This window comes from Winslowiella sp. 2C04, from assembly GCF_050037805.1.
In the GTDB taxonomy this organism is placed as follows: domain Bacteria; phylum Pseudomonadota; class Gammaproteobacteria; order Enterobacterales; family Enterobacteriaceae; genus Erwinia; species Erwinia toletana_A.
Genome location: NZ_CP188300.1, coordinates 3,106,454 through 3,221,796 on the forward strand (window position 1 = coordinate 3,106,454; position 115,343 = coordinate 3,221,796).

General features: G+C 54.2%; 108 protein-coding genes and 1 riboswitch (2 of these 109 running past the window's edge). Of the genes, 47 read left to right on the forward strand and 61 right to left on the reverse strand.

Annotated elements, in window-relative coordinates; genetic code table 11:
- The 6 genes from potG to ACP3TC_RS13970 form a co-directional block, all read right to left on the reverse strand.
- Positions 1-863, reverse strand: partial view of a putrescine ABC transporter ATP-binding subunit PotG gene (potG, locus tag ACP3TC_RS13945; protein WP_426818280.1) — the 5' portion only. Its footprint begins 271 nt before the window's first position; only the first 863 of its 1,134 coding nucleotides appear in the window; it begins with the start codon at positions 861-863; the stop codon falls past the left edge of the window.
- Between the two features lie 166 nt (positions 864-1,029).
- The gene (gene potF, locus ACP3TC_RS13950; RefSeq protein WP_313856708.1) at positions 1,030-2,139 is read right to left on the reverse strand and encodes a spermidine/putrescine ABC transporter substrate-binding protein PotF; all 1,110 of its coding nucleotides are present in this window, start codon (positions 2,137-2,139) and stop codon (positions 1,030-1,032) included.
- A gap of 380 nt (positions 2,140-2,519) precedes the next feature.
- Positions 2,520-2,999: a YbjN domain-containing protein gene (locus ACP3TC_RS13955; protein ID WP_313856707.1), complete on the reverse strand. Its 480-nt coding sequence runs from the start codon at positions 2,997-2,999 to the stop codon at positions 2,520-2,522.
- An 87-nt stretch (positions 3,000-3,086) separates the two neighbouring features.
- A complete protein-coding gene (rimK, locus tag ACP3TC_RS13960; RefSeq protein ID WP_313856705.1) occupies positions 3,087-3,989 on the reverse strand; it encodes a 30S ribosomal protein S6--L-glutamate ligase in 903 nt (300 codons plus the stop codon).
- 22 nt (positions 3,990-4,011) lie between these two features.
- Positions 4,012-4,734 carry an oxygen-insensitive NADPH nitroreductase gene (nfsA, locus tag ACP3TC_RS13965; RefSeq protein WP_313856704.1) on the reverse strand — a complete coding sequence of 241 codons (723 nt, stop codon included), beginning with the start codon at positions 4,732-4,734 and terminating at the stop codon, positions 4,012-4,014.
- The gene (locus ACP3TC_RS13970) at positions 4,718-5,008 is read right to left on the reverse strand and encodes a YbjC family protein (protein ID WP_313856703.1); all 291 of its coding nucleotides are present in this window, start codon (positions 5,006-5,008) and stop codon (positions 4,718-4,720) included. The genes nfsA and ACP3TC_RS13970 overlap by 17 nt, the downstream gene beginning before the upstream one ends.
- A gap of 209 nt (positions 5,009-5,217) precedes the next feature.
- Here ACP3TC_RS13970 and ACP3TC_RS13975 point away from each other — a divergent pair, with 209 nt between their 5' ends.
- Positions 5,218-5,484: a GrxA family glutaredoxin gene (locus ACP3TC_RS13975; protein ID WP_313856702.1), complete on the forward strand. Its 267-nt coding sequence runs from the start codon at positions 5,218-5,220 to the stop codon at positions 5,482-5,484.
- 51 nt (positions 5,485-5,535) lie between these two features.
- Here ACP3TC_RS13975 and ybjM read toward each other — a convergent pair whose 3' ends face one another.
- Positions 5,536-5,910, reverse strand: coding sequence for an inner membrane protein YbjM (gene ybjM, locus ACP3TC_RS13980; RefSeq protein WP_313856700.1), 375 nt, complete (start codon positions 5,908-5,910; stop codon positions 5,536-5,538).
- A gap of 260 nt (positions 5,911-6,170) precedes the next feature.
- Here ybjM and ACP3TC_RS13985 point away from each other — a divergent pair, with 260 nt between their 5' ends.
- The 3 genes from ACP3TC_RS13985 to ACP3TC_RS13995 all read left to right on the forward strand — a co-directional run bounded on the left by ACP3TC_RS13985 (position 6,171) and on the right by ACP3TC_RS13995 (position 10,746).
- Positions 6,171-7,859, forward strand: a complete 1,689-nt coding sequence (locus ACP3TC_RS13985; RefSeq protein ID WP_313856699.1) for an aspartate:alanine antiporter — start codon at positions 6,171-6,173, stop codon at positions 7,857-7,859.
- 416 nt (positions 7,860-8,275) lie between these two features.
- A complete protein-coding gene (gene ybjG, locus ACP3TC_RS13990) occupies positions 8,276-8,881 on the forward strand; it encodes an undecaprenyl-diphosphate phosphatase (protein ID WP_313856698.1) in 606 nt (201 codons plus the stop codon).
- Positions 8,882-9,459: 578 nt separating this feature from the next.
- On the forward strand, positions 9,460-10,746 hold the full coding sequence (locus ACP3TC_RS13995; protein ID WP_313856696.1) for an HAAAP family serine/threonine permease: 1,287 nt from the start codon (positions 9,460-9,462) through the stop codon (positions 10,744-10,746).
- A gap of 33 nt (positions 10,747-10,779) precedes the next feature.
- Here ACP3TC_RS13995 and ACP3TC_RS14000 read toward each other — a convergent pair whose 3' ends face one another.
- Positions 10,780-11,985, reverse strand: a complete 1,206-nt coding sequence (locus tag ACP3TC_RS14000) for a serine hydrolase (protein WP_313856695.1) — start codon at positions 11,983-11,985, stop codon at positions 10,780-10,782.
- 279 nt (positions 11,986-12,264) lie between these two features.
- On the opposite strand from ACP3TC_RS14000, the gene ACP3TC_RS14005 reads away from it, so the two are divergent.
- On the forward strand, positions 12,265-12,921 hold the full coding sequence (locus ACP3TC_RS14005) for an HAD family hydrolase (RefSeq protein WP_426816675.1): 657 nt from the start codon (positions 12,265-12,267) through the stop codon (positions 12,919-12,921).
- A gap of 39 nt (positions 12,922-12,960) precedes the next feature.
- Here ACP3TC_RS14005 and ACP3TC_RS14010 read toward each other — a convergent pair whose 3' ends face one another.
- Complete coding sequence (locus ACP3TC_RS14010; protein ID WP_313856692.1) at positions 12,961-14,073, reverse strand: PQQ-dependent sugar dehydrogenase; 1,113 nt, start codon at positions 14,071-14,073, stop codon at positions 12,961-12,963.
- A 117-nt stretch (positions 14,074-14,190) separates the two neighbouring features.
- Positions 14,191-14,859 (reverse strand): DUF3313 domain-containing protein, encoded by a 669-nt coding sequence (locus ACP3TC_RS14015; RefSeq protein WP_313856691.1) that lies wholly within the window; start codon positions 14,857-14,859, stop codon positions 14,191-14,193.
- Between the two features lie 333 nt (positions 14,860-15,192).
- Here ACP3TC_RS14015 and ACP3TC_RS14020 point away from each other — a divergent pair, with 333 nt between their 5' ends.
- Positions 15,193-15,453, forward strand: a complete 261-nt coding sequence (locus ACP3TC_RS14020) for a hypothetical protein (RefSeq protein ID WP_313856689.1) — start codon at positions 15,193-15,195, stop codon at positions 15,451-15,453.
- Positions 15,454-15,528: 75 nt separating this feature from the next.
- On the opposite strand, the gene gsiD is transcribed toward ACP3TC_RS14020, so the two are convergent.
- From gsiD to ACP3TC_RS14045, 5 genes are read right to left on the reverse strand one after another with little or no spacing between them, the layout of a single operon-like run.
- The gene (gene gsiD / locus ACP3TC_RS14025; RefSeq protein WP_426816676.1) at positions 15,529-16,434 is read right to left on the reverse strand and encodes a glutathione ABC transporter permease GsiD; all 906 of its coding nucleotides are present in this window, start codon (positions 16,432-16,434) and stop codon (positions 15,529-15,531) included.
- A 9-nt stretch (positions 16,435-16,443) separates the two neighbouring features.
- Complete coding sequence (gene gsiC / locus ACP3TC_RS14030) at positions 16,444-17,364, reverse strand: glutathione ABC transporter permease GsiC (protein WP_426816677.1); 921 nt, start codon at positions 17,362-17,364, stop codon at positions 16,444-16,446.
- 53 nt (positions 17,365-17,417) lie between these two features.
- Positions 17,418-18,956 (reverse strand): glutathione ABC transporter substrate-binding protein GsiB, encoded by a 1,539-nt coding sequence (gene gsiB, locus ACP3TC_RS14035; protein WP_313856684.1) that lies wholly within the window; start codon positions 18,954-18,956, stop codon positions 17,418-17,420.
- Positions 18,957-19,005: 49 nt separating this feature from the next.
- Positions 19,006-20,868: a glutathione ABC transporter ATP-binding protein GsiA gene (gene gsiA, locus ACP3TC_RS14040; protein WP_426816678.1), complete on the reverse strand. Its 1,863-nt coding sequence runs from the start codon at positions 20,866-20,868 to the stop codon at positions 19,006-19,008.
- 9 nt (positions 20,869-20,877) lie between these two features.
- Positions 20,878-21,843, reverse strand: coding sequence for an isoaspartyl peptidase/L-asparaginase (locus ACP3TC_RS14045; protein ID WP_426816679.1), 966 nt, complete (start codon positions 21,841-21,843; stop codon positions 20,878-20,880).
- Positions 21,844-22,099: 256 nt separating this feature from the next.
- Here ACP3TC_RS14045 and moeA point away from each other — a divergent pair, with 256 nt between their 5' ends.
- Entirely contained in the window at positions 22,100-23,335 is a 1,236-nt protein-coding gene (gene moeA, locus ACP3TC_RS14050; protein ID WP_426816680.1) for a molybdopterin molybdotransferase MoeA, read from the forward strand.
- A 1-nt stretch (position 23,336) separates the two neighbouring features.
- Complete coding sequence (moeB, locus tag ACP3TC_RS14055; RefSeq protein WP_313856676.1) at positions 23,337-24,089, forward strand: molybdopterin-synthase adenylyltransferase MoeB; 753 nt, start codon at positions 23,337-23,339, stop codon at positions 24,087-24,089.
- Positions 24,090-24,152: 63 nt separating this feature from the next.
- On the opposite strand, the gene ACP3TC_RS14060 is transcribed toward moeB, so the two are convergent.
- From ACP3TC_RS14060 to mntR, 7 genes are all read right to left on the reverse strand, one after another.
- Entirely contained in the window at positions 24,153-25,748 is a 1,596-nt protein-coding gene (locus ACP3TC_RS14060) for an ABC-F family ATPase (RefSeq protein ID WP_313856675.1), read from the reverse strand.
- A 93-nt stretch (positions 25,749-25,841) separates the two neighbouring features.
- A complete protein-coding gene (locus tag ACP3TC_RS14065; protein WP_426816681.1) occupies positions 25,842-27,323 on the reverse strand; it encodes a sugar porter family MFS transporter in 1,482 nt (493 codons plus the stop codon).
- 369 nt (positions 27,324-27,692) lie between these two features.
- Positions 27,693-29,249 (reverse strand): efflux transporter outer membrane subunit, encoded by a 1,557-nt coding sequence (locus tag ACP3TC_RS14070; RefSeq protein ID WP_426816682.1) that lies wholly within the window; start codon positions 29,247-29,249, stop codon positions 27,693-27,695.
- Position 29,250: 1 nt separating this feature from the next.
- Entirely contained in the window at positions 29,251-30,819 is a 1,569-nt protein-coding gene (locus ACP3TC_RS14075; protein WP_313856671.1) for a DHA2 family efflux MFS transporter permease subunit, read from the reverse strand.
- Positions 30,816-31,955: an HlyD family secretion protein gene (locus ACP3TC_RS14080; protein ID WP_426816683.1), complete on the reverse strand. Its 1,140-nt coding sequence runs from the start codon at positions 31,953-31,955 to the stop codon at positions 30,816-30,818. The genes ACP3TC_RS14075 and ACP3TC_RS14080 overlap by 4 nt, the downstream gene beginning before the upstream one ends.
- Positions 31,956-32,073: 118 nt before the next feature.
- Complete coding sequence (locus tag ACP3TC_RS14085) at positions 32,074-33,189, reverse strand: SLC13 family permease (RefSeq protein WP_426816684.1); 1,116 nt, start codon at positions 33,187-33,189, stop codon at positions 32,074-32,076.
- A gap of 29 nt (positions 33,190-33,218) precedes the next feature.
- Positions 33,219-33,680, reverse strand: coding sequence for a manganese-binding transcriptional regulator MntR (gene mntR / locus ACP3TC_RS14090; RefSeq protein WP_313856667.1), 462 nt, complete (start codon positions 33,678-33,680; stop codon positions 33,219-33,221).
- A gap of 571 nt (positions 33,681-34,251) precedes the next feature.
- On the opposite strand from mntR, the gene ACP3TC_RS14095 reads away from it, so the two are divergent.
- On the forward strand, positions 34,252-35,832 hold the full coding sequence (locus ACP3TC_RS14095; protein ID WP_426816685.1) for a phosphoethanolamine transferase: 1,581 nt from the start codon (positions 34,252-34,254) through the stop codon (positions 35,830-35,832).
- Positions 35,833-35,924: 92 nt separating this feature from the next.
- Here the strand turns inward: ACP3TC_RS14095 and ompX are convergent, their stop codons facing one another.
- The gene (gene ompX, locus ACP3TC_RS14100; protein WP_313856664.1) at positions 35,925-36,434 is read right to left on the reverse strand and encodes an outer membrane protein OmpX; all 510 of its coding nucleotides are present in this window, start codon (positions 36,432-36,434) and stop codon (positions 35,925-35,927) included.
- A 368-nt stretch (positions 36,435-36,802) separates the two neighbouring features.
- Here ompX and rhtA point away from each other — a divergent pair, with 368 nt between their 5' ends.
- The 7 genes from rhtA to ybiO all read left to right on the forward strand — a co-directional run bounded on the left by rhtA (position 36,803) and on the right by ybiO (position 43,980).
- A complete protein-coding gene (gene rhtA / locus ACP3TC_RS14105; protein WP_313856663.1) occupies positions 36,803-37,714 on the forward strand; it encodes a threonine/homoserine exporter RhtA in 912 nt (303 codons plus the stop codon).
- Positions 37,715-38,104: 390 nt separating this feature from the next.
- Positions 38,105-38,608: a DNA starvation/stationary phase protection protein Dps gene (dps, locus tag ACP3TC_RS14110; protein ID WP_313857649.1), complete on the forward strand. Its 504-nt coding sequence runs from the start codon at positions 38,105-38,107 to the stop codon at positions 38,606-38,608.
- 92 nt (positions 38,609-38,700) lie between these two features.
- The gene (locus ACP3TC_RS14115) at positions 38,701-38,964 is read left to right on the forward strand and encodes a DksA/TraR family C4-type zinc finger protein (protein WP_313856662.1); all 264 of its coding nucleotides are present in this window, start codon (positions 38,701-38,703) and stop codon (positions 38,962-38,964) included.
- Between the two features lie 292 nt (positions 38,965-39,256).
- Entirely contained in the window at positions 39,257-40,003 is a 747-nt protein-coding gene (gene glnH / locus ACP3TC_RS14120; RefSeq protein ID WP_313857647.1) for a glutamine ABC transporter substrate-binding protein GlnH, read from the forward strand.
- Positions 40,004-40,192: 189 nt separating this feature from the next.
- Positions 40,193-40,852 (forward strand): glutamine ABC transporter permease GlnP, encoded by a 660-nt coding sequence (glnP, locus tag ACP3TC_RS14125; protein ID WP_313856661.1) that lies wholly within the window; start codon positions 40,193-40,195, stop codon positions 40,850-40,852.
- Positions 40,849-41,571: a glutamine ABC transporter ATP-binding protein GlnQ gene (gene glnQ, locus ACP3TC_RS14130; RefSeq protein WP_313856659.1), complete on the forward strand. Its 723-nt coding sequence runs from the start codon at positions 40,849-40,851 to the stop codon at positions 41,569-41,571. Before glnP ends, glnQ begins: the two co-directional genes overlap by 4 nt.
- A 135-nt stretch (positions 41,572-41,706) precedes the next feature.
- Positions 41,707-43,980, forward strand: a complete 2,274-nt coding sequence (gene ybiO, locus ACP3TC_RS14135) for a mechanosensitive channel protein (RefSeq protein ID WP_426816686.1) — start codon at positions 41,707-41,709, stop codon at positions 43,978-43,980.
- A 3-nt stretch (positions 43,981-43,983) separates the two neighbouring features.
- Here the strand turns inward: ybiO and rlmF are convergent, their stop codons facing one another.
- On the reverse strand, positions 43,984-44,913 hold the full coding sequence (gene rlmF, locus ACP3TC_RS14140) for a 23S rRNA (adenine(1618)-N(6))-methyltransferase RlmF (RefSeq protein ID WP_313856657.1): 930 nt from the start codon (positions 44,911-44,913) through the stop codon (positions 43,984-43,986).
- A gap of 208 nt (positions 44,914-45,121) precedes the next feature.
- On the opposite strand from rlmF, the gene ACP3TC_RS14145 reads away from it, so the two are divergent.
- Entirely contained in the window at positions 45,122-45,754 is a 633-nt protein-coding gene (locus ACP3TC_RS14145) for a flavin reductase family protein (RefSeq protein WP_313856654.1), read from the forward strand.
- Here the strand turns inward: ACP3TC_RS14145 and hutG are convergent.
- Complete coding sequence (gene hutG / locus ACP3TC_RS14150; RefSeq protein WP_426816687.1) at positions 45,751-46,548, reverse strand: N-formylglutamate deformylase; 798 nt, start codon at positions 46,546-46,548, stop codon at positions 45,751-45,753. The two genes, ACP3TC_RS14145 and hutG, sit on opposite strands and share 4 nt — an antisense overlap.
- The gene (gene hutI, locus ACP3TC_RS14155) at positions 46,545-47,762 is read right to left on the reverse strand and encodes an imidazolonepropionase (protein WP_426816688.1); all 1,218 of its coding nucleotides are present in this window, start codon (positions 47,760-47,762) and stop codon (positions 46,545-46,547) included. Before hutI ends, hutG begins: the two co-directional genes overlap by 4 nt.
- 85 nt (positions 47,763-47,847) lie before the next feature.
- Here hutI and ACP3TC_RS14160 point away from each other — a divergent pair, with 85 nt between their 5' ends.
- Both ACP3TC_RS14160 and ACP3TC_RS14165 read left to right on the forward strand, forming a co-directional pair.
- Positions 47,848-49,203: a formimidoylglutamate deiminase gene (locus ACP3TC_RS14160; RefSeq protein ID WP_313856647.1), complete on the forward strand. Its 1,356-nt coding sequence runs from the start codon at positions 47,848-47,850 to the stop codon at positions 49,201-49,203.
- Positions 49,204-49,222: 19 nt separating this feature from the next.
- Positions 49,223-49,765, forward strand: coding sequence for a HutD/Ves family protein (locus ACP3TC_RS14165; protein WP_426816689.1), 543 nt, complete (start codon positions 49,223-49,225; stop codon positions 49,763-49,765).
- Here the strand turns inward: ACP3TC_RS14165 and hutC are convergent.
- Positions 49,749-50,504: a histidine utilization repressor gene (hutC, locus tag ACP3TC_RS14170; RefSeq protein ID WP_426816690.1), complete on the reverse strand. Its 756-nt coding sequence runs from the start codon at positions 50,502-50,504 to the stop codon at positions 49,749-49,751. The genes ACP3TC_RS14165 and hutC overlap by 17 nt on opposite strands.
- Positions 50,505-50,727: 223 nt before the next feature.
- Here hutC and hutH point away from each other — a divergent pair, with 223 nt between their 5' ends.
- From hutH to ACP3TC_RS14185, 3 genes are all read left to right on the forward strand, one after another.
- On the forward strand, positions 50,728-52,272 hold the full coding sequence (gene hutH, locus ACP3TC_RS14175; protein ID WP_313856641.1) for a histidine ammonia-lyase: 1,545 nt from the start codon (positions 50,728-50,730) through the stop codon (positions 52,270-52,272).
- A gap of 11 nt (positions 52,273-52,283) precedes the next feature.
- On the forward strand, positions 52,284-53,969 hold the full coding sequence (hutU, locus tag ACP3TC_RS14180; protein WP_426816691.1) for a urocanate hydratase: 1,686 nt from the start codon (positions 52,284-52,286) through the stop codon (positions 53,967-53,969).
- A gap of 143 nt (positions 53,970-54,112) precedes the next feature.
- Positions 54,113-55,267: a M20 aminoacylase family protein gene (locus ACP3TC_RS14185; protein WP_313857643.1), complete on the forward strand. Its 1,155-nt coding sequence runs from the start codon at positions 54,113-54,115 to the stop codon at positions 55,265-55,267.
- A gap of 81 nt (positions 55,268-55,348) precedes the next feature.
- On the opposite strand, the gene ybiB is transcribed toward ACP3TC_RS14185, so the two are convergent.
- Entirely contained in the window at positions 55,349-56,326 is a 978-nt protein-coding gene (gene ybiB / locus ACP3TC_RS14190) for a DNA-binding protein YbiB (protein ID WP_426816692.1), read from the reverse strand.
- 60 nt (positions 56,327-56,386) lie between these two features.
- Positions 56,387-58,540 (reverse strand): ATP-dependent DNA helicase DinG, encoded by a 2,154-nt coding sequence (gene dinG, locus ACP3TC_RS14195; protein WP_426816693.1) that lies wholly within the window; start codon positions 58,538-58,540, stop codon positions 56,387-56,389.
- Between the two features lie 353 nt (positions 58,541-58,893).
- Here dinG and ACP3TC_RS14200 point away from each other — a divergent pair, with 353 nt between their 5' ends.
- Positions 58,894-59,103, forward strand: coding sequence for a hypothetical protein (locus ACP3TC_RS14200; RefSeq protein ID WP_426816694.1), 210 nt, complete (start codon positions 58,894-58,896; stop codon positions 59,101-59,103).
- On the opposite strand, the gene ACP3TC_RS14205 is transcribed toward ACP3TC_RS14200, so the two are convergent.
- Genes ACP3TC_RS14205 through ACP3TC_RS14215 form a run of 3 tightly spaced genes read right to left on the reverse strand, consistent with a single transcriptional unit; the run spans position 59,085 to position 60,659 of the window.
- Positions 59,085-59,507, reverse strand: coding sequence for a GNAT family N-acetyltransferase (locus ACP3TC_RS14205; RefSeq protein WP_426816695.1), 423 nt, complete (start codon positions 59,505-59,507; stop codon positions 59,085-59,087). The genes ACP3TC_RS14200 and ACP3TC_RS14205 overlap by 19 nt on opposite strands.
- A gap of 55 nt (positions 59,508-59,562) precedes the next feature.
- Positions 59,563-60,099, reverse strand: coding sequence for a GNAT family N-acetyltransferase (locus ACP3TC_RS14210; RefSeq protein WP_313856633.1), 537 nt, complete (start codon positions 60,097-60,099; stop codon positions 59,563-59,565).
- Positions 60,096-60,659: a helix-turn-helix domain-containing protein gene (locus ACP3TC_RS14215; RefSeq protein WP_426816696.1), complete on the reverse strand. Its 564-nt coding sequence runs from the start codon at positions 60,657-60,659 to the stop codon at positions 60,096-60,098. Before ACP3TC_RS14215 ends, ACP3TC_RS14210 begins: the two co-directional genes overlap by 4 nt.
- A gap of 146 nt (positions 60,660-60,805) precedes the next feature.
- Here ACP3TC_RS14215 and ACP3TC_RS14220 point away from each other — a divergent pair, with 146 nt between their 5' ends.
- The 9 genes from ACP3TC_RS14220 to ACP3TC_RS14260 all read left to right on the forward strand — a co-directional run bounded on the left by ACP3TC_RS14220 (position 60,806) and on the right by ACP3TC_RS14260 (position 67,175).
- Positions 60,806-61,537 (forward strand): MerR family transcriptional regulator, encoded by a 732-nt coding sequence (locus ACP3TC_RS14220; RefSeq protein ID WP_313856631.1) that lies wholly within the window; start codon positions 60,806-60,808, stop codon positions 61,535-61,537.
- A gap of 12 nt (positions 61,538-61,549) precedes the next feature.
- A complete protein-coding gene (locus ACP3TC_RS14225) occupies positions 61,550-61,993 on the forward strand; it encodes a nuclear transport factor 2 family protein (RefSeq protein WP_426816697.1) in 444 nt (147 codons plus the stop codon).
- Positions 61,990-62,706: an SDR family NAD(P)-dependent oxidoreductase gene (locus tag ACP3TC_RS14230; protein WP_426816698.1), complete on the forward strand. Its 717-nt coding sequence runs from the start codon at positions 61,990-61,992 to the stop codon at positions 62,704-62,706. Before ACP3TC_RS14225 ends, ACP3TC_RS14230 begins: the two co-directional genes overlap by 4 nt.
- Positions 62,707-62,710: 4 nt before the next feature.
- Positions 62,711-63,976, forward strand: coding sequence for an NAD(P)/FAD-dependent oxidoreductase (locus ACP3TC_RS14235; RefSeq protein ID WP_313856626.1), 1,266 nt, complete (start codon positions 62,711-62,713; stop codon positions 63,974-63,976).
- Positions 63,973-64,689: a DUF1365 domain-containing protein gene (locus ACP3TC_RS14240; protein ID WP_426816699.1), complete on the forward strand. Its 717-nt coding sequence runs from the start codon at positions 63,973-63,975 to the stop codon at positions 64,687-64,689. The genes ACP3TC_RS14235 and ACP3TC_RS14240 overlap by 4 nt, the downstream gene beginning before the upstream one ends.
- Positions 64,689-65,918 (forward strand): cyclopropane-fatty-acyl-phospholipid synthase family protein, encoded by a 1,230-nt coding sequence (locus ACP3TC_RS14245; RefSeq protein ID WP_313856624.1) that lies wholly within the window; start codon positions 64,689-64,691, stop codon positions 65,916-65,918. The genes ACP3TC_RS14240 and ACP3TC_RS14245 overlap by 1 nt, the downstream gene beginning before the upstream one ends.
- Entirely contained in the window at positions 65,915-66,421 is a 507-nt protein-coding gene (locus tag ACP3TC_RS14250; RefSeq protein WP_313856623.1) for a DUF2878 domain-containing protein, read from the forward strand. Before ACP3TC_RS14245 ends, ACP3TC_RS14250 begins: the two co-directional genes overlap by 4 nt.
- A 37-nt stretch (positions 66,422-66,458) precedes the next feature.
- The gene (locus tag ACP3TC_RS14255; protein WP_426816700.1) at positions 66,459-66,992 is read left to right on the forward strand and encodes a DUF3833 domain-containing protein; all 534 of its coding nucleotides are present in this window, start codon (positions 66,459-66,461) and stop codon (positions 66,990-66,992) included.
- A 75-nt stretch (positions 66,993-67,067) separates the two neighbouring features.
- Positions 67,068-67,175 carry a membrane protein gene (locus ACP3TC_RS14260; protein WP_052896699.1) on the forward strand — a complete coding sequence of 36 codons (108 nt, stop codon included), beginning with the start codon at positions 67,068-67,070 and terminating at the stop codon, positions 67,173-67,175.
- Here ACP3TC_RS14260 and ACP3TC_RS14265 read toward each other — a convergent pair.
- The 4 genes from ACP3TC_RS14265 to osmF are packed head-to-tail and all read right to left on the reverse strand — an operon-like array spanning position 67,156 to position 70,957.
- Positions 67,156-67,887, reverse strand: a complete 732-nt coding sequence (locus ACP3TC_RS14265; RefSeq protein WP_426818281.1) for an ABC transporter permease — start codon at positions 67,885-67,887, stop codon at positions 67,156-67,158. The genes ACP3TC_RS14260 and ACP3TC_RS14265 overlap by 20 nt on opposite strands.
- Positions 67,887-68,822, reverse strand: a complete 936-nt coding sequence (locus tag ACP3TC_RS14270) for an ABC transporter ATP-binding protein (RefSeq protein ID WP_426816701.1) — start codon at positions 68,820-68,822, stop codon at positions 67,887-67,889. Before ACP3TC_RS14270 ends, ACP3TC_RS14265 begins: the two co-directional genes overlap by 1 nt.
- Positions 68,819-69,979 (reverse strand): ABC transporter permease, encoded by a 1,161-nt coding sequence (locus ACP3TC_RS14275; RefSeq protein WP_426816702.1) that lies wholly within the window; start codon positions 69,977-69,979, stop codon positions 68,819-68,821. Before ACP3TC_RS14275 ends, ACP3TC_RS14270 begins: the two co-directional genes overlap by 4 nt.
- Before the next feature lie 57 nt (positions 69,980-70,036).
- A complete protein-coding gene (gene osmF / locus ACP3TC_RS14280) occupies positions 70,037-70,957 on the reverse strand; it encodes a glycine betaine ABC transporter substrate-binding protein OsmF (RefSeq protein ID WP_426816703.1) in 921 nt (306 codons plus the stop codon).
- Between the two features lie 246 nt (positions 70,958-71,203).
- Between osmF and ACP3TC_RS14285 the strand changes: the two genes are divergently transcribed.
- On the forward strand, positions 71,204-72,673 hold the full coding sequence (locus ACP3TC_RS14285; RefSeq protein WP_313856615.1) for an MFS transporter: 1,470 nt from the start codon (positions 71,204-71,206) through the stop codon (positions 72,671-72,673).
- Between the two features lie 49 nt (positions 72,674-72,722).
- Here the strand turns inward: ACP3TC_RS14285 and idi are convergent, their stop codons facing one another.
- The 3 genes from idi to bglX form a co-directional block, all read right to left on the reverse strand.
- Complete coding sequence (gene idi / locus ACP3TC_RS14290; RefSeq protein ID WP_426816704.1) at positions 72,723-73,256, reverse strand: isopentenyl-diphosphate Delta-isomerase; 534 nt, start codon at positions 73,254-73,256, stop codon at positions 72,723-72,725.
- A gap of 159 nt (positions 73,257-73,415) precedes the next feature.
- Positions 73,416-74,525: a suppressor of fused domain protein gene (locus ACP3TC_RS14295; RefSeq protein WP_426816705.1), complete on the reverse strand. Its 1,110-nt coding sequence runs from the start codon at positions 74,523-74,525 to the stop codon at positions 73,416-73,418.
- Between the two features lie 827 nt (positions 74,526-75,352).
- The gene (gene bglX, locus ACP3TC_RS14300) at positions 75,353-77,650 is read right to left on the reverse strand and encodes a beta-glucosidase BglX (protein ID WP_426816706.1); all 2,298 of its coding nucleotides are present in this window, start codon (positions 77,648-77,650) and stop codon (positions 75,353-75,355) included.
- A 614-nt stretch (positions 77,651-78,264) separates the two neighbouring features.
- Here bglX and ACP3TC_RS14305 point away from each other — a divergent pair.
- Both ACP3TC_RS14305 and dld read left to right on the forward strand, forming a co-directional pair.
- Complete coding sequence (locus tag ACP3TC_RS14305) at positions 78,265-78,960, forward strand: MgtC family protein (protein ID WP_313856608.1); 696 nt, start codon at positions 78,265-78,267, stop codon at positions 78,958-78,960.
- 93 nt (positions 78,961-79,053) lie between these two features.
- Positions 79,054-80,796, forward strand: coding sequence for a D-lactate dehydrogenase (dld, locus tag ACP3TC_RS14310; protein ID WP_426816707.1), 1,743 nt, complete (start codon positions 79,054-79,056; stop codon positions 80,794-80,796).
- Between the two features lie 54 nt (positions 80,797-80,850).
- Here the strand turns inward: dld and ACP3TC_RS14315 are convergent, their stop codons facing one another.
- From ACP3TC_RS14315 to ACP3TC_RS14325, 3 genes are all read right to left on the reverse strand, one after another.
- Positions 80,851-83,286, reverse strand: coding sequence for a DUF3772 domain-containing protein (locus ACP3TC_RS14315; RefSeq protein ID WP_313856603.1), 2,436 nt, complete (start codon positions 83,284-83,286; stop codon positions 80,851-80,853).
- Positions 83,287-83,527: 241 nt separating this feature from the next.
- Positions 83,528-84,463, reverse strand: coding sequence for a D-alanyl-D-alanine endopeptidase (pbpG, locus tag ACP3TC_RS14320; RefSeq protein WP_313856600.1), 936 nt, complete (start codon positions 84,461-84,463; stop codon positions 83,528-83,530).
- 179 nt (positions 84,464-84,642) lie between these two features.
- On the reverse strand, positions 84,643-85,230 hold the full coding sequence (locus tag ACP3TC_RS14325; RefSeq protein ID WP_313856598.1) for a Yip1 family protein: 588 nt from the start codon (positions 85,228-85,230) through the stop codon (positions 84,643-84,645).
- A gap of 224 nt (positions 85,231-85,454) precedes the next feature.
- On the opposite strand from ACP3TC_RS14325, the gene ACP3TC_RS14330 reads away from it, so the two are divergent.
- Positions 85,455-86,030 (forward strand): DedA family protein, encoded by a 576-nt coding sequence (locus ACP3TC_RS14330; protein WP_426816708.1) that lies wholly within the window; start codon positions 85,455-85,457, stop codon positions 86,028-86,030.
- Positions 86,031-86,069: 39 nt separating this feature from the next.
- Here ACP3TC_RS14330 and ACP3TC_RS14335 read toward each other — a convergent pair whose 3' ends face one another.
- Positions 86,070-86,849 (reverse strand): SDR family oxidoreductase, encoded by a 780-nt coding sequence (locus ACP3TC_RS14335; protein ID WP_426816709.1) that lies wholly within the window; start codon positions 86,847-86,849, stop codon positions 86,070-86,072.
- Between the two features lie 176 nt (positions 86,850-87,025).
- On the opposite strand from ACP3TC_RS14335, the gene ACP3TC_RS14340 reads away from it, so the two are divergent.
- Both ACP3TC_RS14340 and ACP3TC_RS14345 read left to right on the forward strand, forming a co-directional pair.
- Complete coding sequence (locus ACP3TC_RS14340) at positions 87,026-88,840, forward strand: glycoside hydrolase family 15 protein (RefSeq protein ID WP_313856592.1); 1,815 nt, start codon at positions 87,026-87,028, stop codon at positions 88,838-88,840.
- A 186-nt stretch (positions 88,841-89,026) separates the two neighbouring features.
- Positions 89,027-90,160: a L,D-transpeptidase family protein gene (locus ACP3TC_RS14345; RefSeq protein ID WP_313856590.1), complete on the forward strand. Its 1,134-nt coding sequence runs from the start codon at positions 89,027-89,029 to the stop codon at positions 90,158-90,160.
- 87 nt (positions 90,161-90,247) lie between these two features.
- On the opposite strand, the gene ACP3TC_RS14350 is transcribed toward ACP3TC_RS14345, so the two are convergent.
- The 4 genes from ACP3TC_RS14350 to ACP3TC_RS14365 all read right to left on the reverse strand — a co-directional run bounded on the left by ACP3TC_RS14350 (position 90,248) and on the right by ACP3TC_RS14365 (position 94,640).
- A complete protein-coding gene (locus tag ACP3TC_RS14350) occupies positions 90,248-91,441 on the reverse strand; it encodes an MFS transporter (protein ID WP_426816710.1) in 1,194 nt (397 codons plus the stop codon).
- 67 nt (positions 91,442-91,508) lie between these two features.
- Complete coding sequence (gene dusC, locus ACP3TC_RS14355) at positions 91,509-92,444, reverse strand: tRNA dihydrouridine(16) synthase DusC (RefSeq protein ID WP_313856587.1); 936 nt, start codon at positions 92,442-92,444, stop codon at positions 91,509-91,511.
- 124 nt (positions 92,445-92,568) lie between these two features.
- On the reverse strand, positions 92,569-94,020 hold the full coding sequence (gene rhlE, locus ACP3TC_RS14360) for an ATP-dependent RNA helicase RhlE (protein ID WP_426816711.1): 1,452 nt from the start codon (positions 94,018-94,020) through the stop codon (positions 92,569-92,571).
- A gap of 227 nt (positions 94,021-94,247) precedes the next feature.
- A complete protein-coding gene (locus ACP3TC_RS14365) occupies positions 94,248-94,640 on the reverse strand; it encodes a YbhQ family protein (RefSeq protein WP_313857640.1) in 393 nt (130 codons plus the stop codon).
- 182 nt (positions 94,641-94,822) lie between these two features.
- Here ACP3TC_RS14365 and ACP3TC_RS14370 point away from each other — a divergent pair, with 182 nt between their 5' ends.
- The 3 genes from ACP3TC_RS14370 to ACP3TC_RS14380 are packed head-to-tail and all read left to right on the forward strand — an operon-like array spanning position 94,823 to position 97,778.
- Positions 94,823-95,584 (forward strand): endonuclease/exonuclease/phosphatase family protein, encoded by a 762-nt coding sequence (locus ACP3TC_RS14370; protein ID WP_426816712.1) that lies wholly within the window; start codon positions 94,823-94,825, stop codon positions 95,582-95,584.
- The gene (gene clsB / locus ACP3TC_RS14375) at positions 95,581-96,822 is read left to right on the forward strand and encodes a cardiolipin synthase ClsB (RefSeq protein ID WP_313856581.1); all 1,242 of its coding nucleotides are present in this window, start codon (positions 95,581-95,583) and stop codon (positions 96,820-96,822) included. The genes ACP3TC_RS14370 and clsB overlap by 4 nt, the downstream gene beginning before the upstream one ends.
- Positions 96,822-97,778: a lysylphosphatidylglycerol synthase domain-containing protein gene (locus ACP3TC_RS14380; RefSeq protein ID WP_426816713.1), complete on the forward strand. Its 957-nt coding sequence runs from the start codon at positions 96,822-96,824 to the stop codon at positions 97,776-97,778. The genes clsB and ACP3TC_RS14380 overlap by 1 nt, the downstream gene beginning before the upstream one ends.
- Positions 97,779-97,857: 79 nt before the next feature.
- Here ACP3TC_RS14380 and ACP3TC_RS14385 read toward each other — a convergent pair whose 3' ends face one another.
- The 8 genes from ACP3TC_RS14385 to moaA all read right to left on the reverse strand — a co-directional run bounded on the left by ACP3TC_RS14385 (position 97,858) and on the right by moaA (position 103,480).
- Positions 97,858-98,568, reverse strand: coding sequence for a Bax inhibitor-1/YccA family protein (locus tag ACP3TC_RS14385; protein ID WP_313856579.1), 711 nt, complete (start codon positions 98,566-98,568; stop codon positions 97,858-97,860).
- Between the two features lie 116 nt (positions 98,569-98,684).
- A complete protein-coding gene (locus ACP3TC_RS14390) occupies positions 98,685-99,776 on the reverse strand; it encodes a DUF1615 domain-containing protein (protein ID WP_426816714.1) in 1,092 nt (363 codons plus the stop codon).
- 85 nt (positions 99,777-99,861) lie between these two features.
- Positions 99,862-100,680, reverse strand: a complete 819-nt coding sequence (locus ACP3TC_RS14395) for a CPBP family intramembrane glutamic endopeptidase (protein ID WP_313856577.1) — start codon at positions 100,678-100,680, stop codon at positions 99,862-99,864.
- A gap of 84 nt (positions 100,681-100,764) precedes the next feature.
- A complete protein-coding gene (gene moaE / locus ACP3TC_RS14400) occupies positions 100,765-101,229 on the reverse strand; it encodes a molybdopterin synthase catalytic subunit MoaE (RefSeq protein WP_313856576.1) in 465 nt (154 codons plus the stop codon).
- Between the two features lies 1 nt (position 101,230).
- Positions 101,231-101,476 (reverse strand): molybdopterin synthase sulfur carrier subunit, encoded by a 246-nt coding sequence (gene moaD / locus ACP3TC_RS14405; protein ID WP_313856575.1) that lies wholly within the window; start codon positions 101,474-101,476, stop codon positions 101,231-101,233.
- Complete coding sequence (gene moaC / locus ACP3TC_RS14410; protein WP_313856574.1) at positions 101,469-101,954, reverse strand: cyclic pyranopterin monophosphate synthase MoaC; 486 nt, start codon at positions 101,952-101,954, stop codon at positions 101,469-101,471. Before moaC ends, moaD begins: the two co-directional genes overlap by 8 nt.
- Before the next feature lie 2 nt (positions 101,955-101,956).
- Positions 101,957-102,472, reverse strand: coding sequence for a molybdenum cofactor biosynthesis protein B (gene moaB, locus ACP3TC_RS14415; protein ID WP_313856573.1), 516 nt, complete (start codon positions 102,470-102,472; stop codon positions 101,957-101,959).
- A gap of 18 nt (positions 102,473-102,490) precedes the next feature.
- The gene (gene moaA / locus ACP3TC_RS14420; protein WP_426818282.1) at positions 102,491-103,480 is read right to left on the reverse strand and encodes a GTP 3',8-cyclase MoaA; all 990 of its coding nucleotides are present in this window, start codon (positions 103,478-103,480) and stop codon (positions 102,491-102,493) included.
- Positions 103,468-103,608, reverse strand: a riboswitch (molybdenum cofactor riboswitch). It overlaps the preceding gene by 13 nt.
- A 237-nt stretch (positions 103,609-103,845) precedes the next feature.
- Between moaA and yvcK the strand changes: the two genes are divergently transcribed.
- Positions 103,846-104,754 carry a uridine diphosphate-N-acetylglucosamine-binding protein YvcK gene (yvcK, locus tag ACP3TC_RS14425; RefSeq protein WP_313856572.1) on the forward strand — a complete coding sequence of 303 codons (909 nt, stop codon included), beginning with the start codon at positions 103,846-103,848 and terminating at the stop codon, positions 104,752-104,754.
- Between the two features lie 46 nt (positions 104,755-104,800).
- Here the strand turns inward: yvcK and uvrB are convergent, their stop codons facing one another.
- Both uvrB and ACP3TC_RS14435 read right to left on the reverse strand, forming a co-directional pair.
- Positions 104,801-106,825 (reverse strand): excinuclease ABC subunit UvrB, encoded by a 2,025-nt coding sequence (gene uvrB, locus ACP3TC_RS14430; RefSeq protein WP_313856571.1) that lies wholly within the window; start codon positions 106,823-106,825, stop codon positions 104,801-104,803.
- A 390-nt stretch (positions 106,826-107,215) separates the two neighbouring features.
- The gene (locus ACP3TC_RS14435; RefSeq protein ID WP_426816715.1) at positions 107,216-107,464 is read right to left on the reverse strand and encodes a hypothetical protein; all 249 of its coding nucleotides are present in this window, start codon (positions 107,462-107,464) and stop codon (positions 107,216-107,218) included.
- 216 nt (positions 107,465-107,680) lie between these two features.
- On the opposite strand from ACP3TC_RS14435, the gene ACP3TC_RS14440 reads away from it, so the two are divergent.
- Positions 107,681-108,397 (forward strand): ABC transporter ATP-binding protein, encoded by a 717-nt coding sequence (locus ACP3TC_RS14440; protein WP_313856569.1) that lies wholly within the window; start codon positions 107,681-107,683, stop codon positions 108,395-108,397.
- A gap of 33 nt (positions 108,398-108,430) precedes the next feature.
- On the opposite strand, the gene bioD is transcribed toward ACP3TC_RS14440, so the two are convergent.
- From bioD to bioB, 4 genes are read right to left on the reverse strand one after another with little or no spacing between them, the layout of a single operon-like run.
- Complete coding sequence (gene bioD, locus ACP3TC_RS14445) at positions 108,431-109,105, reverse strand: dethiobiotin synthase (RefSeq protein WP_313856568.1); 675 nt, start codon at positions 109,103-109,105, stop codon at positions 108,431-108,433.
- Positions 109,098-109,856, reverse strand: coding sequence for a malonyl-ACP O-methyltransferase BioC (gene bioC / locus ACP3TC_RS14450; RefSeq protein ID WP_426818283.1), 759 nt, complete (start codon positions 109,854-109,856; stop codon positions 109,098-109,100). The genes bioD and bioC overlap by 8 nt, the downstream gene beginning before the upstream one ends.
- Positions 109,837-110,991 (reverse strand): 8-amino-7-oxononanoate synthase, encoded by a 1,155-nt coding sequence (bioF, locus tag ACP3TC_RS14455; RefSeq protein ID WP_426816716.1) that lies wholly within the window; start codon positions 110,989-110,991, stop codon positions 109,837-109,839. The genes bioC and bioF overlap by 20 nt, the downstream gene beginning before the upstream one ends.
- Positions 110,991-112,022, reverse strand: coding sequence for a biotin synthase BioB (bioB, locus tag ACP3TC_RS14460; protein WP_313856566.1), 1,032 nt, complete (start codon positions 112,020-112,022; stop codon positions 110,991-110,993). The genes bioF and bioB overlap by 1 nt, the downstream gene beginning before the upstream one ends.
- Positions 112,023-112,112: 90 nt before the next feature.
- Here bioB and bioA point away from each other — a divergent pair, with 90 nt between their 5' ends.
- The 4 genes from bioA to ACP3TC_RS14480 form a co-directional block, all read left to right on the forward strand.
- Positions 112,113-113,405: an adenosylmethionine--8-amino-7-oxononanoate transaminase gene (gene bioA, locus ACP3TC_RS14465; protein WP_313856565.1), complete on the forward strand. Its 1,293-nt coding sequence runs from the start codon at positions 112,113-112,115 to the stop codon at positions 113,403-113,405.
- A gap of 75 nt (positions 113,406-113,480) precedes the next feature.
- Positions 113,481-114,536 carry an NADP-dependent oxidoreductase gene (locus tag ACP3TC_RS14470; RefSeq protein ID WP_313856564.1) on the forward strand — a complete coding sequence of 352 codons (1,056 nt, stop codon included), beginning with the start codon at positions 113,481-113,483 and terminating at the stop codon, positions 114,534-114,536.
- Positions 114,533-115,213 (forward strand): type 1 glutamine amidotransferase domain-containing protein, encoded by a 681-nt coding sequence (locus ACP3TC_RS14475; RefSeq protein WP_313856563.1) that lies wholly within the window; start codon positions 114,533-114,535, stop codon positions 115,211-115,213. The genes ACP3TC_RS14470 and ACP3TC_RS14475 overlap by 4 nt, the downstream gene beginning before the upstream one ends.
- 19 nt (positions 115,214-115,232) lie before the next feature.
- On the forward strand, positions 115,233-115,343 hold the 5' end (the start) of the coding sequence (locus ACP3TC_RS14480) for a kinase inhibitor (protein WP_313856562.1). It continues 366 nt past the right edge of the window; 111 of the gene's 477 nt are visible here — the first part of the coding sequence; the start codon lies at positions 115,233-115,235; its stop codon lies off the right edge, out of view.

The following is a 115,343-nucleotide window of genomic DNA, read 5'->3' on the forward strand; positions in this document are numbered from 1 at the left end:
ATTACCGAACTGTCAGAGTCGACCTTCAACGGATTAATCAGCCCCGGACTGTCGATGACTAATCCATCCGGCTGACGTTCACGCAGTATGCCTTCAAACACATTTACCGAGCCGATAAACTCCGCGCTGTAGCGGCTGGTTGGATGCTCATAGATCTCTTCCGGCTCGCCAATTTGCTCGAACTTGCCGCGATTCATAATCGCGATGCGTCCGGCCATGGTCATTGCCTCTTCCTGATCGTGGGTGACCATTACGCAGGTCGCGCCGACGCGCTCAAGGATATCCACCACCTCCAGCTGCATCCGATCACGCAGCTTCTTATCCAGCGCGCCCATCGGTTCATCCAGCAGCAACAACTTTGGACGCTTTGCCAGGCTGCGCGCCAGTGCCACACGCTGACGCTGCCCGCCGGAAAGCTGATGCGGCTTACGTCTGGCAAACTCCTGTAAATGCACCAGCGCCAGCATCTCCTCGACGCGGCTGGCGATTTCAGCTTTCGTCAGTCGATCCTGTTTTAAGCCAAAGGCGATATTCTGCTCTACCGTCATGTGTGGAAACAGCGCATATGACTGGAACATCATATTGATCGGGCGCTGATACGGTGGCACCTGCGAAAGATCCTGCCCATCGAGCACAATTTGCCCGTGGCTGGGCGCTTCAAAGCCCGCCAGCATGCGCAACAGCGTTGACTTTCCACAACCGGACGGGCCAAGCAGGGCAAAAATTTCGCCTTGATAAATGGTCAGGCTGACATCATCAACGGCATTCTGCCCGTCAAAAGATTTCGTCAGGTTGCGAATTTCCAGCAGCGGGGTTAATGCCTTCGCTGGTTTATTTTGCGGACGAGGGATCACATCGTTCACTAACATTTCTCTCCGGTGCAAAGCTGATGTTCACGGCTGGCCGTTTAATGAGATGAAATAACTGATAAAAGTTGGGGTTGGCAACCTGCCTGCCATCAGAACGGGAGCCGAAAACGGCTCCCCCTACTGAACTGGCATCAGCTGTATGGCCGCGGGTGGTTATCCGTTACTGACCACTTTTTACTTTAGTCCATGCGCGGGTGCGCACGCGGTCAATTTTCTGATCCTGCACTTTCAGAATAAACAGTTTAGCCATGGTGGCTTCGGTGGGATAAATACCCGGATTATTACGAATGTCGGCCTCGACCAGTGGCAGGGAAGCTTTATTACCGCTGGCATAGAACATTTTATTGGAAATATCTGCAATCACTTTCGGCTCCATCAGATAATTAATAAACTGATAGGCTTCATCTACATTCTTCGCATCTTTCGGAATGGCCAGCATATCGAAGAACGCCAGCGCGCCCTCTTTTGGAATGCTGTAGGCAATATCTACGCCATTTTTCGCTTCTTTCGCCCGCTGTTTCGCTTGCAGAATATCCCCTGCCCAGCCGACCGCGACGCAGATATTTCCGTTCGCCAGATCGTTAATATATTGCGAAGAGTGGAAGTAACGAATGTTCGGACGCAGTTTTAACAGCAGATCGGTCGCCGCTCCGGAATACTCTTTCGCATCGCTGCTGTTTGGATCTTTGCCGAGATAGTTCAGTACGGTGGCGAAGATCTCTTCCGGTGCATCGAGGAACGAAACGCCGCAGCTTTTCAGTTTTTCCAGGTTTTCAGGTTTCAGCACCAGATCCCAGCTGTCGACCGGCGCATCTTTGCCCAGCGCCGCCTTCACTTTTTCGACGTTGTAGCCAATGCCAGTGGTCGCCCACAGATAGGGAATCGCATATTTATTACCGGGATCGTGCTGTTCTAATTTCTTCATCAGTTCAGGATCGAGGTTTTTATAGTTCGGCAGCTTACTCTTATCCAACGGCTGGAACACACCGGCTTCCAGCTGACGCGCGAGGAAACTGGAAGAAGGCACCACCACGTCATAGCCGGAGCTGCCGACCATTAATAAGCCTTCCAGCACTTCATTGGAGTCAAAGACGTCATACACCACTTTGATACCGCTCTGTTTTTCAAAGTTCGGTACGGTATCTGCGGAAATATAATCAGACCAGTTATAGACATTCAGTGTCTTTTGTTCTGCCATCGTGCCAGTGGAGACCGCCATCAGCACGCCAGCGACCACAGCTGATAACCATTTTTTGCGTTGGTTGAACATCTTTTCCTTCCTCCTGAACCGGGATCATCACAACTCTGCAGAACAAGCGAATCGCGGTGGCGCTTTTCTGAAAGTAAAAAGTGTTAAAAATCAGGCTTACAATGAATGAATATTCATCGGGCAGTTAATAGAAAAAACCTATGCTGGTACAAGCAACATGCAGCCACGCAAGCATAGCCCCCGATTCCGGCACAGACCATACCCCAGGGTAAAAAACGCCTTTTATCGATTTTCTATGCACGTTTCATCTCTGTGATATGCCAGATGCGGCATAAGCCACGCGTAATATCTGGCAATAAAGGGCAAAGTGCAGAATAAAAACTGGTAGGACAAAAATGAAAAATGCCGCAAAAAGCGGCATTTGAACAGCAGATAAGAGTTTAGTGCAGCATTGACTGGCGGGTAATGGTCGCGGTGCGATCGTCATCCTCACCGACTATTAATAAGTTGTTGGCAAACGCTTCAAGGATCACCATCGAAATTTGCTCTTCGCTCTGCTTCATAAAGTGCGAAAACTGACTGTAAGTCAGACCGGCCGTAATCGTCATTGACTGACAGACAATCAGCTTCGGCAAATTATCATCCTGAATATCCAGGAAGGCTTTTACCGTCAACGAGCTGGCATTAATCTGCGATAAATCGCCTACCAGTGGAATCAACGCGGTTGGCTTTACTTCCGCCAGTGCCGAAAACAGAATAACGTCATCGACCAGATCGAGTTTCGCATCGAAAACGCCGTCAAAGTTTTGCATATGCGGCAGATGAAGCGCCTGGCAGGCATCGCATTCAAACCAGGTGATACTTTGCTGATCCAGCCAACGTCGTAACACGTCAATATCTGGAACGACGAGTGAATCCATAACCTACTGCCTCATGCCGCAATTAAAGAGCGCACAGCTTACGGAAAAAGTGCTGTGAACACCACGATCCTGGAAGAAATATGGCACTCAGCCGCCGGTTTTCAGACTGAAACCAGGTTGAGCCTGCTGTTCAATCCATTCAATCATCAGGCTGGCGATGTTATTGCCGGTGATTTTTTCTACTCCTTCGAGGCCGGGTGAAGCATTGACTTCCATCACCAGCGGCCCACGAGCAGCGCGCAGAATATCTACGCCCGCCACATCCAGCCCCAGCGTGCTGACCGCTTTAACGGCAATTTCACGCTCGCGATCGGTGATCTCAACCGGTCGCGCCGTGCCACCACGATGCAGATTGGAACGGAAGTCGCCCTCCTTCGCCTGGCGTTCAATTGCAGCGACCACCCGATCGCCAATCACCAGACAACGAATATCGCGCCCCTGTGCTTCTTTTATATACTCCTGCACCAGAATATGAGCGTTAAGCCCGCGAAAAGCATCGATCACACTTTCCGCTGCCTGACGAGTTTCCGCCAGCACCACACCGATACCCTGCGTGCCTTCAACCAGTTTGACCACCAGCGGTGCGCCACCGACCATCTCGATCAGATCATGAGTATCATCGGGAGAGTGGGCAATGCCGGTCACTGGCAGATCGATGCCTTGCCGCGCCAGCAGTTGCAGCGAGCGCAGCTTGTCGCGCGCACGGGTAATCGCTACCGATTCATTTAGCGGGTAACTGCCGCACATTTCAAACTGGCGCAATACCGCCATGCCGTAAAAGGTGGTCGCCGGGCCAATACGCGGGATAACTGCATCAAAATGGCCCAACGGGCGGCCACGGTAATGCACCCCCGCCGAGGCCGGATTAATATTCATATAGCATGAAAGCGGATCGATAATCTCGACGCTGTGCCCACGCGCCTGCGCCGCTTCAAGCAGGCGTTTGCAGGAGTAGAGAGAACCATCGCGGGATAAAATAGCAATTTTCACCGGCAAGCCTCATAAGCCAGATTTAGCGCGTTGCCCATCCCTGCTTGTGCAGGTAATCGAGGATAAACGGGCGGCTCTCTTTAATAATGGTGCGCTGAATATGCGCGCTCCAGGTATCACTGCGTTGATGGCTGTCGCGCTGCTGATAATAGTCCAGCAGTTGCTGGTCATACGCTTCCAGTTGCGCAGCATCAATCGGTTGGTAGCTGTTTTCATGCACCAGCATTTTTGCCGGCATTCGCGGTTTAACGTCCGGCTGCTGATCCGGCCAGCCGAGACACATACCAAACAGCGGTAACACATACTTTGGCAGTTTAAGCAGCTGACCAACGCTGTCGATATTGTTACGAATGCCACCAATATACACACCGCCCATCCCTAATGACTCTGCCGCTACCATGGCGTTTTGCGCCATCAGTGCGGTATCAACGCAGCCGAGCAGCAGTTGCTCTGCCAGCCCCAGCTGCGCATCCGGGCAAATTTGCAGGTGGCGATTGAAGTCGCCGCAAAACACCCAAAATTCTGCGGCCTGCGCCACATACTTCTGCCCGCCGCTTAGCTCAACCAGCCGATCGCGTAGGGCTTTGTCGGTAACCCGAATAATTGAGGAACACTGTAAAAAACTTGAGGTCGAGGCCGACTGCGCGGCGGCAATAATCGCCTCGCGCTGCGCGTCAGTCATCGGCTGTTCGCTGAAAGCACGAATCGAGCGATGCGAACGTAATAGATCAATGGTCGGCGTCATGAGAATCTCCGGGTCTGGTGGTTTTTTTGTCACGCTTTGGCGTGCCGAGTAGCTGCGGTGCCAACGCCTGCGCGGTTCGCCACATCAGCGTAGCGGCCGCAGGCAACATTAGCGCAATGCCGGCAAAGATCATGATGGTCGCCGCCGCTTTGCCGCTAAGTCCGTCAGGCAGCGACAGCCACTGATTAATTGACATCATCGCCAGCCCCAGCAGCAGAATGCCCAGTACTTCCATTACCAGTACGGTTTTGGGTAACTTTCCAAATGCACGCATTTCCTCTCCTTTGTCTGTCATTCGCTGCGGCTGATGGCACCGCCGCTCTATTAAAGCTTAATTGCTATAACTCTGCATAGCCTGTGCAAATCAGATTAACAGGCAATTCCTTCTTCCTTTCAGCTAACGATGCGGGCATCATAGGCCCATACATCGATAAAATGTGATGACAATCACAGAAAAGAATCTAACCTTTGAGGAGTTACCTTATGTTTGCAGTGATCTTTGGACGTCCAGGCTGCCCTTACTGTGTTCGCGCAAAAGAGCTGGCAGAAAAACTGACTGAAGAGCGTGATGATTTTAACTTCCGTTATATCGACATTCATGCCGAAGGGATCACCAAAGCCGATCTGGAGAAAACGGTGGGTAAGCCGGTCGAAACCGTGCCACAGATTTTCCTCGACCAGAAACACGTTGGTGGCTACACCGAATTCGAAGCTTACGCGAAAGAGCACTTTGGTCTTTTCCAGCAATAACGCGTAACGCATAAAAAAACCGGGTCTCAGCACCCGGTTTTTTTTCGTTGATTAAATACGTCGACGCGAGCCGCCTATCGCTCGCCACAGCATCACCACCAGCGTACCAGAGCCACACCAGAACAGTGCGCTGGCATACCAGGCAAACTCCTGCCAGAACCCCGCGTGCACGACAAAACGCGAATGCAATAGCAACAGGCAAATTGGCGTTGCGAGAATTGCGCCGCACAGCGCCACGCTAAGCGGTGCCTCTTTCGAGTACAGTCCCGCCAGCACACCGGGAAAGATAAACAGCAACAAACCAGGCTGCACGTGCGTTTCACCGGGGCTTTCAATCGCCATGCTATAGCGGGCGATAATAAACACCGCGCAATACAGCATGATACACATCATCACGCCCGATAAACGGACGCCTTGCAGCAACATAGCCTGTCCTCGGTTGAGTCGCCTTGATCTCCATCCCGGAAATTAATTCATTCAGGAGAGATTCAGCAGAAAATAAAAAAGTGTGCTGTTTTTTACTGGCTGAAAAATAAATAAATGCTTAAAATAAGCGCGCTTTTATTTATCCTTTCAGGTCCCTTAACGCCAGACGCTTAAGCATCCTGCGCCCGTTCCGGGTAGATAAACGTTAACGCATAAATTCTCTCCTATCAACAAGTTACTGGTAAACAAGAAGTTAAGCCGTGAACATAAACGTCGCAGAATTGTTAAGCGGGAATTACATCCTGTTATTATTTGTCGTACTGGCTTTGGGTCTTTGCTTAGGTAAATTACGCTTAGGTTCTGTACAACTGGGTAATTCCATTGGTGTTTTAGTGGTATCGCTGTTGTTAGGACAACAACACTTCGCGATCAATACCGAAGCGCTAAACCTTGGCTTTATGCTATTTATTTTTTGTGTCGGCGTAGAAGCCGGACCAAACTTTTTCTCAATCTTCTTTCGCGACGGCAAAAACTATCTGATGCTGGCGCTGGTGATGGTAATCAGTGCAATGGCGATGGCGCTGGGCCTGGGTAAACTGCTGGGCTGGGATATCGGCTTAACCGCCGGGATGCTGGCAGGCTCAATGACCTCCACGCCGGTGCTGGTGGGTGCCGGTGATACGCTGCGCCAGACTGTCAGCGATGGCAAATCGCTCAGCATCATGCAGGATAATCTCAGCCTCGGTTACGCCCTGACCTATTTGGTCGGGCTGGTCAGCCTGATATTTGGCGCACGCTATTTGCCAAAATTACAGCATCAGGATCTGCCGACCAGCGCGCAGCAGATCGCCCGTGAACGTGGCCTGGATACCGACAGCCAGCGTAAAGTCTATTTGCCGGTGATCCGCGCCTATCGCGTCGGGCCAGAACTGGTGGCCTGGGCTGACGGCAAAAACCTGCGTGAATTGGGGATTTATCGCCAAACCGGTTGCTATATTGAACGCATTCGTCGTAACGGCATTCTGGCGAATCCGGACGGCGATGCGGTGTTACAGCAAGGGGATGAAATTTCTCTGGTTGGCTATCCTGACGCGCATTCGCGCCTCGACACCAGTTTCCGCAACGGTAAAGAGGTATTCGACCGCGATCTGCTGGATATGCGCATCGTGACCGAAGAGATTGTGGTTAAAAATCACAATGCGGTGAACAAGCGCCTCAGCCAGCTGAAGCTGACCGACCACGGCTGCTTTCTCAACCGGGTGATTCGCAGCCAGATTGAGATGCCGATTGACGACAGCATCATGCTGAATAAAGGCGATGTGCTGCAAGTCAGCGGCGAAGCGCGCCGGGTTAAAACCGTTGCTGACCGCATCGGCTTTATCTCGATTCACAGCCAGTTGACCGATCTGCTGGCCTTCTGCGCCTTCTTTATCATCGGCCTGATGATTGGCATGATCACTTTCCAGTTCAGCAGCTTTAGCTTTGGTATTGGGAATGCGGCAGGACTGCTGTTTGCCGGTATCATGCTCGGCTTTTTGCGCGCCAACCACCCGACTTTCGGCTATATCCCGCAGGGTGCGCTGACCATGGTGAAAGAGTTTGGCCTGATGGTGTTTATGGCTGGTGTCGGGCTGAGTGCTGGCAGCGGCATGGCGCACGGCTTCGGCATCACCGGCTTGCAGATGCTGTTCTCCGGGCTGGCGGTCAGTTTAGTACCGGTAGTGATCTGCTTCCTGTTCGGCGCTTACGTTTTACGAATGAACCGCGCACTGCTGTTCGGCGCGATAATGGGTGCGCGTACCTGCGCGCCAGCGATGGAAATCATCAGCGATACCGCACGCAGCAATATTCCGGCTCTGGGCTACGCCGGCACCTATGCTATCGCCAATGTGTTATTGACGCTGGCCGGAACCTTTATTGTGATTATCTGGCCGCTTCTGCCTGGTTAAAAAATAATTATCAATGACAGAGAACTTTCTGTTACCCGCACAGTCTTAATTAGTGCCACTGCTTTTCTTTGAAATCCCCAAATTGTGGAGCCCGTTAGTCAAATGACTAGCGGGTTTTTTTATGGGCAATGGTTGCAGAACCCCAACTGATGCCGGGCGAGAAACTTGCTGCTCCGCGAAGTATTCAGCGTGTCACCGTCATAAAACTGACATTAATGTTAAACCAAACCACAACATCAGCGCCGATTAGGATAAACTCTATTTACCACTTAATAGCGCTATTTTAAGCTATCCCCCTCGTTTTAATGCTTTTTTTTTGCGCTGCTGGTCAGTGGAATTTCTCCGGTGATGCGCAGAGCAACGTTTCATTTTTAGATGCGTCAGGCATCTGCTTAACAGGAAGAGGATAACTGATAATGGAAGAGTTAAACCGGACGCTGTTTCTCTGGATTAACGCCACACCAGAATCGCCGCAGTGGTTGCTTGCGCTGGCCACCTTTATAGCACGAGATCTGATCGCTATTGTGCCACTGCTGATTGTCGCATTATGGCTGTGGGGACCAAAAGATCGTGTTACCTCGCAACGTGAGCTGGTGCTGAAAACCGGTATTGCGCTGATCTATGCGCTGGCGATCTCCTGGTGTCTGGGCTCACTGTTTCCACACCCGCGCCCTTTTACGCTCAATATCGGCCATCAGTTCCTTGAACACGCGCCGGATTACTCCTATCCAAGCGATCATGGCACCACCATTTTCACTTTTGCACTCTCCTTCCTGTTTTGGCATCGCCGCTGGTCGGGCGCGATTTTAATGTTGGCGGGCGTGTTAATTGCCTGGTCACGCGTGTTCCTCGGCGTGCACTGGCCAATGGATATGATCGGCGGTTTGCTGGTCGGAATGCTCGGTTGCCTGTTCTCCCAACTGGCGTGGCAGTTCTACGGTAACCGCATGCTGAGTGTGCTCAGTCAGTTGTATCGTTTACTGTTCTCCTTTCCGATACGTAAAGGCTGGGTCCGCGATTAATGCTGAAAGGCCCGCAGCGATGCGGGTCTTAATATTTTTAGCCTGTTGAATTTTTAGCTTTTTCCTTCAGCCTTTCCTGCTAAATAATACCTTTCCTGCCACCTCATCATTTATTGCGCAATAAGCGCTGTTTGTCAGACGATTATTAATCCTGTTGCGCAACCCGCGCATTATGTAGCCATATTTATTTATCAAAGATACAACTTCATGATTTAAATCATTTTTATTTTTTCACTGTGCATAAAATCAACAACAATGACAATGTTTAATAGTTGAGAAAAAGTTAGAATATAGTTATTAAGACTGTAAATCCTCGGTTAACCAGAACATGCAATAAACATCTTCAGCAAAAGACAGCTTAATTAACTAAAAATATTAATGCAGTTGTGATCCTGATCACCTGATATCGCTAAACTAACGCTGTCTTCTGCTTATTCCGGTGGTAGAGTGTGCGCCATAAAATAATAGCGATGATTAATCACTGCTGTGGTTGACGATTATTTTTACAGCGCATGAGCAGGCGCGATCGTCGGGTGATAATTGATTGTTTTCTGTTGTGGACAGCACTGGAGAAGATTATGGACTCGTCTCAAACCGCGATTTTGGCGGATGATAAACAGCAAAGTGTGATGGCGTGGCGTAAAAGTGACACCATGTGGATGTTGGGTTTATACGGCACGGCCATCGGCGCAGGCGTACTGTTTCTGCCGATTAACGCCGGGATTGGCGGGCTTATTCCGCTGATTATTATGGCGGTGCTGGCTTTCCCGATGACCTACTACGCGCATCGCGGCCTGTGTCGTTTTGTGCTGTCTGGCAGCAAGCCTGGCGCAGATATCACTGAGGTGGTGGAAGAACATTTCGGCGTCGGTGCCGGTAAGCTGATCACCCTGCTCTACTTCCTTGCCATCTATCCAATCCTGCTGGTCTACAGCGTGGCAATCACCAATACCGTCGACAGCTTTATTACCCATCAGCTGCATCTGCAATCACCGCCGCGTGCATTACTGGCACTGATTTTGTTGATTGGCCTGATGACCATCGTGCGCTTTGGTAAAGATATCATTGTCAAAACCATGAGTCTGCTGGTGTTCCCATTTGTCGCAGTGCTGATGCTGTTGGCGGTGTGGTTAATCCCTAACTGGAGCAGCGCGATTTTCGACAATGTTTCACTGGCAGGCAGTGGCAACGGTCTGCTCATGACGTTATGGCTGGCAATCCCGGTGATGGTTTTCTCCTTTAACCACTCCCCGATTATCTCTGCTTTCGCCGTAGCGAAGCGTGAAGAGTATGGCGATCAGGCCGAGCCTAAATGCTCTCGCATCCTGGCTTTCAGCCATCTGATGATGGTGATAACGGTGATGTTTTTTGTCTTTAGCTGCGTACTCAGCCTGACACCGGAAAACCTGGCAGAAGCAAAACAGCAGAATATTTCGATTCTTTCGTATCTGGCTAACCACTTTAATACGCCAATGATGGCGTGGCTGGCACCGATTATTGCCATCGTGGCGATTACCAAATCCTTCCTTGGTCACTATCTGGGAGCTCGTGAAGGTTTTAACGGTCTGGTGGTGAAATCGCTGCGCGGTCGCGGCAAGCAGATTAGCGAGAACAAACTTAACCGTTTCACTGCGCTGTTTATGCTGGTAACCACCTGGATTGTTGCCAGCTGGAACCCAAGCATTCTCGGGATGATTGAAACCCTTGGTGGTCCGATTATCGCAGTATTGCTGTTCCTGATGCCGATGTACGCAATCAACAAGGTTCCGGCGATGCGCAAATACAGCGGCGCGGCCAGTAACGTGTTTGTGGTACTGATCGGCCTGGTGGCGATTTCGGGAATTCTGTTTAACCTGGTAGGATAAGGTTCGCGGGCGGCGCTTAGCCGCCCGTTTTAATCAGGAAAACCACTTTCCAAACCAACCATCCAGCTTCATCATCACAAAGTCCCAGATACGGCTGAAGAAGCCCCCCTCCTGCACCTCATCCAGTACTACCAGCGGACGCTGCTCAATAGTCTTACCGTTAAGCTGGAAGTCGATGGTTCCTACCTGCTGATATTTCTTTAACGGCGCCTGTAGCTGCGGTGACGTCAGGGTAAAGCTGGCCTTCATATTCTTCATCTGACCTTTCGGGATGGTCAGTGCGGCATCTTTCTCAACGCCCAGCTTGACCTGCTTACTGTCGCCAAACCATACCCGCTGGGTAGAAAATGCCGTGTTGGCCTTAATTGGCGTCACGGTTTCCCAGAAACGGAAGCCCCACGTCAGCAACTTTTCACTTTCGCGGAAACGAATACTGTCAGTTGCGGCACCCAGCACCACAGAAATCAGCCGCATATCCCCTTCGGTGGCTGAAGCCACCAGGTTATTTCCCGCCCCTGAAGTGTGGCCGGTTTTAATTCCATCCACCTGCAGATTGCTGCTCCACAGCAGACGATTACGGTTATGCTGGCGAATTTTGTTGAAGGTAAACTCTTTTTCTTTATGCAGCGCGTACTCTTCCGGCACATCACGGATCAGCGCCTGGCCAATCAGTGCCATATCGCGTGCGGTACTATACTGCCCATCGGAATCGAGGCCGTGAACGGTTTTGAAGTGGGTGTTTTGCAGACCAAGTGCTTTAACATAGTTGTTCATCAGGCCAACAAAAGAGTCCTGACTGCCGGCGACGTAATCGGCCAGCGCGATACTGGCATCATTACCGGACTGAATGACGATACCTTTGTTCAGTTCAGATACCGGTATACGGTCGCCTGGTTTCAGGAACATCAGTGAGGAGCCTTGCAGAACAGGGTTACCGGTAGCCCAGGCATCTTTACCGACGGTTACTAAATCATCGTTGCTGATTTTTCCGGTTTTGATCGCTTGCCCGATAACATAACTGGCCATCATTTTGGTCAGGCTGGCGGGATCAAGCCGCTCATCAGCACCGGACTCGGCCAGCACTTTACCACTGGCATAATCCATTAAAATCCATGCTTTAGCATCAATCTGCGGTGCCGCAGGGGCTTGCTCAGCGCGAGCGAAAGAGGTTGTTATCACAATCAGGGTAGTGCTGGCAGCCAGTGCCCGGACACTGGCGAAGAGGCGAGTTTTGTTCATGACGTGACCAGAGTATCCATTTAAAATTTTAAAGGTTTCATGATGTTATCCAACAGCACTTAACCTACTACGCTAACCTTTCGGCTAACTGAAAAAAACAGTATGACCGTAAAGTTTTTTAGAGTTTATTAGATAAATCTGGGCTTTGCTGCGAAACAGCGTAATTTCTGCCTGATTTCCGACCAGATGAAATGGGTGTGATTCTGAATTTTTCGCAGATCAGTTAAGGCTGTCACAAAAATCCGCTAACCTGAGATCAGTTGCCTGAGGAGAGTCACCATGGATTTAGCCCTTTTCGACCTTGATGAGACGCTGATTTGCGAAGACAGTACCAGTCTGTGGCTACGCTGGCTGGTATCGCAGGGCTTTGCGCCGGAAACAGTGCTCAAGCAGGAGCAGGAACTGATGGCCCAGTATTATCAGGGCACGCTGTCGATGGAAGAGTATATGAATACCACCCTCGCCCCGCTGTCAGGAATGGCGACGCTGACGGTATCCGGCTGGATACGCCGCTTTGTTCAGCGCGATATTCTGCCACGGGTCTATCCGGACGCACGCGAGCGTCTGGCGTGGCATCAACAGCGTGGCGATACCATTCTGGTGATTTCTGCCAGTGGCGAGCACCTGGTGGCACCGATTGCGCAACAACTGGGCGCTCATGGCGCGCTGGCGGTGGGCGTTGAAATCGTCGATGAACGGTACAGCGGTCTGACTTACGGCACTATGACCTATAAAGAGGGCAAAGTCAGCCGACTGGCCGACTGGAAATCCCGTCAGACCGGGCAAACTTTCCATCGCACCTGGGCCTACAGCGACTCAATGAATGACATCCCGCTGCTGGAACAGGCAGACCATGCCTGTGTGATTAATCCGGATGACCGGCTGCATCAGGAAGCGCTGGGGCGCGGCTGGGAAGTGTGTCGCTGGGTAAAATAATCCGGCAGGTGACCAGGGGCAACTGGCCACCTCGCTGAGTTATTTCAATCCGACTTTCAGCAATTTGCCATCGCTTTCATCGGTCAGGACGTAAAGGAAGCCGTCCGGCCCGACGCGCACATCACGAATACGTTCGTGGCGATCCTCCAGCAGACGTTCCTGCTCAGTCACCTTCTCACCGTTTATCGTCAGACGAATCAGGCTTTGCTGTTTCAACGCGCCAATAAACAGCGAGTTTTTCCACGTCGGGAATTTTGCACTGTTATAGAACGCCATCCCGCTGATAGCAGGTGACACTTTCCACCAGAAGATCGGCTGTTCCGTTCCTTCAACTTCACCGCCTTTGGATTCCGGCACTTTTTCACCACTGTAGTCCAGCCCCCAGGTCGCCAGCGGCCAGCCGTAGTTTTTACCTTTCTCAATAATATTGACTTCATCACCGCCGCGCGCGCCGTGTTCACTTTCCCATATCTGCTGCGTCCATGGATTAAATGCCACCCCCTGTGGATTGCGCAAACCCCAGGCCCAGATTTCAGCACGCGCATTTTCGCGGCCAACAAACGGATTATCTTTCGGAACTTCACCGTCGGCGGTCAGCCGGACCATTTTGCCCTGCAGCTTACTCAGATCCTGCGCGGTGGCGCTGTGAAAATTATCGCCAAATACAATATACAGATAGCCATCACGATCAAACGCCATACGGGTGCCGAGATTGGCTCCGCTGGAGAGCTGAGGCTGCTGGCGCAGCACCACCTTAAAGTCCTTCAGCTGACGGTTATCTTCGCTCAGTATCCCATAACCTACCGAGGCACCGGCACCGCCATTGACGCCTGCTTCGGTAAAGCTCAGCCAGACCCGGCGGCTTTGCCCAAAGTCAGGAGCCAGCACCACATCCAGTAGCCCGCCCTGGCGGTGCGCCCAGACCTTCGGCACTCCCGTAATAGGTTCAGACAGGCCGTTCTGTGGATGCCACAAACGCAGCTGACCGGAACGCTCAGTGATTAAAATATCCGCTTTGCCGGGCAGAAAAGCCAATGCCCACGGGTGATCCAACTTATCTTGCAGCTGTTCTACGGTAACCTCTGCCGCCATTAGCGAAGCGGAAAACAGCAGTGAGGTACTGACAATCAGGGTCGACAGCAGGCGTGGCATAGGTTCCTCCGGGTAACCATCCGATGTTGAAGTTCGCGCGGTCTTACGCGCAATGACAGCGACTGAGGCTTTAACGTTAGCTCGAAGGAACCTGCAAGCATCCATTTTTACAAAAACTTAATGATCTGACTGAAAGTTCACCGTGTCATTAACCATACTGTTAATTGGCTGTCTTAAATCTTCAAAGTTAATTGGCGTATTGCTGTTAGCGATATTTTTGCCAATTCCCTTACGCACGATTTTAACCATCGGCTTACCGCTTTGCGCATCAATCAGCAGGACTTCAAGAAACAGCGTACTCTGCTGAGTGCGGTGCCCTGCTGCTGCCATGGTTCCGGCAATCACTGCACCAATCGGTATCACTTCGTAAAACTGCACACCTTCATTCTCTGCGGTTACCGCAGTGATGGCGGTTTTCATGATCAGCGTGGCTGGCCCGGCCTCTTTTACCAGCGGTTTACGTTTGGCTACCGCCGCTCTGAGTTGTTGATCGGTATAATTTCTGATTTGATCAAGCGTGGCCTGGCTGACGCGGGCATTCGGTGCCGCTGCCGGATAGTAAATCACCGGAGTAAAAACGATACCGCGATAATCACTCTCTTTGAAGTCCGGTGAGATCCAGCGCAGGGTGTCCTGCCCGGATGCCGACTGCGTGGCTCGTAATTGACTATAGTCGGGTAAAAATCCGGAGAATTGTCTGGTATCCGCGACTTTAGAGGTACAGCCAGCAAGCACAACACTAACAGCTACCACTGATGCCAGCAGCATTTTACGCTGAATGAACATAGACGTTCCTTTGTGAAGTGAAGCGGTGATTAAATGAATAACCTCTTCATCATAGATAGAGTGCAAATAATTAACCAGCCAGCAAATTCGTTCAACGGCAGCAGATAAAGTCCGGTGGGCAATGTTAATTAGCCATAACATTATATTTCATCGATATTATCAGCACTTACCCGTAACAGATTATTACCATGGCGTTTTTCTGAAAAATGATACGTCGGTAAATAAATGACAAGACTGGTGCTTTTTTAAGCGTTGTTATTTTATACTTTAGGGGTTAAGCCAGCCAGATCCGGCGCGCTTAACCAAGGAGATGTATAAACTAATAGGGAAATAATGATTATGAATGACAGCAAAAATACCAAAAAAACCTCCGGGCGGATTGCCAGCGTCGCGGCGCAAACGCTAAAAAACCCGGATGCCACTGCGATACAAAAAAGCCTGGCGGGTTCCGCCCTCGCGCAATCGCGGACCGATAAAGAGAGCGGTAAAGAGATGGAGGGCAAAGCGTCTTCCGCATTAACCAATCCTGAATCCGATGCGTTAACCCGCAGTCTGGCGGCCAGCGTATTATCTCAGTCAAATAAAGTGCGTTAAGTTAGCTATCGGCGGGATAATTCCCGCCGATATTGCCTGGCCGCCACTCGATTTAATATCCGATAAGATGCTGCATCAGTTTTTTAATTTCGGATCGAGCGCATCGCGCAAACCATCACCCAGCAAATTAAATGCCAGCACCGTAAGAAATATCGCCAGGCTCGGAAATATCGCCACGTGCGGCGCAATCACCATATCTGCACGCGCTTCGTTAAGCATTGCGCCCCACTCTGGCGTTGGCGGCTGAGCGCCGAGACCAAGGAATGACAGGCTGGCGGCAGTAATAATCGAGGTGCCGATGCGCATGGTGAAATAGACCACTATTGATGAGACCGTGCCCGGCAAAATATGACGCATAATAATAGTAAAGTCGGATGCACCAATACTGCGTGCCGACTCGATAAACGTCAGATGTTTGAGCACCAGCGTATTGCCGCGCACCAGTCGGGCAAAGGCAGGAATACTGAATATCGCTACCGCCACAATCACATTGGACATGCCGCTGCCCATAATCGCCACCACGGCAATTGCCAGCAAAATCCCCGGAAAGGCAAACAGCACATCACAGATGCGCATAATCAGGCGATCCCACCAACCCTCATAGTAACCGGCCAGCAGGCCGAGCACCGTACCGATAGCTGCACCGATTGCCACCGAAAAGAAACCGGCAATTAATGAAATCTGCGTACCGACCAGTACCCGGCTAAAAATATCCCGCCCGAGCGAATCGACGCCCAGAAAGTGCATCATTGACGGCCCCTGGTTAAGCCGGTCGTAGTCAAAATAGTTTTCAGCATCGTAGGGTACAATCCACGGCGCGATAAATGCCACTATCAGCAGTAACAGTACAAATAGCGCGGCAATCATCGCCACATGCTGACGACGAAAACGTCGCCAGAACTCCCGCCACGGCGTGCGCACGCGATTTTCTTTCACTGTTGGCATTGCGCTCAGTGCCGCTTCACGTCGCCAGTTTTTCATTGCGACTCCTTATTTGTAGCGAATTGCCGGGTTGATGGCGGCATACAGCATATCGACGATCAAATTGATCAAGATAAACTCCAGCGAAAAGAGCAATACCTCGGCCTGAATCACCGGATAGTCGCGCATCTCAACAGAATCGACTAATAACCGCCCGAGTCCCGGCCAGTTAAATACCACTTCAACCACGATCGAGCCGCCGAGCAGAAAACCGAATTGCAGCCCCATCATGGTGACCACCGGGATCATCGCATTGCGCAGCCCATGTTTTACCACCACCAGCGATTCGCGTATCCCTTTGGCACGCGCGGTGCGCATATAGTCTTCCTGCATCACTTCAACAAACGAGGCGCGGGTAAAACGGGCCATCACGGCAGCCACCGCCGCGCCAAGCGTAATCGAAGGTAAAATATAGTGTTTCCAGCTGTCGGCACCGACGGTTGGCAGCCAGCCTAACTTTACTGAGAACACCTGCATCAGCAGCATGCCGAGGGCGAAAGCGGGAAAGGAAATACCGGAAACCGCCAGCGTCATACCGAGACGATCCGGCCAGCGGTTACGCCATACGGCAGAGAGCACGCCAATCGCCATACCAAAAATGACCGCCCATACCATGCTGGAGAGCGTCAGCCACAGCGTTGGCATAAAGCGTGAAGCAATCTCTTCGGAAACCGGGCGTTTCGATACCATCGACTGACCAAAATCGCCCTGCAACGCATTAAGAATAAACTGCCAGAACTGCTGCGGCAGCGGCTGATCGAGGCCCAGCTGCTGGCGCACCATCTCGACCACCGAGGCGTCGGCTTCCGGTCCGGCAATCAGCCGCGCCGGATTGCCCGGCAGCATATGAACAAACAGGAATACCAGTACCGCCACAATCAGCAGCGTTGGAATCAGCCCCAGTAAGCGTTTGATAAAATAATTAAGCATGCATTATCCTGCCCGTTACCACGCCAGCCCTGACGGACTGGCGTTGGCCGGCACTACTTCAGATCGGCTTCATCGAAGTTGAAGGAGGTATCCGGCATTACATAAAAGCCGGTCAGCGTTTTGGTATTCGCCGAAACTAACTGCTCAACCACTAGCGGAGCCCACGGACGATCGTTCCAGATGCGATCCTGCGCATCTTTATACAGTTTGGCTTTCTCATCGCGATCGGTGGTTTTCAGTGCATCGGCCAGATCTTTATCCACCTGCGGATTGCTGTAAAACGCGGTGTTAAAGATGGTTGGCGGCCAGGACGTGGTGGCAAACAGCGGCGTCAGCGCCCAGTCAGCTTCACCGGTGGAGGCAGACCAGCCGGTATAGAACATCCGGACTCCGCTCTCTTTCTGCCCTTTGCTTTCCACTTCCGCCGCACGTTGACCCGCATCCATTGCCGTCACTTTGACCTTAATACCGACCTGCGCCAGCTGCTGCTGAGTAAACTGCAGCACTTTCTGCGCGGTGCTGTGATTGTGCGATGACCACAGCGTGGTGCTGAAACCGTTCGGGAAACCGGCCTCTTTTAACAATTCACGCGCTTTGGCCGGGTCATAAGCTATCGCCGGGTAACTCTGGGCAAAGTCGATAGCGGGCGGCACAATGCCGGTAGCAGGCGTAGCAAAGCCACTGAACGCCACTTTCGCTAACGCCTGGCGGTTAATAGCGTAGTTAATGGCTTCACGCACTTTCGGGTTGTCGAACGGTTTCTGCGTCACGTTAAAACTGATATAACGCTGCATAATTGACGGCGAGGTCACCAAATCCAGTTTGCTGTTGCCTTTCAGCACGTTAGCCTGCTCAAAGGGAATCGGGAAGGCGAAGTTGGCCTCACCGGTTTGCAGCATTGCCGCACGGGTGTTGTTATCGACAATCGGCCGCCAGGTAATGCTGTCGAGTTTTGGATAGCCCTTCTTCCAGTAGCCATCCCACTTTTTCACCTTCACAAAGTCGGTCTGATTCCAGGTGACAAACTGATACGGACCGGTACCGACCGGATGGAAACCGATCTCCTTGCCATATTTTTTCAGGGCGGCCGGTGAAATCATCGCCGCAGCCGGATGCGCCAGGTTATTGATAAAGGCAGAGAACGGCTGCTTCAGAGTGATTTTTACCGTATTCGCATCGACCACATCGGTGGCAGCAATGGTTTTAAACAGGTTATAGCGCTTCAGCTGGCTGTCCGGATTGCTGGCGCGATCGAGATTGACCTTAACCGCTTCGGCATTGAAATCGGTGCCATCCTGGAACTTTACCCCCGGACGCAGTTTAATGGTGTAGGTTAATCCATCCGGGCTGGCCTCGTAGCTTTCGGCCAGCACGTTGGTCAGCTTCATCTCTTTATCAAAACCAAACAGTCCCTGATAAAAGGATTTCGCCACCGCCTGTGAAAGCGTGTCGTTAGCATCGTAAGGATCGAGGGTGGTGAAATTGGAGGCGACGGCAATCACCGCATCCTTCGCTGCCCAGGCCGGGACCGCAGCGAAACTCCCAATCAATCCCGCAGTCACCAGCCATTTACGCGTGTGTGAAATCGTCATGTTACAAAGTTCTCCTGTCGTCCCTTGAGTTATACGAAACAAAACACCATCAGGCACCGCTGATTGCATGGCGCGCTACGTAATGCCCTGCGCCAACTTCCACCAGTGGTGCTACTTCGGGTTCATCACCCAGCGCGCGAATCGGACTGGGAATTTCATCGACCAGTAAAGCGCGCTCACGGCGGCGATGGCCGGGATCGGCTACCGGCACGGCTGACATCAGCTTACGGGTATACGGATGCTGCGGGCGCTCGAAAACCGCCTGGCGCGGGCCAATCTCGACAATCTGTCCGAGATACATCACCGCCACACGATGGCTGATTCGCTCCACCACCGCCATATCATGAGAAATAAACAGAAATGCAATGCCGAACTCACGCTGCAAATCGAGCATCAGATTGATAATTTGCGCCTGAATCGACACGTCGAGCGCTGACACTGATTCATCGGCAATCACCACTTTTGGATTCAGCGCCAGCGCACGCGCAATACAGATACGCTGCCGCTGCCCGCCGGAAAACTCGTGCGGATAGCGCTGCGCATGCTCCGGCAGTAAGCCGACTTTCTCGAGTAACCAGGCGACGCGCGCTTCCGCCTCGCGTCCTTTCATCACACCGTGGACCAGCAGCGGCTCCATAATCGAGAAGCCAACCGTCAGGCGCGGATCGAGCGAAGCGTAAGGATCCTGAAAGATAAACTGAATATCGCGTCGCAAGTGCGACAGCTCGCTGTTTTTCAACTGGTCGATGCGCTTGCCGTCAAAAGTAATGCTGCCGCCCTGGCTCTCTACCAGTCGTAACAGCGAACGTCCGGTGGTCGATTTACCACAGCCCGACTCCCCCACCAGCGCCAGCGTTTCACCCGGCTTCAGGTCAAAGCTGACCTTTTCTACCGCATGAACCCGGCGCGTTACGCGATTAAAAATACCGCTGCGGATATCAAAACGGGTAATCAGATCGCGCACCTGCAATATCGGCTCGGCGCCAGCCGGTACGGTATCCTGAGCATCCAGTGAAGATGGCTGTTGTCCACCGACCAGCGGAAACTTCGCCGGAAACGGTTGGCCAGCCATCGCGCCGAGTTTGGGCACGGCAGCCAGCAGCGCGCGGGTATACGCCTGCTGCGGCTGACGGAAAATCTGCTCAACCGGCGCGGTTTCCACCCCCTCACCGCGATACATCACCTGCACCCGATCGGCCATTTCTGCCACCACGCCCATATCGTGGGTAATGAAGATCACCGCCATTTCCATCTCTTTTTGCAGCACCCGAATCAGCTGCAAAATTTGCGCCTGAATGGTGACATCCAGCGCAGTAGTCGGCTCATCGGCAATGAGCAGTGCCGGTTTACAGCATAACGCCATAGCGATCATCACCCGCTGGCGCATGCCGCCGGAAAGCTGATGCGGATAGCGGGTCAGCACGTTTTTCGCTTCCGGAATACGCACTAAGTCCAGCATCCGCTGGGCTTCTGCCAGCGCCTGGCGATGATTCAGCCCCTGATGCAGGCGAATCGATTCGGCAATTTGTTCACCCACCGGAAACACCGGATTCAGCGAAGTCATCGGTTCCTGAAAGATCATCGCCATATCGGCACCGCGAATGGTGCGCATCTGCGACTGACGTGCCGTTGCCAGATCCAGCACCTTGCCATTGCGGCGGCGCAGCCAGATCTCGCCGCTGTCCATCTTGCCGCCGCCCTGTTCAATCAGGCGCATCAGCGCCAGTGAGGTCACCGACTTGCCGGAGCCTGATTCGCCGACAATCGCCAACGTTTCACCACGCCTGACCTCCAGTGACAGCTGTCGCACCGCCGCAGTGGTGACGCCTTCATGAGTGAAGCTGACGCTGAGATTGCGTACCGCCAGAACCTGTTCCGCTGACAGCGTCTGATCTGCTGAAGATCCGGTCATACCTGCTCCTTACTCTTCGCGCCAGATACCCACAACCACCCCATCGCCGACATAACCGTAGCCGCGATACATTCCGTCACTGTTAAATGGCAGCGCGATATTGCCATCACGATCAACCGCCACGATGCCGCCGCTGCCGCCAAGCAGCGGGATTTTTTCCATTACCACACGTTCGCTGGCCTGTTTAAGCGACAAGCCGGAGTATTCCACCAGCGCGGCAATATCGTAGGCCGCCAGGGTGCGCATAAATACTTCACCGGTACCGGTGCAGGAGACTGCCACGTTGGCATTATTGGCGTAGCAACCGGCACCGACAATCGGTGAATCACCGACCCGACCGGCCTGCTTGTTGGTCATGCCGCCGGTTGAGGTGGCGGCCGCCAGGTTACCCTGCAGATCGCAGGCCACCGCGCCAACGGTGCCGAATTTACGATCGTTATCCAGCGGATCGCCACCGTTCGTTTGCGACGCGCCATCGTGATCCAGCAGCATCTGCTGGCTGTCCAGCGCGCGCTGCAACTGCTGCCAGCGCTCCGGCGTTGAGAAGTAATCGGCTGCCACAGTTTCCAGCCCGTGCTGAGCAGCAAAACTTTCGGCACCGCTGCCGATAAACAGCACATGAGGGCTGTGTTCCAGCACCGCGCGCGCTGCCAGCACCGGATTACGGATATGCGACACGCCGGCAACCGCGCCGACGTTCAGTGAACCACCATCCATCACGCAGGCATCCAGCTCATGGGTACCCTGATGGGTGAAAACCGAGCCTTTACCGGCGTTAAACAGCGGGCACTCTTCCAGAAGGCGAACCGCTTCAGTGACCGCATCCAGCGCGCTGCCGCCCGCCGCCAGTATCGCCTGACCGCTGGCGACCACATCAGAGAGTGCCTGAATATACTGTTGCTCTTTCTCTGCACTCATTGCTCCACGCGCAATGGCTCCTGCGCCGCCGTGAATGGCGATCACTGCTCTGGTCATAATTCACATACCCTGTGTGTTAAATCAGCATGAAAAACACTGAGTTAGCTGAGGTTTATCAAAAAATCAGCGATTTTTGACTATAGGTAGGCTGTAAAGCAATGTAAAGAGGAATGTTTCCTCGCCGCTAATAACAAAACGTAGTAACTAATAACCATAATCGCTATACCGCAGATGCTGCCCGATGACAGCGAGGATGATCCGGCTGTTATTTCACGCCATAATAGACGGCATCTGATGTATTGCTGGAGAGACCATGGAACTGTTTACTGCGGGCTTAATCTCCCTTGAAGAAGCGCGCGACAAAATGCTGGCGCAGATTACCCCATTAAGCGATGTTGAAACTGTCGCCATCACTGCCGCCGCCGGACGCATTACCGCTGAAGCAGTGATTTCACCGATTGATGTACCGCCTTTTGCTAACTCGGCAATGGACGGCTATGCGCTACGCATGGCCGACGTTAATCACGATATTCCCTTGCCGGTGGCGGGAAAAGCGTTCGCCGGTGCGCCATATCACGGTGACTGGCCAGCAGGCAGCTGTATTCGCATTATGACCGGTGCGCCGATCCCGCCGGGTGCCGACGCGGTAGTCATGCAGGAGCAGACCGAAAGCAGCGATCGGGGCGTGCGCTTTCTCGCAGCAGTGCAACCGGGCCAGAATATTCGGCTGGCAGGTGAAGATATTCAGCAGGGCGCCAGCGTGCTGGCAAGCGGAATTAAACTCGGCGCTGCGGAACTGCCGCTGCTGGCCTCGCTCGGCATCAGTCAGGTCAGGGTTTTTCGTAAACTGAGGGTGGCGGTATTCTCCACCGGAGACGAGCTACAAGCGGTCGGTACGCCGCTGGCCGCCGGGCAAATCTATGATACCAACCGCTTTGCCGTGCACCTGATGCTGGATGCGCTGGGTTGCGAAGTGATCGATCTCGGGATTATTAAAGATGATCCTGACGCACTGCGCGCGGCGTTTCATCAGGCCGATGCCCAAGCCGATGTGGTAATCAGCAGCGGCGGTGTCTCAGTTGGTGAAGCGGATTACACCAAACAGATGCTGGATGAACTGGGTGAAGTGGGCTTCTGGAAGCTGGCGATGAAACCCGGTAAGCCTTTTGCCTTTGGTCGACTGCAAAACAGCTGGTTCTGCGGACTGCCCGGTAATCCGGTATCCGCTGCCGTGACTTTTTACCAGCTGGTACAGCCGCTGTTAGCCCGTCTTACCGGGCAGCAAACTGACTGCCTGCCGGCAAAAATGCGCGCGCGCGCCACTGAACGCCTGAAGAAATCCCCAGGCCGCCTCGATTTCCAGCGTGGGATATTCAGCCGTAACAGCGAGGGCGACCTGCAAGTGCGCAGCACCGGCCATCAGGGTTCGCATGTGTTCAGCTCCTTCAGCCAGGCTAACTGCTTTATCGTCCTTGAACGCGAGCGCGACACAGTGCAGCCCGGTGAGTGGGTAGAAATTGAACCGTTTAACGCGCTCTTAGGAGGCTGAGATGCTACCGCCGCTGACCGATGACGAAACGCTGCGCTATAACCGACAAATTGTGCTGCGCGGATTTGATTTTGAGGGTCAGGAGAAGTTAAAGGCTGCCAGCGTGCTGATTGTCGGGCTTGGCGGGCTGGGCTGCGCCGCCAGCCAATATCTGGCGTCGGCGGGCGTCGGATCGCTGACGCTGCTGGATTTCGACAGCGTGTCGCGCTCTAATTTGCAGCGGCAGATTTTGCATACCGATGCGCAGGTTGGCATGGCAAAAGTCGAATCTGCGCGCCAGCGGCTGGCCGCGATTAACCCCTTAATTACTCTTAACGCCATAAACGCCCATCTGGATGATAACGCGCTGCAAAAACTGCTGAATAGCTGCGATTTAGTGCTGGACTGTAGTGATAATCTGGAAACGCGCGAGCAGTTAAACCGGCTTTGCTTTGCGGCAAAGATACCGCTGGTATCGGGTGCTGCCATCCGAATGGAAGGGCAAATTAGCGTCTTCAGCTGGCAGGAAAACGAACCTTGCTACCGCTGCATCAGTCGCCTGTTTGGCAGTAACGCCCTCACCTGCGTCGAAGCTGGCGTAATGGCACCGCTGGTCGGCGTGATTGGTGGATTGCAGGCGATGGAAGCGATTCGTCTGTTAAGCGATTATGGCAATAGCGTGGCGGGTAAACTGCTGATGTATGATGCCATGACGCTGCAATTCCGCGAAATAAAGCTGGCGAAAGATCCTGGCTGTGAGGTTTGTGGGCGATAAATCAAGGGGAGCCGGGAACGGCGCCCCTGGAAGAAAAAGGTGGCGTTATCGCCACCTTATCAATCAGTTATCCACGCCTTTGCTGCGCAGGTAATCTTCGTAGTTGCCGGTAAAGTCGATAACCTTGTTCGGGGTAATCTCAATCACGCGGCTGGCCAGTGAGCTGACGAATTCACGGTCATGGGAAACGAAGATTAAGGTGCCTTCGTACATCTCCAGCGCCATGTTCAGCGATTCGATAGATTCCATATCCAGGTGGTTGGTGGGTTCATCCATAATCAGGATATTTGGACGTTCCATCATCAGCTTACCAAACAGCATGCGGCCCTTTTCCCCACCGGACAGCACTTTAGCTGGCTTCTTGATATCATCCTGACTGAACAGCAGACGACCGAGAATACCACGAACCACCTGCTCGTCATCGTTGCCCTGCATCCACTGGCTCATCCAGTCAAACACATTCAAATCGTTATCAAAGTCAGCGGCGTGATCCTGCGCGTAGTAACCAATGCTGGCGTTTTCTGACCATTTCACTTCACCGCTGTCCGGCAGCAGATCGCCAACCAGCGTTTTCAGCAGGGTAGTTTTACCGATACCGTTGGCACCGATAATCGCCACCTTCTCACCCACTTCCACCAGCAGGTTGAGATTTTTGAACAGCGGACCGTTATCAAAACCTTTGGTCAGGTTTTCAAGTTGCAGCGCATTACGGAACAGTTTCTTGTCCTGCTCGAAACGCATAAACGGGTTCTGACGGCTGGAGGCTTTCACCTCTTCCAGCTTGATTTTATCAATCTGTTTAGCACGTGAAGTCGCCTGACGAGATTTTGAGGCGTTGGCACTAAAGCGGCTGACGAACGACTGCAGTTCGTTAATCTGCGCTTTTTTCTTGGCGTTATCCGACAGCAAGCGCTCACGCGACTGGGTAGCCGCGGTCATATATTCGTCGTAGTTGCCCGGATAAACGCGCAGCTCGCCGTAATCAAGGTCAGCCATATGGGTGCAGACCATGTTAAGGAAGTGACGGTCATGCGAAATAATGATCATGGTGCTGTTACGTTCATTCAGCACCTGCTCCAGCCAACGGATGGTATCGATATCCAGGTTGTTGGTCGGTTCGTCGAGCAGCAGAATTTCCGGGTTTGAGAACAGCGCCTGTGCCAACAGCACACGCAGTTTCCAGCCGGGAGCCACTTCGCTCATTGGGCCGTAGTGCTGCTCCAGCGGAATGCCGACGCCGAGTAACAGTTCTCCGGCACGCGCTTCTGCGGTGTAGCCATCCATTTCGCCGTATTTCACTTCCAGATCGGCCACTTTATAGCCATCTTCTTCACTCATTTCCGGCAGTGCGTAAATACGGTCACGCTCTTCCTTCACTTCCCACAGTTCATGATGACCCATGATCACCGTGTCGAGCACGCTGAATTTCTCAAAGGCGAACTGATCCTGGCGCAGCTTACCAATACGCTCATTCGGATCGAGGGAAACATTACCGCCGGACGGGACCAGATCGCCGCCGAGGATTTTCATAAAGGTTGATTTGCCGCTGCCGTTAGCGCCAATCAGGCCGTAGCGGTTACCGCCGCCAAATTTGACAGAGATGTTTTCGAACAGCGGCTTACTGCCAAACTGCATGGTGACGTTGCTGGAAACTAGCACAGGGATTGCCTTACGGTTGAAGAAGTGGAATGTGATTCAACGCGCATTATGCCACAAAAAACCGGGCGGCGAATACCGCCGGTTTGATAACGATTACGCCTTCTGCTTAACCGGCGCGGCTGTCCGTCGGGTTTCCTTGTCATCACTTAGCCAGTCATGCAGATAGTGTTCAATCTGCTCGAGGCTGCGGTTGCGGGTTTCCGGAATGCATTTCATCACAAAGATCGCCCCGGCAATGCCAATCAGGCCGAAGATAAAGAACGCGCCGGACAGGCCGACTGCCGCCAGCAATAACGGGAAGGCCAGTGAAATCATAAAGTTGGCGATCCACATGGCAAACACCGCGCCGCCCATAAAGATGCCGCGCAGCCGTGTCGGAAAGATTTCCGATAGCAGCAGCCAGGTTACCGGCGACAGCGCACCTTGCTGGAAGCTGAGAAACATTAGCATTCCCAGCAGCACCATATAACCGCGCAGTACATCCGGCTGACCATTGATCGTTTCCGGCATCAGATAGCTGACCGCGCCGATAAAGAACAGGCAGGCGGTACAGCCAAACTGGCCAATCTTTACCATGGTGCGGCGGCCAATTTTCCCCAGCAGCCAGATGCCGACAAAGGTCATTAATACCGAAATAACGCCGTTAGCAATGGTAGCGACCAGCGCCGAATCATTGCTCATGCCGACCGCAGTCAACATCGTCGGGGCGTAATACATAATGGTATTCACTCCGGTCAGCTGCTGGATCACCGCGATACCAATACCAATCAGGAACAGTTTAAATAACCACGGGGTTTTCAAATCGCGCAGGCCTGGTTTGCCGAAATCGCGCTGCTCTTCCAGCGTCTCTTCGATCTCCGTCAGCTCCCACTCAACGTCCTCTTTAGCACGGGTGCGCTCCAGCACGCGACGCGCATCGGCTAAACGCCCCTTCATCGCATACCAGCGCGGCGTATCCGGCATAAACATCATGCCAAACCACAGCAGTACTGCCGGAATGGTGGCTACCGCCAGCATCCAGCGCCAGGTGTGCTCGCCGCCCCACATATGATTGAAACCGGCATTGGAGATATACGCCAGCATCTGACCGGAAACGATCATCAGCTCCTGTAGCGTAACCAGCTGACCGCGCTTGTTGGCGGGCGCAATCTCGGCGATATACACCGGCACGGTGGCTGCGGCACCGCCGACCGCCACGCCCAGAACCAGACGGAAGAAAATCATCCAGTTAACATCAGGGGCCAGCGCAGAACCGGTGCCACCGATGGCAAAGACGATCGCGAGGATCAGAATAATTTTCTTACGTCCGGCAGCCGCGGCAAAATGGCCTGAAGCCAGTGCGCCGAAGGCCGCACCAAACAGCAGCGAGCTGGTTACCAGTCCCGTTGTGAAAGGCGTCAGATGCAGTTCGTCCCCCATAAACAGCAACGCGCCGGAAATCACGCCGGTATCGTAACCAAACAGTAATCCACCTAATGTTGCCACTGCCGCAATCACCTTAACAAAAGGCTCGGTCCGCGTATTGCTGTTCGGCCCCGACGCTTTGTTGGGTGAAATGTATTGTTCTTTTACCATGCTGAAACTCGCCCCTGGTTGAAAGAAAACCTGAGCAACATCCACAGAAGCAATATTCACTCAGTTCGTGTCTTAATTTAGACTGATATTTTCATTTTAATTAACAATGAAAATTAAATTTTGTGGTGCAGGTCATAAGGCAGCGCTTAATTTGTGATAAAAAGCACATTATTGCCTTTGGGGGCTTGTCTTAAGTGTCAGAGACTGCTGCTTAATATGCGTATCGAATTTCACTAAAAATAAAATATGAATTTTATATTTCACTTCATCCCGGTAAAACGGGCAGTGACGAAGAAAAAAAACGTGAAGAGAGGATTATTGGGCGGCCAGATCGCCGCCCTGGGGAAGAAACGAAGAAAATATTCAGCGTTAAGGTTGAGTCGCTGCGGTTTCCATCGGACCAAATACCGAATACTTCGGCAATGTCACGTTCTGATACGGCTCCCAGCCGCCGCCCAGCGCTTTATACAACGCGACCAGATCAAGACTGGTCTGCACCCGCGCCTGCTCTGCCTGCTGCTTCGCCTGCGACAGCTGGCGTTGTACATCCAGCACGTCGATAAAGGTTGAAATCCCTTTACGATAGCTGTCATCTGCCAGATCAAAAGCGTTTTGTAACGCCGCTACCGTTTCATCAAGGCCAGCAACCTGTTGCTGATCGGTGCGGTAACTGACCAGCGCATTTTCCACGTCCTGTAATGCCGTCAGCACCGCCTGACGATAACCCAGTGCCGCGCTGGCCTGCTGCGCGCGCGCCAGTTTCACGCTGGAAACCAGCCGTCCTCCCTGAAAAATCGGTATCGAAACCGACGGGCCGAAGCTGTAAAAATGGCTGCTCCAGTCATCAAGATAATTGGCGTGGCTATTACGCACGCCAAGCTCTCCGGTCAACGATACGCTCGGAAACAGCTGCGCCACTGAGACGCCAATATTAGCGGTGGCCGCATGCAGGTTGGCCTCTGCCTGACGCACATCCGGACGACGCCGCGCCAGTTGCGATGGTACTCCCACCGGCACCGCCGCCGGCAGTTTTGGCATCGCCTTGCTGGCGTTCAGCTCTGCATCCAGTGCGCCGGGTGGTTTACCGAGCAACACTGCCAGACCGTTCATCGCCTGCTGCACCTGTGCCTGGTATTGTGGCAGCTGAGCGCGTAATGAACTCTGCTGCGCTCGGGCATTCTCGACGTCCATCTGCGGTGCCAGGCCGTTGCGCTGCTGACTTTGCGTCAGCTCCAGCGTTTCTGTCGCCACATCAATTTGCGTTTGTAAGGTGCTGGTGATGGCCTGCGCACCGCGCAGCTGCATATAAGCCCGCGCCACTTCCGCTTCCAGCGAGACCAGCGCATCGTTGCGGCTCTCGACCGACGCCTGCTGCTGAGCACCTGCCATCTCAACCTGGCGGCGAACCTTGCCCCACATATCCAGCTCCCAGGCCGCATCGAAACTGCCCTGGTAGATATTGATTGGTCGGCTAAGTCCGTCGAGCGCAGTACGCACTTGCGGATCGACCTCACCCAGCCGATCGTAAACCCCGTTCGACTCCAGCTCGCCTTTCAATCCCAGTTGCTGACGCGTCATACCTGCTTTGGCATTCACGCTGGGAAACCAGCCGCCCCGCGCTTGTGACAGCTGCTCACGCGCACCGGCAATGCGCAATACCGCCTGTTGCAGCGAAAGATTACCGGCGATGGCCCGCTCCATCAGACTATCCAGCTGAGGATCGTTAAATGACTTCCACCAGTCAGGATCGGTCGACGCCGCCAGCGGTGACGACACCTCACCCGCTTTCATTCCCTGATAGCTGGCGCGGGTCTCGGTTTTCGGTGCCTGGTAGTCTGGCCCGACGGTGCAAGATGAGAGCGCCAGCGCCAGAGCAAGCGCCAGGCTGCTACGCACCGGCAACTGCGCGCGCGTTATAAGAGTCATATCAGTGTGCTCCTGCGCTACCTTCGCTCTTAATCGGCGAAAGCAGTAAACAAAATGGAATCATAATCAGCGCAACAATTCCCAGCCCCATAAATACATCGATATAAGCCAGAATGCGCGCCTGCGCCACCATCTCCTGATACAGCTGGCCGGTGGCTAACGTTACCGGATCGCCGACTGCGCTGGTGAAGTCGCGGATCGCCTGCGCCCAGCGCTCGACGGTCAGATTAAACGGCTCATTCAGCGGCGTCATAGTGTGTGCCATCGTGGCAGTTCGCACCTGTGAGCGTTCGGTAATTGCCGCAGTCGACAGCGAAATGCCGATTGAGCCGGCGACATTGCGAAACATGGTAAACAGCGCCGCCGCATCAGCATTCAGCCGCTGCGGGATCGAGATAAACGCGATAGTGGTCAGCGGGACAAACAAAAAGCCCAGCCCGATTGACTGCGCGCTGCGCATCATCGCCAGCGTAGTGAAATCCACATCCGGCGTCAGCCGCATCGAGTAGAACATCGACAGGCAGAGCAGAGTGAAGCCGAAGGCGATAATCCAGCGCGTTTGCACCACGGGCATTAGCTTCAACACCAACGGAATGGTCATCACTACCAGGATGGCGCCCGGCGACAGCACCAGCCCGGACCAGGTCGCGGTATAGCCCAAATCCTGCTGCGCCAGCTGCGGCAGAACCACCGAGCTACCGTAGAGAATCATCGCCATTCCCGCCATCAGCAGGCTGGAAACCGCAAAGTTACGATCTTTCAGGCAGCGAATATCCACCACCGGTTTTTTCGCATACATCAGCCAGTAAATCGCGCCAACCAGGCCAATGGCGGTGAGCACCGCAAACAGCTGGATAAAGCCGGAAGAGAACCAGTCGTCATCTTCACCGCGATCCAGCATCACCTGTAAGCAGCCGAGGCCGAGAGTGATCAGACTGATGCCGATATAATCAATCCGCAGCTTACTTTTCGCCCACTTACGCTCCCACGGCGGATCTTCCAGCAGCTGATAAATGGCCAGCACCGTCAGGATGCCGACCGGAATATTGATTAAAAAGACCCAGCGCCAGCTGTAGTTATCGGTGATCCAGCCGCCGAGCGTCGGGCCGACAATCGGCGCCACAATAATCGCAATCGACGACAGGCCAAAAGCTTTACCGCGATCTTCCGGCTTAAAGTAATCAAGCAGTACCGACTGCTGCACCGGCTGTAAACCGCCGCCGAAAAAGCCCTGCAGAATGCGGAACAGGATAATTTGCCACAGTTCAGTGGCGATTCCGCACAGGAATGAACAGACGGTAAACATCACAATGCAGATCATAAAGAACTGTTTACGGCCAAATACCCGGCTGAGAAATGCCGAGAGCGGCAACACAATGCCGTTGGCGACCAGATAGGAGGTGAGAACCCAGGTCGATTCGCTGTAGCTGGACGAGAGCGAGCCGGCCACGTGCGGCAGCGCCACGTTGACGATGGTGGTATCGAGGATTTCCATAAACACCGCCAGCGTGACGGTCATCGCCACCAGCCAGGGATTACTGGTGGGTTTCCAGCTCTGGCTATCACTCATTCCAGCGTGACCTTCGGTTCTACCGACAGGCCGAGCGGCAGCGGTTTGTTCACATCGAGACCTTTATCAATCACGATTTTCACCGGCACGCGCTGCACAATTTTGACAAAGTTTCCGGTGGCATTCTCGGCCGGGAAAGTCGAGAAACGCGATCCTGAACCCATCTGAATACTGTCGATGTGCCCTTCCAGCTTCATATCCGGCCAGGCATCAACGCTGATTTCAACTTTATTGCCCGGACGCATACGCTCCAGCTGCGACTCTTTGAAGTTTGCCGTCACCCACACTTCGGATGAGACCAGCGAGAACATCGAGGTGCCGGCCTGCACCAGGCTACCCAGTTGCACATTGCGCTTGGTGACAAAGCCATCGTAAGGCGCCCGGACATCGGTGTAAGAGAGATTGAGTTCAGCGGTATCCAGCTGTGCCTGCGCCTGCCCGACCTGCTGCTGACGCGCTTCGACATTGGTCTCCTGCTGACGAATTTGCAGTTGTACCTGCGAGGCAACTTCCACCTGCGCTTTGGCACTCTGTAGCTGCGCCTGAGCAGAGCGCAGCTGAACGCTGGCGCTGTCAATATTGCGCTGGGAGGTCGCGCGTGGGTCAACACCGCGCAAGCGACGATACTCTGCCTGCGCATTGATTAAGCTGGCTTCCGCTTTTGCCTGGTCAGCTAATGCCTGGTCGCGCTGCGCCGGATACTGCACCCGCGATAGCGACAGCTGGGCTTGCGCCTGATGCAGCTGAGCAACAGCCAGACCGAGTTGCGCTTTCGCCTGCTCACGCTGGGCGCGGGCATCGCTTGGGTCGATTTGTACCAGTAAATCACCCTTCTTCACCCTCTGATTATCGCTCACCAACAGCTTCACCACGAAGCCAGCCGCTTTCGGCGCAATGGTCACCGCATTACCTTCGGTAAAGGCATCGTCGGTGGTTTCGATATTGCGGGTAGAAATCCAGTACCACAGCGCCACCAGCACCATCAGCACCACCACGATCAGCAGAATAACGATCGGCTTTTTGCCGGGGCGCTTACGCGGTTGCTCCTCGCTGTTTTGTGTCTCTGAAGCAGATTGATCGGCGTCATCCTGCTGGCGTGCGTGCTGTTCTGATGAAGATTTATCTGAAGTTGTCATAGTTCTCACAGTTTACCGCAGGCTCAAACCGAACCCTTGAAGACCCAAACTGCTATTAACAATAGGAAGAAAACTGACAAATGCCAGGATTTACTTACAATTCCAGATTAGCCCGAAATCAGGGCGTGTGAATCAGCAAAAATAGCCCCCAGCCCAGCGCCATGGTCCATAACAGCATTGGAATTGAGAACAGATGAAAATTCCACCAGATACGCCGATCTTTCGCCATACGCAGCGCAATCAGATTCGCCAGCGAGCCGGGTAACAGGCCAAAACCGCCAATATTCACCGCCCAGGCAAACAGCGTGCTGGCCGGCAGGGTATTCAGCAACAGAATGGTCGCCGGAACATTACTGATAATTTGTGACAGGCCAATTGCCAGCAGGTAACGACCACCGTCACCCAGCTGGGAAATATGCTGTAAAGGTTCCTGTAATAACGGCAAGCGGGTAAGAAAAAATACGTCAATGAACATGGCGATAAATACCGCCAGTAAACTCCAGTCGATTGACAGCAGCACCCGACGGGCAATACAGAAAAACACCACCAGCACTAACAACAGCGCCCATAGCGCCAGTTGCAGTTCCAGCGCCGCGATAAACACCCCATACATCACGACTGAAATCAGTAACAGGGGTCGCTGCCAGCCGCTGGCCTCATCCTGCGTATGACGCTGTATCGTTTTTTTGCTGAAACTGAACCAGGTTACCAGCAACAGGCTGGCAAGGGTCAACGCCGCCAGCGGCAGCATTTGCAGAATGAAGGCGGCAAAACCGAGCTGGCCGTGGCTCCATAACAGAATATTTTGCGGATTACCGATTGGCGTCAGCAGTGAACCGGCGTTAACCGCCAGCGCTTCGAAGATAATCAGCCGCGAAACCGGCAGGCTGGAAAACTTTCTCAGCGTCAGGGTCAGCGGCACCAGAATAAACAGTGCCACATCATTGGTCAGAAAGGTGGAGAGCAGCGCAGCACCGGCGACCATAAACAGTGCAAGCGTGCGCTCGTGCTGAAAACGGTGGATCAAACGGCAGCCCAACACGTCAAAATAGCCGCTGAGTTCGATACCTTTAGTCAGCATCAGCAAACCGCACAGGGTGATAATGGTGTTCCAGTCGACCGCCGTGAGCAGCTCCGCTGGCCTAAAGGGAGCAAAGCAGGCTAACACGACGCCCAGTACCACTAACAGATGAAGAAAGCGATCGTGCAAAAACGGCCTGAGCAGTGTTGCCATGATGACTCGCAGGTCAGAGTGGTCGGAAGTTAGCCACGGTTCTGGTAAAATTGCTGGAAAATTGCCAGCGTTTCGTCACTGACGTGATGCTCGATACCTTCAGCATCCCGGCGTGCAGTGTCGGGGCTGATACCCAGCGCCAGCAAAAAGGTTTCGACGATATGGTGGCGCTCACGGCTCTCTTCCGCCAGCTTCTCGCCTTCTTCGGTCAAAAATACCCCACGATAAGGCACCTGAACCACCAGCCCGCCCGTCGCCAGACGCTTCAGCATTTTCGCTACCGTTGGCTGGGAAACGCCAAGGCGCGCCGCCATATCCACCTGACGCGCTTCTCCAAATTCGCGGATCAGATCGGAAATTAACTCAACATAGTCATCAATCAGCTCGCGGCGATGCGCCTCACGAACCTGACGAAATCCTTCGACATGTTCTTCGATATCTTTCAGTGGCCCATTAAGACTGGCAACAGCGGGTTTGGCGCGACGACTCATTCAACTTCCTCTTCTTTTTAACCTGCGCTATTAACACCCTTGCAGGTCTGTTGGTGCCACATTGTAAACGAAGCTCAAAGAAGCACAAATTTTCCGACAAATAGCACTGGCTATGGGATATAGCCTGTGCTATACCTGTCTATAAAGCAACCATTGAATATGAGTCAGCACGATGCAAATGAGCAATAAGGTGATGCCAGGTTGGGCGTCACAGGAGGTTACCACCATGAAAGCACCATTATTACTGCGGTTGTTTAGTCGATCGCCATTTACTCTGCGCCTGATGCTGTTAGAGATGCTGACCGCGCCCAAGAAGCCTGACAACCAGGCTTCTTAACCTCTTCCCTCTTCTGCCGTATAAAAACTGTTTCCCGGTTCACAGAAACTTTCTTCGCTACTGGTTGCCTTTGTTGAAAGCGAGGATTATCTTGCTATGCCTTTCGTGAGAGTGCTGGCAAAAACGGCGCGCCAAACCCGTCCCTAATCCCATTCAAAACGAGTCGTTCCAGGCCTGACTACGTCTTCAGATACCCACTGAAGATGCGTTTTTTGCGTCTCAATAAGATAAATAATGAATCTGACTCTGATTAAAACTGCGGCGGTGACCGGTTCCCGTGAGCTGTTCAGCCCGTATATTGGGCTGTATCTGCTGTTCTCACTGTTAATCAATCTGGCGTTCGGCTATCCGCTGAGCCTGCTGTATACCTGCGCGTTCAGCGCGCTGATGATGTTGCTGCACAGCCGTGCGCCGCGCCTGTTGAAAGCACTGATTATCGTCACTACGCTGGCGGCCAGTAGCTATTATCCCTTTGGTCAGACTTACGGCCCGCCCAATTTTAATACTCTGCTGGCGTTACACTCGACCAATGTCGCGGAAGCCAGCGAAATCATGCAGATCTTTCCACCGCAGGATTACGCTATCGCCTGCGCCATTCTGCTGACCGGCTTTATCGCCCTGCGCCGTAAGCCTGCCATGGCACGCCGCTGGTCGCATGCTGATTCAGCCTGCCTGGCATTTGCGGCGGTGGCGTGGCTGACGCAACCGGTGCTGAATAAGCTGGCGGACTATCCTTTCAGCCTCAGCGATGCTGGCTATCCGCTGGTGCGCTTTGTTAAGGACAGCGTGGTCAGCAAAATGTCGGTGGATGATGAGATCGACCGCATGAATCAGCTGACGTCGTTGCAGGACAGCTGGACGGTGACCGGCGTAAAGCCTTCACGTCAGGTGTATGTGATGGTGATTGGTGAAAGCGCGCGGCGTGATGCGCTCGGTGCATTCGGCGGGCGCTGGAATAACACCCCGTTTGCCAGTGAGGCGAAAGGCCAATTTTTTGTTAACTACACCGCGGCGGCTTCCTCAACGCAAAAATCACTGGGGTTAACGCTTAACCGGGTGGTCGACGGCCAACCACTGTATCAGGACAATATCGTCACGCTGGCTAACCGTGCCGGCTTTGACACCTGGTGGTTCTCCAATCAGGGACAAATTGGCAAATTCGACACGCCGATTGCCAGTATTGCGCGTCGTGCCGATCACGTACACTTCCTGAAACAGGGGGATTTCGAAGCAGATAAGTCCACCGACGATGACGATTTGCTGAAACTGACGCCGCAGGCGTTGACACAGCCGGTCGATGCCCCCCGCTTGCTGATTTACCATATTATTGGTTCACACCCCAAGGCCTGCGATCGTACCAGGGGCAAGTTTGCCAGCTTTGTTCACTCCACGGAGACGTCGTGCTATCTGTACAGCATCACCCAGACCGATCGCTTTTTACAGCAGCTACAGCAGCAGTTACATAACAGCGGGCTGAGTTACTCGATGCTTTACTTCTCGGATCACGGCATGGCATTTAAAGAGAAAGGCAGTAAAAACGAGTATCTCGCTCATGATGACAAGTATCAGCAAAACTTCCAGGTGCCGATGTTTATCACTTCAGGTCAGGATACTAAGCGTCAGATCATCAAGGCAGCGCGTTCGGCGAATGATTTTTTACAGCTGTTTTCGCAGTGGACTGGCATCAGCAGCAAACAGATTATTGCCCGCTACCGTTTTGCTTCGAAAGATGCTGCGCCACCGGTTTACGTCACTAATTTTGCGCTGAAGAAGGTTAATTATCAGTATCTTGGTCAGGATGCGTTTGCCCGCTGAGGCCGGACTCAGCGATTTTTGCCATAAAAAAATCCGCCACCAGGGCGGATTTTTATCATCAAGCCAGAATATTTCTGGCTGGATTAGCAAACTTAGAAGCGGTAACCTGCACCAACGATCCAGGTACCAACGTCTACACTGCGGATACGGCTCTGCTCGTAACCCACATCCAGTGCAACGTTTTCCATTGGGTTGAACTGCAGACCAGCACCGTAGGAGAAACCGTAGTCGCTGCCATCGCCTTTTTCGCGATCTGGGCCAGTTACGCTAGTTTTACCGTAGCCAACACCAACAACACCGTAGATGCTTGCCCAGTCGTTCAGACGGTAAGCTGGACCTGCAGTCAGGCCGTAGTATTGGGATTTAGCGTACAGGGTATCAACGTTCTGGTTTTTTTCGGTCCAGGTGAAAGAACCGATCCAGCCCAGTGGATCGCTGCCGTTTTCGTAGCGATACTTCAAGTTGAAACCGTTGGCTTTATTAACAACACCCTGGAAGTCGCTCTGTGCGTAACCACCAGTGATGGTGCTCTGCGCCATTGCGGAACCCGCGGATACAGCCAGTACACAAGCCAGTGCTGAAAGACATGCAATTTTTTTCATAACCACCTCAAATGTGAAAGTACTTCTCTCCTGACAACAGTTAAAATATAACAAAAATCAGCAAGAAACTCTGCCTGCAAATTGTTGTCTAACACCAGGTATGGTGTAACAGAAAGTTAATGACATTTTGTATGTTACTATTTTATATACCATTTCAGGTAGTATAACCGGTTTAATTCTCAATTGTAAAAAAAGGTTCATTGGGATAATTCTTAATTAATCCTGACACTTCTTTACTTAAATTGCCGCTTTTGACGCTCGTCGACGACATTTTTTTCGCTGCCAGCGCATTTTTTTCTGCCCAGTCTCCATTACACTGACGTACTTATTAATCTTTAACCTCAGGGTTTCCCAGACAGGTTTGCTGCATGTCCTCTGCACTTTCACCGGCAAAGTCGCCGGTATGGCTACCGATATTGGTTTTAATTATTGCCATGACCTCTATTCAGGGTGGCGCTTCACTGGCTAAAACGCTGTTTCCTCAGGTCGGTGCGCCCGGTATTACCGCATTACGACTTGGGCTGGGCACGATTATTTTATGCCTGGTGTTTAAGCCCTGGCGGTTGCGCTTTAGTCGTGAACAGCGCGTGCCCTTGCTGATTTACGGGCTGGCGCTCGGCGGAATGAACTATCTGTTTTATTTGTCGCTGCGTACCGTGCCGCTGGGTATTGCAGTGGCGCTGGAATTTACCGGACCGTTATTTCTTGCTCTGATCGGTTCGCGTCGGCTGCTGGATTTTATCTGGGTGCTGCTGGCGATTGTCGGCCTGTGGTTTTTGCTGCCGCTCGGCCATGATATCTCCAGCGTCGATGCACAGGGTGCCGCGCTGGCGGTAGGTGCCGGCGTCTGCTGGGCGTTATATATTCTTTCCGGTCAGAAGGCTGGGGCGGAACATGGCCCGGCTACGGTGGCGATGGGCTCGGTGATCGCTTCAGTGATTTTTGTGCCGCTCGGGCTGAGTTTCGCCGACAGCGGTATCTGGCAACTGTCGCTGATTCCGCTGGCGTTGGCGATAGCGGTGCTGTCGACCGCACTGCCCTATTCACTGGAGATGATCGCCTTAACGCGTTTGCCAGCCAGAACCTTTGGCACCATGATGAGTCTTGAACCGGCAATGGCTGCCTTTTCCGGCATGCTGTTTCTCGGTGAACGACTGACGCTGGTGCAATGGCTGGCGCTGCTGGCAATCATTGCGGCTTCCGCCGGTGCAACGCTCACCATGCGACCTAAAGAAGTTCAGATTACGTCTATAGAGGATATGCCGCGATCTCAGGATTGAGAATATTCCTTGTTCAGCCTCAGTATGAGGCTGAATAATCAGTTGTTCTGCTGATTGTGTTATTTATTTTAAATTTAAAGTTAAATAATCGTTACAGTTACATTCTGTCATTCTTCTGCATTAAATAACGCACTTTGTGCTCTTTTCTCGTCATTTATAAATTAAACCTCAACAAATCAGCAAGATAAAATCAACAGCTTAATAATAAATATTATCAATACCATTAGCATTTATATTTTACTGCTGTGGCGGCGGCTTTATTACTCAACGATTACTCAACAGGTGGTCGCTATCTGACTAATAGGCAGCAACTTTCCTGCAGAGTAAAAAACAGGTGCTATACTTATTTCCGTACTATTCAGGACAACCGACATTAAGAGGATATTAATGATGAGTACCGCTAAACTGGTTAAAACAAAATCTTCCGATCTGATTTACACCCGTAATGACGTGGCAGAGAATGACAAAAAAGCCACAATCGAGGTGCTCAATCGTCTGGTTACCGAGCTGATTGACCTGTCCCTGATCACCAAACAGGCTCACTGGAACATGCGTGGCGCTAACTTTATTGGCGTGCATGAAATGCTGGACGGATTCCGCACCGCAATTACCGACCACCAGGATACCATTGCAGAACGTGTCGTTCAGCTGGGCGGCGTGGCGCTGGGTACCACTCAGATTGTTAACGACAGAACGCCACTGAAAAGCTATCCGCTGAACATTCACAGCGTTCAGGATCACCTGAAAGCACTGGCTGACCGTTACGGTGTGGTAGCCAACGATCTGCGTAAAGCGATTGGTGAAGTGGCAGATGAAGACAGTGCCGACATCTTTACTGCGGCATCGCGTGACCTCGACAAATTCCTGTGGTTTATCGAGTCTAATATTGAATAACTGATTTATCCGGCGACGCGTTCGCCGGCTTAATCTGACCCGGAAAGCGGATGACCTCGTCATGCGCTTTTTTTTATTGTGGGGAGAAAAATATGGCAAGCGGATGGGCGTCTGATGATGCTGTTCAGCAGCAAATTGATTCCACCATTGATGACGCGATTCAGCGTGCACGACAGCACCTGCACAATGGCGTCAGCGCCGAGTTTTGTCAGGAGTGTGATGAACCGATTCCTGAAGCACGGCGTATCGCCCTGCCCGGCGTGCAATATTGCGTAACCTGTCAGCAGCAGCATGATGAAAAAAGCAGCGCCGCACTGTACAACCGACGCGGCAGCAAAGACAGTCAGCTGCGCTAAACTTCAATTATTCACCCAGAAGTATGAGCCCGATAACATATTTCTAACTATCCTGTTCATTAATCCCCCTATTTAATGCTCTGATTGCCTGTGTGCTGCTGCACCGTTATGATCAAGGCGCACCAGGACGGTGCCCCATTTTGGTGCGCAGCACGTAAAGCTAAAGAATTCCTGTTTGCCCGATGAATTAAGCCACTGTTTTCAATCATAATGAAAAGTTGGCATAGATTTTTCATATGGCAGCAGGCATCAAAAAGCGGGCCCCCCCCGATTCAATGATAAGGATAAAATGATGAAGTCGATTTTTAAGGTTTCCGTTGCCGCGCTGGCGCTGGCATTTGCTGTTTCTTCCACAGCGGCTGAAAAGAAACTGATTGTCGCTACCGATACCGCCTTCGTACCGTTTGAGTTTAAACAAGGCGATAAATATGTCGGTTTCGATATCGATTTGTGGGACGCCATCGCGAAACAGCTGAACGTCGAATACACCCTGAAGCCTATGGACTTCAGCGGCATCATCCCTGCCCTGCAAACACGCAATATCGACCTGGCACTGGCGGGCATCACCATCACCGACGAGCGCAAAAAGGCGATTGATTTCTCTGACGGTTACTACAAAAGCGGCCTGCTGGTAATGGTAAGAGAGAACAACAATGAGGTGAAAGGCATTGATGATCTGGACGGTAAAGTGGTGGCGGTGAAGAGCGGCACCGGTTCCGTCGATTACGCGAAACAGAACATCAAAACCAAAGCCCTGCGTCAGTTCCCGAATATCGACAATGCTTATATGGAACTGGGTACCAACCGTGCGGATGCCGTCCTGCACGATACACCAAATATTCTGTACTTCATCAATACCGCCGGTAAAGGCAAGTTCAAAGCGGTAGGAGATTCGATTGAAGCACAGCAGTACGGTATTGCTTTCCCGAAAGGCAGCGACGAACTGCGTGAGAAGGTTAACGGCGCGCTGAAAACCCTGCGCGATAACGGCACTTATAATACTATCTATAAAAAATGGTTCGGCAGCGAACCAAAATAATATAATCGGTTAGCGTCCGGCAACTTAACGTGCGGCAACAACGCCGCTCGTTAAATTGCATGCAAAATATTAATCTGCCGGGCATTTATGCCGCTATTAAGTTTTGCCGCGCCATTTACGTCAGTGACGGCATTGCGTCTCTGCGTTTTTCCATTCAACAAAAATTGTTTTAGTTCGGGAGAAAGCATCATGCAGTTCGACTGGAGCGCCATCTGGCCTGCTCTTCCTATCCTGCTTGAAGGCGCCAAAATGACCTTGTGGATCTCGGTCCTCGGTCTGGTTGGCGGCCTGATTATCGGCCTGATTGCCGGATTTGCCCGCGCCTATGGCGGCTGGTTTTCCCGTAATATCGCGCTGGTATTTATTGAATTGATTCGCGGTACGCCAATTGTAGTGCAGGTGATGTTTATTTACTTCGCCCTGCCGATGGCATTTACCGATTTGCGTATCGATCCCTTTAGCGCCGCAGTGGTCACCATCATGATCAACTCTGGGGCCTATATCGCTGAAATCACCCGTGGTGCGGTACTGTCAATCCATAATGGCTTCCGCGAAGCCGGACTGGCACTTGGCCTGTCGCGTCGTGAAACGCTGCGTTATGTCATTATGCCGCTGGCGCTGCGTCGTATGCTGCCGCCATTAGGCAACCAGTGGATTGTCAGCATCAAAGATACCTCACTGTTTATCGTTATCGGTGTCGCTGAACTGACGCGTCAGGGGCAGGAAATTATTGCGGGTAACTTCCGTGCGCTGGAGATCTGGAGCGCGGTCGCGGTTATCTATCTGTTTATTACTCTGGCACTCAGTTTCGTTCTGCGTCGCATTGAAAAAAGGATGAAAATCCTGTGATTGAATTTAAAAATGTCTCCAAGCACTTTGGTCAGACTCAGGTTCTGCACAACATCGATCTGAAGATCAATCAGGGTGAAGTCGTGGTGATTATCGGCCCAAGCGGCTCCGGTAAATCTACCCTGCTGCGCTGCATCAACAAACTGGAAGAGATCACCAGCGGTGAGCTGATTGTTGATGGTCTGAAAGTGAACGATCCAAAAGTCGATGAGCGCCTGATTCGTCAGGAAGCCGGAATGGTGTTCCAGCAGTTCCATCTGTTCCCGCAGATGTCAGCGCTGGATAATGTGGCTTTCGGTCCGATTCGCGTCCGTGGTATGAAGAAAGATGCGGCACACAAACTGGCGAAGGAGCTGTTAAGCAAGGTCGGCCTTGCCGAGCGTGCTCACCATTTCCCTTCCGAGCTGTCCGGCGGCCAGCAGCAGCGTGTGGCCATCGCCCGCGCGCTGGCGGTGAAGCCGAAAATGATGCTGTTTGATGAGCCAACTTCAGCGCTTGATCCGGAGTTGCGCCACGAAGTCCTGAAAGTGATGCAGGATCTGGCTGAAGAAGGGATGACGATGGTTATTGTCACCCATGAGGTCGGGTTCGCACAGAAAGTGGCATCGCGACTGATCTTTATCGACAAAGGCCGCATTGCGGAAGATGGTGACCCGGATACCCTGATCACCAACCCGCCAAGCGCGCGCCTGCGCGAGTTCTTACAGCACGTATCCTGATATTCCGGGCGGCAGCAATGTCGCCCTGCTTCTGCCTGGGCTTACTCCCAAAACCTCCGCCTTTACCTTTCGCCATCCTCAGCTCCGCTATACTTGCTGGTCAACGCTCTTATTGCGCCGTTACAGGAGAATACGATGTTGGCTGTGGTTCAATCGCGACAAACCCTCTGCCAGTGGTTGCTGATTTGCATGCTGCTGTGCGGTTATTCTGGTTCAGCTCTGGCGGTTACCCTGCCTGCCGCCGTGGTTGCCGCCCAGCAATCGCAATCCGCCACCAACGACACGGCAGAGGAGCCAGGCGCTGAGGATAAAAAAGCCGCGTACGCCGCACTGGCTAATATTCTGCAAAACGATCAGACGCGTCAGGAATTGATTGAACAGCTGCGCAATGCCGCCGCCACCCCGGCAGAACACAGTGAACCGGTTCTGACACCGCCCGACACAGAACCGGAAGAGAAGACCGTACTGCAAGGGCTGAGTGACGTCAGCCGCCACTACGGTGGCGCATTCGCCACGCAGTTTACCGAACTGCATCACAATATCGTCTCCGCCCCGCACCGCGCCTTTAATCAACAGACCTTTTTTAACGCCGTCAGCCACTTTCTGATGCTGGCGGTGGCGCTGTTTGCCTTTTACTGGCTGATTTGCTGGCTGGCGCGGCCACTGTATCGCCGAATGGGAAAATGGGGACGCCTCAAGAACCGCGATCGCTCCAACTGGTTACATCTGCCTGCGATGATTTTTGCGGCGTTTATCATTGACTTAGCGCTGCTGGCGCTGGCGCTGTTTACCGGCCAGATTATGAGCGACTACCTGAATGACGGCAACCGCACCATCGCCCGTCAGCAAGGGCTGTTTCTGAATGCCTTTGCGCTGATCGAATTCTTTAAGGCGATATTACGGCTGATCTTCTGCCCACGCATTGCCGATTTGCGCCCGTTCCGCATTGCCGACAACCGCGCCCGCTACTGGAATACTCGCCTTAGCTGGTTAAGCGGGCTGATTGGCTACGGCTTACTGGTTATCGTGCCGATTGTCAGTAATCAGATAAATGTGCAGATTGGGGCGCTGGTTAACGTGGTGGTGATGAGCCTGATCACCCTGTGGGCACAGTACCTGATTTTTCATAATCGCCGTAATATTCAGTATGAACTGACGGCGCTGGCCGATCGTTCAATGCGCTTTTTCGCGCTGTTTATTCGCGCGTTTGCACTGGTCTGGCACTGGCTGGCGAGCGCCTATTTTATCGTGCTGTTTTTCCTCTCAATGTTTAATCCGGGGGACAGCCTGAAGTTTATGATGTCGGCGTCGGTGCGCAGCCTGGCGATTATCGGCATCGGCGCGCTGATTTCCGGCATTCTGTCGCGCTGGATTGCCAAAAGCATCACGCTGTCACCCGAACTGCAACGCGAGTATCCGGAATTGCAGAAACGAGTTAATGCGTGGTGCTCAACGCTGCTGAAGCTGGCGCGTATTCTGACAGTATTTGCCGTCGGATTACTGCTGCTTAATGCGTGGCATCTGTTCGACCTGTGGCACTGGCTGACGGTGGGTGCCGGTGAAAAAACGGTGGACATTATCATCCGCGTACTGGTGATTCTGCTGTTCTCAGCGGTAGGCTGGACGCTGTTAGCCAGCCTGATAGAAAGCCGTCTCGCCTCCGACTCACATGGTCGCCCTATGCCCGGTGCGCGAACCCGCACCCTACTGACGCTGTTTCGTAATGCGCTGGCGGTCGTGATCAGCACCATTACCATAATGATTTTACTGTCGGAAATTGGCGTGAATATTGCGCCTCTGTTGGCCGGAGCCGGGGCACTTGGTCTGGCGGTATCGTTCGGCTCGCAAACACTGGTGAAGGATATTATCACCGGGGTGTTTATTCAGTTTGAAAATGGCATGAATACCGGCGATCTGGTGACTATCGGACCGATTACCGGCAGCGTTGAACGCATGTCAATTCGCTCCGTTGGCGTGCGTCAGGATACCGGTGCGTATCATATTATTCCGTGGTCATCGATCACCACTTTCGCCAACTTTGTCCGCGGTATCGGCTCATTTGTCGCCAATTATGATGTAGATCGCAACGAAGAGAGTGAGAAAGTCAATGCCACCCTACAACAGGCGGTGCAAGAGCTGATGGAGAACAAAGAGATCCGTGGCATGGTGATTGGCGAACCGGCGTTCGCCGGGCTGGTCGGGCTGACCAATCAGTCGTTTACCGTACGCGTGTCCTTTACCACTCAGCCGCTGAAGCAGTGGACGGTACGCTTTGCACTGGATGATATGGTGAAAAAGCATTTCGATGCGGCCGGGATTAAAGCGCCGCGCCAGACGGTGCAGGTGCTGCAAACCGGTAATGATGTGCAGGGAGCGGCGGGCGCTCAGGCATTAGCCGCTCCCGAATAAGGGTTACTTGCTGAGCATACGGCTACGGGCCGGTTTATCGAAAAAGCTCCAGGCGATAAACCGGCTCTGCTTCTGCCCCTGCGCCATATCGATAATCCGGACCTGCACCGCTTCAACATCTTCCAGCGCCCGACGTAAATCAGGCAGGTTCTCTTTTCGCGACACCAGAGAGGTAAACCACACGCACTGGCGGGAAAAGTCGACGCTTTCGTTAATCATACGAGTGATAAAGGCTTTTTCGCCCCCCTCACACCACAGCTCATCCTGCTGACCACCGAAATTCAGCGGCGCGTTGCGGTCCAGCCCCAGATTACGCAGTTTCCGCTGGCTGCCCTGACGCGCATCGCTGGCTGAAGCGTGGAACGGTGGGTTACATATCGTGGCGTGGAAAATCTCATTTTTATGAATAATGCCGCGAAAAATAGCATCAGCATCCTTCTGGCGACGCAGGCGAATGCCACGATTCAGCCCCGGATTGGCATCGATAATCGCGTTGGCGGCTTTCATGGCCTGCTCGTTGACTTCGGTTCCGGTGAAACGCCAGTCATATTCGCGATAGCCAATCAGCGGATAAATGCAGTTGGCACCACAACCGATATCCAGCAGATTGAGATTACGCGGCACCACCTGCTGATGATCTTCCGCCAGTAAGTCGGCGAGATGATGCAGATAGTCCGCTCGTCCCGGCACTGGCGGACAGAGAAAACCGTCAGGAATGGACCAGTGTTCTATCTGATAAAAGTGATGCAGCAGCGCCTGGTTCAGCACTTTCACCGCATTGGGGTCGGAAAAGTCGACCGACTCATCGCCATACTGATTGACCTGAACCAACGGTTCCAGCGCCGGGTGGCACTGTTTCAGTGCAGCAAAGTCGTAGCGTCCACGGTGACGGTTACGCGGGTGAAGAACGTTTTTTTCGGCAGGCTTTTTCATCGGCATCTCTCAAAGGTTACCCAACGTCGCTGGAGTCGCGGCAAGTGCAACCCTGCGTTTAAACAGACGTTGCAGCCACTTCAGATACCAGGGGTATAGTGGGCGCGTAAGATACTCGCTTTGCAAAAAAGCGTAAACCATTGCCGTGTTTTTTTCTCTGCACCAGACGCGTTAAGATAAGCAAAACATGACAACAACAGGTAACGCTATGTCCCGTCAACGCCACTCGTATCAACCCCGTCTCGGCCACGGGCTGCCACACGATCCGCTGAATGCGATTATCGGACCACGTCCAATTGGCTGGATCAGCTCCGCTAATACTGACGGTCAGCGCAATCTGGCACCCTACAGTTTCTTTAACTGTTTTAATTACCATCCACCGATTATTGGTTTTGCCAGCAGCGGCTGGAAAGACAGCGTAAAAAATATTAGTGAAACCGGTGAATTTGTCTGGAATCTGGCGACACGGCCACTGGCGGTGGCAATGAATGAAAGCTCCGCCTCACTGCCGCAGGGGGAAGATGAGTTTGCTTTCTCCGGCCTGACGCCGGTGGCGGCCACGCAGGTTAATGTCAGCATGGTGGCAGAGAGCCCGGTCAACTTTGAATGCAAGCTGACGCAGTGTATTCAGCTGCAGGCTGCCGACGGTGAAAAGCTGCCGAGCTGGTTGGTTTTAGGCGAAGTGGTGGCGATCCATATCGACAGCGATCTGCTGGAAAACGGCATCTATCAGACCGCCAGAGCACAGCCGATCCTGCGCGCTGGTGGACCATCGGCCTATTACGCCATCAGCGAAGATCAGCGCTTTGATCTGGTCAGGCCGGATGCCCGCCCACGCTAATCAGCAGCAATCGCCCCCTGCTCAAGCAGAGTCATAATCAGCTGCTGCAACAGCGGCTGTAATTCTGCCGCTCGCTCACCGCGCCAGGCGAACGGCGGCTGCTCATCCATATAGTTACACTGCGCCAACTCCAGCTGTACCGCAAACTGCTGCTGTTCGGGTTTGCCATATGCGCGGGTGATGTAGCCACCTTTAAAGCGCCCGTTGTCTACCCAGCTGAAGCGCGACTGGGCGGAAAAACAGTGAATCAGCGCCGCATCAATCGTCGGGGTGCTGCTGTTACCGTTATTGGTGCCCAGATTCAGGTCCGGTAACCGGCCGTCAAACAGTCGCGGGATCACCGAAGCTATCGAGTGGGCATCGAAGAGCAGCGCGTAGCCATGCTGCTGCTTAAGCCGCGCCAGCTCCTGCTGAAGTTTGTCGTGGTACGGTTGCCAGAGGGTGGCTAAATAGTCTCGGCGCTGATCCGCAGTGGGAGTCATGCCCGGCTTAAAGATTGGCGTACCGTCAAACAGCGTTTCGGGATACAGCCCGGTAGTGGCAGTAGCATACAGCGGCCGATCGTCAGCCGGTCGATTCAGATCGATAACAAAGCGCGAATAGTTGCCTGTCAGCACGCTGGCACCCAGCGGCTGAACAAAATCATACAGCTGCGCCAGATGCCAGTCGGTATCAGGTAAACCCCTGGCGGCGTCGCTGAGGCCCGCTTTCACTTCCGGCGTCAGTGCGGTACCGGCATGAGGAATACTGATCAGCAGCGGCAGCGTCCCGGCTGAGAACTGAAAGGCTTTCATTGCGCTTCTCCTCGATAAATAACCTGACAAGGCAACTGACCACCGAGCCAGTAAACCAGTTCTGCCGGACGCGTCAGCGGCCAGTGAACGAAATTAGCGACTTTACCGCACTCCAGCGATCCGTGGGTTTTCTCCAGTCCCAGCGCTTTGGCGCCATGCAGCGTGACGCCCGCCAGCGCCTCTTCCGGGGTCAGGCGAAACAGGGTGCAGGCCATATTCAGCATCAGACGCAGCGACAGCGCCGGTGAAGTACCAGGATTTGCATCGCTGGCCAGCGCCATCGGCACCTGATACTGGCGGAACAGCGCAACCGGCGGTAATTGGGTCTCACGCAACAGATAAAACGCGCCGGGAAGTAGCACCGCGACCGTGCCATGTTGCGCCATTGCCTGCACGTCGCTTTCGCTGGCGTACTCCAGATGATCGGCTGAAAGCGCATTAAATCGTGCCGCCAGCGCGCTGCCGCCAAGTGAAGAGAGCTGCTCAGCGTGCAATTTAACCGGTAAACCGAGCTGCTGCGCCCGCTCAAATACCCGGCTTACCTGCGCCGGAGAAAAAGCCAGATGTTCACAAAACGCATCCACCGCATCAGCCAGCCGTTCGGCTTTGATTTTCGGCAGCAGACGCTGACAGATAATCTCAATCCAGCCATCCGGGTGATGTTCAAATTCAGGTGGAATCGCGTGTGCCGCCAGGCAAGTTGCCAGTACATCAACCGGAAGCTGCTGCGCCAGCTGGCGAATCGCCTGCAACATGCGTATTTCACTGGCTTCATTGAGGCCGTAACCGGATTTTATCTCCAGCGTCGTAACGCCTTCAGCCAGTAAGCGTTCGATTCGCCAGCGAGCGCTGCTGACCAGTTGCCCGAGGGTCGCTTCGCGCGTAGCGCGCACCGTCGCCAGAATGCCACCGCCCTGCGCGGCAATCTCCGCATAGCTGACACCATTTAACCGCTGCTCAAACTCATGGCTGCGGTCACCACCAAACACCAAGTGAGTATGGCAGTCGACCAGGCCAGGCGTAATTATGCCCCCGGCAAAATCGGTGCACTGCGTGGCGGCGATCTTCGTCGACTGCGCGCGCGTACCGATCCAGACAATCACGCCATCGCGCACCGCAATCGCGCCATCGCTAATGATGTTGTACCGCCCGTTGCGCATAGTGACCACATCCGCGCCGAACCACACACTGTCACAGCGTATTTCGTCCGCCATTTGCTCTCCCACATCCTGCGATTGATTTACAGAAACTGCTAAAGTATGTATATGTATATACAACCACAAAGCCTGAGGATCAACCATGTCGAGTTATTTTGCGACGCGTGCACTGCTGGCGGAAGGATGGCGGCATTCGGTGCGTATCGAGGTCAACGCGCAAGGATTTATTGCCAGTATTACTCCTGACAGTCACGCCGCGCAGGCAGTGCGTTTATCCGGTGCCGTCATCCCGGCGATGGCTAATCTGCACTCGCACGCCTTCCAGCGCGCCATGGCCGGGCTGGCGGAGGTAGCGGGCGATCCACAGGACAGCTTCTGGAGCTGGCGCGAGCTGATGTATCGCCTGGTACAGCAGCTGTCACCCCCCCAGCTGGGTGATATCGCGCGTTATCTGTATATCGCGATGCTGAAAGGCGGTTATACCCAGGTTGCGGAGTTTCACTATCTGCATCATGACCACCACGGCCAGCCTTATGCGCAGGATGAGATGCTGCAACAGCTGATTGCTGCTGCCGAACAGGCTGGAATCGGTCAGACGCTGCTGCCGGTGTTATACAGCCACAGCGGATTTGGTGCCCAACCGCCGCAGCCAGCGCAAAAGCGTTTTATCCAGCATAGCGACAGCTATCTGCGCCAACAGGAAAATCTGCGCCACCTACTGCGCAACAAACCGCTGCACAATCAGGGACTGTGCTTCCATTCGCTGCGCGCGGTGACTCAGCAACAAATGGAGCAGGTGCTGGCGGCCAGCTCGCCTGAACTGCCGGTGCATATTCATATTGCTGAACAGGAAAAAGAGGTGAACGATTCGCTGGCATGGAGCGGTGAGCGCCCAGTGAACTGGCTGCTGGAGCGCTTTGCCGTCGATGCGCGCTGGTGCCTGGTTCACGCCACCCACCTTGAGCCGCAGGAAATTACTCGTCTCGCTGCCAGCGGCGCGGTGGTCGGACTCTGCCCGACTACCGAAGCCAATCTCGGAGACGGTATTTTTCCGGCCACCGACTATATTGCCCAGGGCGGGCGCTGGGGTATCGGCTCCGACAGTCATGTCTCACTGAATGTCACAGAGGAGCTGCGCTGGCTGGAGTATGGTCAGCGGCTGCGCGACCGGCGGCGTAACCGCATCATCACTCCACAGCAACGTTCAACAGGCGACCTGCTGTGGCAGCAGGCAGCATCCGGCGGTGCACAGGCCTGCGGCGTAGCCATCGGCTCACTGGCCGTAGGCCAGCGTGCAGACTGGCTGGTACTGGAGCCAGACGCCTGGTTAGCCAGCTGCCACGACAGTGCGCTGCTGAACCGCTGGCTGTTCGCCGGCAGCGGTTCGCAGATCCGCGATGTCTGGGTGGCGGGAAAACAGGTGATTAATGCCGGTCATCATGCGCTACAGTCCGAAGCGGATGCCCGCTTTGCCGCCGTGATGAAGGCCTTACAGTAAAGACGGGGATAAGGGTTTCATGATGCATTTTTATCGAACCGACGACCTGCCAATCAACAAATGGCGTAATGGTGGTGGCGAAACCCGTGAGATCGTCAGCTTTCCGCCAGAAACTAGCTCGTTTGACTGGCGCGCCAGCATTGCCACCCTCGCCAACAACGGCGACTTTTCCGTATTTCCCGGCGTAGATCGGGTGATTACATTAGTCGCCGGAGACAGTGTGGAATTGCACTCGCCACTGTCATCCATGCAGCTGCTGGAACTGAATCAGCCGTTCTGTTTTGCTGGCGAACAGCCGATATTTGCCCGGCTGACCGGCGGTCAGAGTCTCGACGTTAATATTATGACCCGCCGCGATCGCTGCTGCGCCACGGTGGTGGTCAGCGGCCGTGCGCAGCAAAGCGATTGTGGCGTGTGTTGGGTGATTGCCGGTCAGTGGTGCGTCGGCGAACAAACGCTGTCACGCGGAGAAGGCTGCTGGTGGCACGTCAGCGGCGAGGTCATTACGCCACTAACAGCGGATGCACTGCTGTTGTTTGCTGCAATCAACCGTGCCCTTTAAAGCGACCAAGCAGCTTATAGCGTGAACCGGGATAAAGCAGTCGGGCGTAAGTAACGATTTTACCCTCGCTCCATGTCTGGCGGCGAATCAGTAAACAGGGGTCATGCTCGTCCAGCGACAGATACTGACGCTGGCGGACATCGGCGAGAACGGCTTCAACGATATGCTCACCGGCAGTCAGTGGTGCAACCCGCATCAGATAGGTATAGGGCGTCTGGCTGTCATAATCCTGCCGCAGATAGTCCGGTGCCATCTGCGGATTAACCAGACGATCTTCCAGCTGTACCGGCAGTTCATTTTCATAGTGCACCATCAACGAATGAAAAATCGACTGGCCAGTGGATAATCCTAATACCGCGGCCTGTTCCGGATCGGCTTTTATTTCGCTTAGCTGCAGAATTTTACAGCGATGCTGATGGCCGCGCTGGGCAATCTCTTCAGCAATATTGTGCACTTCCAGCATTGCGGTGTAGCCCTTGGTTTCGGCCACAAACGTTCCCACGCCCTGCATGCGAATCAAATAACCTTCACCGGTCAGTTCGCGCAGCGCCCGGTTAATCGTCATGCGGCTAACGCCCAATTCATTAACCAGCTCACTTTCGGATGGCACGCGCTGATTGGCTTTCCACACGCCGGCGGCAATCTGGCTGACAATCGCCTGTTTTACCCGCTGATAGATTGGCGCAGGCTGATCGCTCATGGCGGCTGCGAGTTGCGAAATGGCAGTCTGCCCGACCATATAAAGTTCCTTAAAAAACGTCGTAAGTTAAGTCTACTGACTGAGGGCATAAATGTATAGACATCTGCATCCCTGTACCCCTGCTCCGTTTTGTGATCGCTCTGGCACTAAGGCATTAGGTTGTATAGACAACACTATACACTTATGCTTCACTCGACAGTGTTACCCATGCGGCTGCACATGGGTTTAATCCGCGCCAAACTTGTATATACAGGAGTATACCATGTCGTTCAGTACCGATGAATGTCATCTGATACCCGGAGAAGTAGGTCTGCCGATGCTTAAGGCCATTTACCATGGCGGCGTCACGCTTCGGCTTGCTGACAGCGCACGTGAAGCGGTGCTGAAAGCACATGAAACAGTGAACGCTATTGTCGCGACAGGCAAAGTCACCTACGGCATCAATACCGGCTTTGGCAAACTGGCACAAACCTCGATTCCGGCGGCACGTCTGGCTGAGCTACAACGCAATCTGGTGCTGTCGCACAGTGTCGGGCTGGGAGAGTTACTGCCGGATGAAGTCGTACGCCTGGTGATGGCCAGTAAAATTATTAGCCTGGCGCGCGGGCATTCCGGCGTGCGTATCGAACTGATCGAGATGCTGATCACCCTGTTTAACGCTGGCGTCATGCCCTGCATACCGGAAAAAGGCTCAGTGGGCGCGTCCGGCGATCTGGCTCCGCTGGCACATTTGTCGCTGATGCTGCTGGGTGAAGGCCAGGTCCGCGTTGCCGGTAAGCTGATGAATGCGCCTGACGCGCTACAACAGCTCGGACTGGAACCGGTGGTACTCGGGCCGAAAGAGGGACTGGCACTGCTTAACGGCACCCAGGTATCAACCGCACTGGCATTGCGCGGCCTGTTTGAAGCGGAGAAAACCTTCGCCGCCGGGCTGGTCGCCGGTGCGATGTCGCTGGAAGCAATTAAAGGCTCGATAAAACCCTTTGATGCGCGTATTCATCAGGCGCGCGGCCAGCCGGGACAAATCGCAGTGGCTGCCGCCGTCTCTGAGTTGTTGGCAGGCAGCGAAATTCTGACTTCACATGCGGCCTGTGGACGGGTGCAGGATCCGTACTCCATTCGTTGCGTGCCGCAGGTGATGGGTGCCTGTCTTGATAACCTGAATCATGCCGCGCGGGTATTGCAGATTGAAGCCAACGCCGCTTCCGATAATCCACTGGTATTCCCGGAAAGCGGTGACGTGATTTCCGGCGGCAATTTCCACGCCGAACCGGTGGCATTTGCTGCTGATATTATTGCGCTGGCGATCGCAGAAATTGGCGCAATTTCCGAGCGGCGCATGGCGCTGTTGCTGGACAGCGGTCTCTCTGGCCTGCCGCCGTTCCTGGTGAATGACGGCGGCGTCAATTCAGGATTTATGATCGCTCAGGTCACTGCCGCTGCGCTGGCCTCCGAAAACAAATCTTTGGCCCATCCAGGCAGCGTCGACAGTCTGCCCACTTCCGCCAACCAGGAAGATCATGTCTCAATGGCCACCTACGCCGCACGCCGTCTCGGTGCAATGTGCTTTAACACCGCGGCCGTTGTAGGTATTGAAGCGATGGCCGCCGCACAAGGCATCGACTTTCATCGCCCGCTGCAAAGTTCGCCACTGCTGGAACAACAGCTGGGGACCGTGCGGGAACGCGTGGCTTTTCTCGAAAAAGACCGCCTGATGGCACCCGATATCGAACAAATGCGCCTGTGGGCCAGCAGTAACAACTGGCCCGATGTGATCACCGCCCTGCTACCAAGCCACGCAGGATAAGGAGCCAACAGATGAGTGAATCGATCAGCAGCGCCGTTGCCCGTGAAATTCGGGCACCTCACGGCAGCGAATTACATTGTGCAAACTGGCTGATTGAAGCCGCCTGGCGCATGATCCAGAATAACCTTGATCCTGATGTTGCCGAACGCCCGGAAGATTTGGTGGTGTATGGCGGCATCGGTAAAGCCGCACGCAACCGGGAATGCTTTGAGCAGATTCTGCGTTCGCTGCGCGCATTGCAGCCGGAAGAGACGCTGCTGGTGCAGTCCGGAAAACCGGTTGGCGTGTTCCGCACCCATGCCGATGCACCACGGGTATTAATCGCCAACTCCAACCTGGTGCCGCACTGGGCCAACTGGGACCATTTTCATCAGCTGGATAAAGCCGGGCTGATGATGTACGGCCAGATGACCGCCGGTTCATGGATCTATATCGGCGCGCAGGGCATTGTGCAGGGCACCTTTGAAACCTTCGTCGAAGCGGGCCGTCAGCACTATAACAGTGACCTGAGCGGCCGGTGGGTTCTTACCGCCGGGCTGGGCGGCATGGGTGGTGCGCAGCCACTGGCTGGCGTGCTGGCGGGGGCTTCAGTGCTGGCAGTGGAGTGCCAGGAGTCGCGCATCGACTTTCGGCTGCGCACCCGCTATCTCGATTACAAGGCATACAGCATTGACGAAGCCCTGAAAATTATCCGCGAGGCTAACCAGCAGAAGCGGGCGATCTCCGTCGGTCTGTTGGGCAATGCGGCAGAAATCTTGCCGGAGCTGGTTAAGCGCGCCCGGGCAGGCGGCATCAGGCCGGATATCGTTACCGATCAGACCTCAGCACACGATCCGCTTAACGGCTATCTGCCGGCTGGCTGGAGTGTTGACCAGTGGGCTGAAAAACGCCTCAGCGACCCGAAAGCGGTGGAGAAAGCCGCACGCGCCTCGATGGCAACGCATGTACGGGCGATGCTTGATTTTCACCAGATGGGCATCCCCACTGTGGATTACGGTAATAATATCCGCCAGGTCGCGCTGGATGAAGGAGTAGAAAACGCTTTTGATTTTCCGGGCTTCGTCCCTGCTTATATCCGTCCGCTGTTCTGCGAAGGTAAGGGGCCGTTTCGCTGGGTAGCGCTTTCCGGCGATCCTGAGGATATCTATAAAACCGATGCGAAGCTGAAACAGTTATTCCCGCAGCACGCTAACCTGCATCGCTGGCTGGATATGGCGCAGGAGCGTATCGCCTTCCAGGGATTACCGGCGCGTATCTGTTGGCTCGGCCTTGGCGAGCGTCATCTGGCAGGCCTGGCGTTCAATGAAATGGTGCGCAACGGCGAGCTGAAAGCACCGGTGGTGATTGGTCGTGACCATCTCGATTGTGGGTCCGTCGCCTCGCCAAATCGCGAAACCGAAGCAATGAAAGATGGGTCTGATGCAGTTTCTGACTGGCCGCTGCTGAATGCTCTGCTGAACACCGCGGGCGGTGCCACCTGGGTCAGTCTGCATCATGGTGGTGGCGTCGGTATGGGTTTCTCGCAACATGCGGGCATGGTAATTGTTTGTGACGGCAGTGAGCAGGCCGATGTGCGGCTGGAGCGGGTATTGTGGAACGACCCGGCCACCGGCGTAATGCGGCACGCCGACGCCGGATATTCCCAGGCCGAAACCTGCGCCCGGCAGCATCAGCTGAATCTGCCAATGATGAAATAATCGTTAAACATGATAAGTCTATTAACGATTTTCTTCAGGGACTGATAGACGCCGTGCATCGGTTGCATCTAAAGTGGAAGCCGAATGATTAGCGTCAGACCACGCAGCGGATAAGTGGCATCAGCATGGAGAAGAGACTATTTATGACCATTCCTGTTTCATTGATCGAAGAAGCCATCACCTGGCGACACCAGCTGCACAGGCAACCCGAGCTGGGTTATCAGGAGCATCAGACATCAAACATGGTCGCCGAAAAGCTGCGCTCTTTTGGATTGCAGGTGCACGTGGGTCTGGCCGGAACCGGCGTCGTCGGCACGCTGGAAAATGGCCCGGGTCCGGTCATCGGCCTGCGTGCCGATATGGATGCGCTGCCAATCACTGAACTGGGTAACCCGCCGCATAAATCCAACACTCCCGGCGTGATGCACGCCTGCGGGCATGACGGTCATACCGCCATTCTGCTGGCGACGGCGAAACACCTGAGTCAGACGCGTAATTTCAGTGGCACACTGCACTTTGTTTTTCAGCCTGCCGAAGAGAACCTCGGTGGCGCACGCAGAATGGTCGAAGAAGGTCTGTTTACCCTGTTTCCAATGGACGCCATCTATGGCCTGCACAACTGGCCTGGACTGGCGCTCGGTGAAGTGGCGGTAAACAGTGGCGCGATGATGGCTTCACTGGATTCGTTTGAGATCACCTTAACCGGCAAAAGCTGCCATGCGGCAATGCCGGAGAGTGGTGCCGACCCGATTGTTACCGCCGCCGAGCTGATTATGGCGCTGCAAACCATCCCGGCGCGCCGCCTCTCTCCCCTCGCCTCTGCCGTGGTCAGTATTACGCAAATCAACGGCGGTGAAGCGATTAATGTCATTCCTGAGCAGGTAAAACTGCGCGGCACCGTGCGCTGTTTGCAGAGCGAGGTGCGCAGTAAAGTGCGCGCATTAATCGATGATTTCGTCACCACGCTGCCGACCCCATTTGGTGTTGAAGGGGCAATTAGCTGGTATCCCGGCTATCCGGTAACGAAGAATCATGCCGAATCGGCGCTAAAAGTGCGCGATGCCGCAATCAGCTTGTCAGGTGAGCAAGCGGTACGCTGGGAAGTGAACCCGTCGATGGCATCAGAAGATTTTGCCTGCATGCTGGAAGCGTGTCCGGGGGCTTATTTCTGGATTGGTGCCGATGGCGCAACACCTTCACGGCCGCTGCATAATGCCTGGTATGATTTTAACGACGAGGTGATAGCGCACGGTATCGGTATCTGGCAACAACTGGTGGAACAGCTGTTGCCACGCTGACTGGCGTCAAATGATTCCGCTGGTATCAGCCTCGCGGGTCAATCGGGGCAACCTGCTGGTTGCCCCGATTGACCCGGACGATCAGTATCCCACGGCATCCAGCTCTGCCAGTCCGCTGGCAATATCCGCCGATCGCCCGCTGGCTACCAGGCAGCAGGCGATCTGTAAACGCAACGACTGCGGCACAGGCAGATCTTTATTCACCACTCGCTGAGTCCATGCTGCGGTAACATCGGCCTCTTTTGACGACGCCAGCGCATCACGCGCGATCGTCACTTCTTCCTGCCGCGCCAGCAGCAGCTGGGGTTCCGCCTGAACGGCGCTAATCAGGCTGATCGCCGGGCAGCGCTGTAAGTTGGCATAAACTTCACCTTCCGTGCCGTTCATCAGCAGGCCAGTCCCACCGATAGCAGCGAAGAATTTTGCCACTCGCGGAATATATTCCGGATGAGAAACGCTGGAAAGGCGCAGCGCGGCCGCTTCATCGAACGGCGTAGCCAGTTTTGCCAGCGTGTGCGCGCTGTTACGCACCCCCATGCGCCAGCGCAGTGACAGCTGAGTCGCCAGCGGTGGGCAGAGGGTAGCGACCGACATAAACACCAGTTCTCCGGCATCCAGCCGTGCCTGCGCCGACGCCGCATCGGTCACCGCCGGGATGCCCAGCGCGGCAAACACCGTTTCGCTGGTGACGCGCGTCGGATCGTCGCTGACGCCATGCACCAGCACCGGAAAACCCAGTTTTGACAGCAACATTGCCAGCAGCGGCGTCAGGTTCGCCTGCTTGCGCGCACCGTTATAGCTGGGGATTACCACCGGCATCGGCTGGCGTGCTGGCGGCGTCAGGCGCATTACCTGCTCCTGCATCGCCTGATAAAAGCCCAGCATCTCCTCTTCACCTTCACCTTTAATCCGCAAGGCAATTAACAGCCCGCCCAGTTCCAGCTCCGGCACTTCGCCAGCCAGCATTTCACGGTAAAGCGCACGTGCAGTGTCAAAATCGATATCACGCGCATGATTTTTGCCGCGCCCTACTTCTTTGATAATCCGGGTATATTCCATCGCTCATGGTTTCCTGAACTGTCATCGCCAGCAGATTGCTGCCAGCAATATCGCAATAAATTAGCGCCGCCGTTTGGGTTTCTTCAGGCTTTTTTCTTTGGCTGGCTTCGGTGGCTCGCCCTCTGGCATCGGCGGCTGCTCGATAGGAAATACCGGCAGTGCCGCCAGCAGGCGCGGGCCATAACGCTTACTGATTAGCCGTCGGTCGTATATTACAATCTCACCAAAACAGTCGTGGCTACGAATCAGGCGGCCAACCTGCTGAATCAGATTAAATGAGGCGCTGGGCAAACTCTGCACCTCAAATAGATAACGTTTCAGGCTTTTCAGCCACTCGCCCTCGGTTAAAATTACCGGACTGTCTACCGGGGGAAAAGCAATTTTATGAATATGCACCTGGGATAATAAATCGCCCTTCAGATCCAGCCCTTCGGCAAAGGATTGCAGGCCGACCAGAATGCTGGTTTCCCCCTGCTGCACCCGCTGGCGATGCAGCTCCACCAGCCGGGATCGCGGTTTATCTCCCTGAACCAACATCATCAGGCGCAGCGCGGTAACGTGGGTAAGAAAAAGCTGCATCGCCCGTCCGCTGGCAAACAGCACCAGAATCCCTTTGTGTTTCCCCTCGCTGATTTGCTGACTGAAAAAGTGCGTCATCTCGGCAATATGCTGCGCTTCTGTCGCCATCATCGGTTCATGGCGCATCTGTGGAATCAGCAACTTACCCTGCTCAATGTGATTAAACGGTGAGTCCAGCGCCACAAATCGGTCATCGGCTTTTTCACTCAGGCCGGACATCTCCTGCAAGCGGTTAAAACTGCTGAGCGATCGCAGAGTGGCGGAAGTCACCACCACGTGCGGCACTTTACGCCACAGCAGTTTTTCCAGCTGATCGCTGACGCGAATACCGGCACAGTGAAACAGCAAATGCGCATTGCCGTCACGATTCTCACGCGTGACCCACTTTGATACCGGCGCGCCTGAAGCCTGTTCCATTGCGGCCAGACGCCACAGTTTGCTGATCGACTCAAACCATGCAAAAGTACGGTTCATCTGCAGCAAAGTACGGTGCAGGCGTACCACATCATACTGGCCGGTTTTATCACTCAGATCGTTGAGAAAGGCTTCAGACAGCCCGCGCAGCGCATCGTTAAGCTTATACAGCCGTGCGCACAGGGTCAGAATTTCTTCGGGCAGGCACCCCATTTCAAAGCGATATTCGCCGTCAATCTGATCTTTTGGCAGGTACAGCGCCAGCATTGCCGACAGAATCTGCAACTGTTCACGAATCTCTTCGCAGTGACCTTTCAACCGCTCGGGATTAGCCAGCGGCGGCGGCGATTTAGGACGAAACTGCGCCATACACTGCTCGACCAGCCGCACAAACAGATCAAGTTGCAGGCTGGTCCAGCCTGCGGTGATCTCAGCGCTCATCTCCAGCGCGTCGCGCGCCACTTCCGGCAGGTGATGCCCTTCGTCCAGTACCAGCAGCAAGTTTTTCGCTGGCGGCAGCACGGATTCATTCTCCAGTGCCGCCATCACCAGCGCATGGTTAGCGACCACCACGTCGGCATTTTCAATTTCACGCCGGGCGACAAAAAACGGGCATTCACGATACCAGTGACAATTGTGTCCGAGACAGTTGGCTTTATCGGTACTCAGCCGCTGCCACAGCGAGTCTTCAATTGCATCATGGCTGTGATCGCGCAGACCATCCCACTGATGGCGATCGAGGGATTTTTGCAAAGTGGCACAAATCGCCCGCTCATCTTTACTGGCGGTCAAATCATCATCCAGAAACAGCAGCAGATCCCCTTGCTGATCCTGATCCGCCGCCAGCGCGGATAAATTACGTGGGCAGACGTAACGGCCACGTCCAAAAGCAGCGGTAAATTTAAGATCGGGAATGATCTTTTTCAGCAGCGGTAAATCTTTGCTGAAAATCTGATCCTGCAACGCCACATTAGCGGTGCTGACCACCAGCGGTTTCTCTTGCGCACGGCTAACCGCAATGCCGGGTATCAGATAGGACAGCGTCTTGCCAACGCCGGTTGGCGCTTCGATCGCCAGATGTCTTCCCTCATCGCCAGCCAGCGTTTTCGCCACTTCGGCAATCATCTGGCGCTGCGGTGCGCGGGGAATAAAGTCAGGAACCTGCTGTTGCAGGGCTTTATACCACTGACCAATTTGCGCTTTAAGCGCGGAGGTAAGCATTTAGTTTTCGTTCTGTTTTATATCAATAAGTTGTAAAGGAAGTAGCTTATATTATGCACAACAATTAATCATAAAACACAACAGTGCACTACGGGGAATCCAGCCGGTCCGGCCTTTTATTGCCGCTGAGTTTACCATATGCGAGAAGCATTCCAAATTCAGCCGCTTTTAATTTTCATCGCCAGTCACTCGTGCTTCACTCTAAGTACATGGAATGAATATCGTGCAAAAAATCGCCGGAACAACAGGACAACCTTAAGGATATCGGGTAAATTATGAACAGACTCAGACACACCAACATCACCAGAGGCGCGTTTAATGACTCTGGTGAACATCACACCGGAGGTGATGCAATGCAAACGAGATTAGAAAAACTCGAAAATGATGTACAGGCCATAAAAACCGACGTGGCGGTGATTAAAGCCAGCTACGCCAGCAAAGCCGATGTCAGCGCTATCAAGGGCGATATCAGCGACGCCAAAACCCGCATTATTCTGTGGGTAGTCAGCGCAGTGTTTTTCGCCCAGCTGCTTCCTCCCCTGATTCAGGGGCTGAACGCCTGAAAAGCGGTTAGTCGCTTGCCTAAACAGACCGCAGCCTGATTGCCGACGTAACGCCCATAGTTTTCTATGGGTTGATAACCGTGAAGCAAATAAAAACTGACGGCACGTTGGTTGATGCGCCGAGTTTCCAGCCAGATTTGTTGATACCCGCAGCCGCGTGCTTCGCTCTCGAGAAATAGCAGAAGTGCTGACCCGATTCCACGCGATGACGCTGCCGCATACATCCGTTTTAGTTCTGCCACCTCAGCAGAAAGCGGCCTGAAGGCTCCGCAACCCAGCGTCGCTCCATGGTGATCGCGGGCTACGGCAAAACAGGCGCGAGGATGCCGCAGGTCATGCGGATTAAATGAGCTGCCACCACTGTCGCCAGTTATCTGCTGTAGCATGGCAGAGAGCTGCGCCATCAATAATTGCGCCTCTGCCGAATCTTCCGGCTCGCGCGCAACGGTTATAACAGCCTCACACTGCGTCATGCGACTGACCGAGGAACTTATACATCACCGTGGTCGCATCAAATCCCCCTTCCGTCGAGCGAGCAAAGAAAGGAATTGCACCCGCCACTCGCCAGCCCAGTGAGAGATAGAGCTGTTCCGCCACGTCACCACTGCGCGTATCCAGCACCATCAGGCTGCGTCTAGCCTGCATGACGATTCGTTCAGCCTGCAACATTAGCTGGCGCGCAATGCCCTGCCGCCGCGCAGCGGAATGAACCAGCAGCTTACTGATCTCAGCACGATGCGCACCGTTAGGCATCATTGCCAGCACCACAATGAGGGTGGCGACGATTTTACCCTGCTGTCGGGCCACCAGCAGCTGTTTATCCCCGCAGGCGATGCTGTAAACCACATCCTGCCAAAAACGGGCAATCGGCGCGGTATCTGTGGCATCGATAAAACCAACGCTGGCTCCCTGCGCCACGCAGTCGCTCAAAACCTCACACAGGGCAGCATGTTCCTGCTGCGCTTGTTCAGCGCTCAGTGTTTCATAGTCAATCATGGGCGACATACCACCAGTGCATAATGTGCTGCCGTTTCCGGCGCGTGAAAAGATGAGCGACCGAACAGATGAAAACGCAGGCAATCCCCGGCGGTCAACCGCCAGTGCTGCTGGTTCATCGCGATCTCAAGTACGCCATCAAGCAGCCAGATATGCTGTTCCAGCCCCGCAACCGGCGGAATGTCGTACTCGATGCGTGCGCCCGCTCGCAATTTTCCTTCAACCAGCTCGGCACGGTAGCCGCTGGCCGGTGGCGATAAACTCCGCCGCTCAAATCCATTTTCTTCATCAACCCACACCGTTTGCTGCGCCGGTTGCAGATGTTGTGCGACATTCTCTTCGACTTCACTCAGCAGACGCGACATTGTCAGGCCATAAGCAGCGCAAAGTTTATTCAACAGTGAAGCGGTCGGGCTGGTTTCGGCCCGCTCAATGCGCGACAGCGACGCCCGGCTGATAGCGGTAATTTCCGCCAGCTCATCCAGTGACCAGCCTTGTGCCAGCCGCAGTTCTGCCAGCCGCTGCGCCAGCCGGTATTCGGTGCTGATTGCCTGATTCATTATTTTCTCATATTTGGGAATAAATCTCACAAATGAGAATAGACCTGAAATTCAATTCAGGTCAATCTGTACAACCAAATAATAGTTGTACAAGTTAACGAGTCGAGCTAACGTTAGTAAGTAGATGTACCAGAAAGAGGAAAAGAATGGCCGTATATAGCATCGGTGAAGTGGCTGAACGCTGCGGAATTAATCCGGTAACCTTGCGCGCATGGCAACGTCGCTACGGTTTGCTGAAACCCCAGCGCTCGGAAGGGGGCCATCGTCAGTTTGATGACGAGGATATCCAGCGCATTGACGAAATCAAACGCTGGGTCGACAGCGGCGTGCCGGTTGGCAAAGTTAAAGCACTGCTGGAAGGTGAAAAAGTTCACCTTAACGACGGCTGGACAATGTTACAGGATGAACTGATGGGCGTATTGCGTACCGTCAGACCAGCGAAATTACGCGTCAAGATTGCCGCAATGGGCAAGGAAAACCCGGCGGACACGCTGATTGATAACGTGATTATTCCGGTACGTCAGCGTCTTGGTCTGGAGCAGAGCACCGCACGTGCCATGAGCAGCCTGCTGGATGGCGCACTGATTGACTACGTTGCTTTCTGCCTGACCGGAGCGCGTAAAAAAGCCGGAAAGGATGCCCTGCTGATTGGCTGGGGCAGCGAAGATCGCACGCGTTTATGGCTCGAAGCCTGGCGTTTATCACAGCAGGGCTGGCGCATTGATGTGTTAGCTGAACCGCTGGAAACGCTGCGACCGGAGCTGTTTCCTGGCCAATATGTTTTCCTCTGGACCGGAAAAAAACTGAGCCGCGGTCAGCAGGAACAGATCGTGCACTGGCAGGAGCAAGGGTTCTCCATTATGCCGCACGGTAACTGAAGGAGCTGAAACATGACGCAGCAGCATGAGCAACAGGCGACGCTGAATAGCCTGGTGATATTTTACCAGGATATGCAGTCACAACCCCTCAATCAGCTGGCGACGATTTATCATCAGGATATCCTGCTGGTCGATCCGGTCGGCCAGCATCACGGGCTGCAGTCCCTGACCGACTATTTTGCTGCCCTGCTGAAAAATCTGCGTTATTGCCGCTTCGAAATTACCCATCAACACGCTTTCGATCAGGGTGCAATGCTGCTGTGGCGCATGGTCTACGCCCACCCGGCGTTACAAAGAGGCGCAGCGCAATCGCTGGAAGGCTGTAGTTATCTGACTTTTCGTGACGCCCGCGTCATCTTCCAGCGCGATTATTACGATCTCGGCGAAATGCTGTATGAAAAAGTACCGCTGCTGGGTAGCGCAATTCGTGCATTAAAAAGAAGGCTGAAACCATGAAAAGGGTTCTGATTACCGGCGCGACTTCAGGAATTGGCTCCCAGCTGGCGCGTGATTACGCCGCGGAAGGCTGGCAGGTGACGGCATGTGGCCGCGACCGTAATAAGCTGGAACAACTGCGTGAACAGGCACCTGATATCAAATTGTGTGAATTCGATATTACTGACCTGGCAGCCACACGTGCCGCGCTGGCAGGCAAAAGCGCCGAGCTGGTGATTCTCTGCGCCGGCACCTGCGAATACCTCAATCACGGTATTGTTGAAGCGGAGAAAGTCCATCGGGTGATGAGCACAAATTTCAGCGGGCCAGTTAACTGTCTTGATGCTTTGCTGCCGCAGCTGTCGCCCGGTAGCCGCGTGGCGCTGGTTGGCTCTACCGCCAGTATTGTTGCGCTGCCGCGAGCCGAAGCCTACGGGGCTTCAAAAGCAGCCCTCGCCTACTTCGCCCGTAGTCTGGCACAAGATTTAAATCGTCAACAAATTCATATCTCGCTGGTATTGCCCGGATTCGTCGACACCCCGCTTACCAAACGTAATGATTTCGCCATGCCGATGATAATCAGCGCGGCACAAGCGTCGAAATTTATTCGTCGTGGCCTGGCTCGCGGTAAACGCGAAGTGGTCTTTCCCCGTCTGTTTGCCCTGATTCTGCATCTGACCTCGCGCTTGCCACAGTCGTGGCAGCGGAAGTTAACCCAGCAGATAGCGAGGTAATTTTGTGAACATCGCCATTATCGGCAGCGGTATTGCCGGGCTTAGCTGCGCCTGGAAGCTGGCAAATCGTGCCAATGTAGAGCTTTTCGAAGCCGAACCGACGCTGGGTGGACACACCGCAACCGTCGATGTCGAGCTGGAAGGCAAGCACTACGCTATCGACACGGGCTTTATTGTTTTTAACGACCGTACATATCCACGCTTTCTCGCGCTGCTGGCAGAACTCGGCATCGAAAGTCAGAACACCGAAATGAGCTTTTCAGTCAGCAATCATCGCAGCGGCCTCGAATATAACGGCCACTCACTCAGCAGTCTGTTTGCTCAGCGCCGCAATCTGTTCAGCCCGGTATTTCTGCGCTTTGTTGCCGATATTCTGCGCTTTAACCGCTGCGGAAAACGCTGGCTGAAACAGCAAAATGAAGATCAAACGCTGGATGATTTCCTTACCAGCCAACGATTCAACCCATTTTTTGCTCAACATTATATTCTACCGATGGGGGCAGCCATCTGGTCCACTTCGCTGGCCGAAATGCGTAATATGCCGCTGTCGCTGTTCCTGCAATTTTTCAGTCATCACGGCTTACTGGATGTGGTTAATCGCCCGCAGTGGTATGTGATTCCAGGCGGCTCACGTCAGTATATTCGCCGTCTGATGGCGTTGCTCGACGGTAAATTAAAACTTCATCTCAACACCCCGGTGCACGCGGTCTGGCGTGATGACCAAGGGGTTACGCTGGAAACCGCCAACGGCCGGCAGCGCTTTGATCAGGTGATTTTCGCCTGTCACAGTGATCAGGCGCTGAAAATATTGCAGGACGCCTCAGCCGAAGAGCACAGCATGCTGAGCGGCGTGCCCTACCGCGACAATGAGGTGGTGCTGCATACCGACGTCAGCCTGCTGCCGAAAAGTCGCCGCGCGTGGGCCAGCTGGAATTATCAGCTTAATGACCGTGAAACGAATAATCCGCTGACCGGGGCCAGCGTCACTTACAATATGAATATCTTGCAGGGTATCGATGCGCCGCACACGTTCTGCGTCTCGCTCAATCCGGTGCAACCGATTGATGAAAGTAAAGTGCTGGGAAGATACCGCTACTCACATCCGCAGTTTGGCGCGCAAAGCCTGGCAGCACAGCAGCAGCGGCTGGTACTGAATGGCCAGCGTCGCAGCTGGTTCTGTGGCGCGTGGAGTTACAACGGTTTTCATGAAGATGGCATTCGCAGCGCGCTGGATGTGGTCGCAGCCATGGAACAGGCCGCGCTGCTATGAACAGCGCCCTGTACAGCGGCCACGTGCGTCATCGCCGCTTTACCCCGGTCGATCATCAGTTCAGCTACAGCATCTATATGCCGCTGATTGATCTCGATGAGCTGCCGCTATTGCCGCAGCTGGGAATCCGTCTCGGCCGTTTTTCTCCGGCATCGTTTTATCATCAGGATTATCTCGGCGGCGGTGATATCAAAACTCGCGCTCAGCAACGCATTGCCGAACTGACCGGTGAACACCTTACCGGCCGGGTGATGCTGTTATGCCAGCTGCGCTACCTTGGCTGCTCGTTTAACCCGGTTAATTTTTACTATCTGTATGACGCCAGCGATCGGCTGCGCTGGATGCTGGCAGAAGTGCGCAATACGCCGTGGAATGAGCGCCATACCTATGCCGTGAAGCCGGACGGCAGTGAAACCACGGAAAAAGTCTTTCATGTCTCACCGTTTAATCCGATCGATATGATCTATCACTGGCGGCTCTCCACGCCGGGAAAGTCACTTTCTGTGCATATTGAAAACCACCGCGCCGGTCGCGAGTTCGATGCCACGCTGCATTTGCGTCGTCAGGCGTTGACCCGCAAAAATCTGCGCTATCATTTATGGCGATTTCCACTGATGACTGCGCGTACCGCGCTGGCGATTTACTGGCAGGCTTTTAAATTATGGCGCAAAGGTGCGCCAGTGTATGACCATCCGAAGTCGGAGAAAAAATAATGTGCACTTCAGAAGTCAGTATCACGCACGGCAGTAAGCCCGGTAAGAAACACTCTGCCTCACGCCGCGTGATTTTCGCTCTGTTAAGCCAACTGCGTGGTGCCGGCTTGCGCATTTATGATCCGCACCTTGGCGAGCAGTTTTTTGGTGATTCACAGGCCTCATTGCAGGCAGAACTGCAGGTAAAACATACCCGCGCTTATCGCCGGGTGCTGCTCGGCGGCAGCATCGCAGCGGCAGAAAGTTATATGGATGATGACTGGGACACTCCCGATCTCACGGCGGTTATCCAGACGCTGGCGCTGAATATGGCGGTGATGGATAAGATGGAAGCTCGGTTGAGCTGGCTGACTACCCCACTGAACAAGCTGATCCACGGTTTTCGTCGCAACAGCGTGCGCCAGGCAAAACGCAATATTGCCGCCCACTATGATCTTGGCAACGATTTTTACAGCGCCTTTCTCGATCGCTCGATGCAGTACTCCAGCGCGTGGTTTCGCGACACCAGCAGCAACCTTGAGCAGGCTCAGGAAGCCAAACTACGCCGCCTGTGCGTCAAACTGGCACTGCGCCCCGGCGATCATCTGCTGGAAATCGGCACCGGCTGGGGCGCGCTGGCGGAATTTGCTGCGCGCGAGTACGGCTGCCGCGTCACCACCACGACTATTTCGCGTGAGCAATATCAGTTTGCAAAACAGCGCATCGAACAGGCTGGCCTGAGCGACCGCGTGACGGTGCTGTGCGAAGACTATCGCACGTTACAAGGTCAGTACGACAAACTGGTTTCAGTTGAGATGATTGAAGCCGTGGGTCGTCGCTATATCCCGCTGTTTGTCCAGCGCTGTCAGGAGCTGGTAAAGCCGGGGGGCCGTCTGGTATTGCAGGCGATTACCATCAGCGAGGCGCGCTACAGTAGCTACGCCAGAGGCGTCGACTTTATTCAGCGCTATATCTTTCCCGGCGGTTTTTTACCCTCAACCACCCTGCTGCAACAGACGCTCAGTGAAGTGAGTGACTATCAGGTGCAGGACGTATTTGAAATGGGCAATGATTACGCGCGTACGCTGCGCGAGTGGCGTCAGCGATTTGACCATGCCTGGCCAGAGCTGAAAAACAGCCAGTTCGATGAGCGATTCCGCCGTATGTGGCTGTTTTACCTCTGTTATTGCGAAGCAGGCTTTATGGCGCGCACCATCGGCACCGTTCAGCTGACGGCCGCGCGCGCATGACAGCGCGCTGGCGCTTCTGGCTGCTGACCCTCGGCTTTGATGCTTTCTGGGCGCTGGCGGTTGGATTGCGCGAGCGCACCGAATGGATAGCGCTGACAATTGCGGTGCTGGCACTGCTGTTTTCCGCTGGCGGCAGCCGCTGGCAGATAATCAGCCTGATGGCGTTAGGGATCGCGCTCGACAGCCTGTGGCTGGCGCTGGATCTGTTTCAGTTTAACGGCAGCCACTGGTTACCCCTGTGGATGCTGGCGCTATGGCTGGGTTTTGCCTGTTGGTGGCGGCTGGTAATGGCGACACTTAATCTGCCGCTACTCTGGCTGATTCCACTGGGCGCGGTGGGCGGCCCACTGAGCTATTTTATCGGCGAACAACTGGGCGCTATGGAGCTTCAGCATGCGCCATCACTGGTTTATCCGCTGCTGGCCTGCGGTTGGGCGATCTATTTACCGGTTGCCCGCTGGATTCTGCGAGCGAAAGATAAATCCATCACCGCTGACGACTAGCCTGATATTCGTCACAATCCGACCGGAGGTAAACAGAATGTGGAAAGCGCTTTGTCTGGGAATGTGTCTGTTAGTCAGCGGCTGCGGCACCAGCATCGATGAATATCAGTCGGCCACGCCGAAAATCGATATTTTCCAGTATTTCAATGGTCAGAGTCGCGCCTGGGGAATGGTGCAGGATTTTAGCGGTAAACAGATACGCCGTTTTGAAGTGACTATTCGCGGCGAAGTGCTGGGTGAAACCCTGACTCTGCATGAGCAGTTTGTCTATGATGACGGTGAAAAGCAGACTCGCGTCTGGCAGATTCGTCGTCAGCAAGATGGCAGCTATGTTGGCACAGCGAACGATATTATTGGTACCGCAATTGGACATGCAGCGGGTAACGCCTTTAACTGGCGCTACAAGATGGAGGTTAAAACCGATTCATCCAGCTACCGCCTCGACTTTGACGACTGGATTTATCAGCAGGATGCGCAGCATTTGCTGAACGTCACCTCAATGAAAAAATTCGGCATTGAAGTGGCCCGGGTAACGATATTCTTTAATAAAGAGGACGCCGCCGGGCAATAAAAGCCTTTAATCGTCTATGATGCGAGGGCAGATCGCGTTATGATCTGCCCTCTTTTTTATGATTAAGGCACTGCAATGAACCTGAAAAAAACCGCAATTATTTCTGGCTTCCTGGTGATGGCGATTGGCGGCGTCGGCGGCCTGATGCTGGTGGGTTATGCCATTATTTTGCATGCCTCTTAAGCCGCTGCAATAATCGCTCAAACAGCCTGTCGGTGATAATGGCCAGCAGCGCCACCAGAATCGCCCCCTGAATAATATAAGCGGTATTAAAACCGCTCAGACCGATAATCACCGGCGTACCGAGCGTTTTCGCCCCCACCGTTGAAGCAATTGCCGCCGTACCGATATTAATGATCACCGAGGTTCGAATACCGGCGAGGATCACCGGTGACGCCAGCGGCAACTCCACTTTATACAGAATCTGCCATGCACTCATGCCGACCCCTTCAGCAATTTCACGCGCACTGGCAGGCACCGCTGAGATCCCGGCTAACGTGCCCTGTAAGATCGGCAATAAGCCATACAGCAGCAGCGCAATCACCGCCGGACGTTCGCCAAAGCCGATAACCGGCACCGCAATCGCCAGTACCGCGACCGGCGGAAAGGTTTGCCCGGCGGCGACCAGCGTTTCGACGATTGAGCGAAACTCGCGCCCGGCACCGCGCGTCACCAGAATTCCCGCGCCGACGCCGATCAAGGTCGCCAGCAGGCTGGAAATTGCCACCAGCTGAATATGCGCCAGCGCCAGCTGCGCAAAACTTTCCTGCTGATACAGCGGACGCTCCAGCAGTGGAAACCAGTGGGCAAACAGCGCGCCGCTGTAGGGTAGCGCCCACAGCAATGCGACAAACAGCAGCAGCAGCCAGCACAACGGGTCGCGTAGCCAGCGCATCATAATTTCTCCCGATGGTGCAGCAAATCGGAAAAATACAGCACGCCCAGTGGTTTCTGCTGCCCGTCGACCACCGGCAGTTTGTCGGTCTGGCGCGCAATAAACTGCGAAAGAGCCTCCCGCAGCGTCGTATCCGCAGCAATCGGTTCATCCTCCTGCCATTCACCGCGTCGCGCCGTTGAACCCGCATTGCCGAGTGATAACAAGCGTACGCCCAGCTCACTGCGGCCAAAGAAATCACGTACAAACTGGTTTGCCGGCCGCGTCAGCAGCTCCACCGGTTTACCCTGCTGAACCACCCTGCCGCCATCCATCAGCACAATTTTGTCCGCCAGCGCCAGCGCTTCATCAATATCATGAGTGACCAGCACAATAGTACGCCCCGACAGCTGATGAATACGAATAATCTCCTGCTGCAAGGCACCGCGTGTGACGGGATCAAGCGCACCGAAAGGCTCATCCATCAATAACACTTCCGGGTCGGCGGCCAGCGCACGCGCCACGCCTACCCGCTGCTGCTGACCGCCCGAAAGCTGATGCGGATAACGATGGCGAAGCTCGTCATCCAGATTAAGTAATGCCAGCAGTTCAGCCACACGCTGCTGCACCCGCGCTTTCGGCCAGTTCAGCAGCGCCGGAACGGTGGCGATATTTTTCTCCACCGTCCAGTGCGGAAACAGGCCGATAGACTGGATCGCGTAGCCCATGCGCCGCCGTAACACCTGCGGATTAAACCGGCGAATCTCTTCACCAGCAAAACGGATGGTGCCTTCATCATGTTCAATTAGGCGATTGATCATTTTCAGCGTGGTCGATTTACCAGAACCGGACGTGCCAATCAGTACGGTAAATTCGCCGGCGGCAATATTCAGGGTTAAGTCACTGATCGCCGCCTTGCCGTCAAAGTATTTAGTTACCTGATTAAAGTTGATCATCGGCGATCGCTCTCCAGCAACGAAATAATAAATTTAAACAGCGTGTCTACCACCACCGCCAGAGCGATCACCGGGATCACGCCGAGCAGAACCAGCTCCAGTGCACTACTCAGTAAGCCCTGAAAAATAATCGCGCCAAAGCCACCGGCACCAATTAGTGCGGCGATCACTGCCATTCCCACCGTTTGTACGGCGACAACCCGTAAGCCACTTAACATCACCGGCAGTGCCAGCGGCACCTCGGCATGCCAGAACACCTGCCTTCGCGTCATGCCCATCCCGTACGCGGTTTCAATCACCCCAGCCGGAACCTGCTGCAAGCCCGCGACCACGCTGCGCACCAGCGGTAACAGTGCATAAAGCACCAGCGCAATTAATGCCGGAGCCATCCCGATACCGCTGATGCCCCAGCGACTTAGCAGCGGAAAAGCGTTGGCCAGCCCCGCCAGCGGAGCAATTAACAGGCCAAACAGGGCCACCGACGGCACGGTCTGAATAATATTCAGCAGTGAAAATACCGCCGACTGGCAGCGTGGCTGGCGATAGCAGATCAGTCCGAGCGGAATGCCCAGCAGCAATGCCGGCAGCAGAGTGCTGAACAGCAGAAGCAGATGACGCGACAGCGCCTGATCGAACACCTCCTGACGATTGCTGTACTCTTTCAGCAACGCCAGCTGATCGAGCTGTCCGAGCGCCAGCAGCAGGATCACCGGGAGCCACATCTGCGCATTCAGCAGCAAGCGCCAGAAAGCGCTGCGGATAACACGTGATAGCGCATCGGCGGTAATCAGCAGGCAGAGTGCCGCCGCCAACCACAACCCGCTGCCAAACGCGGTGCGCGCCAGCGGGCTGCCCTGCTGCGCCAGCGCGGTGGCTTCACGGCCACTGAGTGCCAGCATCAGGGTCAGTAACAGCTCGCTGCATATGACTATTAAGGCCAGATTTAGCCGGCTTACCGGCCACCATGCACACAGCAGCAACAGCGCAACCGGCAACAGCAGCAATCTGTCACTGCCTTGCAGCAGCGACCAGAGCGCCAGCGGTTCGCCAGAAACCAGACGGTTGGGGGCATAAGTCAAAAATGGCAAGGCCGCAAGGGCAAGGCCCAGCAGCAGCGCCAGCGTCAGAAGTACGCGATTGTGTAGTTTAATTGGCAAAATTTCCCAGTTTTGCCGGAAAAGCAGCGCTCGCCCGGCTCAGGTTGCGAAATGGACTTACAGCAGATTCTTCTGTTTGAGATAGTCCGCTGCGACAGTTTTTGCATCCTGCCCTTCAACGGCAATCTTCGCGTTCAACTGTTGCAACGTTTTTTCATCCAGTGAAGCAAACACCGGCTGTAACCATGTGCCGATATCCGGATACTGTTTCAATACTGCATCGCGGATCACCGGCGCTGGCGCATAGATTGGCTGTACGCCTTTCGGATCGCTCAAGGTTTGCAATGCCAGTGCGGCCACCGGGCCGTCGGTGCCATACGCCATGGCGGCATTGACGCCGGACGTTTGCTGCGCCGCGGCTTTAATCGTTACCGCCGTATCGCCACCGGCCAGCGACAACAGCTGGTCCTGCTTCAGCTGGAAACCATAGGCTTTCTGGAACGCCGGCAGCGCATCCGCCCGTTCAATAAACTCTGCCGACGCCGCCAGCTTGAACTCGCCCCCCTGTTTCAGATAGCGGCTGAGATCCTCCAACGAATTCAGCTTATTCTTCTGCGCCACGTCGCTACGCACTGCAATTGTCCAGGTATTGTTCGCCGGTGCCGGTGTTAACCACGTCAGCTGATTTTTTTGCTGGTCGAGTTTCTTGACCTTTTCATAACCCGCTGCGGCATTTTTCCACGCCGCATCCTGTTCATCGTTAAAGAAGAACGCGCCATTGCCGGTATATTCCGGATAGATATCCAGTTCACCAGCGATAATCGCCCCGCGCACCACCTGCGTATTGCCAAGCTGAACTTTATTGACGGTTTTTACCCCATGTTTATCCAGCACCTGCAAAATGATATTTCCCAGCAGTGAACCTTCGGTGTCAATTTTCGAGCCGACGCGCACCGCATCGGCAGCGGACGCGCTGGCCACCAGCGTCATCAGCGCGGTTAATCCCAACAGGCCGCTACGCAATATATTGAAAGCCATCTTTATTTATCCTTTTTTCCATGAGACAGACGGTAGCCGAAGCAGGCTATAAAAGCGTAGCGCAAACTTGTCTCTACGACTTGCAGGAAGGGCTAATTTTACTGACGCGATTGCTGCCCCCTCCTGGATAGCAGCAAGACAATTTGCAAGGTTCAATTGGCTATCACATATAACCAGATAGAATTTAATCTGCGCAGATGGCTGGGTATGCTATTGATTCAATTCTAATAATGCGTTCACAACATCATGTCTGAAATTACATCTTCGGCGCACGTCGCGTCGGTTGGCGAAGTGCCGTCTGGCAAGGCGGAAATAATACGTAGTGCAGCTGACGTCTCGCAGCTGGTCAATAACAGCACTCAGGCGCGCAGCAATGCGCGCATCGTGATTGGAATTGCACTGGGCGGCGTATTTCTCGATGCCTACGATCTTGGCGCGCTGGCATTTGGTATCAAAGACGTCACCCGCGAATTTAATCTTTCCCCGGCTGGCACCGGCATGGTGGCTTCGGCTATCACCTTTGGTGCCATTGTCGGCGCGCTGATTGGCGGTTATCTCACCGACAAAATTGGTCGTTATCGGGTCTTTATGGCCGATATGTTCTTCTTTGTCATCGCGGCACTGGCTTGCGCCTTTGCACCTAACGAGTACGTACTCGCAGGCGCGCGTTTTGTGATGGGGCTGGGGGTCGGCATCGATCTGCCGGTAGCAATGGCCTTTCTGGCAGAATTTTCCCGCCTGAAAGGGCGCGGTAATAAAGCTGCCAGCATTGCCATGTGGTGCCCGACCTGGTACGCCGCCATCAGTATCTCTTACCTGCTGGTACTGCTGCTGTATGGGATCTTGCCAGAAAGCCATACCGACTGGCTGTGGCGGCTGATTTTAGGTTTTGGTGCCGTTCCGGCACTGATTATTATCGCCATTCGCAGTCGCTATATGAGCGAGTCACCGATTTGGGCAGCGAATCAGGGAAATCTGCAAGGCGCAGCGCAAATACTTCGCAGCTCCTATGGTATCAATGCTGAAGTGGCCAACGATGCCGATCTGACGCCAGCCAAACCGCCACGCCGCGCCAGCTGGCGGAATTATGGCGAACTGCTGAAGGGAATTTATCTCAGGCGCACAATACTGGCGACGGTGATTTCGGTCGCCTCTTCTTTTGCGTATAACGCGGTCGCGTTTGGCCTGCCGGTGATTATCTCCAGCTTTTTTGCCCAGTCGATGCTGACCACCATTCTGGTATCGCTGGTGCTGAACCTGCTGTTTGCCTTTGTTGGCGGCGTGCTGGCGGTGCGGCTGGTTCCGCGCTTTGGCGCGTGGAAAATGACGGTGCTGGGTTACGCTTTCCAACTGGTCGCACTGATCGGGCTGGCGGTAATTGGCCGACCGGAAGGGGGACAGGAAGCCGCACTGGCGATCGCTATGCTGGCAATTTTCTTGCTCGGTCAGGGCTTTGGCCCCGGTTCGCATACCATGACCTACGCTTCTCTTAGCTATCCGACTTCCCTGCGCGGCGTCGGTGTCGGTTTCAATCAAACGCTGATGCGCGCCAGTTCGACACTGTCGCTGTTTCTGTTCCCGCTGCTGGCGGCAACGCTGGATACCGGCGTGTTCTGGGTGATAGCAGTCGCACCACTGGCAGGCTTGCTGGCGCTGCTGCTGATTCGCTGGGAACCATCAGGTTACGATGTGGATGCGGAGGATTTTGCTGATTAATCACGTCTGGCCGGGCTTCACCCGGCCATTGCTTGCGAAGCTGACAGCGTCAGGTTTGGCGGGTAAAGCGCTTTAGCTGCTCAGGAATGCGTGCAAAAGTGTGTAGAAACCACGGCGTAAACGCCAGCGGATCGCGCGCGATCTCCTGGCTAACCGCTGCGATATCAGCATAACGCCAGTCATCGGCCTCTTGCGGATTCAGACGTGGCAGATCGTCACTGACAGCAAAATAGACATGGCCGTACTCATGTTCGGTCAGTCCATTACTCATCGGCAGGTTATAGCTCAGCTCAAACATTGGCGTCAACGTCAGGCGCAGCCCCATCTCTTCAAACAGGCGTCGCTCAGCGGCGTGTTGAGTGGATTCCTGCGGATAAGGATGACCACAGCAGGTGTTGCTCCACAGCCCGCCGCAGTGATATTTATCACTGGCGCGCTGCTGCAGTAAAAGCTGATGTTTGGAATTAAACACGTATATCGTCACCGCGCGATGCAGTAAGCCTTTTTCGTGTACTTCCAGCTTTTCCATTCTGCCGGTTGGCCGATCGAGGTGATCGACCAGGATAACTTCAATCGCGGACATGACGACTCCTTAAGACTAATCTCACTATTCTGGCATATCCTTCGCCATATTTTCCGCACAAAATCGTTCAGACTTATGTCAAATAGCATCAATAAATCAAGGCAGGGATTATTCCACCTGAAAAACGCGCAAAGGGTTTGTTACCGGCGCGAAGCGCCGTTAGCTGTCCGTCTCCACCACCTGCTGGCGCGGGCGGAAGATATGGCCGGAACCGTACTGTAACAGACGCGCCACCAGCTGATAACCGCCATTTTCGTCGGCCTGAGCAAACTCGCGCTCGGCAGTGGTCACCGGGCTGGCCCACAGTAGATTAACCTTCTCACCCTCGCGCTTTGGCAGCGGGAATTGCCCCTCATCACGCGCCAGTGCGCCTGACAAAATAAAGCCCTCAAAACCAACCGGTGCCACCGACGATTCCAGCGTATGGCCTTCACCAATCCAACTTAGTCTGGCCCACGGCAGATGGGCGAAACCGGCCAGCGCACTGGCCATCTGCACCGCGTTATCTTCTGTCATCACGTCGGCATCAATCGCCATCGCCAGTTCAGTGCGGCGATACTGCGGCGACAGATCTTCATACAGGAAATCGACCCACGGCATCGGCCTGATGCTCATGCCGAGGGTCAGGAAATACCAGACGCCCTGATGATAGTGCTGAGAAATCGCCATCGGCGGCCAGTTACCCTGGTCGATGGCGTAATATTTCAGTGACTCGCCATACTGCGCGGCATAACACTGCAGCATCTCGTGCTGCATTGGCTCCCACAGATGACCGTCATGCCAGTCGCGCCAGAACAGGCGATGTTGCCCGGCGAGTGCATAATATTCATTGGTGGACGCTGAACCCAGCGGTGCGGTCAGGCGGTTCGGTTTAATACAACCCGCCGAAAAACTGACCTGCCGATCCTGATACAGGCTCCAGCCCGGAATCACCGCCAGCAGCTGTCCCTGATACCACACCGCGGCACCGTCGTCGGTCGGCTCCCAGATAATCTGAATACCGGCAGCATCAAGCGGCGGTTCAGCCTCCAGCGTACGGCAATATTCGGCACTGAGCAGCGGCGCAACGCCCTGCTCCATCGCCTGACGATCCTCCTGCTGAGGTGCCGGTAACAGATTGCGTAACCAGCAGCCGCGCACGGCATACTGTGAGCGAAAAGGCTCAGCAGGCCAGATATAGAAATAGGCAGCACGCTCATCCTGTTCGATGACGGCGGTAAGCGTTTGTTGCTGATTAGCGATCTCAGCAATCAGATGCGACTGTGTCATAAAGCCTCAACGTAGCGTGGAGGAATCCTTTTTCCCCGAGAATAGAGCAGGATCGCCTGCCGCGCCACGTCAGCACAAGGGTAAAACTCTCAAATGATGAAATGCCCAATTAAAAAATTTTGGCAGTGATAAATTTTGCCGCGCGTTTTTCGGTTGCTTTATTATGTGTGATGCTGACTGGGTACTGTTATTTAAAAGATTAACCAGCTGTAGTAAATACAACCCTGTATATTTTAACCACATAGCATAATTATTCTTGAAATAATCATGATATTTCTAACACAGGAGTCATATCTTATTATTGACATTGAATGTCACTCGAGTATACAAATTGCCATTCAGCGCTCAAAAATAACAACGTGAATTCGTTGCTTAATAAGTTAATGTAACCAGTATCAGTTATCAATGTATAAACAGTTGGCGATAATCGACCCAGCATAGTCAGTACGGCATTAACCTTAACAGTCGCGGCGGTTCCTGGCCCGGTTAGTATTTCATCCATGAAGTTTATTTAAAAACATCTGCGTATTATGATAAGGAAATCATGAAATCCATATATAATGCATCAAAATTATCGAGAACCATTATATCATTCGTTGTTCTACTACTGACACTCGCTGTTTTTAAAAACTTAAAGCTTATAGAAAACACACTTATTAATATCCCCTGCCAGTACACCCGCATCCTTCTTGTGTTAATTATTCCCTTAGGAATAATTAAGCTTCTTGAGCTATTTTATTTCGTTATTCACTGGTTTATTAAAACATGGAAAGAGAATGGACGCGGCTGAAAAGGCATGGGGGATATCCCCCCATGCCTGCTAATCACTACAGGTAGGTGAATTCCGCCTCTTCGGTATCAGCAGAATCCAGCCCAATCATCACGCTGAATTTACCCGGCTCGGCAACCTGCTGCAGTCGCGCATTCCAGAACTTAAGCGCATCAACGTCAATCGGGAAGGTGACGGTTTGTGACTCGCCAGCTTTCAGCATAATTCGCTTGAAGCCTTTAAGTTCTTTAACCGGACGACTGATGCTGGCAACCTGATCGCGCAGGTACATCTGTACCACCGTTGCGCCATCGCGCTTGCCGGTATTAGTGACGGTAACACTGGCGTTGACCGTGCCATCACGCGGCATCGTGTCAGCAGACAGGGTTACTGGCGATACCTTGAAGCTGGTATAGCTGAGACCATAACCAAACGGGAACAGCGGACCGTTGGCAGCGTCATAATAATGGGAGGTATATTTGTTCGGTTTCTCAAAGTTGTAAGGACGCCCGGTGTTCAGATGATTGTAGTAAATCGGAATCTGACCGACAGAACGCGGGAAGGACATTGGCAATTTACCCGACGGGTTATAATCGCCGAACAACACATCGGCAATCGCATTCCCACCTTCAGTGCCGCTGAACCAGGTTTCCAGTATTGCATCAGCCTGCTGCTGCTCTTTGACCAGCGCCAGTGGGCGACCGTTCATCAGTACGATCACTAACGGCTTGCCGGTCGCTTTCAGCGCGTCCAGCAACTTCACCTGGCTTGGCGGAATCGTGATATCACTGCGGCTGGAGGCTTCATGCGCCATACCACGCGCTTCACCGACCGCGGCAATGACCACATCAGCCTGCTTCGCCGCGGCAACCGCTTCGTCCAGCATCTGTTGTGCGCTGCGTGTATCTTTGTTAACCGCATTTTCATACAGGTTCAGGAAGTCCTGAATGCCTTTGTTGTCGGTCACGTTAGCGCCTTTGGCATACAGTATTGTCGCTTTACCGTCAGTGGCATTTTTCATCCCCTGCAACAGCGTCACCGCCTGCCCGGAAACTGCCGCCGCCGACCAGCTGCCAATAATGTCATTTTGGCTGTCAGCCAGCGGCCCGACCAGCGCAATGGTGCCGCTTTTCTTCAGCGGCAGCGTTTCCAGCCGATTTTTCAGCAGCACCATGCTCTTACGTGCCACATCGCGTGCTTCGGCACGATGCAGGCGGCTTTCAGCATTGGTATCCTGTGGGTCACTCTCTTTAGCCCCTAAATGACTGTAGGGATCGTTGAACAGACCCATATCGTATTTCACATTCAGCACGTGGCGCGTGGCGTCGTCAATTTCCTGCTCGCTGACCTCGCCGCGCTTCACCAGCCCCGGTAAATACTTGCTGTAATACTCATCGTTCATGCTCATGTTAACGCCGGATTTCAGCGCCAGCCGCACCGCATCTTCAGGATCGCTGGCCACGCCATGTTTGATCAGCTCTTTGATCGCCCCGTGGTCGCTGATGGTAATCCCTTTGAATTTCCAGTCATCGCGCAGAATATCTTTTAGCAGCCAGCTGTCGGCAGTGGCCGGCACGCCGTTTAGCGAGTTCAGCGACACCATGACGCCGCCGCTACCGGCATCCAGCGCGGCTTTGTACGGTGGCAAATAGTCCTGCAACAGGCGCTGCGGGCTCATATCCACGGTATTGTAATCGCGCCCCCCTTCCACTGCGCCATAGGCGGCATAGTGTTTCACGCTGGTCATCACCGAGTGACGATCTGCCGCGCTTTTACCCTGCATCGACTCCACCAGCGTGCGGCCCATTTCAGCGGTGAGGTAAGTATCTTCACCAAAACCTTCCGATACCCTGCCCCAACGCGGCTCACGGGTGACATCCACCATCGGTGCCCAGGTCATATTCAGGCCATCGTCAGCGGCTTCATAAGCCGAAATACGTCCGACATCGGCTAACGCATCCAGATCCCAGCTGGCAGCCAGCCCTAACGGGATCGGAAACGCGGTGCGCTGACCGTGAATCACATCATAAGCGAAGAACAGCGGTATTTTCAGACGGCTGAGTTGCATCGCCTGATCCTGCATCGCGCGAATATCCTGACGGGTGACGGTATTAAAAATCGCCCCGACCTGCTGCTGCTGGATCATGTCACGGATCACCTCTTTAGTGTTTTCCGGACCGACGGTGATCAGTCGTAGCTGACCGATTTTCTCGTCGAGCGTCATTTTTTTCAGCAGGTCGCTGACAAAGGCATCACGGGCTTGCGGGGTCAACGGATGTTGCGCCGGTTGAACATCGGCAAAGGCTGGCTGCATCGCCAGCGTGACAGCAAGGCTGACAGAGTAAATCCATTTCATCAGATTGGCATCTCACAAGTAACTGCGCGGTAACGATTTATTGCGTAACTGAGCAACAAGGATGGCAGCAGTTTGCCACAATCTGGCGACTGATACCCGACAACAACTTATCGCAATGATAAAACCAGCAAAAAAATCACGGTTCACTCAATGCTAGCGGCAGAATGTTTTTTTTGCGATAGCTTAACCGCGATTAAACCACAGCGATTTCTTCCTTTACAGGTGAGCTAAGGCCGCTTATAGTCCGGCAAAATTTTCCTGGAGAACCCCATTGGACAGTCAAAGTAGTCGATTAACCTCCACGGCAAAATAACCTATCCCCGATACGTTACTTGCCGTACATCACGGCGGGTAGTGTCATCACTCCAGCGTTATCGCTGATGCATCCCGTTTTTATCCGCATATTTCCGGGCAGGATTTGCCCTGAATAAAGGTGCATTATGCGTTTTATCTTATCGTTGATTAGCTCAGCTCTGAATGTGCCCAGCCATAGCCTGTTTCCTCCGGGGCGTAGCTGCTGAAAACTCGCTGATTATTCAGCTCTTTCAGATGCGTTTTACGCATAACAGTTTCCCCTGCCCGCCGTGATGGCGCGCAAAAAGTGAGTAATTATCATGGCATGGTCCCCATTTATCGTGCATCTGGCGCTGGCAGTTTTGCTCGGCGCAGTGATCGGCGCTGAGCGCCAGTGGCGTCAACGGATGGCAGGCCTGCGCACCAATGCGCTGGTCGCCACCGGGGCGGCAATTTTTATTTTAAGTTCTGCCAGCACTTCACCGGACAGTCCGGGACGAATTGCGGCGCAAGTGGTTTCCGGCATTGGTTTTTTAGGTGCTGGCGTGATTATGCGCCAGGGTTTGAATATCAGCGGCCTGAACACCGCTGCGACTCTGTGGTGTTCTGCGGCAGTGGGCGTGCTCTGCGGCCTGGGTCAATTTGCCAACGCCACCGCCGCCACGCTGGTGTTACTCTGCGCCAATATCCTGCTGCGCGAAGCCGCACAGCGTATTAATCTGCAACCAAAAGCGCCAGAAGTGGATACCGAGCAGTGCTATCGTATCCAGATAACCTGCGGCGCCGAAGATGAAATTCTGGTCCGTACGCTGATTCTGCAGGCGCTGAACGGGGTGGCATTACGTCTGCAATCATTGTGCAGCGCCGATATTGATCGCCCAGGACAGCTGGAAGTTTGCGCCGATATCTTCGGATTCCCCCATGCGCAGCGCGAACTGGAAAATATTGTTTGCCGTATCAGTCTGGAAAAAAGCGTCAGCGCCGTCCACTGGCGTATTGCCGACGCAACGTCCTGATCGCTGAGTATTATCGCGGTGGTGTGAATTTCACCACCGTGATAATGCGGGTTGCGCTACAGTATTGGCGTGACACAAAAAAGGACAATGGATATGCACACCTCAGAAAAATCAGCCAATAAATCTCTGCTCGCCGAATTTGCCCGTATCGTCGGTCATCAGCACCTACTTACCGATCCACGTAAAACCGAACGCTACCGCAAAGGCTTCCGCTCCGGCGAGGGCGATGCGCTGGCGGTTATTTTTCCCGGCAGCCTGTCAGCGTTATGGCAGGTACTGAAAGCCGCCGTTGACGCCGATAAAATTATTCTGATGCAGGCAGCCAACACCGGCCTGACGGAAGGTTCAACGCCGCAGGGCAACGATTATCAGCGTGATATCGTGATTATCAGCACCTTACGCATGGATAAGATCCAGTTAATTGATGGCGGCAAACAGGTACTGGCGTTTCCTGGCAGCACGCTTTATCAGCTGGAAAAAGTGCTGAAACCTTTGGGACGAGAACCTCATTCGGTCATTGGTTCCTCCTGCATCGGCGCGTCGGTTATGGGCGGCATCTGTAATAATTCCGGTGGCTCGCTGGTAAAACGCGGTCCGGCCTATACCGAGATGGCGCTGTATGCCCGTATCAACGAAAAAGGTCAGTTACAGCTGGTCAATCATCTGGGGATCAATCTTGGCAGCTCTCCGGAGCAGATTCTCGGCAAACTCGATGATGAAAACTGGCGTGCCAGTGATGTGTTAAACGACCATCGCCACGCGTCCGACAGTGATTATGCTGAACGGGTACGTGACGTCGAAGCCGATACCCCTTCCCGTTTTAACGCCGATGAGCGTCGCCTGTTTGAAGCCTCCGGCTGCGCCGGTAAGCTGGCGGTATTTGCCGTGCGGCTTGATACCTTTGTTGCCGAAAGCGCGCAGCAGGTATTTTATATCGGCACTAATCACACCGCGGTACTGGATGATCTGCGTCGTCATATGCTGGCTAACTTCAAAAATCTGCCGGTCGCCGGTGAATATATGCATCGGGATATTTTCGATATCGCCGAAGTGTACGGTAAAGATACCTTTGTGATGATCGATAAGCTCGGCACCGATAAGATGCCGCTGTTTTTCACCCTCAAAGGCCGCGCCGATGCGCTGCTGAATCGCCTGAGCTTTCTCAAGCCAAATGCCAGCGATCGCCTGTTGCAAAAAGTCAGCTCATGGCTGCCTTCCCACCTGCCGAAACGGCTGAAGCAGTATCGTGATCGCTTTGAGCACCATCTGATGCTGAAAATGTCCGGTGAAGGGGTAGCAGAAGCACGTGATTATCTAAAACAGGTTTTCCAGCAGGCTGAAGGCGACTTTTTTGAATGCGATGCGCAGGAAGGGGCGAAGGCCTTTTTACATCGCTTCGCAGCGGCAGGCGCGGCGGTGCGTTACCACGCGGTGCATCATAATGAAGTGGAAGACATTCTGGCGCTGGATATTGCCTTGCGCCGCAACGACCGTGACTGGTTTGAGCAGCTGCCGCCAGAGTTTGATGATGCACTGGTACATCGACTGTATTACGGCCACTTTATGTGCCACGTTTTTCATCAGGATTACATTGTCAGGAAAGGCGTTGATGCGCATGCGCTGAAAGAAAAAATGTTGGCGATCCTCGCCGCACGCGGTGCGGAATATCCGGCAGAGCATAACGTCGGTCATCTGTATCAGGCGAAACCACAGCTGAAAGCGTTTTATCAGCAGCTGGATCCTACCAACAGTTTTAATCCCGGGATTGGTAAAACCAGCAAAATAAAACACTGGGGAGCATGCGACTGCGGCAAGGATGTGCAGAAAGATAGCTGAACGCTTTAGTTTGATCATTACCACGGGAGCCGAAAACGGCTCCCTTACAATTGCCTACTCCGCCTCTTTCAGCACCATATTGCCGTTCTTACGTTCAATCACCATGGTTTGTGGCGATGACAGCACCACGCCCTCTTTACGTAAGCGAGTAAGAATATCGAATAGCAAATCACTTTTCGCCCCACTCACCTGACGTGGGCTGGCGACGTTGCCGGTAACGCTCAGTACAATGCCACCTGGCGTTAAGTCTTTAAATGACACCGACGGCTCCGGCGTATCAAGAATACGCTCGTTATCGTTATACACGTCCAACAGCAGCTGACGCACCAGCACCGGATCAATATCCAGCGGGAAGGTCAGCGTAATGGTCGCCACCCCTTGCGCGTTGCCCATCGTAGCATTACGCACGTTTTGCGAGATAAACTGTGAGTTAGGCACAATTACCGTCGATTTATCACCGAGCTGAATTTCAGTGGCGCGCACATTAATGCGACGAATATCGCCCTCAATGCCGCTAATGCTGACCAGGTCACCAACTTTAACCGGACGTTCGGTCAACAAAATCAAGCCGGAGATAAAGTTTTTAACGATCTCCTGCAAGCCAAAACCAATACCGACTGATAATGCACTGACTATCCACGCCAGTTTGTTCCACTGCAAACCGATGGTGGAGAGCGTCAGCAAAATAATCAGCACGTAGCCAACATTGCTGAACAGCGTCACCAGCGACACGCGCATGCCGGTGTCCATGGTGGTTTTGGGCAGAAAGTCTTTATCCAGCCAGCGTTTTACCGAACGCAGTACATAAATACCGACCACCAGGCAGAGAAAAGCATTCACCAGATGCGCGGGCACAATATTCAGCGATTCCAGCCCTTTACCACCCCAGAATTCGATCGCTTTTTGCAGCAACTCAATCGGCGTTGAAGTGCCGAGCGTGCCGTTCAGTATGGCGACGGCGGCAAACAGTACCAGGGCGGTTTTACCGATGGCCGACAGCAGTGCTGCCGCCTGCGACAGATGGCGCTCCTCAATATTCAGCGAGGTCTGCAAGCGTTTACCGGTGGTATTATTGGTCGACAACAGGCTTTCGCAGCTATCCTGAACTAACTGGCTGAGCATCCAGAAAGAGCCCAGCACAATGCCAATCCAGATCAGCTCATAACTGAGAAAGCGGCTCAGGGTGACGTAACCAATCACCAGCGAGGCGAGTATTGCTAACCCGGTCAGAGTAATCGCCAGCTGAATCAGGCCAACCAGTGTGGAACGCACTTCAGGTTGCAGACCTGCATGCAGCATTTTGCGACGCGCCCGGCTGGTGCGGAAACTGATCGACAGTGCCGTTGCGCCGACCAGCAGTGCGGTTAAGCCATTGGCCCAGATCGTGGTACCGATGCTGGTTCCGGCGCTGCTGTTAAATGACTCTACCGTCTGGAAGATAAACACCAGTGAGGCGGTAAGCGGCGGGAAAGGTTTCAGCGCGGTAGCCACCTCATTCGAGATAGCAGGCAGTCGCCATGACGGACGGCGGGTGGAGAGGTATGCCCGCCCCAGGCCGGCAATCAGGCCACAGAACACGCTGAGCTGTACCAGCTTATCCACGAAGTCCTGCACATCCTGGGTAACTTCTGCCCGGCGGGTAAAGGCCTGATCGATAAAGTTAAATGCCAGCAACACCGCCACCAGCGTAGTCAGTGCGGTAGTCGTGGCGAGGAAGCTGCGGCGCAGACGCCCTTCCGGCATTTTATGAATGCTTATCCAGGCAAAAAACTCTTCGCAATAACGTCGCCCCAGCGTCGCTACCAGCAACGCCGCAAGAATCCAGGCGATGGTGCCGAAACGCCACTCGGGTTCCCATGAAAGTGCAGCAGTTGCCGCTAACTCGTCGGCGAAGCTACTGATTTTCTGGCCGTCGGAATTATCCGTACCAAATAACGGCGCCCAAAAACGCGTGCCAAAAATACTGCCGGAATTCAGCGCCAGCTGGGTTTTCATCGCATCACGGCGCAGGCTGATAATTTGCGATGACAGATTCAGCGTGTTGTTTTTAAGCGCTTCAGCCTGCTTGATCTGATCGTCCAGTTTACTCTTCTGGCTCTCCAGCGATTTACGCTGACGCGTCATCTCCGGCGTCTCTTTAACACCGCTTTCTGCCGTCGGAGCCGGGCCAAGCACCGCCAGTTGCGCAACCAGCTGCGCCCGTTGTGGAATCAGTGCCTGAACCAGAGTATCGGCGCTGCTGGAAAGCTCCAGCGCCATATCATTAAGCTGCCCGAGTTTGCCGTCGTTATTATTGTCGCCGGAAACCTGCCCTTTAATTTTATCGAGTATTTTCTGCATTTTCTGCAGTTCAGCCGAGGCATTAACCTTCGGCGCTTCATCGCTATTAGCGACAGGCGGCGAAATAGCATCCGCTGCCATACTTAATGCTGGTGTCAGCGTGATAAACGCCAGTAAACACACACGTATAAAAGTGAACAACGTTGACATAGCGAGAGCGACCCATGCGGTTATCAATGACTGGCGCGGCAGCAGGCCGCAGCACGACAGCAAATTAGTTTATGCTGTTACAACACCCTTAACTATAGGATAAATGGTTAAGTATTAGATAACTTATAGTTAATAAGTAACAGTAATGCGCTGCGCTTGTCTGCTGACAAAAGTGACGATCGGTGCGCAATTAGCGCGTTGAACCGCCCTCCCAGGTGACAGAGGAAGGCGGGAAAACTGCCTATTCAACCGTGCTGTTGCTGGCGACCTGCGCGGCTTTCTGTTTTTTATAGCTCAGAGCAGCCGCCGGAACCGGCGCGGCCTTACCGGTTTCAATCCAGCTACGCAGACGATTTGCATCGGCAAAATGGGTATATTTACCAAAAGCATCCAGCACCACCAGCGCCACCGGGCGCTGATTAATCGTAGTCCGCATGACCAGGCAGTGTCCGGCCTCATTAGTAAAACCGGTTTTAGTCAGCTGAATGTTCCAGTCAGGTTTGTAAACCAGATGATTGGTATTGCGGAAAGGCAGGGTGTAATTCGGGCTGCTGAAGTTCGCCATATCTTCATGGGTAGTACTCAACTGACCAATCAGTGGGTACTTTTTAGAGGCAATCAGCAGTTTAGTCAGATCGCGCGCGGTGGAGACATTATTAATCGACAAGCCGGTCGGCTCGACGTAACGGGTGTTACTCATGCCGAGCGCGCGCGCTTTGGCATTCATCGCGCGGATAAACGCATTATAGCCGCCCGGATAGTGATGCGCGAGGCTGGCCGCCGCACGGTTTTCCGATGACATCAGCGCCAGTAACAGCATATTTTTACGGCTGATCTCACTGTTAAGACGTACCCGGGAATAGACGCCGCGCATTTCCGGCGTGTGGCTGATATCAACCTTTAACATTTCATCCAGCGGCAGATGTGCATCCAGCACCACCATCGCGGTCATCACTTTGGTGATGGAAGCAATCGGCCGCACCCGATCAGGATGGCTGGCGAAGATCACTTTATTGGTATTTAGATCGATTACCATCGCGCTGCCGGAGGCGATTTCTGGCTGCGCAGACGCGGCCACTTTGGTGATATTTTGGCTGGCGACGGCCTGGCTGAACATGCCCTGACCAGAAAAAAGAATGGCTAAACTCAAAAGCGAATAACGGATTTTTGCAGGCATCGTGTCAAAACTTAAACGGGTTGATGTTTAGCTGTGCAATACACAGGCCGCCATCCGCGAAAAGTGAGGCCACGCGGGGGCTGGCAGCTGCATCATACTCCGGCACTTAAGTAAATTCCTACTGGAGATTCGTTTCTGGTCGTAAACAAAGTGCCGCTGAGTCACAGCGGCACTGTGGATTAAAACATCAGATATCCGTAGCCCCAAATCATTACCGTCAGTGCCAGTAATACTTCAAACACCAGGATGCCGATGGCCAGTGTCGAACCGGAAAAACGCAGGCTCTCTTCACGGTCAATATTCAGGAACAGCGGAATGCCGACGTATAACAGATAACCGGTATAAACCAGCGCCAGCGCACCGACAAACAGGCACAGCCATACCAGCGGATAGAGCGCCACCAGCCCGCTCAAAAACAGCGGTGTGGCAACATAACCGGCAAAAACCGTACAGCGTTGCAGGCTGGGTCGCTGCGGATAGTCACGCGCCATCCAGTGAATGACCCGCCCCATCACCGCCACGCCACCGAGGATGAGCACATAAAACATTACCGCTAACGCAATACCGGTGATCAGAGACAGTTGAATAGTGCGTCCTGCACCCAGATTCCACCCCAGTTGGGTGGTGCCGATAAACGCGCTAATTACCGGGATCGCCGCCATCACCAGTACATGATGAGTGTAGTGATGGGAAACGCTCTCGTCCTCTTGCTTGATTTCGCGCATTTCCTGATTGGGATGCGCCAGAAGTCCCCAGACATGATTCATAAAATCACTCCTCTGATACGACTAACCGCCAACGTTCACCTGCGATCGGTGGACTTAAGCTAAGTATAAATGTCGCTGGCATTTCCGGCGGTTTATTTGCTTACTTTTTCATCAGCGATAATCAAGCGAGAGATGAAAAGTGCGGAATTTAGCGCTTTTACCTGAAGTCATGGCAATCCGGGTATAAAATTAGCGGTTCACGCGCACTGACAGGAAGGTGAGTTTTGCATATCGATGTAAATGGACTGATTTCACAATATGGTTACTGGGCGCTGTTGATAGGGTGTCTTGCAGAAGGTGAAACCTTTACTTTATTAGGCGGCGTGGCGGCACATGAAGGCTTGCTACATTATGGTTGGGTGGTACTGATTGCCGCGCTGGGTGGCATCATTGGCGATCAAGTGCTGTTTTTTGTTGGTCGCTATTACGGCACGACGATTCTCGGCCGGTTTAAAAAACATCAGGATAAGATTGTTAAAGCCAATAAGATGATTCGTCGTCGGCCGTCGCTATTTGTTATTGGCGTGCGCTTTATGTACGGCTTCCGGCTAATCGGCCCGGTAATTATTGGAGCCAGCCGACTGTCACCCGCCAAATTCCTGCTGCTGAACGTGATTGGCGCACTGCTGTGGGCGCTGATCTTTGTTTCGCTGGGCTACGTTGGCGGACGAGTGATTGCTCCGTGGTTGCACCAGCTCGATCAGCACCTGAAGCATCTGCTGTGGCTGGGGGCGGCAATCGCGCTGGTCTGGGGTGCCCGCGTGGCGTTTCGCCGCTGGGCAGATAATCGACAGCAGTAGCTTTCTTTACGGGCGACGCCATCGTCGCCCGTATTATCGTCACTGACGTTGCATAAAAAACTGCGGATTCGCCAGGCTAAAACCACCATCAATAATAAATGACTGGCCGGTGGTATAGCTCGACCATTGCGAACAGAGCCAGGCGACCATACTGGCGATCTCACGCGAATCACCGGGGCGCCCGGCGGGAATTTCTGGCATCGGGATCTGATGCGCATCACCACTGTTCATCTGGTTCATTGGCGTAGCTATTGCTCCCGGGGCGACCGCATTGACCAAAATTTTATGCGGTAACAGACTGAGTGCCATCGACTGGGTCAGGCCTCCCAGCGCGTGCTTACTGGCACTATAGGCAATTGAGCCTGGCAACGGCGTATGCTCATGCACCGAGGTAATATTAATTATACGTCCCCCTTCGCCCTGCTTAACCATATGTCGCGCAGCAATTTGCGCGCAGACAAAGGCTCCGTCAACATTTACGCTAAACACTTTGCGCCAGTCTTCAAAAGTGGTTTCAAGAAAATCAGCTTTGATATTGACCCCGGCATTGTTGACCAGCACATCAATGCGCCCCATCCGGGCAATCAGCTGCTCCAGCGACTTGCCACCGTGCTGAGGATCGGCAAGGTCGAGCTGTTCGATTTCGGCTTTCTTGCCGAGGTCGCGCACCTGCTGCGCCGTCTGCTCTGCGCCTTCACTGTCTGAGCGCCAGGTAATGCCAATATCAAATCCCTGCTGCGCCAGCATAATTGCCGATGCCTGACCAATTCCGGAATCCGATGCGGTGACGATCGCCACTTTGTTCGTTGGCTTACTCATGCTTTCCTCCTGAACTCAGTTATGGCTGACCAGCAAGTATAGACGCTGGGGTAAACGCAGCATTTTGCTATAGATATCTTCAGCTTAATTTACACTTCGTTAAGTTTCCTGCCGCCAGTCACGCCATTCGTTGACTATAGTGACAACTGGAAATAACGCTATTTAACGGGAGCCTTATGAAACAAGTTAAGCGAGAAATTGGCGATCACGGAGTGATTGGCGACCTGAGAACCTGCGCGCTGATTGCCAATGATGGCACCATTGATTACTTCTGCTGGCCTAATCTCGACAGCCCATCCGTCTTCACCGCCCTGCTCGACAGCGATGAGTCCGGATTATTCAGTATTGCCCCGGAGTGGACCGACGCGCGCCGCCAGCAACTCTATCTGCCTGATACCAACATTCTGCAAACCCGCTGGCTGGCAAAAGAGGGCGTGGCGGAAATCACCGACTATATGCCGCTTTGTCAGCAGCAGGATAAACAGCCGCGCATTGTTCGCCGGGTAAAAATGGTTCGTGGAGAAGCTCGCTTTCAACTGCGCTGCGCGCCGGTGCATGATTATGCCCGCGCCAATACGCAAGCCAGTCTGAAAGCGGGTTTAGTTGAGTTTTCTGCCGCCGGACAGCCGACGATGAGTCTGGCAGGAACCCAGCCGTTAACCGTCGAGGGCGCCGCCGCCGTCGCCAGTTTTACGCTGAAAGACGGTGAACACGCCGAATTTATGTTTGGTTGCGCCGAAGACGATCATCTCAACAATCTGGAAACCGACTACTGCTTTCAGGAAACCTCTGATTTCTGGCGCAACTGGTCGGCTAAAAGTAATTATCACGGGCGCTGGCAAGAGATGGTCAACCGCTCAGCGCTGGTGCTTAAGTTACTGACCTCATGGCAACATGGCTCAATTGCCGCCGCTGCCACGTTTGGCCTGCCGGAAGAGCTGGGTGGCGAACGCAACTGGGATTATCGCGCCTCATGGATTCGTGACGCCTCCTTCAGTATGTACGCGCTGATGCGGCTGGGCTATGTCTCGGAAGCGAAAGACTTTACCCAATGGGTTGGTCGCTGTGTTGAAAACAGCCATGATGAAGAAGAGAAATTGCAGATCATGTACCGGCTGGACAGCGGCACTGAACTGCATGAGCTCGAGCTGCTGAATCTCTCCGGCTACGCTGGCTCTGCGCCGGTTCGCATCGGTAATGATGCCTGGCGGCAAACCCAGCTGGATATTTATGGCGAGCTGATGGATGCCATCTACCTGGCGAATAAATATGGCGAGGCGATTTCGCATCGCGGCTGGGAAAATGTCTGCCGGATGATCGATCACGTCTGTGAAAACTGGAACCAGCCCGATGCCGGTATCTGGGAAATGCGCGGCGAACCGCAGCATTTTCTGCACTCGCGCCTGATGTGTTGGGTGGCGCTCGACCGTGCGCTGCGGCTGGGAATGAAACGCTCGCTGTCAATGCCTTATGAACGCTGGGACCGGGTACGCGCCGAGATTCGCGCCGATATCTGGAACAATTTCTGGAGTGATGAACTCGGCCACTTCACCGCCACCCGCCACGGTGATGCGCTGGATGCCTCGATGCTGCTGATGCCACTGGTGCGTTTTGTCGGTGCGACCGATCCGGAATGGCTGGCAACGCTGGATGCCATTAAACAGAATCTGGTCAGCGATGGCTTAGTGCGCCGCTACAACGTTGAAGAAACCCCTGCCGACGGGCTGGAAGGTGAGGAAGGGGCATTTGTTGCCTGCTCATTCTGGTACGTTGAGTGTCTGGCGCGTGCCGGTCGGGTAGATGAAGCGCACTTTGAGTTTGAAAAGCTGCTAAGTTATGCCAATCCACTCGGCCTGTATGCGGAAGAGTTTGACGCACGCGGCTACCCACTGGGCAATACGCCGCAGGCACTCAGTCATCTGGCACTTATCAGCGCCGCATTCTTTCTTAACCGGAAACTGAGTGGTGAAGTGCCACTCTGGCAGCCCTGATGCAAAAAAACACGATCCGCCAGTTAAAGCTGGCGTCCGGAGCGACAATTTTACGTAAAGTTAGTTCAACGACGAAAATTCCTGATTCCTTCCGGAGGCATTATGCACATATAATGTGCACCCGGTCACAGACCGGAAGTTGGGTCGACTATTAACAGCCTTATAGGCGCTAACACCTGAAGAACTATGAAAAAGACCATTCGCGCGATCGTCACACTGGCACTGGCATTTGCGGCATTCAGCCACTCTGCTTTTGCTGTGGTTTATCCACTTCCGGAAAAAAATAGCCGGTTGATCGGTGAAAACCTGGAAATTACCGTTCCTCAAGACAGCAAGTTGCCGCTGGAGGCCTTTGCTGCACAGTTCCAGATGGGCCTCAGCAACCTGCTTGAAGCTAACCCTGGTGTGGATGTTTATCTGCCACAGGCAGGCAGTAAACTGATCATCCCTCAGCAGTTGATTCTGCCGGACGCACCACGCGAAGGCATTATCATCAACAGCGCTGAAATGCGTCTTTACTACTATCCGAAGGGCACCAACACCGTGGTGGTGCTGCCAATCGGTATCGGTGAGTTAGGCAAAGATACGCCGATGGACTGGGTCACCAGCGTTCAGCGTAAGAAAGATGGCCCGACCTGGACACCAACCAAGAAGATGCATGAAGAGTACGCCGCTCGCGGTGAAAAACTGCTGGATGTCTTCCCGGCGGGTCCGGACAACCCGATGGGTCTGTACGCGCTGTATATCGGCCGCCTGTATGCCATTCACGGCACCAATGCCAACTTCGGTATTGGCCTGCGTGTCAGCCACGGTTGCGTACGTCTGCGTGCTGACGACATTAAATGGCTGTTCGACAATGTGCCGGTTGGCACCCGCGTTCAGTTTATTAACCAGCCGGTGAAAGCCAGCATCGAGCCAGACGGTTCACGCTACGTGGAAATTCACAATCCGCTCTCCACTACCGAAGAGCAGTTTAATTCACGTGAGCCGGTGCCAATCACCATCACCCCAGCCGTCAGTAAAGTGGTGGTTGATGCGTCAGTGAATCAGGCAGCAATGGACACTGCGCTGAAAGCACGCAGCGGTATGCCGACCAAAGTGAACGGCCTGTCAGAAAACGGTGAATCTGCACCGGTAGTTATTCCGGAATCGGATAACGCCCTGCCGCAGGAGCAGGCGATGACGCCAGCGACGCCGCAGAGTGCCGGCGCAGTTGAGTCGACTGAGGGTGCAACCGAGCCGACTGATGGCGCAGCACCGATTACTAATCAGGATACTCTTCAAACCGACGCACCGGTTGCCAGCGATACCTCGCTGTAACGGTTGCAGGTTGACATTAAAACGGGCCGCTCGCGGCCCGTTTTTTATTGTAAAGTCTCACCACTCAGCCTGATTCGACAGCAAAATTTACCCGGCCGGCTTTCCTGGCGGCAAGCTTAACAGCCGCAGAGTAATCAGCACTGCCGTCAGCACCACCCCTGCCGCTGCCAGATAAATCGACTGCATCCCCCAGTGACCTATCAGAATGCCGGCGACCGGCCCGGTCAGACCCAGCCCGAGATCGAGGAACGCAGAATAGGTCCCCAGCGCGCTGCCCTGGTTTTGCGGCTGCACCTGCTTCACCGCTTCCACGCCCAATGCCGGGAACACCAGCGAGAAGCCCGCACCGGTCATAAACGCGCCGACATCCACCAGCCACGGCGTCGCCGCCTGCCAGATAATCAGCAAGCCGACACACTCAATCAGAAATGACACCAGCGACACTTTCAGACCGCCAAAGCGGGTAATCATATTGCTGAACACCAGCCGCATGGCAATAAAACCGAGGCTGAACAGCGTCAGGGCGAAAGCCGCGCCGTTCCAGTCACGGCTGGCGAAATAGAGGGTAATAAAGGTGGCGATCACGCCAAAGCCGATGGTGCCCAGCCCCAGACCGAGACCGTACAGCCAGACGCGGGAAAAAACCTGATGAAACGGAATGCGGTTGGCCACCGTCACCTTAATCGCCGGTTTTTTGCTGGCCATCCAGAATCCCACTACCGCCATCAGGATAATCAGTGAGGCAAAACCGGCGATGCCAAACAGCTGATTCAGCATCACCCCCAGCGGCGCACCGATTGCCATCGCCAGATAGGTTGCCACGCCGTTCCACGAAATTACGCGCGCGGTTTGTAGCGTGCCGACCACATTGATGCCCCACAGGGTAGAACCGGTGCTGGTAAAACTCTCGCCAACGCCGAGGAATACCCGCCCGATTGCCAGCAGCAGCAGACTCAGCCACGGCAGCGTTTGCGCCAGCACCGCGGCAATCGACAATACGCCACTCATACCACAGCATACCAGCCCCAGCATTACGACACGTTTCGGCCCAAGAATATCAGCCAGACGTCCCGACTGTGGGCGACTGATTAGAGTGGCAAAATATTGAATGCTGATGATTAAACCGGCCAGAAAGGAGCTGTAACCCAGCTGGTTATGGACAAATCCCGGCAATACCGCCAGCGGCAAGCCCACTGACAGATAGCAAAAGAAAGTGAAAATAATCACCGAGATAATACGTTTATTGAGCTGAAAGTTACTGAGCGCTGCTGCTGATGACATGGTAAAAGCCGTTTTAGCCAGTGATGACAGAAATTATATGATACCCATCAATGGTTAACAGATCTTGCTAAGATTGTTGCGAAATGATTGTGGCAATCTCAGCTGAGGTTTTTAACGCACGAATTTCACTGAACAGATCGGTCGCCTCCGCATATTCCTTACGCAGATAGCCCAGCCACTGTTTGATGCGCGCCACATGATACAGTCCGGTGTCGCCCTGCTTCTCCAGCCGGGTATATTTCTGCAACAGCTGTACCACTTCGGGCCACGGCATACGTGGCTGATTAAATTTAATTACCCGGCTGAGATTCGGCACATTCAGCGCACCGCGGCCAATCATTACCGCATCGCAACCGGTGGTCGCGAGGCAATCCTGCGCGCTTTGCCAGTCCCAGATTTCACCATTGGCGATCACCGGGATGCTTAAACGCTGACGGATATCGCCTATCGCCTGCCAGTTGATGCGTTCCGCTTTATAGCCATCCTCTTTGGTGCGGCCATGTACCGCCAGCTCGGTCGCACCGGCCTGCTGCACCGCATCGGCGATTTCAAACTGCCGATCGCCGGAATCCCAGCCAAGGCGCACCTTTACCGTTACCGGCAGATCGCCCGGTACCGCTGCACGCATCGCTTTAGCAGCACGATAAATCAGTTCGGGATCTTTCAGCAGCGTGGCCCCCCCGCCGCTGCCATTGACCAGTTTTGACGGGCAACCACAGTTGAGATCCACGCCCCATGAACCGAGCGCCACCGCACGCGCCGCGTTTTCCGCCAGCCACTGCGGATGCTGACCGAGTAACTGCACGCGCACACGGGTACCTGACGGCGTCCGGCTGGCGTAATGCAGCTCCGGGCAGAGGCGGTAAAATGATTTTTCTGGCAACAGCTGATCGACCACGCGCAAAAACTCGGTGATGCAAAGATCGTAATCATTCACTTCGCTCAGCAGCTCACGAACCAGAGAGTCGAGAACGCCTTCCATTGGAGCCAGTAAAACCCGCATGTGTGTACACTCACAAAAATTGACGCGCAAGTTTACGAGTTTTCGTCGGGATGTGAAAGTCTGGAGACGGCAATCGCTGCCGCAGATGAAGAGAGGGCCAGCATCGCTGGCCCTTTACTGTCGATTAACCGTTGTTGGACGGGTTCGAACGACGCTGACGAGTCACATTGCTGCGCGGCGCGCTATTGCTGCCGCCTTCCGCTTTGCCACCGCGACCGGCAGATGAGGCACCTGCACCCTGACGACGCTGACCATTGCCCTGGCTGCGTTCGCCGCTGCCCTGACTACGATTCGCGCCCTGACCACGTTCACCGCTGCTCTGACCGCGATGCCCCTGGCCCTGACCTGCGCCACGGCCACGACCGCCGCCGCCATTGCCACCACGACCACCGCCGCCGCTGCCGCGACCGTTCTGGATCGGCTCAGCTTTGATGCTTGGGTCCGGCTCGTAACCGTCGATGGCGATACGTGGAATTTCACGTTTCAGTACGCGTTCGATATCACGCAGCAGTTTATGCTCGTCCACGCACACCAGCGACAGCGCTTCACCGGTAGCCGCCGCACGCCCGGTACGACCGATACGGTGAACGTAATCTTCCGGTACGTTAGGCAACTCATAGTTGACCACATGCGGCAGCTCTTCGATATCGAGGCCACGCGCGGCAATGTCGGTTGCCACCAGCACGCGAATGCCGCCATCTTTAAAATCACTCAGTGCACGGGTACGCGCGCCCTGGCTTTTATTACCGTGGATCGCCGCTGCGGTGATGCCGTCTTTATTCAGCTGCTCTGCGAGATGGTTAGCGCCGTGCTTGGTGCGGGTAAACACCAGCACCTGCTGCCAGTTATCGCGACCAATCAGGAAAGACAACAGCTCCCGCTTACGCTTCTTATCAACGAAGTGCACATGCTGGGTCACCTGTTCAGAAGCGGTGTTACGACGCGCCACTTCAACTTGCTCAGGATTGGTCAGCAGTTTTTCCGCCAGTGACTTGATCTCATCAGAGAAGGTGGCAGAGAACAGCAGGTTCTGACGTTTGGCAGGCAGTTTCGCCAGCACGCGACGAATATCGTGGATAAAGCCCATATCCAGCATGCGGTCAGCTTCATCCAGCACCAGCACTTCAATTTTCGACAGATCCACCGCGTTCTGATGTTCGAGGTCGAGCAGACGGCCTGGCGTTGCCACCAGCACATCCACGCCACCGCGCAGTTTCAGCATCTGCGGATTAATGCTCACGCCGCCAAACACCACCAGCGAGCGGATATTCAGATACTTGCTGTAATCGCGGACGTTTTCGCCGACCTGCGCCGCCAGCTCACGGGTTGGCGTCAGGATTAACGCACGCACCGGGCGACGGCCCTTGGCGTGCGGCTCGCTGCTGCTTAACAGCTGTAACAGCGGCAGAGTAAAGCCAGCGGTTTTGCCGGTACCGGTTTGTGCGCTGGCCATCAGGTCACGACCTGCCAGAACCACCGGAATCGCCTGACGCTGAATTGGCGTTGGCTCACGGTAACCCTGCTCTTCAACAGCACGCAAAATGTCGGCACTCAGGCCGAGGGAATCAAATGACATAAATTAGAGTAACTCCGGGTCCGCCCTGACCGTGTTCAACGGTGCAGTTTCCAGGGGGATAACTTGACGCCAGGCAAGCCTGACGTTTGAAAGGGGGGCACAAACTACGGTGCGTAAGCTTCTGATTGTAGCATCACCGCCGCCAACTCCCTAATGGTTCCGCTAACGGCCAGGATTAACAGATAAAAAAAGAGGCTGATTGCTCAGCCTCTTCTTATTTACAGCCTTCAGCTGCGCTTTTTTTGTGCGGTGCGCGCCGGCTCTTTCGCCAGTAGCGACACCACCGCCGGGCCTGCGAGCATCAGCAGGCCAATTCCGCCGACCAACAGGTTGTTATGAATCACCCGTGACAGCAGGAACAGCACCAGCATCGCGGCACCAAAGTAGTAAGTCGTGGTAACGTCTTCGAGAAAATCTCCGACATTACGCCAGCGCGGGATGCGCTGTGTCAGCATCATTGCAACAAATACGCTGCTGTACATCGCCAGTAAAACCATGCTGACCTGGATAAGCGACTGATGCTTCCAGCCCCATACCAGGGCGGCGATTAGCAACAGATGCAGTGAAATATGTACACAGGTTTGTCCGGTGACAATCTGAATACGGTTCGACCATTTCATCATTTTCTCCTGGCAGACCCAATTTAAGGTCGCCCAAGCTGTTACCGACAGGTGTCGGTGACACTTCCCTCAGACTAACGCAATTTTCGGATAATGCCGCAAATTACCGCTCATATCGGCACTCTTTTGTGACAAAGACTACACTTTATCCTTAACAAATCCAAAAGGAGAGCGCACCCAGTATGCCACAAAATGCGCAAGGATTTTCATTTAAAGTCCTGACGATCAATACCCATAAAGGTTTCAGCGCCTCAAACCGGCGTTTTATCCTGCCAGAATTGCGCGATGCGGTACGGGCAACGGCGGCAGACATTGTCTTCTTACAGGAGGTGATGGGCACCCATGAAACGCATCCGTTACGCGTCGAAAACTGGCCCGACACACCTCATTACGAATTTCTTGCCGATACCATGTGGGATGATTACGCCTATGGCCGCAATGCGGTCTACCCGGAAGGCGATCACGGTAACGCGGTGTTGTCGCGTTTCCCGATTGTCGAGTATCAAAATCTGGATATTTCGGTCGAGGGCACGGAGAAGCGCGGAATGCTGCACTGTAAGCTACAGGTGCCGAATCATGATGTTACCCTGCATGTGGTCTGCGTGCATCTGGGCCTGCGTGAAGCCCACCGTAGCGCGCAGCTGGATATGATGTGCGACATGCTGCAATCGCTACCTGCTGATGCGCCGGTGGTGGTGGCCGGTGATTTTAACGACTGGCAGCAGCGCGCCAGTCAGCGCTTGCAGCGTTGTGCCGCAATGGAAGAAGTTTTCAGCCGTGAAAACGGCAAACCGGCGCGCACCTTCCCCGCCGGTTTTCCGCTGCTGCGCCTTGATCGCATTTATGTACGCAACGCCAGTGCCAGCCATCCGCAGGCGCTGCCGCGCAAACCCTGGTCCCACCTCTCCGATCACGCGCCGCTGGCCGTGGAGATTCATCTATGACAATGCAATGGCGTGAGGGCAACCGCATCCGGTTGCTGGAAAATGGCGAGGAGTTCTTCCCGCGCGTGTACGGCGCTATCCGCCGTGCTCAGCGCAGTCTGCTGCTGGAGACCTTCATTCTGTTCGAGGATGAAGTAGGCAAACAGCTGCACGGTGTTTTACTGGAAGCCGCACAGCGCGGAGTCAAAATTGAAATGATGGTCGATGGCTACGGTTCACCGGACCTGTCAGACGACTATGTGCAAAGCCTGACCTCGGCTGGCGTGCGTTTTATCTATTACGATCCGCGACCGCTGGTGCTGGGAATGCGCACCAACCTGTTCCGCCGCCTGCACCGCAAAATCGTGGTGGCCGATGACGAAATCGCTTTTGTCGGCGGCATTAATTTTTCCGCCGAGCATATCACCAGCTTCGGCCCGCAGGCTAAACAGGATTATGCCGTTGAGGTCAAAGGGCCGATCGTCGAAGATATCTCGCGCTATGTGCAGCAGCAAATCGGTAGCGAACAGCCCACTCGCCGCTGGTGGCACCGTTCACACCGTCCGGCGCAGAATCGTACTCCCGGCGATGCACAGGCGCTGTTTGTCTTCCGTGATAATGACCAACATCGCGACGATATTGAGCAGAATTATATTGATATGCTGCAAAGTGCCCGCGAGGATGTGATTATCGCTAACGCCTACTTCTTCCCTGGTTATCGCCTGCTGCGTGAAATGCGCAATGCCGCGCAGCGAGGCGTGCGTATCAGACTGATTGTACAGGGCGAGCCGGATATGCCGATTGTTAAAGTCGGTGCAGAGCTGTTGTACAACTATCTGGCCGATGCCGGAGTAGAGATTTATGAATATATTCGCAGACCGCTGCACGGCAAAATTGCAGTGAAAGATCGGCAATGGGCGACCGTCGGATCCAGTAATCTCGATCCTCTCAGCCTGTCGCTTAATCTTGAGGCCAATCTGATCATTCACGATGGTCAATTTAACCAGCAGTTACGCGATAATCTTGATCGGCTGATCGCCGAAGACTGCCAGCGCGTCGATGAAAGCCAGCTGCCGAAACGCAACGGGTGGCATCTTGCCAAAAGCGTCATTGTGTTCCATTTTCTGCGTCATTTCCCGGCAATAGCCGGCTGGTTACCCGCCCATACGCCTAAACTGGCGCTGGTCGAGCCACCGGTTCAGCCGGAAATGGAAACCCAGGACCGGATTGATACCGATAACCAGGGAGCGAAATCGTAATGTCAAAAGCGCATCCGAAGTGGAAGCTGGCAAAAAAAATCCTCACCTGGCTGTTTTTTGCCGCCGTGATTGTGCTGCTGGTGATTTACGCGAAAAAGGTTAACTGGGAGGATGTGTATAACGTCATCATCAATTACAACCGAACGGCGATCCTCGCGGCGGTTGCGCTGGTGATTGTCAGCTATCTGACCTACGGCCTGTACGATCTTATCGGCCGCGCTTACTGTGGCCACAAGCTGGCCAAACGCCAGGTGATGCTGGTGTCATTTATCTGTTATGCCTTTAACCTGACGCTCAGCACCTGGGTTGGCGGCGTGGCGATGCGCTACCGCCTCTATTCGCGTCTTGGCCTGTCCGGCAGTACCATTACGCGCATCTTTTCACTCAGTATTGCCACTAACTGGCTGGGCTATATCTTGCTGGCCGGGGTGGTGTTTAGCTGGGGCATGGTGCCCATTCCCAAAGGCTGGTTTATCGGCGAGGGAACGCTGCGGATAATTGGCGTGGCGCTGCTGGCGTTGGTGGTGGTGTATCTTGCGCTCTGCACTTTTTCAAAACGCCGTCGCTGGACGATCAAAGGCCAGAAGCTGGCGCTGCCGTCGCTGCGTATGGCGCTGTTTCAGTTCTTGGTATCCAGCGCTAACTGGATGGTAATGGGCGCAATTATCTGGCTGCTGCTGGCGCAACAGGTGGATTATCCGATTGTACTGGGGGTGTTATTGATCAGCAGTATCGCCGGGGTCATCGTGCATATCCCGGCCGGGATCGGCGTGCTGGAAGCGGTGTTCCTTGCGCTGTTAAGCGGTCAGCATGCCTCCCACGGCAGCATTATTGCTGCGTTGCTGGCCTATCGCGTGCTCTATTTTATTGCCCCGCTGCTGCTGGCGCTGGTGCTCTATTTAGGGCTGGAAGGCCGCGCCAATAGCCTGCGCAAGAAGAATGAGCAGAATATGTAAGGCCGTTACCGGCTAATGCTGGAAGACTCCAGGGGAGCAATTATCGGCTCCCCTGGAGATGACAAACAGATTGCTGCGATTAGCGGCGGTTGCCGAAAATGCGTAACAGCATCAGGAACAGGTTGATAAAGTCCAGATAGAGCGTTAAAGCGCCCATAATCGAGAAACGACGCAGATTTTCTTTATCGTCGACATTGATGCCTTCACCAATATTTTTCAGTTTCTGCGTGTCGTAAGCGGTCAGCCCCACAAACACCACCACCCCGATATAAGTTACTGCCCACATCAGTGCGGTACTTTTCAGCCAGAAATTCACCAGCGTTGCCAGCACGATACCAATCAGCGCCATAAACAGCATATTGCCCATGCCGCTAAGATCGCGTTTGGTGGTGTAGCCCCAGAAACTCATGGCACCAAACATCCCGGCAGCAATAAAGAAGGTGCTGGCAATCGATGAATAGGTGTAAACCAGGAAAATACTGGCCATGGTTAAACCGGTCAGCGCTGAATAGAGCATAAACAGCGCGGTGGCCACTGCCCCGCTCATCTTATGCACCATACCGGACAGCACAAACACCAGTACCAGTTGAACGATGATCAGACCAAAAAAGGTAATCTGATTAGCAAACACCAGTTGCATCACCGACGGCGTGTTCGCCGCAAACCAGGCAACAAAGGCGGTTAACAGTAAGCCACAGGTCATCCAACCATAAACCTGGGCCATATAGGTTTGCAGACCGGTTCCGGCCTGCTGAACAATCGAACCGTTAGAACGTGGATATCGATCCATAACGCGCTCCTTAGCGTAAAAGTGAAATCACTACCTAAAGTTTGGCACAATTTGGGCCATTTTTGCTATTTGCTATTGTTGCAGTTTTTGATTCATTTCCCGCCGTTGAGTATTTATTAACGCGCCATACAGGCCTGATAGCGACTGTCGACCCGCTGGGCGAACCACGCAGTGGTCAGATTACGGGTGATTTTCGGGCTTTCCAGTTTAATGCCCGGCAATATCTCACGCGGCAGACGCTTACCCGCCGTCTTATCAGCCAGCGTGAACAGGTCCTTCCACAAGTCGGTTTTTTCAAACTCCGGCGTATCGCCTTTCTCCAGCGCGCGACGAATCGCCCGATCGCTGATATCCAGCTGCCTGGCCAGCGTACGCACCGCCAGTTCAGTCGAGCTGGGCTTGTCAGAACCGTACAGGATTAAATCGCCGTCCAGCGCCAGCTTCATGCCGCTGGCGCGGGTGACCGCTGCCTGAAACGCCGCATTTCGGCTGGCGTACCAGCCGGCGTTAAAGTCGGCAAAACGATACAGCGGCTGGCTGTAGTTTGCCGGATAACCCAGCAGATGGCGGGTACCAAACCAGATCCCTCCGCGCTGGCTGAACACTTCACGGCGAATCGAGCCATCAATCGGATACGGATAGCCTTTGGCGTTGGCTTCAGCGAAAGCGATGCTGACCTGCATCGGTCCGCCGGTATGAACCGGGTTAAGATCGCCAAACAGCGTCTGCCCCATCGGTACAATATCGATAAAGTCGTCAAAGATGGCGCTCAGTTCCTTTTCACTGCGTACCTTGTCGAGGCGTTCACTGTAGCTTTTGCCATCAGGCGACTTAATCATTAGCGCGGTGCGCACCATAAACAGTGGCACATGAACTTTTGCTGCACGACGTTCAATTTCACCCCAGGCAATTTTGGGCAGCCCCGGCACCGGCGAGTTGGCATCAAAAGTCGATTCCTGATCGGTTACGGCAATCACGGCACAAATATTGGCCTTGCTCGGCTCAATCTCCTGCGTACGCAGGGCGGTATAGATATCCGTCGCCCACGCCGATTTGTTACTGACTTTCGTCGGCATTAACCGGGTTATTTGCGCTTTGACTTCCGCCGGGCTTTTGGCGGGAGCTTCAATGGTTTTTTTACTACTACATCCTGCCAGCACTAATAAGACTGACAGCAAAATGCCGCGCGGGCGAACTGGGGATAACATGCCGATCCTTATGATTTTTATCTGCGGCAGGCACCTTAACCAGGCTGCCGCAGCGAATCCATCAGATTAGACCATTTTCCGCGGATCAGGCGGGTTGGTACATCGGATAAGTGAAAAACAGCAAATTCAGCAAATTGAGTGCGAAGTGAAAAAGCACTGCGACCCACAGACTGCCGCTCCACATCCACGCCAGCCCGAAAATCACCCCGGCCAGCGAAGCAAACGCCACCAGCAACATGCCGCCCGCCAGGTGACTGATGCCAAACAGCAGCGCACTGACCAGTAAGCCATAGACCGGACCAATAAGCTGGCTTAGACGGCGCTGCAAATAACCGCGAAACAGTGCTTCTTCGGCGAGGCTGACAAAAAACAGATTGGCCAGCGCAAACTGCCAGAACCATGTCGGATAATGCAGCTCCAGCTTCAGGCCTCCGACGGCGGTAGCCAGCAGCAGCAGCAATGGCACCGATGCGATCAGCAGCAGCCAGTTACGGGGCCGGGTGCGGCGCAGTGGCTTACAGCAATAAAGCGTCGGCAGAGCAGCCAACAGGACAAAAGGAATCAATGCTTTATCGAAGTTGTAATACATCGAAAATGGCGCACTCAGCGCGCCAACCCGCACATTATCCAGCAGTTTAGGATTGTTGAATCCGGGGAAAAAATGGCTGAGTAAATTCAGGGCAATAAACAGTAAAAGCAGTTCAGCGCTGATAGCAATCGCCTGGATATGGCGGTAACGCCTGAGCAGCAATGCAATGATCGCCACGCACACCATTCCCCACAGGCCCAATGGCTCGACCACCCCGATAGAGGCGGCCCAGAGAATGGACAGCACCAGCATCAGTATGCCAACGCTGCGGTTAAATCCAGCGGTAAGTAACGAGCCAGCCAGTAAAACCCACATAAAAAATCCTTTTAACCTTGAGTAACTTCGGCGCCACCTTTTTAGTGACAGCCGGCTAATCTTATCCTTACAGTGCAGGCAGCGCTACCCGGCTGATGAATTCCAACGGCTTGCAGCTTGCCGATCGCTGTCTCGCGCATCCACCCAGCGATCGCCATCGGCTGTCGCCTCGCGCTTCCAGAACGGTGCGCGGGTTTTCAGGTAATCCATCATAAACTCGGCGGCGGCAAACGCCGCTGCACGGTGCGCGCCGGTTACCCCCACCATCACAATTTCATCACCGGGAAACAGTTCGCCAACGCGATGAATCAGCGTCACGCGCTGTAACGGCCAGCGCTGACGCGCCTCGGCAACAATCTCTTCCAGCGCTTTTTCCGTCATTCCCGGATAATATTCCAGCGTCAGCGCGGAGACATTATCCCCCAGATTATGATTACGCACCTTGCCGGTAAAAGTTACCACCGCGCCATCTTCATCACAGGCAGCCAGCCACTGATACTCTTCAGCCATCGAAAATGGCTGATGGCCGACGCGAATACGGGTCTCCATTCTAACCTCCGGTTACCGGTGGAAAAAAGGCGACTTCATCGCCAGCATTAAGCGGGTGTTGCATTGACACCAGCGTCTGGTTAACCGCGGCCAGCAGTTTGCCGGACTCCAGCGCCAGCGCCCAGCGATCGCCCTGTTCTGCCAGCGCCGCGCGCAGGCTCTCGACATCCGGGTAGTCGGCATTCAGGCTTAAACGATCGGTCCCCACCAGCTCACGCACCTGGGCAAAAAACAGCACGTTAAGCATGGGTCACCGCCTGAAAATCTCCGGACTTGCCGCCGCTTTTACTTAGCAGGCGCAGATTATCGATGGTGATATCTTTTTGTACCGCTTTACACATATCGTAGATAGTTAAGGCCGCCACCGACGCCGCGGTCAGCGCTTCCATCTCCACGCCGGTTTTTCCGGTTAAGCGGCAGAGTGACTCCACGCGTACCCGGCTGTGCTCAGGTTCGGCGCGCAGGCTGACTTCCACTTTGCTCAGCATCAGCGGATGACATAACGGAATCAATTCCCATGTACGTTTCGCTGCCTGAATCCCGGCGATACGTGCCGTGGCAAACACATCGCCTTTATGGTGGCTGCCGTCGATAATCATTTGCAGGGTATCAGGGTGCATCACCACCCAGGCTTCGGCGCGTGCTTCGCGCACCGTTTCAGTTTTGGCGGAAACGTCCACCATGTGCGCCTCACCTGAGGCATTGATATGGGTTAATTGTGACATCGTTACGGCTTCTTTAAGTGCGAAATAAAATTACACGGGCGGGTGCGGGCATCAAGCTGATCGACAATAATGCGCTCCCACGCGCTGCGGCAGGCATTACCGGAACCCGGTACAGCAAAAATTAGCGTCTGGTTGGCCATACCGGCCAATGCGCGCGATTGCAGTGTAGCGCTGCCGATATCCTCGTAGGACACCATACGAAACAGTTCACCAAAACCCTCAATTTCCCGGTCGAACAGCGGCAGCAATGCTTCCGGCGTGCTGTTGCCAGCATTAAATCCGGTACCGCCGTTGATTAGAATCACCTGCACATCACTGCTGGCAATCCAGCTGGAGACAATCGCGCGGATGCGATACTTATTATCTTTGACAATCGCGTGGTCAATCACCTGATGGCCGGCGTCGGTAGCGGCCTCACGCAGATAGTCACCGGAGCTGTCGTTCGACGCATCGCGACGATCGGAAACGGTTAATACGGCAATCGCCGCAGAGATAAATTCGGGTTGAGTTTTACCCATTGGACTTCTCCAGGCCGGTTAGCCGCCAATAAAAGAGAGATTCTGAGTGATGCCAGTATTACCCTGATGCAGAAAGTGAGTCTGCTTTTTGGTTTGCAGACTGGCGGCGATACGCGCCTGTAACTCCTGCTGCTGATCATCGCTGACCAGCAAATCGCGCAGTGATACGCCGCCGTCTCCAAACAGACACAGATGCAACTTGCCGATGGCCGACACGCGCAGACGATTACAGCTGGCGCAAAAATCTTTTTCGTAGGGCATGATCAACCCGATTTCGCCCTGATAATCCGGATGACGAAACACCTGCGCCGGGCCATCGCTGCGCGCGCGCGGCAGGCGCTGCCAGCCGAGATTAATCAGCTGCTCGAGAATCACTTCGCCAGAAATATGGTGCTTACGGAACAGGGAACCGCCATCACCGGTTTCCATCAGCTCGATAAAACGCAGCTGAATTGGTCGGGTTTTGATCCAGTCGAGGAAGGTATCCAGACTGTGATGATTAACATCGCGCATCAGTACGGTATTAACTTTGACTTTGTCGAAACCAGCGTCAAAGGCGGCATCGATACCGCGCATCACCTGATAAAATTTATCTTGTCCGGTAATCGCATGAAACTGGCGGGCGTCAAGACTGTCAATGCTGACATTCAGCGCCGTCAGTCCGGCGGCACGCCATGCCGCCACATCGCGTTCGAGACGATAGCCATTCGTGGTCACCGCCAGCTGACGGATAGCGCGATTTTCCCGCACGGCAGCAATGATCTCGACAAAATCACGACGCAGAGACGGCTCACCGCCGGTCAGCCGCACCTTTTCAGTACCCGAAGCCGCAAACGCACGGGTAACCCGGCCGATCTCATCCAGCGACAGGAAGCTTTTATTGGTGGTGCCCTGCGGCTTGTAGCCGTCAGGCAGGCAGTAGTTGCAACGAAAGTTGCATACATCAGTGATCGATAAGCGCAGGTAGTAAAACTTACGCTCAAAATTATCAATAAGTTGTGACACCAGAACACCTTTCCAGATTGGGAGATGCAGTCATTTCTTTCTGCACCCTGGCAGCTCAGAGGCTACGGCCAGTGTGCCCTATCTCGCGTTTCGCGGACTTAGGCACAAAGGCTAGAGTGTGATTTGCAGAATCCCTGCAAGTCATGGTGAAATAATTTTAGCGCTAACCTTATGGCGTTGCCAGAAACAGTTTCGTTGTATATGTTGATACATAGCGGTCGGTTAGACACTTTTCACCACCTTTTCGCCGCATGATAAGCTAATATCCTCCCGATAACTTTGATACCCGTCAGTTATGCGGAGCATAAGCAGTTTGTGCTATAAAGAGCCGCAACCGGCAAAGATGAGCGACAGAGGAGTTTTGGTGAATGCGTAATCGCACACTAGCGGATTTAGACCGCGTGGTGGCACTCGGCGGTGGACACGGATTAGGTCGCGTGATGTCAGCGCTGTCACCCCTGGGTTCAAGACTGACCGGCATCGTCACCACTACCGACAATGGCGGTTCGACCGGCCGTATTCGTCGCTCGGAAGGCGGCATCGCCTGGGGCGATATGCGTAACTGCCTTAATCAGTTAATTACTGAACCAAGCGTCGCCTCAGCGATGTTTGAGTACCGTTTTAACGGTAATGGCGAATTATCGGGCCATAATCTCGGTAATTTGATGCTGAAAGCGCTCGACCACCTCAGCGTGCGACCGATTGAAGCGATTAATCTGATCCGTAACCTGCTGAAAGTTGATGCTTTTCTGATTCCAATGTCAGAACAGCCGGTCGATTTAGTGGCGCTCGATGCTGAGGGTAATTGGGTCTATGGCGAAACCGATATCGATCAGTTAACGCTGCCACCGCAGGAGCTGATGCTTTCGCCAGCGGTAAACGCCACCCGTGAAGCGATTGAGGCCATTGGCGAAGCCGATCTGATTTTAATCGGTCCCGGCAGCTTCTATACCAGCCTGATGCCGGTTCTGCTAATGCCTGATATGGCCCAGGCACTGCGCCGCACGCCGGCAACGATGGTGTTTATTGATAATCTCGGTCGCGAAGTCAGCCCGGCAGCCGCTGATTTGACGCTGGCCGACAAGCTGACAATGATGGAAAAAGTGATCGGTAAGAAAGTCATTGATGCGGTGGTAACCGGCCCGCAGCGAGAAACCCAGGGAGTAGAGGATCGTCTGCTGATCCGTGAGCCGCTGGAAGCCGCTGATATCAAACACCGTCACGACCGCCAGCTGCTGCGTATTGCGCTGGAACATGCTATTCAGGCGATTGCCTGACTTCCGGCGGGCCAGATTTCACAGCCCGCCGGATAGCCGCACCCAATCAGGAAGCCGCAATAAACAGTTCACGCGCCTCATGCAACTGATCGCGCACCGCCGCAGCCTCTTCAAACTCCAGATTCTGCGCATGTTGCTGCATCAGTGATTCCAGCTCATGAATTTTCTTCTGCAACGCCTGCGGCGTCAGCGCCAGGTAGCTGCCCTCGGTCTCGGCCGCCACGCGGGTTGATTTGCCACGCCCTTTGTTTTTGTTTTTGCCGGTGCCCTGTCCAATCTGCAAGATATCAGCGATTTTCTTGTTCAGGCCCTGCGGCACAATGCCATTCTCTTTGTTGTACTGCTCCTGCTTCTCACGGCGACGCTCGGTCTCGCCGATGGCCTTCGCCATCGAGTTGGTAATGCGATCGCCATACAGAATCGCCTTGCCGTTGATATTACGCGCGGCGCGACCAATGGTCTGAATCAACGAACGTTCGGAGCGCAGGAAGCCCTCTTTGTCGGCATCCAGTATCGCTACCAGCGACACCTCTGGCATATCAAGCCCCTCACGCAGCAGGTTGATCCCCACCAGCACATCGAACTCGCCGAGGCGCAGATCGCGGATAATCTCCACCCTTTCGACAGTATCGATATCCGAGTGCAGATAGCGCACCTTTTCGCCATGCTCCTCAAGGTACTCGGTCAGATCTTCCGCCATGCGCTTGGTCAGCGTGGTCACCAGCACCCTTTCGTTAATCGCCGCCCGCTTACGGATCTCAGACAACAGGTCATCGACCTGAGTCCCGACCGGACGCACTTCGATAATCGGATCGAGCAGACCGGTCGGGCGCACCACCTGATCGATAATCTCTTCACCCGATTTCTCCAGCTCGTAGTTACCCGGCGTCGCGGAGACATAAATGGTCTGTGGTGCCAGCGCTTCGAACTCTTCGAATTTCATCGGGCGGTTATCCAGCGCCGACGGCAGACGGAAGCCATACTCCACCAGCGTCTCTTTACGCGCACGGTCGCCGCGATACATGCCACCAATTTGCGGAATCGTAACGTGCGACTCATCCACCACCAGCAGGCCATCAGCTGGCAGATAGTCAAACAGCGTTGGCGGCGCTTCGCCCGGCCCACGACCTGAAAGGTAGCGCGAATAGTTTTCGATCCCGGAGCAGTAACCCAGCTCGTTCATCATCTCGAGATCGAACTGTGTACGCTGCGACAGGCGCTGCTCTTCCAGCAGCTTATTGTTGGCCAGCAGCACCTGACGACGATCCGCCAGCTCAACTTTGATCTCTTCCATCGCCTGTAAAATACGTTCACGTGGCGTAACGTAGTGGGTTTTCGGGTAGATGGTATAGCGTTGCAGCACCTCCAGCACCTGGCCGGTCAGTGGGTCCAGCAACGACAGCCGCTCGACTTCTTCATCGAACAGCTCAACGCGTAGCGCAATTTCATCGGATTCCGCCGGAAAGATATCGATAACCTCGCCGCGCACGCGGAAAGTCCCGCGCTGAAACGCCTGGTCATTGCGCGTGTACTGCAATTCGGTCAGACGACGCAGAATCGAACGTTGATCGATTATCATGCCGCGCGTCAGATGCAGCATCATTTTCAGATAAAGATCGGGATCGCCCAGGCCATAAATCGCCGATACCGAAGCCACCACAATCACATCGCGGCGTTCCAGCAGCGCTTTGGTGGCCGACAGCCGCATTTGCTCAATATGTTCGTTCACCGAGGCGTCTTTCTCGATAAAGGTATCTGAGCTTGGCACATAGGCTTCGGGCTGATAGTAGTCGTAATATGAGACGAAATACTCCACCGCATTATCGGGGAAAAACTCTTTCATCTCGCCGTACAGCTGCGCAGCCAGCGTTTTGTTTGGCGCCAGCACCATCGTCGGGCGATTAAGATCGGCAATCACATTCGCGACGGTAAAGGTTTTTCCTGAGCCGGTCACCCCCAGCAGCGTCTGATGGGCAAGACCATCTTCCAGCCCTTCCTCAAGGCGTCGAATTGCCTCGGGCTGGTCGCCAGAAGGTTTAAATGCGGAATTAAGTTTAAAAACTTTGCTCATTGATGGGCTACCTGAAGAAGAAAAGCGCGAACCGGAGTGTAATTCTACTCCCCCTTGGCAAATTTTCCAGAAAATTATACTGGATATAATAACAGTTATTTCGCACAATGTGTGGTCTCAGAGTAATCACTGACTTTTCTCCGACTTTACTGGACAAATGCCTGAGGACAGGTCGATAAGGTTATCCCCAGAAGTTTTGAACCTTTAACATTTGTCAAGCGCACTGTCGCGAAAGCGTCACAGAGGAAATGTCGGAAATGCCGCAGGCTTGATTTTCATCAACTTGTTGATTTCATTTCAATTGATTCCTGAGCCGAGATAAGCATCAGTTAAAGCCGAAGCCGCGTCCGCTCTCGCTTATCACATGTTTTCAGTATCTAATGCACAAGGTTATCCACAGGAATAGTGGATAACTGATTTCAGCGCCCGAAACATCAGGTGTGTATAAATCTGTGCTGCACCCGTTCTGCGCGCTGAAATATTTTTTTTTCGCTTTTTTTCATCTTTTCTTATCGCTAAACGGCCTATGCAATGCATAACTTGCCGCGCCATGCCACTGTTTTCGGACATTGTTTTTGGGATGCGCTTCTCGTCGATATTGCCCAATTCCGCTCCCTTTGCACCACTCAGCCCAGTCATAAGCACCGTAACAGTGCAGGCCACTGTTAACCTTATGTGATTATTTAACTCCACTGACTAATTGAAAGGCTTAATTACTCGCCAAAGGTAAAAGTTAACTTTTTCTGATACGAGCTGGCCTGTTAATTGCAGCACGTCTTTACTACCTCGCGCTTATAAACACCGGGCCAGCAAAGCCCGTTGCCAGCGCAAGATAATCCCGAAGGAGTGTGCCCGATGCTAAGTTTACGTGCGGTTAATCAATTTTATGGTCAGAACCATATTTTGTGGGATGTTGATCTCGATCTGCCGCCCGGTACTTGTACCGGAATTATCGGGCGTCCGGGCATGGGAAAAACCACGCTGGTCAACTGCATTATGGGCAACTTGCCGGTCAACAGCGGCAGCATGACGTGGCAGGAAAATGGCGCGCCGCCGAAAAATCTGCTGCTGCAACCGATGGAGACCCGGGCGCGGATGGGCATCGGCTATGTGCCGCAGGGGCGCCATATTTTCTCGCAGTTAACCATTGAAGAAAATTTACTGATTGCGCTACTGGCCGGACAGAACGACCGCCACTGCGCCATTCCCGCCATGGTGTATGACCTGTTTCCACATCTTTACGCATTGCGTCATCAACGCAGCGGCGAGCTGCCTGTCGAGCAACAGCAGCAGCTGGCGCTGGCACGCGCGCTGGTGTTACAGCCGAAATTACTGATTCTTGATGAGCCGACCGAGGGGATGTCACCGTGGCTGGAGGAGGAGATGGGCAACCTGATTTATCGTCTTAATCATGATTTTGGCCTGACGATTCTGCTGCTGGAGCAGCGCCTGTCGGTGATTCGCCGCGTGGCGCACTACTTTCTGCTGCTGCATCGTGGACGTAACGTGGCGCAGGGTAAGGTTGCCCAGCTGGATGACAGTATGGTCAATATGTGGCTGACGGCGTCGTAACCGGGCGGGACGACATCAATCGTCCCGCGCCGGTTAATCTGGCAGCCGCAGGAAGTCGCCTGCGTGGTCGAATGCTTCAGGGCTGGTCAGCCACGGGATTTCGCCTAAAAACGGCGCCGGCAGCCGTTGGCGCAGCGTGGCGAGATATTCCTGATGCCGCTTACCTGGCGGCGCAATATCGTTAGCAATCCAGCCAGCGAACGGCAATCCGGCGGCGGCAATCGCCTGCGCGGTCAGCATGGCATGATTAATACAGCCCAGCTTAACTCCGACCACCAGGATTACCGGCAGCTGTTCCAGTCTGACCCAGTCGGCAAACGTCGTCTGCTCAGAAAGCGGCGTAAACCAGCCGCCTGCCCCTTCGGTCAGCACCCAGTCCGCTTTGGCACTGAGCTGCGCCAGCCCGGCCGACATCTGGCTGAACGTAATCGCTCTGCCCTGCTCGGCGCTGACGATATGCGGCGAAGTCGGCTCAAGAAAGGCCAGCGGATTCACCTCATGATAATCCAATGCCAGCGCACTGTATTTTTGCAGCGCCAGCGCGTCGCTGTTGCGCAACCCAGCGGGCGTTGATTCACAGCCCGATGCCACCGGCTTGTAGCCGACAGCACAATAGCCTGCACGCACCGCCGCCTGCAACAAGGCGCTGCTGGCGACGGTTTTTCCCACTTCGGTATCGGTTCCGGTGACGAACCAGCGTTTACTCACAATGAATCACTCCAAACACTAAATGGTAACTGAGCAGAAAACCGCGCGCGTCGCGTTGCCAGACATTCTCCAGCTGCTGCAGACGCTGGCGGGTCATCAGTCCGGCACTGCGGCCCTGATGCACATGGGTTGCGCCAATCCCCTTTAGCGAACGCATCGCCGACAGCACGTCCGGGAAAGCCAGCGTCAGCGTCTGCTGGCTCAGCTGCATTGACCTTCCGGCAGCGGCAGCGGCGATCTGTTCAACGGGAAGAAAAGGATTGACGTGTACCGCACCGTCAACCTGTAACCACGCATCACGCACTTCGCTGAGCGAGTCGGCTGCCAGCGTGGAGAACAGCACCTTGCCGCCGACGCGCGTCACCCGGCACAGCTGGTTAAGCGCATGGGCTAAATCATCGCACCACTGTACTGCCAGATTGCTCCAGCAGAGATCGACCGCCCGATCGGGCAGCGGTATCGCATCGATATCGCCATGCAGATAGTGGTGCGCGACCTGGCAATTTTGCGCCTGTGCCAGCATCGCCGCAGAAAGATCGAGCGCTGTCACTTCGCAACCGCGCTCACGCCAGCGCTGGCTGAACCAGCCGGTGCCACAGCCTGCATCCAGTATGCGGTGATACGGGGTGATATCGATCAGCGACATCAGCTGCTCACCGCAACGTCGTTGCAGCTCAGCATGCTGGTTATAACTGTGCGCGGCGCGGCCAAATGCCTGCGCCACCGCCTGTTTATTCACCCTGAGCGTCATACAGCCTCTCCAGTAGTGCATCGATATCATCTGGCTGCTGGCTGGCATTCAGCGTAATCCGCAGTCTTGCGGTGCCCGGCGGCACGGTAGGCGGGCGGATCGCTGTCACCCAGCAGCCGCGCGCGCGTAACCGCTCAGCTAACGCCACGGCGGCCTGGTTTTCCCCGACGATCAGCGGCTGGATCGCCGTTTGTGAATCGCCGAGGGTATAGGGCAGTTCGCCTGCGCCCCGACGAAAACGGGCGATATTTTCATCCAGCTGCTGCCGCAGTTCGTCGCCCTGCTGAACCGCCCTGAGTGCTGCCTGTAACGCACAGGCCTGCGCAGGCGGCATTGAGGTGCTGTAGATCAGATGACGGGCGAACTGCAACAAATAGTCGGCAGTATCGTTATCGCAGAGCACCGCGGCCCCGCTGACGCCAAAAGCTTTGCCAAAGGTGACCACCAGCAATTCCGGTTTGATCTGTTGCTGCCAGCAGCTGCCACGCCCCTGCTCGCCCAGCACCCCAATCCCGTGCGCGTCATCCACCATCAGCCAGCTGCTGGCCTGCCGTGCCAGTTGATGCAGCTGCGCCAGCGGAGCGGCATCGCCGTCCATACTGAATACCCCTTCAGTCACCACCAGCGTTTCCGCTGCGCTGTCGCCGGTCAGCAATTTTTGCAGGCTGGCGGGCTGATTGTGGCTGAAACGACGCAGGGTTGCCGGACTAAGGCTCGCGGCTTCCAGCAATGAAGCGTGCGCTAATTTATCGGCGAAGATACGGTCACCTTTCGCCATTAATGCCGCAATCAGCGCCTGATTTGCCGCAAAACCGGAAATAAACAGCAAGGCGCGGGAATAGCCGAGCCAGTCGGCCAGCTGCGCTTCGAACTCGGCATGGGCAGCGGTATAACCGGTGACGTGCCCCGAGCCGCCAGAGCCAACGCCGTAGCGTTCAGCCCCCTGCTGCCAGGCACGTATCACCCGTAAATCGTGGCTCAGTCCAAGATAATCGTTACCGGAAAAGTTGCGATAACGCTGGTTATTGACCTCAATCCAGCGCGCATCGCCTTGTTGATTAAGGATGCGCTGACGCAGTCGGCCGGTTTCCCGGCGCTGCATCAGCGCCTGCTGTATGCGGTGTTGCCAGCTCATCAGACCGCCGCGTTGTAAAACTTATCGCTATCGGCATTAAACAGCTGCTCGGTCAACACATGCTGCTGCTCGTTATCCCCTGCGTCAGTGGTGGTGTGCTCAGGATTCAGCCCCAGCTTGCGGAACAACAGCAGGTCTTTATCTTCTTCAGGGTTTGGCGTAGTCAGCAATTTGCAACCGTAGAAAATCGAGTTGGCTCCGGCCATAAAACACATTGCCTGCGTCTGCTCGCTCATCTGCTCGCGACCGGCTGACAGGCGTACATGGGAAGCCGGCATCATAATGCGCGCCACGGCAATGGTGCGGATAAAATCAAACGGCTCGACGTCTTCGTTATCAGCCATCGGCGTGCCTTTCACTTTCACCAGCATATTGATGGGCACGCTTTCTGGCGGCACCGGCAAATTCGCCAGCTGTACCAGCAGACCCGCGCGATCTTTCACCGTTTCGCCCAGCCCGACAATGCCGCCGGAACAGACTTTAATCCCGGCATCGCGCACTTTACCCAGCGTATCCAGACGCTCCTGATAGCTGCGGGTGGTGATCACGCTGCCGTAAAATTCTGGCGAGGTATCGAGGTTGTGATTGTAAAAATCGAGACCGGCGTCAGCGAGGCGGTGCGCCTGGCTGTCGTTCAGCGTGCCGAGCGTCATGCAGGTTTCCATGCCCATCGCCTTGACCCCTTTCACCATCTGCTCAAGGTAGGGTAAATCGCGATCGTGCGGATTTTTCCAGGCTGCGCCCATACAAAAACGACTGGAGCCGGCGGCTTTCGCCTTGCGTGCTGACGCCAGCACCTCTTCGACTTCCATCAGGCGTTCGGATTCCAGACCGGTTTTATAACGCGCACTCTGCGGACAGTATTTACAATCTTCCGGGCAGGCTCCGGTTTTGATTGAAAGCAGGGTACTGACCTGCACCTGTCGCGGATCAAAATGCTGGCGATGCACCTGCTGCGCTTCGAACATCAGTTCGAGAAAAGGCTTGTTAAACAGGGCCTGCGCCTGTGCGATTGTCCAACGGTTTGCCATTGCTTGCTCCAAAAAAAGGGGGTCGTAAATATTCACTGCTGAGTTATACTTGTAAACTAAATCTTTTTATTTTGGTTTACAAGTCTCGCTATGACCCCATCCGACCTCGCTTTTGACCGCAATCATATCTGGCACCCCTATACCTCGATGACCGATCCCCTGCCCTGCTATCCGGTCGTTGCGGCTGAGGGAACCTCACTGCAACTGAGCGACGGACGCCTGCTGGTCGATGGCATGTCATCCTGGTGGGCGGCGATCCACGGTTATAACCATCCGCGCCTCAATCAGGCAATGCAGCAGCAGATCGGCCAGATGTCGCACGTGATGTTTGGCGGCATTACGCATCCGTCAGCGGTCGCGCTGTGCCGTAAGCTGGTGGCGATGACGCCAGCGGCACTGGAGTGTATATTTCTCGCCGATTCCGGCTCGGTAGCGGTCGAAGTATCGATGAAAATGGCGCTGCAATACTGGCAGGCGCGCGGCGAAAAGCGTCAGCAATTTCTCACCCTTCGTAACGGTTATCACGGCGATACTTTTGCCGCGATGTCGGTCTGCGATCCGCAAAACTCGATGCACAGCCTGTATCAGGGTTACCTGCCGAGCCATCGCTTTGCCGATGCGCCACAGTGTCGCTTTGACGACCGCTGGCTGGAGCGCGATGTCGATTCGTTTGAACAACTGATCGGCAACCATAAATCGTCGCTGGCGGCGGTGATTCTGGAGCCGATTGTGCAGGGCGCGGGCGGCATGCGTTTTTATCATCCGCGCTATTTGCAGCGGGTGCGTGAGCTGTGTGACCAGCATCAGGTACTGCTGATCGCCGATGAAATCGCCACCGGCTTTGGCCGCACGGGCAAACTGTTCGCCTGTGAACATGCCGATATCACGCCGGATATTCTCTGCGTTGGTAAAGCTCTGACCGGCGGCACCATGACGCTCTCTGCCACGCTGACCACTCGTCAGGTGGCAGAGACCATCAGTAACGGTGCAGCAGGCTGCTTTATGCACGGCCCGACCTTTATGGGCAATCCGCTGGCCTGTGCGGTAGCCAGCGAAAGCCTGGCGATACTGGCGGAAAACCACTGGCAGGATCAGGTTGCCAGCATCGAACAGCAGCTGCGCAGCGCGCTGTTACCGCTGCGCGATCATCCGCGGGTGGCCGATGCGCGCGTACTCGGTGCCATCGGCGTGATTGAAACGCACCAGCCGGTGAAGATGGCGGAAATCCAGCAGTTCTTTGTTGAACAAGGCGTCTGGATCAGGCCATTTGGTCGCTTAATCTACCTGATGCCACCGTATGTGATTGAAGCATCAGCGCTTAAGCAGCTGACCGATGCAATTATCGCCGCGGTTGAACAGCCTGTGCTGTTTCAGGGGCACTGAACACCTGCCAGCGGGCACGGCGAGTAGTGATGCGCTACGCTTTTAGTCACTGACTAAAACGCAAAGGAGCCGATTATGTCGCAACTAACAGACACCAATCGCCGTGTAGTACTGGCGTCGCGCCCTCACGGTGCCCCGACTGAAGCCAATTTCCGCATTGAGCATCAGCATGTCCCTGTCCCGGCAGAGGGGCAGGTACTGCTGCGCACCGTCTGGCTGTCGCTCGACCCATATATGCGCGGACGCATGAGCGATGCCCCGTCCTATGTGCCACCGGTGGCGATTGATGAGGTGATGGGTGCCGGCACCGTCGCGATTGTTGAACAATCTAACCATGATGACTATACGCCGGGTGACTGGGTGGTCAGCCAGAGCGGCTGGCAGGACTTTGCCCTGTCAAACGGCAACGACCTGTTTAAACTGAGCGGCCCGGTACTCAAGCACCCTTCCTGGGCGCTGGGAATGCTGGGGATGACTGGCTTCACCGCCTATATGGGGCTGCTGGATATTGGTCAGCCGCAGGCGGGCGAAACCGTGGTGGTGGCTGCCGCAACCGGTGCAGTGGGTTCGATTGTCGGACAGATCGCCAAACTGAAAGGCTGCCATGTGATTGGTATCGCTGGCGGTGCGGAAAAATGCCGCTACGCCGAGGACGTGCTGGGCTTCGATAAGTGCCTGGATCATCATCAGGACGATCTGGCCGAAAAACTGAAACGCTACGCTGCCGACGGCATCGACGTCTACTTTGAAAACGTTGGCGGCAAAGTATTTGATGCGGTACTGCCGCTGATGAACAGCAAAGGGCGTATCCCGATGTGCGGGCTGATCGCCAGCTATAATGCGACTGGTCCGTCAGCCGGCCCGGACCGCCTGACGCAGTTCCAGGGCGCCATTTTGCGTAAACGCCTGCGCGTGCAGGGCTTTATCATCACCCAGGATTATGCCCATCGCTTTGAGGAATTTTTCCGTCAGATGAGCCAGTGGGTGGCGGAAGATCGCTTTGTGTTCCGCGAAGATGTGGTTGACGGGCTGGATAACGCCCCGGAAACCTTTATTGGTATGCTGGAAGGTAAGAACTTTGGCAAAGTGGTGGTACGCGTTGCCGCTGATCAACCCGGAGAACAAAAATGAAAGTGCTGATGGTATTAACCTCCCACAATAAACTGGGCGACACCGGCAAGCCGACTGGCTTCTGGCTGGAAGAATTTGCCGCACCCTATTATGTGTTTAAAGATGCCGGTGCCAATGTGGTGCTGGCTTCACCGCTGGGCGGGCAGCCACCGCTTGATCCGGTCAGCGATCAGCCTGAGGCACAAACTGCCGATACCGACCGCTTCCGTCAGGACTCCGCCGCGCAGCAGGCGCTGGCTAATACCCTGAAGCTGGAAACTGTCGACAGCAGCAAATATGACGCGGTGTTTTATCCCGGCGGTCACGGCCCCCTGTGGGACCTGGCCGAAGATAAATACAGCATCGCGCTGATTGAAAACCTGTATGCCAGCGGTAAACCGATTGGCGCGGTCTGTCATGCGCCCGGTGTACTGCGTCACGTTAAGAATGCTGACGGCACGCCGCTGGTGGCCGGCAAGCGCGTGACAGGGTTTACCAACAGTGAAGAAGAGGCGGTCGGGCTGACCGACGTGGTGCCTTTTTTGGTGGAAGATCAGCTGAAACAGCTGGGCGCACAGTTTGAACGTACCGATGACTGGGGCGTACTTAGCCTGACCGATGGTCAGCTGGTGACCGGGCAGAATCCCGCCTCTTCCGCCGCCGCCGCTGAAGCGTTACTGAAGTTACTGCAGAAATAAATTATATACAGGAGCGTTGATGAGAATTTACAGCCAGGATCTCAATCACGGAGAGAAGATGCCGCTGCGCCATGTGTTTAACGGCAAAGGCTATCAGGGAGAGAATATCTCTCCGCATCTGGCATGGGAT

Coding starts and splice junctions, on each gene's coding strand:
- potF (WP_313856708.1), bottom strand. CDS start 2,139: ATGTTCAACCAACGCAAAAAATGGTTATCAGCTGTGGTCGCTGGCGTG.
- ACP3TC_RS13955 (WP_313856707.1), bottom strand. CDS start 2,999: ATGGATTCACTCGTCGTTCCAGATATTGACGTGTTACGACGTTGGCTG.
- nfsA (WP_313856704.1), bottom strand. CDS start 4,734: ATGACGCCGACCATTGATCTATTACGTTCGCATCGCTCGATTCGTGCT.
- ACP3TC_RS13970 (WP_313856703.1), bottom strand. CDS start 5,008: ATGCGTGCATTTGGAAAGTTACCCAAAACCGTACTGGTAATGGAAGTA.
- ACP3TC_RS13975 (WP_313856702.1), top strand. CDS start 5,218: ATGTTTGCAGTGATCTTTGGACGTCCAGGCTGCCCTTACTGTGTTCGC.
- ybjM (WP_313856700.1), bottom strand. CDS start 5,910: ATGTTGCTGCAAGGCGTCCGTTTATCGGGCGTGATGATGTGTATCATG.
- ybjG (WP_313856698.1), top strand. CDS start 8,276: ATGGAAGAGTTAAACCGGACGCTGTTTCTCTGGATTAACGCCACACCA.
- ACP3TC_RS13995 (WP_313856696.1), top strand. CDS start 9,460: ATGGACTCGTCTCAAACCGCGATTTTGGCGGATGATAAACAGCAAAGT.
- ACP3TC_RS14000 (WP_313856695.1), bottom strand. CDS start 11,985: ATGAACAAAACTCGCCTCTTCGCCAGTGTCCGGGCACTGGCTGCCAGC.
- ACP3TC_RS14005 (WP_426816675.1), top strand. CDS start 12,265: ATGGATTTAGCCCTTTTCGACCTTGATGAGACGCTGATTTGCGAAGAC.
- ACP3TC_RS14010 (WP_313856692.1), bottom strand. CDS start 14,073: ATGCCACGCCTGCTGTCGACCCTGATTGTCAGTACCTCACTGCTGTTT.
- ACP3TC_RS14015 (WP_313856691.1), bottom strand. CDS start 14,859: ATGTTCATTCAGCGTAAAATGCTGCTGGCATCAGTGGTAGCTGTTAGT.
- ACP3TC_RS14020 (WP_313856689.1), top strand. CDS start 15,193: ATGATTATGAATGACAGCAAAAATACCAAAAAAACCTCCGGGCGGATT.
- gsiD (WP_426816676.1), bottom strand. CDS start 16,434: ATGAAAAACTGGCGACGTGAAGCGGCACTGAGCGCAATGCCAACAGTG.
- gsiC (WP_426816677.1), bottom strand. CDS start 17,364: ATGCTTAATTATTTTATCAAACGCTTACTGGGGCTGATTCCAACGCTG.
- gsiB (WP_313856684.1), bottom strand. CDS start 18,956: ATGACGATTTCACACACGCGTAAATGGCTGGTGACTGCGGGATTGATT.
- gsiA (WP_426816678.1), bottom strand. CDS start 20,868: ATGACCGGATCTTCAGCAGATCAGACGCTGTCAGCGGAACAGGTTCTG.
- ACP3TC_RS14045 (WP_426816679.1), bottom strand. CDS start 21,843: ATGACCAGAGCAGTGATCGCCATTCACGGCGGCGCAGGAGCCATTGCG.
- moeA (WP_426816680.1), top strand. CDS start 22,100: ATGGAACTGTTTACTGCGGGCTTAATCTCCCTTGAAGAAGCGCGCGAC.
- moeB (WP_313856676.1), top strand. CDS start 23,337: ATGCTACCGCCGCTGACCGATGACGAAACGCTGCGCTATAACCGACAA.
- ACP3TC_RS14065 (WP_426816681.1), bottom strand. CDS start 27,323: ATGGTAAAAGAACAATACATTTCACCCAACAAAGCGTCGGGGCCGAAC.
- ACP3TC_RS14070 (WP_426816682.1), bottom strand. CDS start 29,249: ATGACTCTTATAACGCGCGCGCAGTTGCCGGTGCGTAGCAGCCTGGCG.
- ACP3TC_RS14075 (WP_313856671.1), bottom strand. CDS start 30,819: ATGAGTGATAGCCAGAGCTGGAAACCCACCAGTAATCCCTGGCTGGTG.
- ACP3TC_RS14080 (WP_426816683.1), bottom strand. CDS start 31,955: ATGACAACTTCAGATAAATCTTCATCAGAACAGCACGCACGCCAGCAG.
- ACP3TC_RS14085 (WP_426816684.1), bottom strand. CDS start 33,189: ATGGCAACACTGCTCAGGCCGTTTTTGCACGATCGCTTTCTTCATCTG.
- mntR (WP_313856667.1), bottom strand. CDS start 33,680: ATGAGTCGTCGCGCCAAACCCGCTGTTGCCAGTCTTAATGGGCCACTG.
- ACP3TC_RS14095 (WP_426816685.1), top strand. CDS start 34,252: ATGAATCTGACTCTGATTAAAACTGCGGCGGTGACCGGTTCCCGTGAG.
- ompX (WP_313856664.1), bottom strand. CDS start 36,434: ATGAAAAAAATTGCATGTCTTTCAGCACTGGCTTGTGTACTGGCTGTA.
- rhtA (WP_313856663.1), top strand. CDS start 36,803: ATGTCCTCTGCACTTTCACCGGCAAAGTCGCCGGTATGGCTACCGATA.
- dps (WP_313857649.1), top strand. CDS start 38,105: ATGAGTACCGCTAAACTGGTTAAAACAAAATCTTCCGATCTGATTTAC.
- ACP3TC_RS14115 (WP_313856662.1), top strand. CDS start 38,701: ATGGCAAGCGGATGGGCGTCTGATGATGCTGTTCAGCAGCAAATTGAT.
- glnH (WP_313857647.1), top strand. CDS start 39,257: ATGAAGTCGATTTTTAAGGTTTCCGTTGCCGCGCTGGCGCTGGCATTT.
- glnP (WP_313856661.1), top strand. CDS start 40,193: ATGCAGTTCGACTGGAGCGCCATCTGGCCTGCTCTTCCTATCCTGCTT.
- ybiO (WP_426816686.1), top strand. CDS start 41,707: ATGTTGGCTGTGGTTCAATCGCGACAAACCCTCTGCCAGTGGTTGCTG.
- rlmF (WP_313856657.1), bottom strand. CDS start 44,913: ATGAAAAAGCCTGCCGAAAAAAACGTTCTTCACCCGCGTAACCGTCAC.
- ACP3TC_RS14145 (WP_313856654.1), top strand. CDS start 45,122: ATGTCCCGTCAACGCCACTCGTATCAACCCCGTCTCGGCCACGGGCTG.
- hutG (WP_426816687.1), bottom strand. CDS start 46,548: ATGAAAGCCTTTCAGTTCTCAGCCGGGACGCTGCCGCTGCTGATCAGT.
- hutI (WP_426816688.1), bottom strand. CDS start 47,762: ATGGCGGACGAAATACGCTGTGACAGTGTGTGGTTCGGCGCGGATGTG.
- ACP3TC_RS14160 (WP_313856647.1), top strand. CDS start 47,848: ATGTCGAGTTATTTTGCGACGCGTGCACTGCTGGCGGAAGGATGGCGG.
- ACP3TC_RS14165 (WP_426816689.1), top strand. CDS start 49,223: ATGATGCATTTTTATCGAACCGACGACCTGCCAATCAACAAATGGCGT.
- hutC (WP_426816690.1), bottom strand. CDS start 50,504: ATGGTCGGGCAGACTGCCATTTCGCAACTCGCAGCCGCCATGAGCGAT.
- hutH (WP_313856641.1), top strand. CDS start 50,728: ATGTCGTTCAGTACCGATGAATGTCATCTGATACCCGGAGAAGTAGGT.
- hutU (WP_426816691.1), top strand. CDS start 52,284: ATGAGTGAATCGATCAGCAGCGCCGTTGCCCGTGAAATTCGGGCACCT.
- ACP3TC_RS14185 (WP_313857643.1), top strand. CDS start 54,113: ATGACCATTCCTGTTTCATTGATCGAAGAAGCCATCACCTGGCGACAC.
- ybiB (WP_426816692.1), bottom strand. CDS start 56,326: ATGGAATATACCCGGATTATCAAAGAAGTAGGGCGCGGCAAAAATCAT.
- dinG (WP_426816693.1), bottom strand. CDS start 58,540: ATGCTTACCTCCGCGCTTAAAGCGCAAATTGGTCAGTGGTATAAAGCC.
- ACP3TC_RS14200 (WP_426816694.1), top strand. CDS start 58,894: ATGCAAACGAGATTAGAAAAACTCGAAAATGATGTACAGGCCATAAAA.
- ACP3TC_RS14205 (WP_426816695.1), bottom strand. CDS start 59,507: ATGGCGCAGCTCTCTGCCATGCTACAGCAGATAACTGGCGACAGTGGT.
- ACP3TC_RS14210 (WP_313856633.1), bottom strand. CDS start 60,099: ATGATTGACTATGAAACACTGAGCGCTGAACAAGCGCAGCAGGAACAT.
- ACP3TC_RS14215 (WP_426816696.1), bottom strand. CDS start 60,659: ATGAATCAGGCAATCAGCACCGAATACCGGCTGGCGCAGCGGCTGGCA.
- ACP3TC_RS14220 (WP_313856631.1), top strand. CDS start 60,806: ATGGCCGTATATAGCATCGGTGAAGTGGCTGAACGCTGCGGAATTAAT.
- ACP3TC_RS14225 (WP_426816697.1), top strand. CDS start 61,550: ATGACGCAGCAGCATGAGCAACAGGCGACGCTGAATAGCCTGGTGATA.
- ACP3TC_RS14230 (WP_426816698.1), top strand. CDS start 61,990: ATGAAAAGGGTTCTGATTACCGGCGCGACTTCAGGAATTGGCTCCCAG.
- ACP3TC_RS14240 (WP_426816699.1), top strand. CDS start 63,973: ATGAACAGCGCCCTGTACAGCGGCCACGTGCGTCATCGCCGCTTTACC.
- ACP3TC_RS14245 (WP_313856624.1), top strand. CDS start 64,689: ATGTGCACTTCAGAAGTCAGTATCACGCACGGCAGTAAGCCCGGTAAG.
- ACP3TC_RS14250 (WP_313856623.1), top strand. CDS start 65,915: ATGACAGCGCGCTGGCGCTTCTGGCTGCTGACCCTCGGCTTTGATGCT.
- ACP3TC_RS14255 (WP_426816700.1), top strand. CDS start 66,459: ATGTGGAAAGCGCTTTGTCTGGGAATGTGTCTGTTAGTCAGCGGCTGC.
- ACP3TC_RS14260 (WP_052896699.1), top strand. CDS start 67,068: ATGAACCTGAAAAAAACCGCAATTATTTCTGGCTTCCTGGTGATGGCG.
- ACP3TC_RS14265 (WP_426818281.1), bottom strand. CDS start 67,887: ATGCGCTGGCTACGCGACCCGTTGTGCTGGCTGCTGCTGCTGTTTGTC.
- ACP3TC_RS14270 (WP_426816701.1), bottom strand. CDS start 68,822: ATGATCAACTTTAATCAGGTAACTAAATACTTTGACGGCAAGGCGGCG.
- osmF (WP_426816703.1), bottom strand. CDS start 70,957: ATGGCTTTCAATATATTGCGTAGCGGCCTGTTGGGATTAACCGCGCTG.
- ACP3TC_RS14285 (WP_313856615.1), top strand. CDS start 71,204: ATGTCTGAAATTACATCTTCGGCGCACGTCGCGTCGGTTGGCGAAGTG.
- idi (WP_426816704.1), bottom strand. CDS start 73,256: ATGTCCGCGATTGAAGTTATCCTGGTCGATCACCTCGATCGGCCAACC.
- ACP3TC_RS14295 (WP_426816705.1), bottom strand. CDS start 74,525: ATGACACAGTCGCATCTGATTGCTGAGATCGCTAATCAGCAACAAACG.
- bglX (WP_426816706.1), bottom strand. CDS start 77,650: ATGAAATGGATTTACTCTGTCAGCCTTGCTGTCACGCTGGCGATGCAG.
- ACP3TC_RS14305 (WP_313856608.1), top strand. CDS start 78,265: ATGGCATGGTCCCCATTTATCGTGCATCTGGCGCTGGCAGTTTTGCTC.
- dld (WP_426816707.1), top strand. CDS start 79,054: ATGCACACCTCAGAAAAATCAGCCAATAAATCTCTGCTCGCCGAATTT.
- ACP3TC_RS14315 (WP_313856603.1), bottom strand. CDS start 83,286: ATGTCAACGTTGTTCACTTTTATACGTGTGTGTTTACTGGCGTTTATC.
- pbpG (WP_313856600.1), bottom strand. CDS start 84,463: ATGCCTGCAAAAATCCGTTATTCGCTTTTGAGTTTAGCCATTCTTTTT.
- ACP3TC_RS14325 (WP_313856598.1), bottom strand. CDS start 85,230: ATGAATCATGTCTGGGGACTTCTGGCGCATCCCAATCAGGAAATGCGC.
- ACP3TC_RS14335 (WP_426816709.1), bottom strand. CDS start 86,849: ATGAGTAAGCCAACGAACAAAGTGGCGATCGTCACCGCATCGGATTCC.
- ACP3TC_RS14340 (WP_313856592.1), top strand. CDS start 87,026: ATGAAACAAGTTAAGCGAGAAATTGGCGATCACGGAGTGATTGGCGAC.
- ACP3TC_RS14345 (WP_313856590.1), top strand. CDS start 89,027: ATGAAAAAGACCATTCGCGCGATCGTCACACTGGCACTGGCATTTGCG.
- ACP3TC_RS14350 (WP_426816710.1), bottom strand. CDS start 91,441: ATGTCATCAGCAGCAGCGCTCAGTAACTTTCAGCTCAATAAACGTATT.
- dusC (WP_313856587.1), bottom strand. CDS start 92,444: ATGCGGGTTTTACTGGCTCCAATGGAAGGCGTTCTCGACTCTCTGGTT.
- rhlE (WP_426816711.1), bottom strand. CDS start 94,020: ATGTCATTTGATTCCCTCGGCCTGAGTGCCGACATTTTGCGTGCTGTT.
- ACP3TC_RS14365 (WP_313857640.1), bottom strand. CDS start 94,640: ATGAAATGGTCGAACCGTATTCAGATTGTCACCGGACAAACCTGTGTA.
- ACP3TC_RS14370 (WP_426816712.1), top strand. CDS start 94,823: ATGCCACAAAATGCGCAAGGATTTTCATTTAAAGTCCTGACGATCAAT.
- clsB (WP_313856581.1), top strand. CDS start 95,581: ATGACAATGCAATGGCGTGAGGGCAACCGCATCCGGTTGCTGGAAAAT.
- ACP3TC_RS14380 (WP_426816713.1), top strand. CDS start 96,822: ATGTCAAAAGCGCATCCGAAGTGGAAGCTGGCAAAAAAAATCCTCACC.
- ACP3TC_RS14385 (WP_313856579.1), bottom strand. CDS start 98,568: ATGGATCGATATCCACGTTCTAACGGTTCGATTGTTCAGCAGGCCGGA.
- ACP3TC_RS14390 (WP_426816714.1), bottom strand. CDS start 99,776: ATGTTATCCCCAGTTCGCCCGCGCGGCATTTTGCTGTCAGTCTTATTA.
- ACP3TC_RS14395 (WP_313856577.1), bottom strand. CDS start 100,680: ATGTGGGTTTTACTGGCTGGCTCGTTACTTACCGCTGGATTTAACCGC.
- moaE (WP_313856576.1), bottom strand. CDS start 101,229: ATGGAGACCCGTATTCGCGTCGGCCATCAGCCATTTTCGATGGCTGAA.
- moaD (WP_313856575.1), bottom strand. CDS start 101,476: ATGCTTAACGTGCTGTTTTTTGCCCAGGTGCGTGAGCTGGTGGGGACC.
- moaC (WP_313856574.1), bottom strand. CDS start 101,954: ATGTCACAATTAACCCATATCAATGCCTCAGGTGAGGCGCACATGGTG.
- moaB (WP_313856573.1), bottom strand. CDS start 102,472: ATGGGTAAAACTCAACCCGAATTTATCTCTGCGGCGATTGCCGTATTA.
- yvcK (WP_313856572.1), top strand. CDS start 103,846: ATGCGTAATCGCACACTAGCGGATTTAGACCGCGTGGTGGCACTCGGC.
- uvrB (WP_313856571.1), bottom strand. CDS start 106,825: ATGAGCAAAGTTTTTAAACTTAATTCCGCATTTAAACCTTCTGGCGAC.
- ACP3TC_RS14435 (WP_426816715.1), bottom strand. CDS start 107,464: ATGACTGGGCTGAGTGGTGCAAAGGGAGCGGAATTGGGCAATATCGAC.
- ACP3TC_RS14440 (WP_313856569.1), top strand. CDS start 107,681: ATGCTAAGTTTACGTGCGGTTAATCAATTTTATGGTCAGAACCATATT.
- bioC (WP_426818283.1), bottom strand. CDS start 109,856: ATGACGCTCAGGGTGAATAAACAGGCGGTGGCGCAGGCATTTGGCCGC.
- bioF (WP_426816716.1), bottom strand. CDS start 110,991: ATGAGCTGGCAACACCGCATACAGCAGGCGCTGATGCAGCGCCGGGAA.
- bioB (WP_313856566.1), bottom strand. CDS start 112,022: ATGGCAAACCGTTGGACAATCGCACAGGCGCAGGCCCTGTTTAACAAG.
- bioA (WP_313856565.1), top strand. CDS start 112,113: ATGACCCCATCCGACCTCGCTTTTGACCGCAATCATATCTGGCACCCC.
- ACP3TC_RS14470 (WP_313856564.1), top strand. CDS start 113,481: ATGTCGCAACTAACAGACACCAATCGCCGTGTAGTACTGGCGTCGCGC.
- ACP3TC_RS14475 (WP_313856563.1), top strand. CDS start 114,533: ATGAAAGTGCTGATGGTATTAACCTCCCACAATAAACTGGGCGACACC.